General features: G+C 35.5%; 96 protein-coding genes and 2 tRNA genes (1 of these 98 only partly in view). 42 read left to right on the forward strand and 56 right to left on the reverse strand.

The genetic code is table 11. From position 1 onward, the window contains the following. The first annotated feature begins 248 nt into the window (after window positions 1-248). The 3 genes from WBG07_RS09405 to WBG07_RS09415 all read left to right on the forward strand — a co-directional run bounded on the left by WBG07_RS09405 (window position 249) and on the right by WBG07_RS09415 (window position 4328). Window positions 249-875, forward strand: coding sequence for a hypothetical protein (locus WBG07_RS09405; RefSeq protein WP_340200658.1), 627 nt, complete (start codon window positions 249-251; stop codon window positions 873-875). A 406-nt stretch (window positions 876-1281) separates the two neighbouring features. After that, the gene (locus WBG07_RS09410) at window positions 1282-1878 is read left to right on the forward strand and encodes a gamma-glutamylcyclotransferase family protein (RefSeq protein WP_340200660.1); all 597 of its coding nucleotides are present in this window, start codon (window positions 1282-1284) and stop codon (window positions 1876-1878) included. 68 nt (window positions 1879-1946) lie between these two features. After that, window positions 1947-4328 (forward strand): hypothetical protein, encoded by a 2382-nt coding sequence (locus WBG07_RS09415; protein ID WP_340200662.1) that lies wholly within the window; start codon window positions 1947-1949, stop codon window positions 4326-4328. A 120-nt stretch (window positions 4329-4448) separates the two neighbouring features. On the opposite strand, the gene WBG07_RS09420 is transcribed toward WBG07_RS09415, so the two are convergent. From WBG07_RS09420 to WBG07_RS09445, 6 genes are all read right to left on the reverse strand, one after another. Further along, window positions 4449-4601 (reverse strand): hypothetical protein, encoded by a 153-nt coding sequence (locus WBG07_RS09420; protein ID WP_340200663.1) that lies wholly within the window; start codon window positions 4599-4601, stop codon window positions 4449-4451. 654 nt (window positions 4602-5255) lie between these two features. Then, a complete protein-coding gene (locus WBG07_RS09425) occupies window positions 5256-5948 on the reverse strand; it encodes a hypothetical protein (RefSeq protein WP_340200664.1) in 693 nt (230 codons plus the stop codon). 188 nt (window positions 5949-6136) lie between these two features. Beyond that, window positions 6137-9331, reverse strand: a complete 3195-nt coding sequence (locus WBG07_RS09430; protein ID WP_340200666.1) for an AsmA-like C-terminal region-containing protein — start codon at window positions 9329-9331, stop codon at window positions 6137-6139. A gap of 215 nt (window positions 9332-9546) precedes the next feature. Further along, on the reverse strand, window positions 9547-9876 hold the full coding sequence (locus tag WBG07_RS09435; protein WP_340200667.1) for an HNH endonuclease: 330 nt from the start codon (window positions 9874-9876) through the stop codon (window positions 9547-9549). Window positions 9877-10089: 213 nt separating this feature from the next. Then, window positions 10090-10347 carry a hypothetical protein gene (locus WBG07_RS09440; RefSeq protein WP_340200669.1) on the reverse strand — a complete coding sequence of 86 codons (258 nt, stop codon included), beginning with the start codon at window positions 10345-10347 and terminating at the stop codon, window positions 10090-10092. Between the two features lie 180 nt (window positions 10348-10527). Beyond that, window positions 10528-10980, reverse strand: coding sequence for a nuclear transport factor 2 family protein (locus tag WBG07_RS09445; protein WP_340200671.1), 453 nt, complete (start codon window positions 10978-10980; stop codon window positions 10528-10530). 272 nt (window positions 10981-11252) lie between these two features. On the opposite strand from WBG07_RS09445, the gene WBG07_RS09450 reads away from it, so the two are divergent. The 12 genes from WBG07_RS09450 (at window position 11253) to WBG07_RS09505 (ending at window position 22505) form a co-directional block, all read left to right on the forward strand. Then, the gene (locus tag WBG07_RS09450) at window positions 11253-13571 is read left to right on the forward strand and encodes a TonB-dependent receptor (RefSeq protein WP_340200673.1); all 2319 of its coding nucleotides are present in this window, start codon (window positions 11253-11255) and stop codon (window positions 13569-13571) included. Between the two features lie 24 nt (window positions 13572-13595). After that, window positions 13596-14276 (forward strand): family 16 glycoside hydrolase, encoded by a 681-nt coding sequence (locus WBG07_RS09455; protein ID WP_340200674.1) that lies wholly within the window; start codon window positions 13596-13598, stop codon window positions 14274-14276. 116 nt (window positions 14277-14392) lie between these two features. Beyond that, window positions 14393-15313, forward strand: a complete 921-nt coding sequence (locus WBG07_RS09460) for a sensor histidine kinase (protein ID WP_340200675.1) — start codon at window positions 14393-14395, stop codon at window positions 15311-15313. Then, window positions 15310-15999, forward strand: coding sequence for a LytR/AlgR family response regulator transcription factor (locus WBG07_RS09465; protein WP_340200677.1), 690 nt, complete (start codon window positions 15310-15312; stop codon window positions 15997-15999). Before WBG07_RS09460 ends, WBG07_RS09465 begins: the two co-directional genes overlap by 4 nt. A gap of 117 nt (window positions 16000-16116) precedes the next feature. After that, the gene (locus WBG07_RS09470) at window positions 16117-16980 is read left to right on the forward strand and encodes a TraB/GumN family protein (RefSeq protein ID WP_340200679.1); all 864 of its coding nucleotides are present in this window, start codon (window positions 16117-16119) and stop codon (window positions 16978-16980) included. A gap of 78 nt (window positions 16981-17058) precedes the next feature. Then, window positions 17059-17490, forward strand: coding sequence for an RNA polymerase sigma factor (locus tag WBG07_RS09475; protein ID WP_413788822.1), 432 nt, complete (start codon window positions 17059-17061; stop codon window positions 17488-17490). After that, window positions 17480-18106 (forward strand): hypothetical protein, encoded by a 627-nt coding sequence (locus tag WBG07_RS09480; RefSeq protein WP_340200683.1) that lies wholly within the window; start codon window positions 17480-17482, stop codon window positions 18104-18106. Before WBG07_RS09475 ends, WBG07_RS09480 begins: the two co-directional genes overlap by 11 nt. A gap of 219 nt (window positions 18107-18325) precedes the next feature. Continuing rightward, entirely contained in the window at window positions 18326-19171 is an 846-nt protein-coding gene (locus WBG07_RS09485; RefSeq protein WP_340200685.1) for a DUF6503 family protein, read from the forward strand. Window positions 19172-19240: 69 nt separating this feature from the next. Beyond that, complete coding sequence (locus WBG07_RS09490) at window positions 19241-19999, forward strand: S1 family peptidase (RefSeq protein ID WP_340200688.1); 759 nt, start codon at window positions 19241-19243, stop codon at window positions 19997-19999. Between the two features lie 157 nt (window positions 20000-20156). Continuing rightward, entirely contained in the window at window positions 20157-21026 is an 870-nt protein-coding gene (locus WBG07_RS09495; RefSeq protein ID WP_340200690.1) for a DUF2911 domain-containing protein, read from the forward strand. A 10-nt stretch (window positions 21027-21036) separates the two neighbouring features. Continuing rightward, window positions 21037-21903 carry a tetratricopeptide repeat protein gene (locus WBG07_RS09500; protein WP_340200692.1) on the forward strand — a complete coding sequence of 289 codons (867 nt, stop codon included), beginning with the start codon at window positions 21037-21039 and terminating at the stop codon, window positions 21901-21903. Window positions 21904-22094: 191 nt separating this feature from the next. After that, a complete protein-coding gene (locus tag WBG07_RS09505; protein WP_340200694.1) occupies window positions 22095-22505 on the forward strand; it encodes a hypothetical protein in 411 nt (136 codons plus the stop codon). A gap of 114 nt (window positions 22506-22619) precedes the next feature. Here WBG07_RS09505 and WBG07_RS09510 read toward each other — a convergent pair whose 3' ends face one another. Further along, a complete protein-coding gene (locus WBG07_RS09510) occupies window positions 22620-25022 on the reverse strand; it encodes a TonB-dependent receptor (RefSeq protein ID WP_340200696.1) in 2403 nt (800 codons plus the stop codon). Window positions 25023-25238: 216 nt separating this feature from the next. On the opposite strand from WBG07_RS09510, the gene WBG07_RS09515 reads away from it, so the two are divergent. The 6 genes from WBG07_RS09515 to WBG07_RS09540 all read left to right on the forward strand — a co-directional run bounded on the left by WBG07_RS09515 (window position 25239) and on the right by WBG07_RS09540 (window position 32539). Continuing rightward, window positions 25239-26300: a sensor histidine kinase gene (locus WBG07_RS09515; protein WP_340200698.1), complete on the forward strand. Its 1062-nt coding sequence runs from the start codon at window positions 25239-25241 to the stop codon at window positions 26298-26300. Continuing rightward, window positions 26297-27007, forward strand: coding sequence for a LytR/AlgR family response regulator transcription factor (locus WBG07_RS09520; protein ID WP_340200701.1), 711 nt, complete (start codon window positions 26297-26299; stop codon window positions 27005-27007). The genes WBG07_RS09515 and WBG07_RS09520 overlap by 4 nt, the downstream gene beginning before the upstream one ends. Window positions 27008-27230: 223 nt before the next feature. Then, complete coding sequence (locus WBG07_RS09525; RefSeq protein WP_340200703.1) at window positions 27231-27923, forward strand: hypothetical protein; 693 nt, start codon at window positions 27231-27233, stop codon at window positions 27921-27923. A 581-nt stretch (window positions 27924-28504) separates the two neighbouring features. Continuing rightward, on the forward strand, window positions 28505-29083 hold the full coding sequence (locus WBG07_RS09530; RefSeq protein ID WP_340200706.1) for an AraC family transcriptional regulator: 579 nt from the start codon (window positions 28505-28507) through the stop codon (window positions 29081-29083). A 558-nt stretch (window positions 29084-29641) separates the two neighbouring features. Further along, complete coding sequence (locus tag WBG07_RS09535) at window positions 29642-31438, forward strand: ParB/RepB/Spo0J family partition protein (protein WP_340200709.1); 1797 nt, start codon at window positions 29642-29644, stop codon at window positions 31436-31438. A 264-nt stretch (window positions 31439-31702) separates the two neighbouring features. Then, window positions 31703-32539 (forward strand): DUF932 domain-containing protein, encoded by an 837-nt coding sequence (locus WBG07_RS09540; RefSeq protein ID WP_340200711.1) that lies wholly within the window; start codon window positions 31703-31705, stop codon window positions 32537-32539. Between the two features lie 184 nt (window positions 32540-32723). Here WBG07_RS09540 and WBG07_RS09545 read toward each other — a convergent pair. Next, window positions 32724-32808 (reverse strand) — tRNA-Phe (locus WBG07_RS09545). Window positions 32809-32823: 15 nt separating this feature from the next. Then, window positions 32824-35343, reverse strand: a complete 2520-nt coding sequence (locus WBG07_RS09550; protein WP_340200713.1) for a DEAD/DEAH box helicase — start codon at window positions 35341-35343, stop codon at window positions 32824-32826. A gap of 796 nt (window positions 35344-36139) precedes the next feature. Between WBG07_RS09550 and WBG07_RS09555 the strand changes: the two genes are divergently transcribed. From WBG07_RS09555 to WBG07_RS09600, 10 genes are all read left to right on the forward strand, one after another. Next, entirely contained in the window at window positions 36140-36484 is a 345-nt protein-coding gene (locus WBG07_RS09555) for a single-stranded DNA-binding protein (RefSeq protein ID WP_246906069.1), read from the forward strand. A 77-nt stretch (window positions 36485-36561) separates the two neighbouring features. Further along, window positions 36562-37011, forward strand: coding sequence for a JAB domain-containing protein (locus WBG07_RS09560; protein WP_303507660.1), 450 nt, complete (start codon window positions 36562-36564; stop codon window positions 37009-37011). Between the two features lie 11 nt (window positions 37012-37022). Beyond that, on the forward strand, window positions 37023-37220 hold the full coding sequence (locus WBG07_RS09565; RefSeq protein WP_246906063.1) for a hypothetical protein: 198 nt from the start codon (window positions 37023-37025) through the stop codon (window positions 37218-37220). Between the two features lie 433 nt (window positions 37221-37653). Next, window positions 37654-38034, forward strand: a complete 381-nt coding sequence (locus WBG07_RS09570) for a BfmA/BtgA family mobilization protein (RefSeq protein WP_062054296.1) — start codon at window positions 37654-37656, stop codon at window positions 38032-38034. Window positions 38035-38045: 11 nt separating this feature from the next. Beyond that, complete coding sequence (mobB, locus tag WBG07_RS09575) at window positions 38046-39077, forward strand: MobB family relaxase (RefSeq protein ID WP_340200720.1); 1032 nt, start codon at window positions 38046-38048, stop codon at window positions 39075-39077. Window positions 39078-39082: 5 nt separating this feature from the next. Then, the gene (locus tag WBG07_RS09580; protein ID WP_340200721.1) at window positions 39083-40666 is read left to right on the forward strand and encodes a type IV secretory system conjugative DNA transfer family protein; all 1584 of its coding nucleotides are present in this window, start codon (window positions 39083-39085) and stop codon (window positions 40664-40666) included. A 119-nt stretch (window positions 40667-40785) separates the two neighbouring features. Further along, complete coding sequence (locus tag WBG07_RS09585; RefSeq protein ID WP_340200722.1) at window positions 40786-42837, forward strand: site-specific DNA-methyltransferase; 2052 nt, start codon at window positions 40786-40788, stop codon at window positions 42835-42837. Then, a complete protein-coding gene (locus WBG07_RS09590) occupies window positions 42834-45413 on the forward strand; it encodes a DEAD/DEAH box helicase (RefSeq protein ID WP_340200723.1) in 2580 nt (859 codons plus the stop codon). The genes WBG07_RS09585 and WBG07_RS09590 overlap by 4 nt, the downstream gene beginning before the upstream one ends. Before the next feature lie 6 nt (window positions 45414-45419). Then, the gene (locus WBG07_RS09595; protein ID WP_340200725.1) at window positions 45420-46265 is read left to right on the forward strand and encodes an RES domain-containing protein; all 846 of its coding nucleotides are present in this window, start codon (window positions 45420-45422) and stop codon (window positions 46263-46265) included. A 60-nt stretch (window positions 46266-46325) separates the two neighbouring features. After that, complete coding sequence (locus WBG07_RS09600) at window positions 46326-48080, forward strand: DUF262 domain-containing protein (RefSeq protein ID WP_340200727.1); 1755 nt, start codon at window positions 46326-46328, stop codon at window positions 48078-48080. 19 nt (window positions 48081-48099) lie between these two features. Here WBG07_RS09600 and WBG07_RS09605 read toward each other — a convergent pair whose 3' ends face one another. From WBG07_RS09605 to WBG07_RS09645, 9 genes are all read right to left on the reverse strand, one after another. Continuing rightward, window positions 48100-48399: a hypothetical protein gene (locus WBG07_RS09605; protein WP_340200729.1), complete on the reverse strand. Its 300-nt coding sequence runs from the start codon at window positions 48397-48399 to the stop codon at window positions 48100-48102. Between the two features lie 70 nt (window positions 48400-48469). Next, window positions 48470-49300 carry a DUF4138 domain-containing protein gene (locus tag WBG07_RS09610; protein WP_340200731.1) on the reverse strand — a complete coding sequence of 277 codons (831 nt, stop codon included), beginning with the start codon at window positions 49298-49300 and terminating at the stop codon, window positions 48470-48472. Further along, window positions 49297-50226 carry a conjugative transposon protein TraM gene (gene traM / locus WBG07_RS09615; protein ID WP_340200733.1) on the reverse strand — a complete coding sequence of 310 codons (930 nt, stop codon included), beginning with the start codon at window positions 50224-50226 and terminating at the stop codon, window positions 49297-49299. Before traM ends, WBG07_RS09610 begins: the two co-directional genes overlap by 4 nt. Window positions 50227-50256: 30 nt before the next feature. Then, entirely contained in the window at window positions 50257-50871 is a 615-nt protein-coding gene (locus WBG07_RS09620; RefSeq protein WP_340200735.1) for a conjugal transfer protein TraK, read from the reverse strand. An 11-nt stretch (window positions 50872-50882) separates the two neighbouring features. Next, on the reverse strand, window positions 50883-51725 hold the full coding sequence (locus WBG07_RS09625) for a hypothetical protein (protein ID WP_340200736.1): 843 nt from the start codon (window positions 51723-51725) through the stop codon (window positions 50883-50885). 2 nt (window positions 51726-51727) lie between these two features. Then, window positions 51728-52297, reverse strand: a complete 570-nt coding sequence (locus WBG07_RS09630; protein WP_340200738.1) for a TrbJ/VirB5 family protein — start codon at window positions 52295-52297, stop codon at window positions 51728-51730. Window positions 52298-52301: 4 nt separating this feature from the next. Then, window positions 52302-54704, reverse strand: a complete 2403-nt coding sequence (locus WBG07_RS09635) for a TraG family conjugative transposon ATPase (protein WP_340200740.1) — start codon at window positions 54702-54704, stop codon at window positions 52302-52304. Next, window positions 54691-54975, reverse strand: coding sequence for a hypothetical protein (locus WBG07_RS09640; RefSeq protein WP_340200742.1), 285 nt, complete (start codon window positions 54973-54975; stop codon window positions 54691-54693). Before WBG07_RS09640 ends, WBG07_RS09635 begins: the two co-directional genes overlap by 14 nt. 1 nt (window position 54976) lies before the next feature. Continuing rightward, a complete protein-coding gene (locus WBG07_RS09645) occupies window positions 54977-55264 on the reverse strand; it encodes a hypothetical protein (protein WP_073243663.1) in 288 nt (95 codons plus the stop codon). A gap of 189 nt (window positions 55265-55453) precedes the next feature. Between WBG07_RS09645 and WBG07_RS09650 the strand changes: the two genes are divergently transcribed. The 4 genes from WBG07_RS09650 (at window position 55454) to WBG07_RS09665 (ending at window position 57472) form a co-directional block, all read left to right on the forward strand. Then, the gene (locus WBG07_RS09650) at window positions 55454-56083 is read left to right on the forward strand and encodes an N-acetylmuramoyl-L-alanine amidase family protein (RefSeq protein ID WP_340200744.1); all 630 of its coding nucleotides are present in this window, start codon (window positions 55454-55456) and stop codon (window positions 56081-56083) included. A gap of 212 nt (window positions 56084-56295) precedes the next feature. After that, on the forward strand, window positions 56296-56670 hold the full coding sequence (locus tag WBG07_RS09655; RefSeq protein WP_340200746.1) for an ArsR/SmtB family transcription factor: 375 nt from the start codon (window positions 56296-56298) through the stop codon (window positions 56668-56670). Continuing rightward, a complete protein-coding gene (gene merTP / locus WBG07_RS09660; RefSeq protein WP_340200747.1) occupies window positions 56667-57260 on the forward strand; it encodes a mercuric transport protein MerTP in 594 nt (197 codons plus the stop codon). The genes WBG07_RS09655 and merTP overlap by 4 nt, the downstream gene beginning before the upstream one ends. A gap of 5 nt (window positions 57261-57265) precedes the next feature. Beyond that, complete coding sequence (locus WBG07_RS09665) at window positions 57266-57472, forward strand: GDCCVxC domain-containing (seleno)protein (RefSeq protein WP_340200749.1); 207 nt, start codon at window positions 57266-57268, stop codon at window positions 57470-57472. Between the two features lie 16 nt (window positions 57473-57488). Here the strand turns inward: WBG07_RS09665 and WBG07_RS09670 are convergent, their stop codons facing one another. From WBG07_RS09670 to WBG07_RS09810, 29 genes are all read right to left on the reverse strand, one after another. Next, the gene (locus WBG07_RS09670; protein ID WP_340200751.1) at window positions 57489-58151 is read right to left on the reverse strand and encodes a P-loop NTPase family protein; all 663 of its coding nucleotides are present in this window, start codon (window positions 58149-58151) and stop codon (window positions 57489-57491) included. Next, a complete protein-coding gene (locus WBG07_RS09675) occupies window positions 58135-58854 on the reverse strand; it encodes a hypothetical protein (RefSeq protein WP_340200966.1) in 720 nt (239 codons plus the stop codon). The genes WBG07_RS09670 and WBG07_RS09675 overlap by 17 nt, the downstream gene beginning before the upstream one ends. Window positions 58855-58857: 3 nt before the next feature. Beyond that, on the reverse strand, window positions 58858-59142 hold the full coding sequence (locus WBG07_RS09680) for a helix-turn-helix domain-containing protein (RefSeq protein ID WP_340200753.1): 285 nt from the start codon (window positions 59140-59142) through the stop codon (window positions 58858-58860). A 322-nt stretch (window positions 59143-59464) separates the two neighbouring features. Beyond that, on the reverse strand, window positions 59465-60301 hold the full coding sequence (locus tag WBG07_RS09685) for an RteC domain-containing protein (RefSeq protein WP_340200755.1): 837 nt from the start codon (window positions 60299-60301) through the stop codon (window positions 59465-59467). Between the two features lie 257 nt (window positions 60302-60558). After that, window positions 60559-61476 (reverse strand): LuxR C-terminal-related transcriptional regulator, encoded by a 918-nt coding sequence (locus WBG07_RS09690; protein ID WP_340200757.1) that lies wholly within the window; start codon window positions 61474-61476, stop codon window positions 60559-60561. Window positions 61477-61485: 9 nt separating this feature from the next. After that, window positions 61486-61971, reverse strand: coding sequence for an asparaginase domain-containing protein (locus WBG07_RS09695; protein ID WP_340200759.1), 486 nt, complete (start codon window positions 61969-61971; stop codon window positions 61486-61488). Window positions 61972-62056: 85 nt separating this feature from the next. After that, on the reverse strand, window positions 62057-64003 hold the full coding sequence (locus WBG07_RS09700; protein ID WP_340200761.1) for a heavy metal translocating P-type ATPase: 1947 nt from the start codon (window positions 64001-64003) through the stop codon (window positions 62057-62059). 35 nt (window positions 64004-64038) lie between these two features. After that, window positions 64039-64830 carry a cation transporter gene (locus WBG07_RS09705; protein WP_340200763.1) on the reverse strand — a complete coding sequence of 264 codons (792 nt, stop codon included), beginning with the start codon at window positions 64828-64830 and terminating at the stop codon, window positions 64039-64041. Between the two features lie 23 nt (window positions 64831-64853). Beyond that, the gene (locus WBG07_RS09710) at window positions 64854-65276 is read right to left on the reverse strand and encodes a Fur family transcriptional regulator (RefSeq protein ID WP_340200764.1); all 423 of its coding nucleotides are present in this window, start codon (window positions 65274-65276) and stop codon (window positions 64854-64856) included. A 21-nt stretch (window positions 65277-65297) separates the two neighbouring features. Continuing rightward, the gene (locus WBG07_RS09715; protein ID WP_340200967.1) at window positions 65298-66497 is read right to left on the reverse strand and encodes an efflux RND transporter periplasmic adaptor subunit; all 1200 of its coding nucleotides are present in this window, start codon (window positions 66495-66497) and stop codon (window positions 65298-65300) included. Window position 66498: 1 nt separating this feature from the next. Continuing rightward, complete coding sequence (locus WBG07_RS09720) at window positions 66499-70842, reverse strand: CusA/CzcA family heavy metal efflux RND transporter (protein ID WP_340200766.1); 4344 nt, start codon at window positions 70840-70842, stop codon at window positions 66499-66501. Between the two features lie 127 nt (window positions 70843-70969). Continuing rightward, entirely contained in the window at window positions 70970-71227 is a 258-nt protein-coding gene (locus WBG07_RS09725; RefSeq protein WP_340200969.1) for a DUF6660 family protein, read from the reverse strand. A 103-nt stretch (window positions 71228-71330) separates the two neighbouring features. Further along, complete coding sequence (locus WBG07_RS09730; protein WP_340200768.1) at window positions 71331-73103, reverse strand: efflux RND transporter periplasmic adaptor subunit; 1773 nt, start codon at window positions 73101-73103, stop codon at window positions 71331-71333. Window positions 73104-73128: 25 nt separating this feature from the next. Next, complete coding sequence (locus WBG07_RS09735; RefSeq protein WP_340200771.1) at window positions 73129-75630, reverse strand: heavy metal translocating P-type ATPase; 2502 nt, start codon at window positions 75628-75630, stop codon at window positions 73129-73131. A 78-nt stretch (window positions 75631-75708) separates the two neighbouring features. Further along, entirely contained in the window at window positions 75709-76164 is a 456-nt protein-coding gene (locus WBG07_RS09740; protein ID WP_340200773.1) for a heme-binding domain-containing protein, read from the reverse strand. Then, window positions 76165-76725: a DUF3347 domain-containing protein gene (locus WBG07_RS09745; protein ID WP_340200774.1), complete on the reverse strand. Its 561-nt coding sequence runs from the start codon at window positions 76723-76725 to the stop codon at window positions 76165-76167. It lies immediately after the preceding gene. Between the two features lie 18 nt (window positions 76726-76743). Continuing rightward, entirely contained in the window at window positions 76744-77964 is a 1221-nt protein-coding gene (locus tag WBG07_RS09750; protein WP_340200775.1) for a TolC family protein, read from the reverse strand. Beyond that, a complete protein-coding gene (locus tag WBG07_RS09755; protein ID WP_340200776.1) occupies window positions 77961-81707 on the reverse strand; it encodes an efflux RND transporter permease subunit in 3747 nt (1248 codons plus the stop codon). The genes WBG07_RS09750 and WBG07_RS09755 overlap by 4 nt, the downstream gene beginning before the upstream one ends. 118 nt (window positions 81708-81825) lie before the next feature. Continuing rightward, entirely contained in the window at window positions 81826-82245 is a 420-nt protein-coding gene (locus WBG07_RS09760; protein ID WP_413788819.1) for an HYC_CC_PP family protein, read from the reverse strand. Between the two features lie 119 nt (window positions 82246-82364). Continuing rightward, complete coding sequence (locus tag WBG07_RS09765; protein WP_340200779.1) at window positions 82365-83609, reverse strand: SEC-C metal-binding domain-containing protein; 1245 nt, start codon at window positions 83607-83609, stop codon at window positions 82365-82367. A 152-nt stretch (window positions 83610-83761) separates the two neighbouring features. Next, window positions 83762-85006 carry a site-specific integrase gene (locus WBG07_RS09770; RefSeq protein WP_340200781.1) on the reverse strand — a complete coding sequence of 415 codons (1245 nt, stop codon included), beginning with the start codon at window positions 85004-85006 and terminating at the stop codon, window positions 83762-83764. 230 nt (window positions 85007-85236) lie between these two features. Beyond that, window positions 85237-85310: transfer RNA gene (locus WBG07_RS09775), tRNA-Asp, on the reverse strand. Between the two features lie 108 nt (window positions 85311-85418). Next, entirely contained in the window at window positions 85419-86348 is a 930-nt protein-coding gene (locus WBG07_RS09780; RefSeq protein ID WP_340200783.1) for a DUF58 domain-containing protein, read from the reverse strand. An 81-nt stretch (window positions 86349-86429) separates the two neighbouring features. Beyond that, window positions 86430-86747, reverse strand: coding sequence for a thioredoxin (gene trxA, locus WBG07_RS09785; protein ID WP_340200785.1), 318 nt, complete (start codon window positions 86745-86747; stop codon window positions 86430-86432). A 160-nt stretch (window positions 86748-86907) separates the two neighbouring features. Continuing rightward, window positions 86908-87459, reverse strand: a complete 552-nt coding sequence (locus WBG07_RS09790) for a GNAT family N-acetyltransferase (protein ID WP_340200786.1) — start codon at window positions 87457-87459, stop codon at window positions 86908-86910. Next, window positions 87459-88031, reverse strand: a complete 573-nt coding sequence (locus WBG07_RS09795) for a pentapeptide repeat-containing protein (RefSeq protein ID WP_340200787.1) — start codon at window positions 88029-88031, stop codon at window positions 87459-87461. Before WBG07_RS09795 ends, WBG07_RS09790 begins: the two co-directional genes overlap by 1 nt. 50 nt (window positions 88032-88081) lie before the next feature. Beyond that, window positions 88082-89251 (reverse strand): aminotransferase class V-fold PLP-dependent enzyme, encoded by a 1170-nt coding sequence (locus WBG07_RS09800; protein WP_340200788.1) that lies wholly within the window; start codon window positions 89249-89251, stop codon window positions 88082-88084. A 103-nt stretch (window positions 89252-89354) separates the two neighbouring features. Further along, window positions 89355-93737, reverse strand: a complete 4383-nt coding sequence (gene dnaE / locus WBG07_RS09805) for a DNA polymerase III subunit alpha (protein WP_340200790.1) — start codon at window positions 93735-93737, stop codon at window positions 89355-89357. A 189-nt stretch (window positions 93738-93926) separates the two neighbouring features. After that, window positions 93927-94376, reverse strand: a complete 450-nt coding sequence (locus WBG07_RS09810; protein ID WP_340200791.1) for a ferritin-like domain-containing protein — start codon at window positions 94374-94376, stop codon at window positions 93927-93929. Window positions 94377-94659: 283 nt separating this feature from the next. Between WBG07_RS09810 and WBG07_RS09815 the strand changes: the two genes are divergently transcribed. Genes WBG07_RS09815 through WBG07_RS09835 form a run of 5 tightly spaced genes read left to right on the forward strand, consistent with a single transcriptional unit; the run spans window position 94660 to window position 98455 of the window. Further along, window positions 94660-95223, forward strand: a complete 564-nt coding sequence (locus tag WBG07_RS09815) for a 30S ribosomal protein S16 (RefSeq protein ID WP_340200792.1) — start codon at window positions 94660-94662, stop codon at window positions 95221-95223. Between the two features lie 8 nt (window positions 95224-95231). Then, the gene (rimM, locus tag WBG07_RS09820; protein ID WP_340200793.1) at window positions 95232-95756 is read left to right on the forward strand and encodes a ribosome maturation factor RimM; all 525 of its coding nucleotides are present in this window, start codon (window positions 95232-95234) and stop codon (window positions 95754-95756) included. A gap of 48 nt (window positions 95757-95804) precedes the next feature. Next, on the forward strand, window positions 95805-96518 hold the full coding sequence (locus WBG07_RS09825) for a tRNA1(Val) (adenine(37)-N6)-methyltransferase (protein ID WP_340200795.1): 714 nt from the start codon (window positions 95805-95807) through the stop codon (window positions 96516-96518). Between the two features lie 60 nt (window positions 96519-96578). Then, window positions 96579-97757: an acyl-CoA dehydrogenase family protein gene (locus tag WBG07_RS09830; RefSeq protein WP_340200797.1), complete on the forward strand. Its 1179-nt coding sequence runs from the start codon at window positions 96579-96581 to the stop codon at window positions 97755-97757. A gap of 5 nt (window positions 97758-97762) precedes the next feature. Continuing rightward, a complete protein-coding gene (locus WBG07_RS09835) occupies window positions 97763-98455 on the forward strand; it encodes a hypothetical protein (RefSeq protein WP_340200799.1) in 693 nt (230 codons plus the stop codon). A 9-nt stretch (window positions 98456-98464) separates the two neighbouring features. Here the strand turns inward: WBG07_RS09835 and WBG07_RS09840 are convergent, their stop codons facing one another. The 8 genes from WBG07_RS09840 to WBG07_RS09875 all read right to left on the reverse strand — a co-directional run bounded on the left by WBG07_RS09840 (window position 98465) and on the right by WBG07_RS09875 (window position 111324). Next, on the reverse strand, window positions 98465-101470 hold the full coding sequence (locus WBG07_RS09840; RefSeq protein WP_340200801.1) for a DNA polymerase III subunit alpha: 3006 nt from the start codon (window positions 101468-101470) through the stop codon (window positions 98465-98467). Between the two features lie 378 nt (window positions 101471-101848). After that, on the reverse strand, window positions 101849-103063 hold the full coding sequence (gene dinB, locus WBG07_RS09845) for a DNA polymerase IV (RefSeq protein WP_340200803.1): 1215 nt from the start codon (window positions 103061-103063) through the stop codon (window positions 101849-101851). A gap of 503 nt (window positions 103064-103566) precedes the next feature. Beyond that, window positions 103567-106281, reverse strand: coding sequence for a hypothetical protein (locus WBG07_RS09850; RefSeq protein WP_340200805.1), 2715 nt, complete (start codon window positions 106279-106281; stop codon window positions 103567-103569). A gap of 618 nt (window positions 106282-106899) precedes the next feature. Then, a complete protein-coding gene (locus WBG07_RS09855) occupies window positions 106900-107274 on the reverse strand; it encodes a DUF6508 domain-containing protein (RefSeq protein WP_340200807.1) in 375 nt (124 codons plus the stop codon). A gap of 19 nt (window positions 107275-107293) precedes the next feature. Beyond that, entirely contained in the window at window positions 107294-108529 is a 1236-nt protein-coding gene (locus tag WBG07_RS09860; protein ID WP_340200808.1) for a hypothetical protein, read from the reverse strand. Window positions 108530-108746: 217 nt separating this feature from the next. Beyond that, window positions 108747-109100 carry a hypothetical protein gene (locus WBG07_RS09865; protein WP_340200810.1) on the reverse strand — a complete coding sequence of 118 codons (354 nt, stop codon included), beginning with the start codon at window positions 109098-109100 and terminating at the stop codon, window positions 108747-108749. A gap of 321 nt (window positions 109101-109421) precedes the next feature. Then, the gene (locus WBG07_RS09870) at window positions 109422-109793 is read right to left on the reverse strand and encodes a VOC family protein (RefSeq protein WP_340200812.1); all 372 of its coding nucleotides are present in this window, start codon (window positions 109791-109793) and stop codon (window positions 109422-109424) included. Window positions 109794-109848: 55 nt separating this feature from the next. After that, on the reverse strand, window positions 109849-111324 hold the full coding sequence (locus WBG07_RS09875) for a hypothetical protein (RefSeq protein ID WP_340200814.1): 1476 nt from the start codon (window positions 111322-111324) through the stop codon (window positions 109849-109851). 569 nt (window positions 111325-111893) lie between these two features. On the opposite strand from WBG07_RS09875, the gene WBG07_RS09880 reads away from it, so the two are divergent. Together WBG07_RS09880 and WBG07_RS09885 are read left to right on the forward strand one after the other, a co-directional pair. Beyond that, window positions 111894-113057 (forward strand): N(5)-(carboxyethyl)ornithine synthase, encoded by a 1164-nt coding sequence (locus WBG07_RS09880; RefSeq protein ID WP_340200816.1) that lies wholly within the window; start codon window positions 111894-111896, stop codon window positions 113055-113057. Between the two features lie 83 nt (window positions 113058-113140). Continuing rightward, window positions 113141-114208, forward strand: coding sequence for a methyltransferase (locus tag WBG07_RS09885; RefSeq protein WP_340200818.1), 1068 nt, complete (start codon window positions 113141-113143; stop codon window positions 114206-114208). A gap of 357 nt (window positions 114209-114565) precedes the next feature. On the opposite strand, the gene WBG07_RS09890 is transcribed toward WBG07_RS09885, so the two are convergent. Further along, window positions 114566-115343, reverse strand: the 3' portion of a protein-coding gene (locus tag WBG07_RS09890; protein ID WP_340200819.1) for a hypothetical protein. It continues 20 nt past the right edge of the window; 778 of the gene's 798 nt are visible here — the last part of the coding sequence; the start codon falls outside the window, past its right edge; its stop codon occupies window positions 114566-114568.

Consider the following 115343-nt stretch of genomic DNA (forward strand, 5'->3'; position numbering starts at 1 on the left):
ATGAAAATAATAATCTAAAAATAAGATTGTTAGATTAAAATGGTTTAAAAATTTTGAAACTATATTTTATGGAGGTTATATCGAACTCACCTTAATAAGGATTATTAAAAATAAATGCATTACAATTTCTTTAAAGACTTGTGCTAAACCAAAAATGTATTAACTTTAAAGCTGTTAAATTCCAGACACAAAACCTTAGGGATAAGTAAATTGTTGAAAATATCAAATAAATTTAAAAAGACAGTACAATGATTAGAATTGAACCTTATAAAAATATGAACGCAGCCATTCAAGCTCTTGACAACGGAGGTAGGTTTTATAAAATACAAACTAAGGCAAATGATGGAATAATAGATGAATCTGAATTGGAAAACGTTGGAGGCACTTTTAAAGACAAACAGGAAATGATACTCTTCCTCCAAATGTCACTTATGAAGTTGGAAGAATCAGATAAAACAGCAATTTTATCAAAGTTTGATAATGAATTAAAAAGTACTTACGAAAACCATAAACCGAGAGAATTAAAACCTCATCAAGTTAGTTTAAGAGGAAAATTATCATCTAATGCAATAATAAAAGGGTTTCCTAAGTTGATAGATCCTAAATCTGATTTTGAAGGGTCTATTATGTTTCCCGTAAGTGGTGGAAACACAACTACACTGGTGATGATTCCATTGACCGAAGAATATGACGTTTACGAAGTAAAAGATGAGCAATCATTAAAACCTTTTCTAGTGGCTCATCTAAAAAATATTGAAAAGCTTCCAAACAAAAGAATGATTATAGGAGGAATTATAAAAGAAATGAAAATAACTGATGATGAAGATGAAGGAGAAAAAAGATTTTTGGAAGCAGTCTATTATTTTGAAGATTAATTAGAAAACTTAATACAAGTACTCATTGCGCTGACGCTTGGTTTCAAAAAACATTGATCCCATAACCGCTTTTTAAGCGGTTTTTTTTGATTAGAATTGGAATATGATTTTTCACAATATCCCATAATCAATATTCCAAGTGCCGTACCCTTTTATCAAAAACAACAAGTAAGGAGATTCATCCCTTTTCTAGCGAATTTAGTTTGAATTTTAACGACTTCATTGAGTATAGGCGATTGAAGAAAGATGCATCCACTTATGAATATAAAACCATGTAATGAGGCTAAAAAGCATTCATTTCTTACTTTATACCAATATAAGCTATTTGATATTTTCTACCTTTATGCATTAGTCTTTTATAAATACATCACACACTATTATTCTGACTATAGAAATAACCATTTGAATGAATCATAAAAAAGTCGTCTTAGCTGGTTTTGGCACCTTACTCCTTCAAGAATCTCTTGGAGATACGGTTGGGAAAAATGAGAAGAAAAAATTCACTCCTATTATTATTAAAAATTATAGAAGACTTTTTAATCTCCTTCCAGATCATTATGAAGCAGATAATGTTTTGAGAACCAACGGAACCGAAAAAGGGGCTGCTAATATTGAACCCGCAGAGGGATTTAGTTTTAATGGATTAAGCTTTGAAGCAGATGCTAGCGATTTAGCGAGTTTAGATAAACGAGAACGCTATTACAAACGCTCCATTGTTCCTTATTATGATTTTGAAACAGATGAGGATCTTGGTATGTGTCATGTGTACGAATCTCCGCTAAATGCTCGTTGGTTAGTTAGAAATAATACCGATTTATTGCCTTTGTGGAGAGATATTGTCTATGCCAGAGTAGGCGCCTATAGAATAAGTGAGGCTTTTGGTAAAATGTACGATGCTACTACCTATATGGCAGACGGCATAACATTAATGATAGATTACTATAAAGATCATATGCAAGAATTAGAAGATCTTGAATCTGTTCGAATCAAATATCAAAAATAAATAGGCTATTTTATTTAAATTGTAATCCATTACGATTTAGAAATTGTTCAAAAAAGTATTTTCTAAAAATGAGAGAAAAGGATTTTTCTATATACAATTCCAAATTCAAAACCAAGGTAGATGGCGGACATCTTTGGAAAGCTGCCTCTAGAAAAGAGTCAGGAGGAGTGATCACCCTTCATAAAGAAGAGAAAAGGTTACGAATCTATCTTCGCCCAGAAGATACCTTTATGAGTGTTCAAGATGCGCTGTTTGATTTGGTAAAGACCAGAAGTATTTTCCATTATTTTATGTTCCAAATCAAAAAAAGGCTCCCTTCTTTACTGTTGTTAATCCCTATTGCGTTAACCGTAATTTTTATAGGATTTATTACTGTTTGGGGAGATTTGGTGGTGAATTGGTTTTTTTTAGGTAAAAATTCAAATACAATTTTTGGTGTTCCCATGAATCAATCTGCCATCATTTACGCAGTTTTAGCCATCGGAATAATTTACTTTTTCCCTGCTCTATTTACCGGAGAGAAAGAAGGTTTTATTGAAGCTTTGAACGAACGTTTTGGCAATAGAGAAGAATTGCGAAAACGATTTGGATTATTAATGAAGTTTTTAAAAACACAAGGACATGTTGATACCGTTGAACTATGGAATCCAGATCTGTCTAATGAATTACATGATTGGGTAGGAAAGAGTTTAATTCCTTCATTTTTAGATCATGGAATAGACCTTAATCTACAAATTAGAATAGATGAACGAAGATTGGTTGAAAACTATTTTCAAAAAAGAGAAAGTGAAGATCTTGAATGGGAGGAGAGAGATATTGAGCAAGATGAGAATTTTGAAGAGCCCATCGCTTATGAATATTTAGAATCTTGGGAAAAAACCTTGCTGGCAGTCTATGTTTTTGCTTCTACAGCCAGTTTAACGCCCCGCTGGCATCAATTGCAAGGAAATGAAGCTTCGGGCGTATTGAATAACGCCGTTTCATTGCGTTTGGTAAAGGTGTTAATGGACCGATTTGCAGAACGATTATTTTCAGCAGAGGACTTGGCAAAACTGATTTCCTTAGATTTATTTACCAGTAGATGTATTAATGATTATGGCATATTAAAACATGCTTTGAGATATACAAATGATGTTTTGGCCATAAGCGAAGAAGTGGTGGCCTTTGAAAGAGAAGAGGTAGAAGAACAAATGCAATTTATGATTTCTTACCTTCAAACAGATGTGGTTGAAGTGATCCATCTTTTAGACGATCCGGCAGCGGCTATTAAACTGAATTGTATTCTGGAAAATGAAAGTATTTACAAAGAAAATAGATTAGCAGCCATTCGCTTTTTTGTAGATTCAGTTAGTAGTTCTGAGCAATATAAAATTCTAAAAAAATATTGGTATCTCGTTATTGAAAATCTTTCTGAAAAGAAGGATATGAATAATGATGTCTATCGCATTATAGGGGTAGATTCTTTATTAAAGCTAGCCACTATTTTTGAACGCGCAGCTATGTATGAGCACGCGCATGATGCCTTGGCATATATAGAACAAATCTATCCGTTTAGAGGTCAGATAGGCAAGGCCAGAATAAAAGAACGTCAAGGAAATTTTGAACATTCTGTGCAAACCATGTTGAAAATTAGAGAAGATTGGAAACAAGAAAAAATCAGTTTGGAAAGAAGCTCTGTAGTCGACTTAAATTTAGATATTTCCTGGGCTATTGTAAGCGGCCGTTTGGCAAATTATCAATCTGTAGGTAGAGAAGCCATTGCAGATGCCGCAGCGCTGTTGCATAGTAATTTTGACACCATAAGAAATAGTGATCAAACCATTCGTGTCTACAATATTTTAGCCAATTATGAAGAATGGGAAGGAAGACCCGAAGGAGCCATTGCAAATTATAACAAAGCATTGCAAATACCCGGCGTTCATCAATCTGGATTAAGCAACTTATTAGTAAATAAAGGGATTGCCTTAAGACAGATAAAAGAATTAAAAGAAGGCGTCTTTTATGGTGAGCAAGGGGTGGAAATTAAAACCGCTATTGGTGATGCAGATCAATTGCCTATTGCCTTGCATAATTTAGCACAAACATATCTGGAGCTAGCTTTTTCTACTCAAGAGAAAGAAGTTAAAATTCAATACCTAACAAAAGCTTGGCAACATGCCCAAAAAGGACTTGATATTCTTGTGCAAACAGGTTCTATAAAAAAGCAGGGACAATTGCTGGCAGAAAAATTTATTAGCGAATATCTGCTTTCCTTAACTCAGCAAGTCAAAAGGCAAAAAGAGCTTTCTACGAGCCTAAAAATGCTGCAAGATTGGCTTAAGAATGAACTGCAAGCAGGAAGAGCTCATACCTATGACTGTAAGGTAGTATTAACAGAGTTGCTAGGGCTTATTGAAAATACCGAGTTTAAAAGTTTAGAAGAGGTGATCCATTGGTCTTTGCCCTCCTAAAAAAGAAAAGTCCTTAAATTTCTTGGGCTTGTTATTGCGGTAGTATCTATTTTTATGGTATCACCTTACAATTAAATTAAAAAACGAGTAAAACTAAATTTACTTGTCTTAATTAATTTATTACCAACTGCAACGGTTATTGACACAACTGGGAGGCGCATATTGAAGTTGATCAAAGGGTGCTTCTCCACATTCTTCTGCAGAGATGCAAAATTTTCCTCCATAAATTGATTTCTGTTCTCTTTTACTTAAGACTTTTCCTAAAATTTTCATTTTCCTAAAATTTTAAAATAAAACTAAACCGTGAACTATTTAAGGACACTCTCGGCTTGTGTCCATTCCTCCATAGCAAAATATTTTAATTACAATAAATAACTTGCTTTACCTACAAAATGTATTTTCACCATGCTATTAAAGGATACTTTGTCTATTGATTAAATATCAAAAAAGTATATTCTTACTAAATATACAAGTATTTTCTTATTTTAATATAAAAAATTGTCAAAATGAATAAAATCAATCATTTTGCTTTCAGAAGCGAGATTATCAAGAGATTCGCAAATATTAGTTATCAATCTAAAATGATTAATGCTTTTTAAAAGCCCGTACAGTGGAGATTTTAACACTTTTCAGGTTCTGTATAGTGGTAGCCGAAAGATCTAATACTATTGTAATTTATTTTCGTGATATCTAATTTATCTTATGTAATTACAAATAAAGCAAAACAACTTCCTCCCAAAAGGTGAATACCCATCTAAAAGATTTCAGATTTATTTTTTTCTATTAATGATAACGTCTGCATAATGCAGTTTATGAAATATTTACATTAAAAATACATATTTCTTGTAATGGTCCTAAAGAGTAGTTTTAAGATTCTTTATGCGTATAAGATTAAATATATTGAGTGAACTTCATACTCCTTCAAAGCTATTCTTTTAGTTCTTTTTCAATTTCGTTTATTAGTATTCCAACTTTTTCATAAACTTCCTGATACGTTTTCAATACAAATTTTCTGTTTACCTGAATACTCCATAAATAACTCAACACAATTTTTCTATCCGATTCTATCAACGTTAATGGTAATTCAATTTCGCTAATATTACCTTTTAAATCATATTCAAAATGTGGTGCAATTATACTGTTAATTTTGCTGAAATAGTTACTGTGAAATTGCATTTCATTATATTCTTCCTCCAATTTTTCTATTGTCTGATAATCAAACTCGTATAATGAAATTATGTGTTCTCTCAAAGAGTCATTCTTTATCAGTTCAAACCCTCTTGATTTTAAAGCTTCATAACCCGAGGTATTTTGAATTGAAATGAAGTCCCTTGTCAACATAAAATAATGTTGTTGCAGGGTATCCAAATTGGGCTTTTGATTACTAAAAATTTCTCGCCAAAAAATACACGATTTAATTCCCTGTTCGTGCCCAATAATATTTAAACTTATATCTTCTCTGTCCTTTTCAAGTCCGTTCAAAATTTCCGTAAGAATTTTAGATTCTGCTCTACTATCTCTGCGATTATCATTCCAATTGTTCAATGCAAATGCAGAAATCACTGCAATAAAAATTGACAGGAATTCAAAGGCATATTTTTTCCAATTCTTTTTCTTCAATTTTTTTGGTTTTATACCTTAACTGATAAATGCCAAGGGGTTAATGATGCTATTAAGTTATAGTAATTAGTAGCTGCAAAGTTAAATTAGTTCTTTTCGTTACCTATTTCAGATTTGAAAAGTATGGGTTATGCCCCGTATTATTTGGAGTTCATTCTCCTCTAAAATTATCAAAATTAGAACTGGTATTACTTCTCTTTTTTCTTACCCAACGAAACCTTATAGTCATCTACACTCCCTTTGATCTTTAGATTGAGATACTTTATTTTTTTGTTAGCATCTACTTCTACAATCTCCTCTTCTTGCTCTTCATTAATGGTAGGATCTTCCTTCTTTCCAAATAATTTTTGCCAAGCCGCTTTTCTTACCGTTTTCCAAGGTATGCGTAAATAATAATCAATATTTTGATTATTATCATGTGTACCAGACAATTCTATATGGCCCAAAGTAGATTCTATCTTCATAGAGGGAATGGTAATCTTCCCTTGCTTTATATCTAAGCTATTTTGTAACGTATCAAATCGAATGTTTTGCAGGTTTTTATCTCCCATATAATCTGAAAGCGCCAACATTGGATCGTAATTTTTCAACCTTCCATTCAATACTTTTACATCCATTTCTATGGTAGATTGGTCCAGATCGGGAACTAGATCTGGGTATACTCTAATCTTACCTTTAATTCTAGAAGTGAGTTTTCCTTGTAAATTTTCTGAAACAAGATGGTCTTGGCCAAAATTTTCAAATTTGAACAGCAATTTATCCAAATCAACATTATTCATTTCCAAATCTGGCTGCATATAGATATGTTTTGGATCACTCCCATTAAAATATCCACTTAATCTAATATTTCCTCCTGCAGCATCCATATGTAAAGTATCTACATAAATATAATGGTTAGGTGTTGTTCTTAAATCTGCCTTGATATTTTGAAGATCTATTCTATGATACATAAAGTGCGCAATATCAACCTTAAATTGCATATCTGTAAATGGCAACTCATATAAATTAAAGGCATCTGCGTGTTCTTTTACATCTGCTGTTTTTGAAGTAACCACTTCTGTTGGCTTTGGCGGACTTAAATTGAAATTGAAAAGTGCATCAAAGTCAATATAATTTGCCTTTAATCCGAGATAATTATCTCTTTTCTTTATTTGAGGATCTTTACCCAGATAATAGTTTACATCTAAATTAAAATTGGTGGTTCCTATTTCCCCATGAAAATCTTTTATCACTAAGTGTTCCTCTCCGTAATGTATATTTCCTCTAAAATTGTTAAAGCGAAGTGGATGCAATTTCATTTTTGTGTCTAACTTGTCTAAAGCCAAATCTATGGATTGCAAAGCAGAATCTTTATAATGCATACTAGAAGTAAAATGCAATGCCAAATTATCAAAAGTTTCGTGTCTGTATTCTTTTGGAACATAATTTTCTCCCTGATACGAAAAGACATCTTCCAGTCTTAATTTATTAGAAATAAGATTGATATCTAAATATACATCTCCGTTAAGTTCGGGTTGCATCCAAAAAGCATACTCATATATTAGCCCGTCAAAATGAAAATCACTATCATCTATGTATCCCGTAAAATCTATTATTTCTAAGTTTTTGTCACCTATAAACACATCGGCATGAAAATCATGCAATCTATGCGGATAATGCTTCAGGTCTGCATATAAACTATCAATAAAAAATTCACCTTTCGGTAAATACTCAGATTCTGTAAAATCTTTTGCAGAAGCCTTAAAAGAAAGCCCCAACCTCAGCTCTTTTATTTGTTCATCAAAACCTTTTTGAATAGTGTCTTGTTTTGAAAAACTGGTTAATTCAGCAATATCCAGGTATTTGGAGGTAATATCCAAATGAGCATCTACTGGGATGTTAGTATGATGCACAATTGCAGGTAGGTCTGAAAGAAAACCACTTGCCGATAGATCTGAATTTCCAATCATTAGTTCAAACTGGTTCAGGGTCGCTTCCTTGCCATTCATTACTAAATTTACATTCAAATCGTGCAAGGGAGCGGGAAATTCTTTGGCAACTAAGCTCAAGTCTTTTACAATCAATTCTGCAAAGTACGCCTGATTGAATTTTTGTAATGCCTTTTCGGGCATGTCAATATCAATAATATCGTGAAAATTCATTTTTAGCGAAACCTCTCCGGAAGCATCTTGTACTTGCTCTAGTTCCAGAAAGTCTACAATAAAATCAAGATTGAAATTTGAGTTGAGTTGCATCTCTACTTCTGGAGATTCAAAATTCTTTACAAAAATAGCCCCTTCAAATTCTCCCTTTTCCAAAGAGGCGGTCATATTGGTTAGCGAAAATTCCATGGTACTTGCGCTTCTATTTTTTCCATTTGTAAAATGACCATTGAAGCCCATATTATCTATCTTTTTGCCTCTTTCAGTATTCTCTAAAAAGGCTTTTCCAGCCCCAAAATTGACATCGATAAAAGGTGTGTTTCCTTTGTTAGCAGGTCCTTGAATACTCGCATTAAAATAAATTTCACCAGAATTTTTGTATTTATCTAAAACGGGGATTATATCTGCCGGAGCAAAAGCAATAAGCATATCAAAATTGGGCTTTGTTCCTTTTACAGAAAGGTCAAGATTTACATCATTTTTTGTGTCTATAGAGCCTTCTAACTCAAAATCCCCATTTTCCATTATAATCCCTGAAGGTTGTATCTCAAGAATGCCCGTGGACTCATTAAATACCAGTTCTGTATGCACTTCAAAATGTTTTTTACGGATGAAGGTTGTATCCCCGTCTTTTATCACATTTAATTCAAACTCTGTATCTATTTGTCCAGCGGTAATACTATCTTTTCGGCTAAAACTACCTGTACCTGTGTATATAAATTTTTGGACCTCTGTATTCGTAGCTTCATCTAAGGTGTGGATATCCAGATTTTTGAATTTAATTTTTTTTAGATGAAGATTGGTAGCGGGTGTTTCTGTTTCAGCAGTGCTTGCCAAGGAGTTTTGAATATTGGTAGTATTATTTTCATGAATAACCATATTAAAGACGCCTTCTTTAACTAATACGGATTGAATAGCATAGTTTTTATTAACCATATCCCATAGGTTAAAGCCTATGTATAGGTCTTTTACATCCATTATAATGGGTGCATTGTCTTCTTTTGTTTCAAAAATTTGCACATCTTCCACTTTTACAGAGATGTATGGAAAGTTTCCGAAAAGTGATAATTTACTTTCGCCAACACTCACGAGGCCTTTGTGTTCTTGGTTTAGTTTTGCGATCTCCCCCTTGATAATTTCAGATTGGTTGCTCTGAATATATAGTATGAGGCCTCCAACTAATAAAATAGGAACTACGATAAGTGCCCATAAAATTCGTTTCCAGCGTTTTTTAATCTTCAAAGTAATGGTCTTTAGGATTAGAAAAGGTGTTTGACCTTAAAAGTAAAGAATTCGTGTGAAAAAACTTGTTTTAGTATCTGATTTAGTTTTTGGGTTCACCGCATTTATTTATTAACTGTTTTACAGTTTTTAAATTTTTACCCCCCTAAACGCTGTGGTGTTAGCCTTGTTGGTTTTATTTATTCTAAAGGCTTGTGCGGTACTTACCATTGGACTTAATTATTTTTTATTTCAGGTGGATTCGCTAAAGCTTGTTTAACAACAGTTGCAACTGTGTCTATTGTAATTTTGTTTCTTTTACAATATTCACTTTGTAACCAATCTTCAATAAGTTTTGCTCCTTTACTTGCATTACAAGAAATACAACATAGCGCAATATTGTCCTTTCCATTTATTCTTATATCATTGACAATATGTTCCCATGAAGGTTTTGATTTTCTCAAATCATTGCTCTCTGAAAATTCTACTCTACAATAAACACAACTTTTATCTCGCCGTTTTACAAAGATTTCTACATCACTTGAAATTCCCCATTTATTCGCCATAAATCAATTATTCTCCTTCAAAGAAATTGTTATCAATTTCTTTAACTTCATAGGTTGTTTTTACTTGAACACCAACATTGTATTGATGCATCAAGTCCACTAGCTTCGAACCGTCAATTAAGATAATTGAATGATGAGCCTCTCTCGCTTTTTTAATTGCTTAATCATCAAAAGTAGATGTTGTTATGAAACCTCCTTTTGAAGTGTCTCCACTCATTCAGGAGTTAATTCGTTCAGAAGTTCCTCTTTAGAAGTTATACTTGGTATGTTAATAATCAAGTTTGTATGTTCTCTTTCATAATTTACAAAAGCATAGCATAAAAGTAAAATAGCTTTATACCGTTTTTCTTTCAATTCTTGTTTTGAGTCCGATTTCTTTTTTCTAGAAGCAATAACATAAGAAACGATTGCTGGTATGACACTTCCAATCCCTATTAATCCGAGTGCCGCTAAAATTTGTTCAATCGTCATATTTTAATTTCTTAGTTATAGTTAAAGACTGAACTAAGCGTATTGTTCAATTTTAGTTTTTCTTATCCAAAGCTAAATCCATAAGATTTAGCAACTTTATAAATATACACAGACCTTTCGATTTAGCCCTAAAGTCCCAATTACGTAGCTGCCTTTTTTAGCATTGCATTAATCGGCCAACTAATGTTCAATTTCATGGGTGTCCCTAACCTTGCTAAATGTCAAGTCTAATAATTTCCAACCAGTTTCTCCCTTTTTATAGATTTCGGTTACTGTAAATTCATTGGATACGTCGTTCCCTCTTACATGTGCCACTAAGGTTATTCGATTCCATAGTACCGCAGTATTATCAAAAATTTCTACTGCAACATCATGAACATCGGCTTGCTTATACCAAATACTGCCAGTTTTAATGATTTCGAGTTCTCTGTCTTTGTTCCAAGTCCCGCTCATATGAACGAACTTAGACCTGTCATCAAAAAGTATGGCTAGTTCATCTACATTTTTGTCCGACATCCATGTCCATTTATTATTTGAAAGAGTTTTAATCTCATCTTTAGCGGTAGAATCCTGTGAGAAGGATAGGTTCGAGTAAGCGATAACTAAAATTAATATGATAACTGATTTTTTCATTTCTGTATTTTTTAGGTTGCAGACAACTACTTAATAAATCCACTTTATGGTGTTTATTTCTCTTTCAAAGATACATTTTTCGCAAGTAAGCTAAAAGAGTGGATGGTAGTAGAAAGTAACCAATTTTAATGGAAAGTAATAAAGATATTGAATAAAGAATGATTCGCTAAACCATATGCCTTTGAAGCGTTAACAGAAGAATATCCTACACTAACAGAATAAAATTTTCTTTAACCAAACATTCTATCACATTTGCTTAAAATTAAGGGTAAATGCGGATATTAATTCTATTGCTGTTTTTTGGATTGACTAGTTGTTTTATAAATGCACAAAATGAAACTTACCAAGGCATCGTTGTAGATAATATTTCTAAAGAAGCTGTGCCTTTTGTTACAGTGGCTATCTACAACAAAGATATACTGGTGAATGGCACTACGACAGACGAAAACGGACAATTCAAACTAAAAGTAGCAGAAGTCTTCAGTCATTTCGATATAAGTTTTATAGGCTACGAAAATGAAATAGTTAAATTTTCAGAAATACAAAACCCCAAGAATATTAGGTTTATTCTTAAACCATCCATTACAGCTCTGGACGAAGTAGTTGTGCGAGGAGAACAAACTACGTCTAAACTAAAAATTGACCGAAAAATCATCAATCTAGGAGCAGACCTACAACAGGCTGGTGCAACTACTCTAGACGCATTTGACCAAATCACAGAAATACAAACCGATTTGGGCACTGGAAGTTTATCCCTTAGAGGAAGTGGTAATGTTCGTCTTCTTATCAATGGGAAACCATCCAGTATGAACCCTACGGAACTATTGGAACAATTACCAGCAGCATCTGTGCAACAAGTAGAAATCATTACTTCACCTTCGGCCAAAAATCAGGCAGACGGGCTTTCGGGCATCATCAATGTGGTGCTTAAAAAGAATGGCGCAAAGGGTTTAAATACCAACTTGAATGTAGGAGCTGGCACTATGCGTTATAGTTACGGTGTTGACGGCAACTACAATTTTTCTTGGATAAATTTTAGATGGAACCTTTCACAAACCGGCAGAGGTATGAATAGTAAACAATCTATCTCTCAATTATATGAAAATGGGAATACAAGAGATTTTTTTGCACCTCACAATTTTTATGGTCTGTCAAGAAGATTGGATACCGGATTGGATTTTTTCATCAACGAGAAACACGAACTCTCCTTAGGGTTAGATTATACCAAAGACTTTCATGGGTTTTTTAATGACACCTTCTATAGTAATGTAACAGGTAGGGATGACTTTAAATATACCCGTAATTCTTCGCACAACCACGAAACCACCAATGTTAACGTCAATTACAGGACTAAGTTTACTAAAGAGAATCACTTTTTAGAGTTTGATTATCAGTTTTCCAAAAATGACAACTTTTTACCCGCTATTGATTTTGAGGAAGCCGTTTTTCTCTTCAACGAAGAGCGCAGGAACGATAACATTCTTAATGCAATTGCTCTAGACTACTCTTTACCAATAACAGAAAAAATTTTAATAGAAGCCGGAGGGTCTTGGAACGGTAGAAAATTGACCAGTTCCCTGTTTTTGAATCCAGCTCAAGAGCCAGAAAGCTTTGATGTTTTTACTTATGATGAATCCTTATTTGGGTTGTATGGATTAACGAATATAACTTCAGGAAAATTAACCTGGCAATTGGGACTCCGATATGAAAACTTAAGATCCAATTCTATTAACCGTACTACTAATGAAACTACAGATTTAAAGTTTTCGAACTTGTTCCCCTCCCTTCATATATCCTACACCATTAATGAAGCAAATACATTAAATATAGGATATAGCCGAAGAGTATCTCGCCCAAGTTTCAGGAATATTAACCCTTTTCAAGCTAGGAATCAATATTTTGAATGGGTGGCCAACCCTGGTCTTCGGCCAGAATTCAGTAACAACATAGAAACCAATTACCAGTACAATGGAAACAAGTTAACTGCCTCTGCTGCTTTCTTTTATAGATACAGAACTAACGTCATAGAGCGTTTACAGAATATTGATGAAGAAGGAGTACTGCGAAATATTTTTGATAATATAGGTGAAAAACATTCTTATGGGGTAGAGGCAAGCATGAGTTATAAACTTATAGATTTCTGGAACAGCCAACTCTCTGCCAACTATTATCACACCTCAGTAGACCAAGATATTTTTCTAAGTTGGGATGAGTTATATTCATCTAACCTGATTTTTAAAAACACCTTTAAGATAAGCAAGGTCTTGAGCGCTGATATTAGTTTTAGACAGAACTTTAAAACGCAGAATACATTTGATTTTATAGACCCTAGAAATCGTATAGATTTGGCGGTTAGGCTAAAGCTTTTGGAAAACAGGCTGGCCATGAATTTACGTGTCGTAGATCTATTGGATAATAATCTAATGTACCGTACCGCAGTTACTCAAAACGTAACACAGAATGAAGTATGGCGTTTTCAATCACAAACCTTTGGTTTTCTATTAAGTGCAAGTTACAAGCTATTCCAAAATAAAGGAAAAATAAGAAATAGGAAAAACAGAAACTACCAATATGGGGGTACAACGGACTAATTTTTTAAATTACTACTTATGAAAATGAGATTACAAAAAGTGTTTGTTTTAATATTAAGTGCTATGGTTTTTAGCTGCGATAAAAACAACAAAGAAGAAATAACGCCTGAAGAACTGGCTACATGGCAGACCTTTGATAAGGGAAAAAGTACTGTGGAAGATGATATGCTAATTATTGAGGAAATAGAAGGTTCAGACGGTTATTTTTTAATCAGTCCAAAACAATTTGAAACGGACTTTACCCTTACCTACAAGGTGAAGGCATTATCAGAATCAACAGTATTAATTACGTTGTTTTCAGTCCTACAAGAAGGCGATAATAGTAATTTTTCTGTTCCGGCGGTTTCGGCTACTCCACAAGAAGTATGGGATTGGCGTAGTGGAATGAAACATTATAACGTAACCATTAATAACCGCTCTCACGGTATTACACCTTTCTTTTTTAAGAACGTGCCCCCCCGTTCCAGAGGTTTTAATGAAAGACTTCAACAGAATATTATGGAAATTGGTCAATGGTACGATGTCGAAATTGGAAAAAAAGAAAATCGGTTGTGGTTTAAGTTAGATGGGAAGCTATTTTTTGATGTTGAAGATTCTGACCCATATAAAAAAGGGCGACTTATTTTTAGAATTAGTGGTACTACAGGAGAAAAAGTGATTTTTGCCAAAGCAGCTTTTAAAAATATTGTGATTTCATACAAATAGATTGTACTTTGTAGCCAGTGGAAAACCAGAATACCTATCAGAAATTTTTAACCGTTGAACCCTTTTTTCACGGGCTGCTTTGGTGTATGGTACTTTTTTATCCGTATGTAAAATATATGAGCAAAGAAGGTGGCTATCCTATGTCTTTTCTGCATGAAATGAATTCGTTATTCTTTAAAATGACGATTTCTTATTTTTTATATCTGTGGTATTTTCCAAAGGAAAAGAAAATTCAGTACCTACCAATAGTTCTTCTTGCTTTTGTTTTTAATATAGTGGGATATGGATATGTTGACAATCTTTTTCACCCCCATACGCAAAGTTTTTGGTTAGAGTTTGTGTCCCATTCGTTGACCTATTTTGGTTTTGGAATTGTTTTTTTTACCATTTTCGCTATTAAAAAAGGATATAAAAGACAGCTTGAGATAAATCAGCTTACCCTAGAAAAGCAGCAAGCAGAAATAAGAGCTTTAAAGGCTCAGGTAAATCCACATTTTTTGTTCAATACGCTAAACACTATTTATGCCAATGCTCTAAAAAAGGATGATAAAACACCTGAATTAATTTTAAAACTTTCAGATGGATTTAGATATATGCTTCACGAAGGCCAAAAAGAATTTGTAACTATTGAACAGGAAATACAACACTTAAAAGATTATGTGCATTTACAAGAAGAACGATTGGCAAAAAAAGTGATCGTCAATTTTACAACTAGCATAGATAATGAAACGCAGCTAATTGCACCTTTGTTATATATTGGTTTTGTTGAAAATGCCTTTAAATATACGAGTATTTTAAAAGGAGAACAGCACGCGATTGATATTGTTATAAAGCTAGCAAACAAGAAGCTAAGTTTTTTTTGCAGCAACCCATTTAATGATACAGCAGTTGAAGGAATTGATGTGGATTGGAAGGAAAGTGGTGTTGGGATAAAAAATACCAAAGAAAGATTAGCCCTCTTATATCCTGAGAAACATACGCTACTTATTAGTGAGGAAGATGCTCTTTTTAAGCTAAAATTTGAAATACAGTTATGATACAATGCCTGATTTTAGAGGATGAACCGTCTGCTGTGGAAATTTTGGAAACTTATATCAAAAAGACACCCTTTTTACATTGTTTAGGTGTTTATGAAAGCGGATTGGATGTTCCTACACAACAATTGCAAGAAGCAAACATATTGTTTTTGGACATACAGTTACCAGAGTTAAACGGACTATCCTTTTTAAAAACCTTACAGAACCCTCCCATGGTTATCGTTACAACGGCCTATCCAAATTACGCTATTGAAGCTTTTGAAGAAGCGGTAACAGATTATCTGGTAAAACCTTTTTCTTATGAACGCTTTTATAAGTCGCTTTCTAGAGTGCGTTCGCTCTTAAGAGTGCAACAAAAAGATACCAAAAATAAAATCTTTCTGTATGCTGATAAGACTATCTATAAAACTTATATAGAAGACATTCTTTTTTTAAAGGCGGAGGTAGACTATGTAAATGTGGTATCCGCAGAAAGGGAAGTGCTAGTGTTAGATAGTTTACATAATTGGTCTGAAAAGCTAAGTCAATTTAACTTTAGAAGAGCACATCGTTCCTATATCATTAATCTGAATCAGATAGAAAAAATTTCTGGAAATCAAGTTTTCGTAAAAGGTAATACCCTTCCAATTGGCAGAACCTACAAACAAGATTTTTTAGAGGCTTTACAAAAAATAGGGCTTTTTTAAAAATTTAATTACTTGATTTAAAATACTTTAAACCTATCTTTTAGAAAATTCAATTTTGTTATTGTAACAAATTCCAATAAGCCATACTTACCCTGTGAATTTAAAAATATAAGAAAAATGAATTATTTGAAATCAATTTTAACCTTAGTATTTATAATCTCCTTCAGCACTATTAATGCACAAAAGAATGAACCCTTAGAAAATTCAGTTTTATGGAAAATTGAACATACAGATTTGGAAAAAACCTCATACCTATTAGGAACATTACACCTAATGTGTAGTGAAGATTTTAAGTTGGCAGATAAAATAGTAAACACTTTAAAAAATGCAGATGTACTTGTATCCGAGATTAATATGTCCAACCCAGAAGAGATAAAGGCGATGCAAGATTATATGGCGAACCCTAAGAAAGTTTCGGAGGAGCTTACAGAAGAACAATTTAACAAGCTAGACGCATTAACACAAAATGTCATAAACATGCCCTTATCAAATTTAGACAACTATGGCCTAAGCGGCTTATATTCAATAATGTTTAGTAAAATGCTTCCTTGTTCAGATTTAAAATTCATGGATGTAGAACTTCAGAAATTAGCCATAGAAAATGGATTGAGTATTTCTGCCTTTGAAAAGGCGACAGAACAATTGGATTACCTAAAAAAAGGATTTTCTGTAGATTTTACTTTTAACCAATTAATGCTTTTTGAATCTTATAAGACAGACTTTAATAAAGCTATTAAATTGTACCTAGAGGAAGACATTGAGACTGCTGTGGGTTTAATAACTAAAGAGCAGTATATGGATGAAAATGCTAAAAAGTATATCCAGATTATTAGAAATAAAAACTGGGTAAAAAAGATACCCCAAATGATGGCAGAAAGCAGCAACGTTTTTGCAGTTGGAGCAGCGCATTTAACAGGTGAAGAAGGAATTATAAACTTATTGAGAAACAAGGGTTATACCATTACCGCAGTTCTTAAATAATTCTTAGAAAGATTGAAAGAGGAAGTGTTTTTAAATAAGGTAAACCGCCATAAAGGTATTTTGTACAAAGTGTCTCGTATGTATTTTGACAATCTTAATGACCAGCAAGATTTGTTTCAAGAAATTATGTTACAATTATGGAAATCTATACCTTCTTTTAAAGGTGATAGTGAGTTTTCTACCTGGATGTATAGAGTGGCTCTAAATACAGCACTAGCATTCTTCAAGAAAGAGAAAAGAAAGCCAGACTCTTACAAAAGCATCGATTACGAGCCTATTGCACCAGAAAATGATATGGATGAAAAAGAGCAACAGTTAGTGCATTTTTACAAAGCAACTAAAGAGCTAAATAAAATTGAGAAAGCGTTGATACTTCTTTTTATAGAGGGGTATTCTGGTAAGGAAATCGCAAAGAACTTAGGTATTACAGAAGCTAATGTTCGCGTAAAAACAAATAGAACTAAAAAGAAATTACAAGACATTATAAAAAAACAAGGATATGAATTTTGATAAAATTAAAGACCAAATGAACGCGGAGGGCGAAAGTAAGAACGACATAACACAGAATGCCAAAAGCTCAAGAGCTTCTAAAATGCCTTTAGAAAAGGTAAGACGTTCTATGAAGTCAGAAATAATTACCCAATTGCTATTCATCGTAATATTTCTAGGCTTACCTAGTGTTTTACCCATGGAAACAGTTCCTAAAGGGGCTTATTACATTGTAATGTTTATAACCTGTTTAATAACATTGGGGTACCTATTAAAAATGGGTTGGTTTTTAAAAAGGAGTTCGGACATAAGTCTACAATCTAAATATGCGCTTTTAAGTATCGTACACGATTTAAAACTAACCCTAGAAGTTTATAAAACAGCAATTATAGCGGGTAGTTTGCTATTGCCTTTGGCTATGGTAGCACTTAGTCATGCTACGGTAAGTAAAAATCAGGAGCAATTTATAAAATTAATCTCTCTAGATATTGAACCTAGTTCATTAGCTATTTACATTGTGATTTACTTAGCCATTGCAGTATTCATCTATTTCATAACAGTAAAGTGGGCCGACAAGTTATATGGTGGTCATGTTAAGGAATTGGAAGCTGTTGTTAATGAGTTTGATGTGGATTAACCAGTATTTTTCAATAAAGTTTCAAACTACTGAAAACTGGGAATCACGGATGATTTTTAATCTGTCAAAACCAAATCTTTTTAAAGTATGCTTTCATAAAATGTTACAGGCTATGTCTACGGTAAATAACTGTTTATCTTCAAGAATCCTGTAAGTGTCTACAAAAGGATAATAGCGTATGTTAATGAGTTACCTTTCATGATCATTAAAACAGTTTTCATGATTTTAAAAAGACCTTTCCTGATGGTGGTACTTACTTTGATAAATCTAACAGCTTGCAAAGAAAAAATTAGACAAGGAAAAGAAGGAAAAGTTGTAGCACGAGAAATTAACTCTACAAATTCAAAGGAAATCCTTGCCGCTACTGAGAAAGCCCATGGTGGATGGAATCATCTGCGTAGTAAAAATGATGTGGAATACCATTATGAATATACTGTTCCGGAAGGTAAAGCGGATATCTCTACAGAACGCTACATATTTGACTCAGAAATCTCATTTGGTCACTACACAAGGCATGAAATAAATACCATGCCAACTGAAAACGGTATTGTAACACATTTTTTTGACGGAGAAAAGGTTACTATTACATTAAATGAGGATGTAGTAGAGAATGAAAGAACCATCGCCACAGCAGAATTTGTAAGACGTGCCAATTATTTTTGGTTTGTTATGCCTTATAAATTGAATGACCCTGGGACCATAGCAAAATATTTAGGCAAAGAAATTTATAATGGTATTGACTACGCAAAACTAGAAATTACCTATGATGCAAAAGTAACTGGAAAAGAAAAGAATGATATTTATATCCTTTACGTAAATCAGGAAACGCAGCTAATAGACCGGTTTTATTTTTCACTCCCTTTTCTGGGGATTTCTTCTCCGGTAATTCTTGCCGAATATACTTATAAAGAAATAGAGGGTCAAAAAATAGCTACAAATCGAAACTACTTTTTGCCTGATGCAAAAGGCGCATATAGGGAATCACCGAGTATAACACAAATACTGTCCCAGATTAAATTTAATAATGGGTTTACCAAGGAAAATATTCTTTCAGGCATCAAATAGAAGTCAATTCTTAGAATTGTTGAATATTCGTCCAATTCATTTTAATTACAAACCCAATAAATAAAATTGATGTTTCCAGAGTTCTTAAAATTTAAAAATACGATAGTAGTAACAGTTATCATGTTGGTAATTATAAGTTGTTCATCAACAAAAAAACTGAAGAATACTCCTATTGGCCTAATAAATAATGTTTCTTATCAGGATTCGTCTTTTGACAATTCAAATGCATCAAACGGGTTTTTAGTAGCGCATAACGGTAATATCTATGCTATAACAGCAAAACATGTTTTAATGACAGCTAAAACCGATGCTATGAAGTTTATTGACTTTGAAGGAGGTTTGAAGGAGTGGAAAATGCAACCGAAGAATGATAGCACAAAATATATTATTGTAGACAAGCTATTGAATACAAATAATAAAGACTCCCTTACTTGGAGCTATATGAACACTCACTGGGATACTTATGAAGATTGGTTGGTTTTCTCGGTGAAAGAAAACAAAACAAACCATACGCCATTATCCTTCAGGAAGAAACCACTAAAGAAAGGAGAACTGTTATACGCAGTTGGGTGGACTTATAAAGATACAGTCGGTTCACAAAGCGCTTATGAATACAAATTCGATGCTACTGAAGGAAATTTTCATAACCTAATACAAATAAGTGGCCCCAAAAGCTTAGGAGGCTTAAGCGGAGCGCCCATAGTGGATAATCAAGGAAAAATTGTTGGTTTGGTCTCCTCTGGTGGAGAAGATGAAAACACAAAAGAGGTGTTGCTTCAAGCTACCGATATAAAACACGCTTTTGAATTTATTTCCAACATGAAATAGTAGCAATTCTAAAATATCGTAGGGTATCTGATAGGTCGAAACGGTTTCAAAAGACTAAAGCAAAATGAAGTTCAATTATAAGGGCTCTTTAGCGTCTGTACCTTCTAGTTAGCATCATTAATAACGCAATATTTTAACAATCAATAAATTGAGAATTATGAAGGTTTATCTTTTACTATTACTAACACTATCTACTGTCGGGTTGGCAGCCCAAACAGAATTCCCATCACTCAGTCCAAAGGGACGTATTGAACAAAAAGTTGGAGTCACGACAATTTCAATAGTATACGAACGCCCAATAGCCAGGGGTCGTGCCATTTTTGGTGAACTCGTACCCTTAGGAAAACTATGGCGAACAGGTGCAGGTAATGGCACAAAAATCAAATTTGATGATGCCGTGGTACTAGACGATATAGTAATACCAGCGGGACAATATTCATTGTTCACCATTCCAGACAAACAAGAATGGATGATAATTCTAAATAGCGATTCAACTATTTATGGATTGGAAGGTTATGACAAAACCAAAGATGTAATTCGTTTTAAAACGAAAGTAAAAATGACCGATAGCTATTACGAATCATTTACCGTTGATATTGATTTAATAGAGGCAAATGCAAAATTGAATATTTCTTGGGAAAATACCCGTGTGAGTTTCAAAATCAGGACACAAACCGATAAGCGTCTGGTGAAAATGGTCAAAGAAGAATATTTGTCAGGTAAAGTTAAGGATCCAGATTTGCTTGCTATGGGCGCCGACTATTACTACTTCCTAAATACAGAATTGGAAACTGCGTTAAAGCTTATTAATAGAGCCATAGATTTAAGAAAAGAATCGTGGTATTATGACCTCAAAATCAATTTATTAACAAAGAGAAAACAGTTTAAAGAAGCTCTTGAAACACTTAAAACAGCAATGGATTATTTAAAAACTAATCCTGAAAATTGGACTGATGAACGGCTACTAAGAGTCTCAGAGGTACATGAAATAAAAATGAAGGACTTATTGAGTAAAATTAAAAACTAAAATGTTAGCTATGAGAAGTAAAAAGTACATGGTTGCGCTGTTAACCGCAGTCAATTTATTGGGTTGTCAAACCCAGAAAACAGAACGTGAAATAGAAGACGAGTTTGTTGAAAAATACGCTCCAAAAGATTTAAATACATATGGATTTACCCTTCCTGTAGATTCCAAAGTTCCCGAAGTGCATCAACTGTTTAACGATTTAGAAAAAAACTTCTATTTCTATGGCGATAAGCAAGAATTTGAAGAGAAAGCAGCTAAAATTATGAAGTTAGACCCCTCCTATCCAAGTGGTTTTTTAATGGCAGGTTTTTACGAGCAAGATCCTGAAAAATATAAAGAAAAAGTAACCCAAGCTTATGAGCTATCCAAAAAATCAAATCTGAAATCTGAACGAGATATTATGCAGGCAGAATACCTGCTTTTGGTTGAAGAAGACTACTCCAAAGCTCAAGAGTACTTTCAAAAAGTAGTAGATATGTATCCAGACAGTGCTGCCGCCATCTGGTCTTTAGGTATGGCATATTATTACAATAGTGAATTTGACAAGGCCTTAGAATGCTTTAAAAAGAGTACAGAACTAATCCCTAATTTGCCTAAGGGATATGAATTTATGTCTGTTATGTATTACTCAAAGAAAGAGTATAAAAAAGCATTAGAGTATCTTGAAAAAGCAATAGATCATGGTGCTAATCCAAAAAACGACTTTTATTATGCAGAATATGTAGCAATGGTTTACAACAGAAACGATATGTCCCAAAAAACCTTAGATTATATTGATACTGTGCGTACTTATGGTGAATTATACAAGAATAGTGAAATGTTAGAAGCAGTATACAAAGTAGCTACAAGAAAACTAGATTCTATTCAAGCAATGTAGCGCTTAACAGTTAACACCAAAAAAGGCCATTTAAAGTATTTAGGTGGTCTTTGTATTTAATTTTATAATGAAAAGCCATGAATTTTAAACTGAAAATAGGTGTAATTCTGATACTGACATTGCTAACCGCCAGTTGTGTCTCGTATCGAAACAGCTCGGGAAAAAAGCGATTCAGTTGCTGTAAGTTCACAATGAAACGAAATACCAACAATGAGGTCTATAAGATTATTGACACAACTAAGATATACAAACTGGCTTCTGTTTTAAATATTGAGGGCAAGGACAGTACTTATTTGAAAGAAATTAATACCTACTTTTTAAAATTCTATGCTGATGGCAAAGTAGGTGAGTTTTTTTATTACGATGATATTAATCTAAATTCTTTAAATCCTAAAAGAGCTACTATGGGTGTTTATAGGTATTCCAAAGGAGAGCTAATCATACAAACCTATTTTCGCAGTCCTCAAGGTAGTGGATTCATAAAAGAAAGACTAAAGAAACATACTGCCGATTTTCTGGAATTTGGAAGTGAAAATTATACCTGCAGGTATAGGAAAGTTGATTTGCCAAAAGAATTTTTAATTTATACACCAGATTGGTAGCGCCTCTAAGCCACCATAGCCAAAAAATCTAACTATAAAAACTCCCTACCTATGACATATTGCCATAGATAAAGAGAACTTAAAAACACCAATCCTAATTTTTAAAGAGAAATACTATAAAATCTTATCTGCTTTTTCATTTTTATCTCTCTTTTTCCTTTTCACGCTTTTATTCTTTCCGCTTCCAAAGCGGTATGCCAAACCTAAGTACACAGAACGGGAATCTGTTTTAAACTGCCCCTCCTGAATGATGGTTCTAAAGGTTTCAAATGCGAAGCGCTGTGTTCTAAATATATCATTGAAGTTTAGGCTTAGCGTTCCCTTACCTTTGGTAAAATTGTAGCGTGCACCGGCATTCATAAAGAAGTTGTCTTTTAAGTCATATTGTAATACACTTTGCCTACCACTATAAAAAGTAAATAATTGAAAGGTCAGGTTCTTTGTGGCTTTAAAGCTGTTGTTAAGTTTGGCGTTCATTAACGTATTGTTCACTTCTACAGGTTCACCCTCAATAAAACCTTTTTGGGTTCTTGAGTACACATCAAAACTTCCGTTGAGGCTCCACCAATGGGTAGGCCGATAACTTGCAGATAACTCCAAGCCATAGGCATTATTGCTATCAAAGTTATCGTAATCAACGATTAAGACCGTAGGATTGTCTTCATCAAAAAACCCTCTTCTATTGATTTCGTCATTGATTCTTCTATAAAAACCGCCAAAAGTAAAATTACCTTTATCAAGTCTTCTGCTATAATTAAGTTCTACCGAATTGGTGAATTGAGGTACCAAACTTGGATTTCCCGTAAGGATCAACTGTGGTGTACTTAACTGCCTGATAGGATTAATCTGATTTAAGGAAGGGCGATCAATTCTTCGGCTAAAACTCAACTGATACGAGTTTTTACTCTGCTCGCTTGGAATATATTTTAAAAAACCGGAAGGATAGATGTTAAAAAGTTTATCGGCAAAATTAAATGGTGCTTCTGAGGTTTCGTTGAATTGTGTATCCACATTATAATCTTCTAAGCGTATTCCGAGATTATATTGCCACTTACCTAAACTTTGGCTGAAGGTGGTATAAAAGGAATGTATATCACGATCATACCTAAAATCTGAATTACTGAAATCCGAACGATCAGTGATATAAGTGTTTTCTGTGCGCCGTAAACGAGTTTCCAAACCAATTTCTAAAGTTGCATTTTCGGAGAGCGGATTCACATAATCTAAGTTTATGGTGGTGTTGGTTCGGGTATCATCAATAAATTCATCGTAGTTTGCTTGAGGCGTATTTCCAGTAAAATCAAAATCGTTATTGGTATCGCTTTTTAAGGTGTTGTAATCAACTTCCAGTTCAATGAACTGCCCTTCTTTTGAAAAATCGTGCTTAAAATCTATATTGTAAGATGCATTGGTATTATCGCGATTGGTAAGGTCAAACTGATTAAAATCTGCATCAGGATTATCCAAAAACGTTATGTTTCGCTCTGCATCCAAGGCCGCATCAAAAAAATTCTGATTTGTGTAAACAGATAATGTGTTTTTGTCATTGATATAGTAGTCCACCCCAAATTTGAACAAATGCGAAGTGCGATCTGCAATACTTAAAATATCCTGCCCCGTGCGTTCCACCGTTCTATTGATGAATCCGTTGGTAACTCCCTCTCCCAATCTGTTGCCATAGCTGCCGTAGAAATTGGCTTTTCCATTTCTATAATTTAAGCTCAGGGAATTATTATAGCGTGCACGTACCCCATAGGTAAAACCGGTATTTAAAGAACCGTTGAACCCTAGATTGGTATTCTTTTTCAGAGTAATATTAATAATACCGCTCATCCCTTCAGGATTGTATTTTGCAGATGGGTTTGTAATCAATTCAATGGTTTTAATAGATGTGGAGGGTATCTGTTGCAAAAGCTCTCGAGAACTAATATTAGTGGGCTTGCCGTCAACCAGCACTCGGACATTTTCATTACCACGTAAAGACAAATCCCCATCTTGGGTAATACTCACCGATGGTATATTCCCCATGATATCACTTGCGGAAGCACCGGCCGTGGTAAGGTCTTTCCCTACATTGATTACCTTTCTATCTATTTTTTGTTCAATAGTAGAACGTTCTGCAGATACTTCAACTGCTTCTAAAGCCAAGGCATCTTCCACTATGTAAACAATTCCTAGATTTACTTTTCTGCTGTCTTTTTTTAGTACAACTGATTTTACTTCGGTCTTATAACCAATAAATTGAACCTCAAAATTGTAGTTCCCAAATAAAATATTATCTAGATCAAAACTACCGTTCTCACCTGTAATACCCCCTGTAACAATAGAATCGCCCGATTTCAAAATTACATTGGCGTATGGGATAGGTTCTTGCGTACTATTATCAAACACCGATCCTGAAATAACTCCTTTTTGACCAAAACTAAAAAAGGAAAACAAAATAAAAATCCATAAAAAATGGGATTTCAAATTCTTTGTGAGCGCTAATACCAAATAAGTGTCTAAAAATTGTTTCATTATTAAAAGTTGAATTTTAAACGAATCTAGAAGTAGTAGTTGAATCTTTTTAATTGTGAGGACGCAGAGCCGGCTAAGGGTGTTAAAGGGCCTGCAAATAGAGCTGAATATTTTTGTCTGCTAAAAGACGGTTTTTAGCATCACTTATGGGTTATTGGTAGGTTATTCAAAAAGCTCCTACTTAGATTTGTATCTTTATATTTAGAAGTAACACCTATGTGGCAAAGAATACAGCATTTTTTAGAAATTTCAAAGTATAAATACGTAGCATTTGGGCTTTTCATTTTTGCGCTCTCTGCATCAACTTCAAGTTGGTATTATACGAGTACTTATGAATTAGGCGTAACGTTTGGCATAAGAGTGACACTTCAAATTACGATGGCTTTCATTATCGTAGAGTTTTTAATTCCAAAACTTTTGAACAGAAGAAAAACGGTAGCATTTACAACTGCTATAACATTAGTGTTATTTTCATTCTACGCTATTTGCACCCTCATTTTCATTCACTTTTTTGAACCATCTTTTCCGGCAACTTATGTAAATTATGTCAAGCGTTTTGATGATCCTTCATTTTTTGGTCGTTTTTTGAATTTTGGTGAGTTTGTGTCTAAGTCACTTTATTTGCTCTATCCAACCTTTTTGATTCTGCTAGTAAAGTTATACACAGAAAAACAGCAATTACTAAAATTGAACGAACAGAAGAAAACCGCGGAACTTGCAGCATTAAAAAATCAACTAAATCCGCACTTTTTGTTCAATACATTGAATAATCTATATGCGTTGGCATTGAAGAAATCTAATGATACACCTAAGGTGATTCAGAAACTATCGGAAATTTTGGATTATATTTTATATCGCTGTAATGAATCCTATGTTAGTATAGAAAAGGAGATAGAGCTGATTGAAAACTACCTATCCTTAGAAAAAATACGCTATGCAGATAGAGTGAAAATTGAATTTAGTAAAAATGTAACAGGTCAAGAAAGAATAGCTCCTTTACTCTTACTCACCTTTGTAGAAAATGCTTTTAAACACGGTGTAGCTAATGAAATAAATCAGGCTCATATAAATATAACCATTTCTAAAGAGGGAGAAGAACTTCTTTTTAAAGTTGAAAATAGTAAACCCGTTGTAATTGAGAAATTAGAAAATAAAGAATCCATTGGGCTTCAAAATATAAAAAAGCAATTAGAACTTTTATACCCTAAGGCTTATGACCTAATTATAGAAAATGGGAAAAGTACGTTTTCTGCCAATCTTAAATTAGCAATAGCATGAGTTACCAATGTGTAATTATAGATGATGAACCATTGGCAAGGGAATTACTTGAGGGTTATTTAGAAAAAATCCCTGATTTTGAGCTAATCGCTTCCTGCCCGAGTGCTATCAATGCAAGTACCATTTTAAGCAAAAATAAAGTTGATCTGATATTTTTAGATATTGAAATGCCTGTCTTAAAGGGGACCGATTTCTTTAAAAATCTAGCGCATAAACCAGAAGTAATTTTCACTACCGCTTATCGAGACTATGCAGTAGACGGTTTTGAACTTAATGCGCTGGATTATCTTCTAAAACCTATTTTCTTTGAACGCTTTTTTCAGGCCATACAGAAGTTTTTAAAACAAGTAAATAAAACAGAAATAAATAATTCTGGCGAAGCAATTACTAATAAAAGCGAATACATTTTTGTGAATAAGTCTAAAAAGCAAATAAAAGTTGTTTACGATACTATATTATATGTGGAAAGCCTTAAAGATTATATTAAAATTCATCGAAAGAATAAAGATCCTTTAATGATTAAAGAAAGTATTTCTGCCTTTGAACAGCGACTAGATAATCGGTTTATTCGTCTGCATCGGTCTTATATTGTAAATAGCGAAAAAATTACCGCCTACACCAAAAATGATGTTGAAATTGGGAAAATGGAAATTCCAATTGGAAATAACTATAAGGATAATCTACTTCCTTTTTTAAAATCGATTTAGAGATTGTTTTAAAGTCTTCTAGTCTAGCATTCGCACTACCTTTTTTTAAGTTCACAGGAAAGTATATAAAGTTAGCTATGCCAATATTACTTTGAAAATCGCTGAAACATCAATAAAAAAGGAACGTATACGGTATGCGTACGCATCTAAAAGTGTTTTCTTTTGTGAGTTGTCTAGCTCATTTTACATTAGCGGTATGAATTTAAAACTTAAAATTTTTAGTATGAAACAAACAACATTAGTTCTAGTATTTACCGCTATTTTTCTTGGCGGATTATTGGTAAGTGCACAATCAAAAACGGTAACCTTCAAAAAAGGAGAAGTCTTAGATATTCTTCTGTTTACAGGTAAGCCAGATTTTTCTAAATTATTCCCCAGATATAAAGAAACAGCATTTACATTCGCCCTTAAAACAGGATACCAACCGCAGCCTATCCTTTCCATTGCAGAAACTACCCAAGGGGGCATACAACCAGGTTCCTTCGTTTTTGGTAAGTGGACCAATTTGGCAAGCAGAAAAAAGTTCTTAAATGAAATAACTACTGTAGTACCAGATTTTCACGAACAAAGAAGAGCTATGTGGTCATCGTTTCACCTTGCTTTTTATGAGATGAAGGAAGATACTTCTTTTGATTTGAACCCAGAAAAAGTGCTTGTAGCAACTGCTTACTGGAAAGATGATAGTAGCACTTTTATGAACTTCAAAAAAGAATGGCTTAAAAAAGCTAAAAAAAATGGGGCAAAAGTACTGCTAGAATTAAATGATGCAATGTCCTCTGTGGGTTACATGTATAAACCAGATTATTTGGTATTGATAGAGTGGAATGATAGGGCCTCTTTTAATGCCTTCGCCAAAGAAAATATAAAAATGAGCGAAAAAGGAATCCAGAATGTGAACCAATTTATAATTAAATAATTAATAACGCTGGCAAGCAATTGTTGTTTGTCAGCTCATTCTAAGGTATGCAAACATTCATAAATCAGTTAGTGTATTTTGGCTTTTTTCAAAGCCTTTTCTTGATATGTGTTTATTTGTTTTCGATAAAGAATAGAAAAAACATAAATGGCTATATAGCTTTATTAATTTTTGTTTTATTTCTCGGGTTAAGTGGTCGTGTCCTATATCTATCAAAAATCTTTGGAGATAATTTTAGATTAATTACAATTTCAGAATTTGCCATCCTACTTTTTGGAGCAACAATATTTCTTTTTACCAAATCATCCCTTACCAATAAGGGCTTTTCCATAAAGGATTTAGTCCATTATATTCCAGGAATTGCATACATAATATTTGTGGTTTTTTACTTTATGATTCCCTCGGATGAAGTCATCGTTGCTCGAATAAAAAGTGGAGAATTATACACTGTGGTCCATATTTTAGTTGGCATAGGGCTAACATTTAACTGTACTTATTGGTTCTTAAGTCTAAAACAATTTCTACGATTTAAAAAGAAACTCAAAAACGAGTTAAGTTACACACTGAAAACACAATTTTTCTTGAATTTTTTAATTGCCATAGGAGCGTGTCTTTTAGTTTGGATTGGCATGTATCTCATTAGTCTTTTTGGACTAAAGACCATAGAGCGAGAAGCACGCCAATTCATTTGGTTGGGAATTGCTTTTATAATTCTTTTTATTGCATACTACGGAATGTTAGCGCCAGATTTATTTCGAGTACCCTCTTTAAATCTTTCTCAAAAATATAGTCAGTCTAAATTGAGCCATAAAGATTTAGATAGGTTAAAAACGCAGCTAGAGGAAATGATGAAAGACAAAAAGCCCTATTTAAACAACAAATTAATGAAGGCGGAATTGGCAACAATGTTAGGTATTAGTAACCCTGAATTAGCAAGACTCTTGAATGAGCGTATTGGCATGAACTTTTTTGACTTTGTTAATTACTATCGAATTAATGAGTTTATAGAATTAGCTAAGACTAACAAAACCCAAGAATTCACTTTTTTCGGGTTGGCACAAAATGCAGGTTTTAATTCAAAAACCACCTTTAATAAATCATTTAAAAGTCTAATTGGAATATCTCCTTCAGAGTATTTTCTAAAAACCATAAAAAAATAAATACAAGAGTATAAGAAATAAAATACAATTGTTGTACCTGTAAAAAAAAAGCCTTTCAATTTCTTGAAAGGCTTCTGTATCTAGAGCGGTCTGGACGGGACTCGAACCTTGCTTTGCCAGCCCTGTCGCTGTGGCACTTCTGCCAAATATCTTTTTTATTGTTGACGATTTGTGACCTAATTCCCGTGGGTTATAGTTCATTTTGATTCGTCCGATGCAAAAATAGTAATTCTTTTCAATTAATAACATTTAAAATGAATAAAATTTAAAAGTTTTAGGTCATAAAAAGTGGTAATTCATTTGAAATTTTAACTGCCCGTTAGTAGTGAAATATTCTATTGATTTACAATAACTTTCGTGGTATCAAAATCTAGTAAGGAGAGTTTATTATCATACAATATTACCGCAATTTAAACTCGTAAAATACATCCATCAAAAGACTACGGCATAAATCCAACGCTCTTTCCTTTGCTTATTTATTCCGTTTCCTTTTGAGCCAAGATTTTATCTTCCGTTTGGTTCCTGCTTAAATATTGTTTAATCTAAAATTTAAGTATTATGACAACAAAAGCAAGTATCACAAGTAGAAACGGTAAATCAAGTACAGCCGTTAAAAAGGAAGTCAAAGAAAAATTGACACAAAGAGCAATTGGACTTCAAATTCAAAACCTGAGTATTGATAAGGTCATTCCAGACCCAATGCAACCAAGAAAGACATTCAACGAAGCATTATTACAACAGCTTTCCGAGAGTATCAAAAAGCACGGTGTACTTCAACCTATTACTGTACGTAAATCTGGAAAAGAGTATGTCATTGTAATGGGCGAACGCAGGTTTCGCGCTAGTAAATTGGCCAGTAAGAAAACGATACCCTGTATCGTGAGAATGTATAAGAATAATGATGTTTTGGAAGTTCAAATCATCGAAAATCTACAAAGACAAGATGTCGAACCTACCGAAGAAGCAGAAGCAATTGCCTTTCTGAGTGAGAAATATGCACCTTCTGAAATAGCAAAACGATTGGGACGAAGTGATAATTTTATAAGACAGCGTTTGAAATTAGCTGGACTTATAGAAGGGTTTAAGCATTTTGTTCGCAAAGGGGATATGACCATTTCATTAGGGATTGGCGTTGCACTATTTGGACCAGAAGAACAGCAAATGATGCTTGAAACTATGGGCGAAGATTTCAATGCCCATCAAGTTAACAGAATGATTAAAGACCAGACCTTTGATTTAGAAAAAGCATCTTTTGATGTCGCTGACAAGAAATTGATTGCAAAAGCTGGAGCTTGTATCGAGTGTCCGTTCAATGCGGCAAATCAGGGTAATTTGTTCGGGGATGGTAAAATGGTATGTACTAAATCAGCTTGTTATGAATCGAAGAAAAGCAAGTCGTTCTTGAACCTGATTGATAAATCGAAGAAAGAAAAAATCATTCTTATTCCGGAGATACAGAAGTACTGGGCAGACGAAGAACGAAATCAGCATATTATCGCGCAACTAGAAAATAGCGGATTGAAAGTCTATCTTCTTGATGATGTGGAAATAATTGAATGTCCAATTGAACCAACCAAAGAGGCAATCAAAAAAGAGTACCAGCATTACGATTACTCTGAAGCAGAACTAAAGGAGGAATATGACAATGTCTTTGAAAACTACACAGAGGAATTGGTAACGTACAATTCTGCAAAAGAAAATGGATTTGCAAATGGTATCGTTTTCCATCCTGAAACATACAGACACAAAGAAGTCTTTGTAAAGATTATTGAGAAATCTCAAAATGAATCGACAATGCATTCAGCACCATTGGCTATCAGAAAAATGGCAGATTGCTCGCCAGAAGAACAAATCATTAAAATCAACGAACGGGAAGTCCGAAAAAAGCAGATTGAGAACAACAAACAGTTTGAAGAAGTTGTACAGATGATTAGAGAGACCAAATACATTGATACGAAGAAGACACTTTCGACAGATGAAATGGTCGCCTTTTCAATATCACTTTTTGAAAATAATGTGGACTATATGAGCCAACAAAAGTACTTCTCAAAGTTTTTGGGAACTACTTCCAAAATGACTAAGGTTGAAATGGTTCAGCACTTTAAGAAGAATTTCAAAAAGGAAATTTTCCACAAGCTAATACGGTATATACTTACCAAGCAAGTCCATTTTGGAGACAGCAATCACGTCAATAACCTAACGAACATTTCATTCTATGCTGCAATGCAAGGGTATTACAAATCTAAGATTGCCGGCATAGAAAAAGAATATGCCGAGAAGCGAAACAAGCGTGAAGAACGTTTGAAAGAGCGTATCACAGTTCTTGAAAAGCAAATTCAGGAACTTAAAGATTAGCTTTTGTTGTTTGAAGAAGGGTTGGCATTCGTGCTGGCTCTTCTTCTTTTTTTTGATAATACTTTAATAAAAATGGTTATGAAGTAGAATAATAATCAATCAATAGTAGCGCAAAGGTAAACTCGTAAAATACACCCATCAAAAGACTACGGCATAAAGCCAACGCACCATCCTTTACTTATTTATTCCGTTTCCTTTTGAGCTGAGATTTTAGCTTCCGTTAGGGTTACCGCCCAAATATTGTTTAATCTAAATTCAAAAGCTATGTATTTACAAAATTTACAGCAGGATGAAATCTTTGTTCCATCAGAAATGAAATCCTTAAAAACACTTACGCAGATGGAATCTCGACGTGGGCTTGAAAACGTCATTATTTCCAATGGAAAAATTGTCAATGTAGTATCAAACAGCTACGGACACATTCCAAATCAATTGTTCTTCAAGAAAGCTGAAGAAATGCTATCCGATGCACAACTGAACTATCACAAACGTACCATCAATAAAAATGATAGGTCTTTCATTACAGACTTCATTATTGACGATAAAAGTCAATTCTCTGTGAAAAATAAAGAGGATTTGATACTGCCGATGCTTCGGTTTAAAAACTCTTATGATGGTAGCGAAAAGACCTCTGGCCACTTTGGTTTTTACAGAAAAGTATGTTCCAATGGTTTGCACGTTTCTCAGGCAGAAATCGAGTTTTCAATTAAGCACAGTAAGAATAATACACACCTTATTATGCCAAGGTTGAACAACTTATTTGACAAGTTTTTGAATAATGAGTTCTATACCATTACCAAGAAATTTGATAAGATGAAAGAATTTAAAATCATCGATACACAAGAGTTCGTAAAGGCCATTCTTGACAAAACTAAACTGTTTAGATACGAGTGTAGTGATAAGAATAGTGACCCTTCAAAAAAGTCTCGTGAGGTCATTGAGATTTTGAATTACGAAGTCTTGTTACTTAATGAAGAACCGAATCTATGGTTAGGCTACAATGCTTTTAACTCGGTACTGCATAATACATTGAAGAAAAGTTTTGGCCAACAAGAACGATGGGATAAGAAATTATTCGATGAAGTCTATGAAATGGCTTAGAGATATTTAAAGGTTTATCCAGTACCTATCTAAACTGGATTTTTTCTTACATCTACATCTACATTCAATATTCGATTTAAGAAATAGTTCCTAACAAAAAATTGAGAACATTTAGTTCATTAGCGGTGCTTCTAGAACCAACAAGCCCGCAAATAAATTGCGGGCTAAAATACCTTCGTATCTGCGGATAGAGAGAGATTCGAACTCTCGGTACAGTTTCCCGTACGCCTGAGCTTCAATCAGGAGCCTTAGACCACTCAGCCATCTATATTTTGACCCGTAATTTATCCTTTCTTTGAATAAACTGGCTTGAGATAACTAGTTCTAAAGCCATTGGGCGTTAAGTTATGTATTCCTAATAAATCTGCAATTTCCTTAGTTGTAGCCGCCGTAAATCCTGAATTATTGATTCCATCAACAAATCTTCTTAAATTATCCTTCAATAAATTTAAAGATTCTTCATCAATGACACGGGTGTTTTCGCTGGTATTTACATTCCAACCTTTAATGTTCGGCGGTTGTAATGTAACCAAATTATGATTAGCTGCTGGTCCATATAAATTCTTAAACCATTCACCAGAGCCTAAAAGTTGATTGATATTGTCCCTTGTTATAACATCGTGGATGGCTCTCGATTTTGCTTCGAGCACTAAGTAATGCTGGTCGGTCATCACCCATAGAACATCTGGTCCATTTCCAAATTCAGCTTCTGGTTCTTGTGTATAAAAACCAATTAAACTTCCAATTTCTGCCAATGCATTTTCAAACTTTGTATGCGGTATGTCTTGACTAAAACTAAGATTTTCAAAGAGACTTTCAATATACATTTTAAAGTCTTGGGATGTTTCAAAGCGCTTAACAAAAGTAAGTGCCTGAATCGCTTGTTCTTCATTAGCAGTAATCTTAGTATAACTGTGCCCATTTTTAGACTGAAGCATATGAGAAGTCGTTTGGGCAGCTTTTAATTGTAAATCATTCGATTTCGGAGCATTATCAAGGAATAAATAATTTGCAGACTTTTCAAAGTACCATCCGCGCTGCTTGGAAGTTAAATCAACAGAGTCAACAATATCCTTTAAAATAAGGTTACTCGCACCTTCATAATCCCTTCTTCTGAATTGGTCTATAGCTTTCGACTCTACGTCTGCAATTTCCAAATTTTTCAAAATACGGTCATCTGTTTTATCGACTTCGATTTTTGATAAAATATCTGAGTGGTATTCTCGCCAACTCATATCTTGTACTAAGCATAGGCTTGCTGTTTCTTTAATTGTTTCTAGAGCATTGTCTTTCGATTCTTCATCTAATAGGGAAAGCCCCAATTTAAGTTGTTCCCTAGTAACAGGCGTGAAGTATTGAAGATTAGATTTGTTACCTACAAATTGTAGTAGGTCTTTACCCATTAGAAATACCGTACAGTAATCACTTCCAGACCGTACAGCTCTACCTAATCCTTGCTCTATTATCTGTGCTTTGAGGGAGGCTTTGACAGATTCTAAACGGAGTTCTGCATATAGCTGTTCGTAAGAGCTAAAAGATGGGTAACCGTCAAGAATGAGTACTCTACACATATCCCCATTTAAGTCAACCCCATCATATCTGTTGACTAACACATAAAACAACCCTTTTTTTTCTTTTAATTTCCCAATGTCTGTATTAATACTATCATTTTTTAAAATTTCAGCCCCAATATCTTCCCACTTAGCAGCTCTTTCTGAGGAAGGTGTCAATACCATTACATTAATTCCAGATTTAGAATAATCTCTTGCTAAGGTCATTATCTGCTCATCGACTATTCTGGAATCAAAACGTTGTGGAGCAAGTATTAACCGCTGACCAACATCTTTACGGTCTTTTGGTATCAAAGCATTTTTGATGCTGTTTTTGTCAATTCCCAAGTCTTTAATCAAATCTATTTGGTCTTCAAATGTGGCAGATAAAATATATCTATGTTTGGCCTCATTGAAGGCTCTTACATTATGGAATGGAACATAAGCTGGTGCTATTTCAATCCCTCTGGGACCGACATAACAATCATATGATTTAAGGTCGTCGGCAATTAATCCCCATTTGAAAAATAACTCGTCGTCATCACTAAACTCACCTATGAGTTCTATTAATTCATCATTACGTGAAAGCCAAGACCAATAAGGTACTTTCAATATTTTAGCATACGGGTCGCCCTGTATCAATCTGTGATAAGTACCTGGTGCTTGATATTTCAAATCGCCTTTGAATAATTTCAATAATCTCTTTGCTAAATCGTGACCAAATGGAATTAGTAATGTAGTTGCATCTCTAGCTATATCCAAACAGACGTGTGCATCATCGAGAACAATAGAACCAACATCAATATTGTCCCTCTCAAAAATTGAACGGGAATTGAATAATTTTTGGAATGTACATAGAAGTATTGCTTTTGAGTTTAGAAAGTCATCAGGAAATACACTTCTTTGTCCTGCGTATTCTACTTCACAAACAGGTATTCCATATAAATTTGCTTGAATCTTTGCTTGTTCTAATAGTTGCTTATCAGGGCATAAATATAAACTAGGTCCAACACCTTCAACCATTTTCGAATACAACATTAAAAGGCTAACCAAAGTTTTTCCAGAACCCGTATTCATTTTGCAAAGTACATCACGTTGTTCACGTATTTTATGCCAAGAGTTTAATACCTCTTCCTGTATTCCACGTAAATAAGCGTATCCTTCCTTATGGAACAAAGTTTGGAAAAGTTCAATTGGTTCAAAGTTGAGTTCCTTTGGGGTAGTATCTTCTAGTTTTTTCTTAAAAATATTCATTAATAATCAGATTCTATTAGCTTGATAATGTAATAAAATTTAACATATAACTATAAGGAATATTTATTTTGTTTTGAGAAAATTTTATCTAAACTGAACTGACCAATAAATAGATTCAGAAATTTCATAATCCACTCAGCACATTCCCCTTCATTTCGCGAAAAGCTACATTTCGGAAAAAGAGCTTCGGTACATAAGTCTTGGACACAATCCCCAATTTCAGCTTTCCATTCCGTTAACCCTTCCCGATGCTCTGGGAAGGAACACTACATTCCATAGCCAAAATTGTGAATTAAGTCCGCTTGCCAAAGCGGAAAGCCATCACTTCGGTTTTCTTAACAGAATTTGCGGTAAGCCCTTCTTGAGTGCTTCCTAGAAAATTCTTAAAAACCGAACCGCTGTCTTACACATTTTAAGGGGTTTATAATGGATAAAGCCTTTATTGTTTTTCGGGTCGTCGAAAAACAGGCACGACATAACCAATTCTAATTTAACCACAGCTACTTATTTCGCTTAACTGTCGGTACGCTCAAACGCAACTGCGTTTAAAAGAATTGCTAATGCCCTTATGGAACTTGTCAAGACTATACAGAGTTTTAGTGAAAAATAAGGTTTCTACTTCCTTGAAAATCCAAGGATTTTACTACGTCGCAAACACACCTGATTTTACCTTAAAAGTCTTGACAAAACCCACTCTATCCATTGTGCGGTGCACGAAAGAAAAGAACAAACACCCCTTAAAATTTAATCTGTTTTAAATCAATAGGGGAAATATGAATCACTTAAATATTTTATTATGAGTACTATTAAAAATCACGTACAGTTAATTGGAAACGTTGGACAAGAACCAACAATTACGAACCTTGAAAGCGGAAAGAAAGTAGCCCGTTTTTCATTAGCCACAAATGAGTATTACAAAGACAGCAAAGGCGAAAAACAAACAGATACAAATTGGCATACAATTGTAGCCTGGGGCAAGACTGCTGAAATAGTAGAAAAGTATGTTCAAAAAGGCAAAGAAGTTGGAATATCGGGAAAACTAAAAACTCGAAGCTATACAACTGATGATAACGAACAACGCTATGTAACGGAAGTGGTAGCTGATGAAATCCTTTTACTTGGAAGTAAAGGCGATAAGTAAACCTAAAATGAAAGAGGGCGTAACAGTCGAAAGATGCGCCCTCTTTTTCATTATTCACATTTTAAATACTATAAACAATGAAAGCACAAGTTAACGAAATAAAAATAAGCTACAAAGGTGGACTGAAATCTTCAATGTGGCAGAAAATTAGCAGTTCACAAGATGCAGCTGAACTACTTTATGAAGATTGGGATAAAGATACCATAGGCATACAAGAAACCTTTAAAGTTGTATTGTTGAACAACAGCAATAAGGTAAAAGGGGTTTATCAACTTTCACAAGGTGGAATTACAAGTACGCTAATAGACCTTCGGATATTGTTTGCGGTTATTTTAAAATCTCTATCAGTAGCTATAATTTTAACGCACAATCACCCAAGTGGAAAATTACAACCTAGTGATGCAGATAAGAATTTAACGAACAAGATTAAAAAGGCTTCCAAACTATTCGACATTACCATTCTTGACCATTTGATATTTGCGCCTAATGGCGATTACTATAGTTTTTCTGATAACGGAATTTTGTAAAATAAACAGCTATGGTATATCTCAATTTTACAGACTTGAGCGAAGAGGCTCAAAACCGACTTTTAGAAAATTCTAAAAAAGATGTGGAACGAAAATTTGGGGATGCTATCCGTAAATACGTAAAGGAAAATTATATCTGTTTTGAAACGGTAATTGAGGAAGAAGCACTTCGGAATTTGTATTCTTACACATACGTATTCAATGTATAATTTTGTCAATTTTTAAATCCGACACCTCTCAATTTATTGGAGGTGTTTTTGTATGCAATTCATATCCAATTCAAGAAAAAAAATGTATCTTTACATTGCTGAAATTCAGCGCACAAATTAAAGTAAGGTTATCCAATTTTTGACTTTCGCCGATACGCTTACACATCGAAATTAAACATACTGGAAAATCATTTTCCTTGAAAATGGCAATCGGCTTTTTAGCCGGATTGTATGGATTTTTGTCCCGCGAGCGGGACGAAAAGGAATAGCAAGAGGGTAACACGCTGCGCGATGTTTCGGATTCCTTTTCGTTTTTAATTACCTGAAAATCAGTTAATTAAATTTATTATAATTTCTTAACAATCAATGATTTGCGACAAACGGGCTGGGAACGCCCATTTTTAGGGAAGATTTTGCGACAAATCGGCGAAATATGGACTCATTTACTGGAATTAGATTTAAAAAGGAAACCGCAAAACGTTTCCAAACTTTCTCACGCACTTACTTCAAATCGCACACCGAAGCAATGTCCACAATGCTGGATTTTTTCTTCTACAATGAAATTTCGCCAAAGGAAAAATTAGGACCGACTGGACGTACAATTGAAGCTAAATTACTCAAAAGAATAAATGCGGTCATTGCCATAATGCGGGATGTCGAAAAGACCCAAACCAAACCTACAGTGGCTATGATTCAATCTCTTTTTGAAACAGAAGAACCAACCAAAAAACCGCTGATTGTAGAAAAGAAATATGCCGAAGAAAAGAAGGAAGTCCGTTTTCGAGAAAAGCAAAACACAAGTAATCAACTCTAATTTTTTGAGCTATGTATATCACAATCACACCGCAAAAATTAGGCAACAATTATTCACAAAGTTCGGCTGATTTTGTAGGCTATTTAGAGAAAGAAAATCAAGGCTTGGAACAACACGATATGGAACACTTTTTCAATCAATATGGCGATGAGATTTCCACTGAAGAAGTAGTCAGAGAAATTGATGGAAACACCGCAAAATTAAAAAAGAAAGAACCCAAGTTTTATTCGATTACGGTTAGTCCTTCAAAATATGAATTACGAAAACTTCAGAACAACAGCCAAGATTTAAAAACCTACACTCGTGAATTGATGAAGGATTATGTGGCTTCATTCAATAGGGAAATTAATGGGCGACCCATAACCATCGATAACATAAAATACTATGCTAAAATAGAACACCAACGCACATTTAAAGGAACGGATAAGAAGATAAAAGAAAATCAACCTTTTGCTACAAAAATACTTCAGCTCAAAACGGATGTTCGAAATATTCAAGAAGGACGAGCTGAAGGAAATATTAAAACGATGAAAAAGGAAATTGCTAGACTGGAACGGCAAGCCCCACATCAACAAAATGGAAAACGGATTGTCCAGGGAATGAGAAAGGATGGAAACCAAAGCCATATCCATATCATCGTGAGCAGGAAGGATGCTTCTAATTCGGTCAGTCTTTCCCCAGGAAGTAAGCACAAAGCTTCTGAGGTTGAAATGCACGGCAAAAACGTAAAGCGAGGGTTTGATAGAAACAAATTTTTTGAGAAAGCAGAAAAGACATTTGACAAGACTTTTGGCTATAAACGAAACTTTGCCGAGACCTATAAGGCACGAAAGGATTTTGTAAAAAACCCTAAGCTATATTTTGCTGCTTTGATGAAATTACCATCTAACGAAAGAGCATTGGCTTTCAAAATGATGACGAAAACGGGATTGCCAATCGTTCCTAGTATTCCCGTTAGTCAAGCGCAAATTGCATTGCGGGTTTTCAAACGTTTAAGACGTGGCGCTGAAGTGGCCATCAAATCTAGTTCCATCGGAATCTAATTGGTATGGAGATAGATAATGTCATAACAATACTTTCAATTATTGGTTTGACCAGTACTGTTTTCTATGCGATGTTTCGAGTAAGCAAGTATGCGTTTCTTTTGAATATCGCAATGCTTTCATTTCTCATATTCTCTATTTCTGAAGGGAATGAATTAGTATTGATACTTCTTTATTTGGCGTGTCCTCTAATGCTAATCAATACAGGATTGTATGTTTTTCTGCATAAAACTGAGAACTCTCAAAATAGTAATACTAAATACCAAGTAAATTTTGGTACGAAGAAAGGAAACTTCAAATTAGATAATATTAAACGTGGCGCATCCGTCATCGGATCCGCCGGAAGCGGAAAAACCGAAAGTGTCGTTTATGGATTTCTAAGACATTTTCGGAAAGAGAGTTTTTGCGGAATTATTCACGACTATAAAGATTTTGAGCTGACCGAAATGGCTTATCCACTATTCAAGGATAGTGATATACCGTTTAAGGTCATTTCCTTCGATAAAATCATCCATAGGGTAAATCCTATTGCACCACGTTATTTAGAGAACGAGGAAAGCGTAAACGAGGTGTCGAGGGTGTTGATTGAAAACCTTTTGGAGCAAAGGGAACCAGGAACGACTGGTACAACAAAATTCTTTAACGATGCCGCTGAAGGTTTAATTGGTGGTTTGATTTGGAAACTGAAAATCGATTATCCCAAATATTGTACGCTTCCACATTTAATAGCCATTTATCAGATGCTCGATACCGATAGCCTAATTCAATTTTTGGAAACCAACACGACATCCAGAGCAATGGCAGATGCTTTTATTAGTGGAAAAGATTCGGAGAGACAAACCGCTGGTGTGAAAAGCACCTTGGCCAATGCGTTGAAACGAATTAGTACACAACGTATTTTTATGGCACTATCCGCAGATGAAGTGCCATTGAACATCAATAGCGAAGAAAATCCTGCTGTAATTTCCGTAGTCAATAACCCAAAATATGAAACGTCTTATTCGCCTGTAATTGCAACCATAATTCACACCATTACCAAACAAATGAGCGTTCGGAATTCCAAACCTTCATTTTTGTTGATGGAAGAAGCACCAACAATCCGATTATTAAATATGCACCGAATCCCTGCAACTTTGCGTAGTTATGATATTGCTACCATTTATGTAATGCAGGACAAAATTCAGAATGATATGATGTATGGGGATAAGGCAAGCAAGGCGATTTTGAGTAATTTGTCCTACCAGTTTTTTGGAAAGGTCAATGACCCCGATACCGCCAAATATTATGAACGCTTTTTTGAAATCATCAAAGACCCTACAAAAAGTATAAGCCGTGGACACAATCTCGATTTTGATACAAGGATTACGACTGGCGAAAAGGAAATTCCCAAAATTAGAGCAGATGTTTTTTTTAGATTAAAACAAGGCGAGTTTATTACCTATGCTGACGGAAAGGATAGGAAGGTGCAGTTTAAATTGGCTAATATTCAACGAGAATTACCGAAAGAATCAAAACAGTTTTCTCAGGCTGATTTAAAGGCTAATTTTGAGAAAGTTTATGAGGAAGCGAAGTCAATATTTATAAGGTAGTTGAGGGTTTTGGCACTCTTTTAATCGGGCATAAACGCAATTCTTAAAATTATCTTAATTCATCTTTTGAATCGTGAAATTATACTAATATCTTTAGCATCTATATTTTTTACCAGCCAATGACAGAATTAAGCCAAAGAGAAAAAGACTTTTTAATAGAAAAACTACAAAAGGGCGAGCAATTGCCCAATGACTTCAAGTATAAATTATTTCCCACTACCCAAAAAGAATATGAGCTTGTTTATGCTGGCAAAATGCGTAAAGAAGACATTCTTGCAGATGAAGACGGCGTAACTGCCGCACCTTTACAAATTGAAAGAACATACAATGGCGACCGTGAATCTTATCCTGACGGTTGGAAAAATATGATTGTCTTTGGCGACAACCTTCAATTTCTCAAAACGATTTATAAAAACGAAGACCCTCTTATAAAAGATAAGGTAAAGGGAAAGGTCAAATTAATCTATATAGACCCGCCGTTTGCTACTGAATCCGATTTTAATGCTAAACAAGGACAAAAAGCATATACTGATAAAACGAAGGATTCAGCATTTATAGAATTTATTAGACGCCGTTTAATATTAGCAAAAGAAATTCTTGCTAAGGATGGTGTTATATTTGTTCATCTTGATTACAAAAAAGCTCATTATCTGAAGATTGTACTTGATGAAGTCTTCGGAGAAAATAATTTTATTAATGAAATTATATGGAAAAGAAAAGGTGGAAGTGCTAATCCTAGTAATAAGTTAGGAGTTGTTAATGATAGCATCTTTTTTTATTCCAATTCTAATAATTTAGAGCTTAAACAACTATTTACTAAAGATACACCTGAGGCACAAAAATATATTGAAGAAAGATTTAATAATATTGACGAAAATGGCCGAAATTATTTAAAGTCACCTATAGTTAGTCCAAATTATCGAGAAAATCTTTGTTATGATTATAAAGGCTATAAACACCCACCAAATGGATGGTCTATTTCGGAAGAAATAATGGTTCAATGGGATAATGAAGGAAAATTATATTTTCCTGAAAAGGGGAAGCGTATCTATAGAAAAATATATTTGGATGAATATCCTGGACAGCCTATACAAAATCTTTGGACAGATATTTTTGTGATAAATCCAATGGCAACAGAACGAGTTGATTACCCTACCCAAAAGCCTGAATCGCTTTTGCTCAGGATATTAGAATTAGTGACTAATGAAGGCGATTTGGTTATAGATTTCTTTGGAGGTAGTGGTACCACGGCTTCTGTTTGTGAAAAAACAAATAGAAAATGGGTTGTTTGCGACATTGGTAAACTTGCATTTTATACTACTCAAAAACGACTTTTAACTATTCAGGAATCGAAAAGTCTATTAGGCTCAGATGAAAAGTATAAACTTTTTTCGAAGAGTTTTGCCACGGTCAACACGGGTTTTTATGATATTGAAAAGCTATTTACTCTCAAGCACCAAGAATATCAGAACTTTGTTCTCAATCTTTTTGAAGTAAGCCCTAAATCAAAAAAGATAGCCGGTATTGAATTTCAAGGCGAGCGTAAGGATGGCTATGATGTAATGATTTGGAAGTATTGGGAGCATAAGGATGCAGCTGTCGACGAAGATTACTTGGAAATTCTTCATAAAAATATAGGCAAAAAAGTAGGCGACCGTATTTACATTATCGCACCCGCTAACTCTGTCCAGTTCATTGATGATTATTATGAAATCGGTAATGTGCGCTATTATTTCTTGAAAGTACCCTACCAAATTATTCAAGAGCTGCACAAAGAGAAATTCAAAAAATTCAGACAACCTACCAGTTCAAGTAACGTAAATTCACTTGAAAATGCAGTTGGCTTTCATTTCATCCGGCAACCCGAAGTCAAATCATCGTTTGATAAAGGAACAATTACCATAGAAGCTTTCAAAGCCTACTATCCTGATGAAGACACCTTGGAAGATATTCCTGGTCTTGAAGCTTTAGCTATGGTTGTTGTGGACAAAGATTATAATGGTAAGGAGTTTTTGATGTCCGATGTGTTTTTTGCAGCTGATATTATTGACGAAAATGGTCAAGCTCAGGTTGCAATAGAAGATTGTGGCTCTAAAGTGAGTGCAGTTTATATCGATATTTATGGCAATGAATTCCGTGAAGTATTTACCAATAAAAATACGAAGGGATGATTCAGGAAAAAAAACGATACGACACGAAGGACTTAATTCTAAAAGTAAATCAGTTTTATAACCAAAGTGAATTACCGCTTCCATATTGGGACAGGTTTTTGGATGCACTTTGTGGAACAAGAGAATATCAAAAGGAGGCCATTAAAAGCTCAATTATTTATTTAGCGTCTAAAGAATATGCTAATATTCAAGAGTTAGTTTCCAAAAATCATTATCAGAATCCTCAGCTACGCGAAAGATATCCTGAACTTGAAGATTACCACCGTAAAATTCAACTACCGTCTAAACTATCTGCAACGATAGACCTAGCCACAGGCACGGGTAAGAGTTATGTAATGTACGGTATAGCACAAATTTTATTAGGCTTAGGTCTGATAAAGCGAGTTCTTTTATTGTGTCCATCTACTACAATAGAAAAAGAATTGCATAAAAAGTTTTTGGCTTTAGTTTCTGACCCTGTTTTAAAAGATACTATCCCAGACTCTGCAATAATTAAAAACCCAAGTATTGTTGATGGAAGTGTAACCGTGGACGAAGGTGCCATTTGTATTGAAAATGTCCACGCTGTTTATGAAAGAACGGGTTCATCAATTGAGGATAGTTTTGGTTTTAAACGAGGGTTTGATACTCTGGTGCTAAACGATGAAACCCATCATATTTATAATAAGATTTCTGGAAATACAACTGAAGCAAGAGGGCTTAAAGTTTGGAAGAAATTTTTATTGGACGACGGCTATAATTTTAAATATATGCTTGGTTTTACTGGTACAGCCTATATAGGCAATGATTACTTCAATGATGTTATCTACAGATATTCTTTACGAGAAGCAGTTGATGAAAAGTTTGTAAAGAAAATTAATTACGTCTCAGAAGATGATAGTATAAACGAAGACCAAAGATTTCAAAAAATATATCAGAACCATAGGAACAATAAGGTTACTTATAAAGATGTAAAACCATTAACAATTTTGGTAACCAACAATATAACCAATGCCAAAAGACTTGAAACGCGACTAGTTGAGTTTTTAATGTTGGAGGAAGGTTTGGAAGAACAGGAAATTCGGGATAAGCTGGTAATGACAGTAACCTCGGATAAAGTGCACAAGCACAATGTAGTTCGCCTTGAAGAAGTGGACGAGCAGGACTCAACAGTAGAGTGGATTGTTTCTGTTTCAATGCTTACAGAGGGTTGGGATGTGAAAAATGTGTTTCAAATAGTTCCTATGGAAGAAAGGGCTTTCAATTCTAAATTGTTGATTTCTCAGGTGTTGGGTAGAGGACTAAGAGTACCGCCCGAATATATAGGCAATGCAGAGGTAACGATATTCAATCATTCCTCTTGGGGTTCAAAAATCAAAGGACTCGTAGATGAAGTACTGGAGTTAGAAATGCGATTGGAAAGTTCTAACATAACTGATGGGGATAGGAGTAAATTTCATTTTGACCTCTACAATATAGATTACAACAAGATTGAAAAAGCCGTTGAAAACAATAAAAAAGAAAAGGAATTCAACTATAAAGACTACATAAATTTAGAGTCTTCGGTTGACCAAGTGAGCCAAGAGACTACTTATACAAATCTTGCCAATGAGTATAAAGGTGTAGAGTACAAGATTAAAAACCGAATGACGCCTATTAAGGAAATCGTTGATAAAATCTATCACGAGTTCCAAACTAGGGAATGGGAAGGCGTAACACTGAACCTGCAAGAAGGACAATATACCAAAAACAATCTTCCACCTAAAGAAGAGATTACAAAGCTGATACGTCGCTCAATGGACAAGGTTGGACTTGAAGGGGATGAATTGAACGAAAAGAACAAGAGAAATATTTTCTCATCTTTCAACACGCTTTTGAGACGGAAGAACAAGTCACTTGAATTAGTAAGGAAAGCCCAAAAACCTTATATCATCTCAACTAAAGAAAGAATTAAAGAAACGTTATCGGTTGGTAATTTGCGACATAATTCCACAGTGATGTACTCAAATAATTACAATGAAGAAGTAAAGGATACAGATGTTCTCAGTTTTTTACAGGACGTTATTGATGACCAAGACATACGCCAAGGTGCACATCGTCAGGCAAATAGTTACGATTTTAAAACACCTGTTGATATAGTATTTCTCAACGCAGCACCAGAAAGAAAATTTGCTGAAAAGCTGGTTAGAAACGAAAATGCCAGTGTTTTGGACGCTTGGCTAAAATCAACCAATCAAAGTTTTTATACTATTGAGTATTCATTATCAAGCAAATCAGGTAACCACACAAAACAAGGCAAGTTTAATCCGGACTTTTTTGTCAAAACCTCTGATGCGGAAATGGAATACATTACTGTTGTAGAAATTAAAGATGACCAAGACTATTCAGACTTAAATAGAGCGAAGTTTAAATGGGCAACTATTCATTTTCAAGAATTGAATAAACAACTTGAAGAAAATAATGTGAATCAACGATATAATTTTCATTTCCTAAGTCCTGAAAATTATGATGATTTCTTTGAATATTTAAGAAACGGCAAGTTAGTTCAAGGGTTATTTACAAGTAATTTAGACAAAGAATTAAGTATGTCGAGCTAAAATAATATGACTGTTGAAAAAGTAGAAAAAGCTATTGCCCTGTTGGAGGCAATTAATCCCGAAAATGAATACGCTTATGAAAAAGCGGTTTTAGCTTATTTGACAATTGGAAGGCTTCCGGTATTACAATATGATATTCCTGCTCAATCAGTTTTTTTTAGAACACGCACCCACGAAAACAATGATTTATTCCCATTATTATCTGATATTTCAATAACACCTAATCAATTTGTCAAGGACTTTGCAAGATGTAATCGACCCTTTCAATCCAAATTCTATTGTTCAGAGAATAGACCTACTTCATTTGCTGAGTTGGTTGAGTATTGGTCAGATACGAAAGATTTTGGAGACAAGCTGTATGTCACTATTGGGCGATGGAAACTGAAAAAACCTCTAACGGGTATTATAGTAACAACACCTGACATAGAGCATAGGGTTTCAGAATTTGATAAAGAACACGGAGCTGTAATGGAAACTTTTATTGAACAAACTGACCCGGAAATAAGAGGAGCCACAGTATTGTTTTACAGGTTTCTGTTTGAAAAATTTAGAAAATCAGCAAAAAATGACCGAAAGACATATATCATAACAACAGCCTATTGCAATGTGGCTCTTGCGCATTCCGAAGGCAAAGTTGATGGCATATATTATCCGAGTGTCCCATTTGGTGGACAAGGAATCAATTTTGCTATTAATTCCGATTATGTTTCAGGAAATAATCTTGAACTCACTCATATCTTAAGAAATGAATTGACCGTTTCTAAAAATGAAAATGGGAAACACGGATTTACAGAAACAAGAAAGGTTGAAGCATCTGGATTTGATATTAAAAGTAATTCAATAAGCTGGTAAGGATTTGTAGAAAACCAATCATCATCTAAATATTATGAACTAAAACCAACCAAATATTTTATGTCGTTTCAAACCCCAATTACAATTTCTGATGCTATTGAGAAAATAGACTCAAATCAATTTTTACTTCCAGCTATTCAAAGAGAATTTATATGGAATCACTCAAAGATAGAATGGCTATTCGACTCAATAATGAGAAATTATCCAATAAGCTCTTTTCTCTTTTGGAAAGTTGAGGAAGATACCTCAAAGGGCTATCGATTCTATAAGTTCATCAATGAATATCGCGAACGATATAAAACCCACAATGAAGAAATTTCGACAAACGGCATAAATTCATTTAATGCTGTTTTGGACGGACAGCAAAGATTGACATCGTTGTACTTGGGCTTAAAAGGTAGTTTTGGTTATAAAGAGTATCGGAGAAAGTGGGAAGACACAGAATGGAGTATTCCAACACGCCATCTGTACTTAAATATTACAAATGAGCTTAAAGACGAGGAGGATGGAAGGATTTATGAGTTCAGTTTTCTTGAAAAATCTGAAACAGAAGAATCAGAGATTTACGAGGCAAACGAACAGAAGTGGTTCAAGGTTGGTTCGATATTAAATTACATCGAAGATGAGAGCTTTGATGATTTTGTAGAAGAGTTTGACAGTAGTTTTTCGAGAAAGGCCATCCGGCAGTTGAGGCGAACAATTTTGGAAAAGCCAATCATTAATTACTTTCTTGAAAAAGACCAAAGTTTAGATAAAGCCTTAAATATTTTCATTAGAATAAATAGCGGCGGCGAGCCTTTGAATTTTTCAGATTTATTGATGTCGATTGCAGTTGCAAACTGGACAAAAAAAGACGCGCGTAAAGAAATTCATAAGCTTGTAGATAGTATAAGAGACAAAGGCTTTTCAATTTCCAAAGACCTAATATTGAAATCTTTTCTTTACTTATATAGCCGAGATATTAAATTTAGAGTTACAAATTTTTCTAAGGACAATGCGAAGGATTTTGAGACAGAATGGGAAAAAATTAGAGATTCAATTTTGTCAACATTTGATTTGATTAAGACATTTGGATTTACAGATTACACTTTGACTTCCAAGAATTCTGTAATTCCAATCATTTATTATCTGTACCATAAGGACATTTATAGAGATTATTCAACAAAAATCGAATTTAAAGAGGATAGAGGAGCTATAAAAAAATGGCTTCATGTAGTGTTGATTAAAAGGATTTTCGGTGGTACATCAGATTCTGTGTTATCTCAAATTAGAAGGACTTTTACAGACAATGTAGTTGAAACGAAAATTAAGCCCGAAATCGCTTCTTTTCCAGTAAATTCCATTTTTAATCACATCAGAAAAGATACGAGCGTTGGCGATGAATTTATTGAAGAAGTCTTATTTACACAAAAGGACAATCAGTACGCTTTTTCTATTCTTTCTCTATTATATCCAGATTTAGATTATAGAAATAATAATTTTCATAAAGACCATATTCATTCAGTATTTGAATTTGACAATCTTGAGGATTTCGACAAAGAAAACTATGGTTGGCACACATACAATTCTATCTATAATCTTCAAATGTTGGATGCAAACGAGAATATGTCCAAGAGTAATATGAATCTATTGGATTGGGTTGAGAAAGAAACCAATGAAAATAACAGAACCCAATTTTTGAATGCTCATTTAATTCCAGATGTGGACTTGAATTTGAATAATTATGGAAATTTCCACGAAAAAAGAAAAGAATTACTGTTAGATAGAATGAAATTTCTATTAAACGAAAAAAATAATGTTTCCAAGATGGTATAATAATTAAATGCAATCTCACTCAAAAAGGCCCTTTTTCCCTAGGACCTTTATTAGTTACTTTCCATTGGTCATTTTCTTTGACGAGCTTAAAGATGCCAGGCTTATTATCATAATTAGAACTGTATTTGACCCACGCGATATCAGTCTCGATAACTTCATCTGATATTGTAACACTTGCATCATTATCTGCATCTGGCACTAAACCCTGAATCATTATTAAACTATCATAGCCATCGGAGGTTGTATGTTTTTTTAAAGTGTTATTATCTTTAGCATAAAAACTTTCTACCACAATTTTCGCGGTTTCTGATGGCGACATATTCTTGGTTTCAGAACAAGAAATGAATAAAAGTACGAGTGAGCAAATGACTAAATTTTTCATAATATTATTAATTTGGGTTATTGATATATCTATGCGATATATTCAGTTTTATATTGCGTTCGCCATCATTCTCATTCAATTCCAAAATTGCCCTACGGTCATTCGATAACGAAAATTTAGGCATTACATAAATAAACCGTACTATTTTACCTTCTGCAATTTTTGAAGGCAGAAAATGCTTGTAAATAGGTTCTTGATACAAACTCTGCAAAGATTTCTTTTTCCCTTTTTGTCGAGTTTCGATTGAGAGGTTCAAGAAATTCAAATCGTAATCCATCGTAGAATTATTCTCAATCTGGACAACGAAGTAGAGTTCTTCTTTATCAAAAACAACATTTTCAACATTCAAGACAATGCCCTGTGTTCGCTTCTTAATCCGACCAATACGTTGGTTTCTGTTAAGAAGATAGGAGCAGAATTTTTGATAATAGTAGGTTCTGTTATCTATATTTTTTTCAGAAGTTACAACCTGAATCGAATCGGTTACAATTGGTTTTTCATTTCCAATGCTATTTGATAATGGAATGAAATAATTGAGCTTTGATAGCTGCTTTTTATATCTTACAATATACGAAAAAATTGCACCATTTCTATTGACTACCAGTAGATTACTTTCTTTCCCAGGCTTCGCCTGAAGTAATCCGAAATACTGTTCTTTTTCACGATTGTAGGTAAAGACAAAATTATCTGAACCGGTTATGCCCTGTCTTATGGGTTCTGGGAAAAATAGCGCAACATTTTTAGTGTCGTTCGCATAAATTGTGTCTAGTACTGTGTCTGTTTGTGCTTTTGTAAAAGCAGAAATCAATGCTATCAATATTAAAAATAGGGTTCTCATAATTTTGGTTTTAGTATTAGTCTATAATTGTTCAATACGGTCACTTTAACTTTCCTGTTAGTACGTCGAAATACTTGGGTAAGTCCACCCACTTGTGGAACAGTTGGAATGTTGATATCTCCTATAACATCATCCAGTACTTCCGTAGTAGCTTCTGCCCTGAAATTGTTCTGTACATAGATGCCTTCGCTACCATCCAATAAATCGAAAGCTTTAAGTTTGGTGGGATGATGTTGTATGTTTTCAATCTCGATTAAAGCACGATTGGGCTGAAAACTGATAAACCCAAAAACAGGTGTGTTCTTTGGCATCAGCTTACCGTTGATAGTTGCTGATTTAGTAAGGCGCATTCGTAATCGGGTATTTGCTTTGACAACCTGGTCGCCATCTACAACTACATAAATAGTTGCATCTGTATTGCCTATAATCGAAACTTCATTGGGTTTAGGGGAAGCGGCAAAGAACAGTTGGTGTTCCAGCCCCAATTCTTTAGCCTCAATTTTTTGTTCTCGCCTTATTTCGGCAGAATCTGTTTGCTGGACATTGTTTTTAGCAACTTTCTTTTGCCCAAGGTTTTGATACTTCTTTTCAGAGTATTGAATTTTACCAGCATCATAAATACTGTCTACAATGCGTTCTTTTTCCCGTTCTGGAAGGTCTGGGTCATAAAAGCCCAAGGAATCAATGAGTTTTTCGTCATAGATGCTCGGCGCATTATTTTCGCGCACTTCCTTTAAATCGTTTATGGCATCCAGTTTTGAATCATACTCTTTTTGGTTTTCGTCCAAATCGGGTACTAAGGTCTGTTCAAGGTTTTCATTATCACTTTCATCCTCACCCATTATCAAAACGGAATAGGAAATCAGGAATATGAAAATCACAGCCAATACAGCTGCAAAAACAATTTTATTTTTTTCTACTTTCATAATCGTGGTTTTTAAATGCCGATTATCGGCTCAATTTTCATCGTTTATTTTTTTTAAAGTGTTCTCGAAATAGTTTGTAATCAACAATCCGTGGGGATTGTTTGGAAAGTTTCGGTCTACAGGAATTAAGTTTCCACTAGAAACAAGTTCGTAGGTATCGATTATTGAACCTCTATTGATTTCAAAAATGGTAACGGTTCTAAAGACATATGTTCCGTTTTGTTCTTCGATTTGTGAATCAATACTTAATACTTTTTGAACTAGCGAATATTGCAGCAAACGGTTATAGACACCATCCGCTTTTTTCTGTCGATATAGATTATCCACGGAACTATTGCCCAACCAAAGTGCCTTTTCCAGATTACGCTCGTAATTACTGGCATCGATATTATAGAAGTAGTTGTGGAACAAGTCTAAATGAGCTAATGCTTCTACCTTGAAATTTTCTTTTTGGGTTACGAGTTTTAGGGGAATAATACTGCCATCAGTATTAATAGCAAAAGCACTATTAAGAGCTTCTTTATTCGTCTTAAATGCCATCCATAGTGAAAAGGTGCTCGATAGCATTGCTAAAATGACAACTGTCAACACGATAAATCTGTTCAACTTTAAGACTGCATAGATGTTTTTGTAAGGTGTTTTCATTTTCATTGGAATTAACTGGTAAACAATCTGAGGGTAAACGATGTGGCTCGTTTGTATAATTTGAATTTTAGAAAAACAATGAAACCAACTGACCCAAGTTGAACCACAGGTGCAAAAAAGCCCTGGCCAACATCTGTCCCAAAAAGGTTTGTCCAGAAGTTCGTATTGATTTCAGTATAGAGGGCATTTACAAATACATTGACCAAAAAGAAGGCAGGCACTAACATATAAACAGCAGCGTACAATTTGAAAAATGTATAAGCAAGAGAACGGAATTTTTCAAAAACTGCCAGACTAATAACCAGCGGAAAAAAAGCTTGCATTATACCCAATAAAAAATAACGTTCTGCAAGGAATAGCGGGTAGATGAACAAATCCAAAATCCAGAGGATAAGGCTGATGATAAATGCAAATATTTTGAATCCGAAAAGTGGTGTAACTAGAGCCTCATATAATAAGGCCATTGCCGCTTGAGCGGCCTCTAAAAAATTTATTTCTTCTTCTATGGGGATATCCTGCATTTGTAATGGCAATAAAGCCGGTGCTGTACCACGATATTGTCCTTCTATGGATACCAAGATGCTATCAAAGAAACCGAGTACCTGTGTCGAGAATATGACCAGAATAACAATCGCAAAATTCTTCATAAGTTCCCCTGGGCTTAATCCCCAAGTGTAACCATCTTTATCCGCAATACCTTCGTTGTATTTTTTAAGAATATTGACCAGAAAGAACAATACAGCAAGCGTTTTCATTCCGGCAATAGTGTATTGCGAAAAACTGCTGTTCTGTATTGTTTGAAATACCGCATCGACGTATTCCAGTCCAATCCCTAAAAATATGGTTGCGGTCATTATTAGTATTCTGTTTCTCTATTATTTACTTTATCCTGCATTTTTCTAAAGGAAATGATATCACGATAGCGCTTAGTTTTTGTCTGGATGTTAGAAACCATTTCTTTAGATTCCTTTTCTTTTTGTTTTAACACTTCAGCACGTTCGGCGTCGGACATTTTTAGATTATCGCTAGATAATATCTCGCCCATAAAATCAACCGTGTCCAGAGAGTTTTGGACAATGGCATCAAATGATTCCGCAACCCTTGTAACTTCCTCTGGTTTGATGTAAGGCGAGTTTAAGATATCCTGTAAATCGTTTTGCATTACATTGATAAGGCGTTGGTTGTTCTGTGCAATTTCCTGAACCGCTCTGAGTTGCTGCACTACACTTGATACTTTCTCGATGCTTTCCTTAGCATCTTTTAAAAACTGTACAGATTTAATAAGTTGACTCGTCTGCTTTGCAGATTCTACGAGAGATTTTACCAAACTTACAAAGTTGGTATTGTCATAAACAGGCATTCCTTGAGCTTTAATGTTTAAGCTGAACAATAATGCCATTGAGAGTATTAAAATTTTTGTCTTCATAATATTATGTTTTAGATGTGAATTCTTTAATTGCCAATTCCATATCATTGGTCTTTTCATAAATGGCCATTATGACCTCGTTTTCTTGTCCATCGGTTAAGTAAGCTGCATACACTTCTTTAGGAACGTCAAGCCTGAAAATGTTGCTTTCCTTTCCTATTTTGATGAACATTTCGGTGTACTTCCGTGGTCCGGAAAGATTGTTTTTGATGGACTTTAATTGGTTCAAGTCGTGGCTCGAAAGATTGAGTCTTTTTACCAATTCGTCATAGCCTTTTTCGTTATTCAGGCTATAAATGACCTGTGTGTTTTCTAGTATGCTTGCTGATGTTGAATTGTTGGGAAGCTGATTTATGGACTGAAGAATAATGCCTATCGCACCATTCTGTTTACGAATGGCTTGATAGTAGAATTCAACACTTTCCAATACGTTATCAAACTTTAGTTGCTTTGCAAACTCATCGAAGAGAATAATGCCTTTTTCAGCTCTGTTTTTCCATATCGTTCTTTGGATGGCTGACTTAATCAACTTCAACATAACGGAAAGGATTTCCTTATTATCCTTTACTTCATCTAGCTCAAATACAATCAATCGTTTATCCTCGATTTTATAGGTCTGGTCTTCACTTACTTCAAAAAGGAAGCTATATAGACCATCGCCGACATATTCGGACATTACGTGCAAGAAGCTTGTAATATTGAAGTAGTCGGGATGGATTTTCAAGGTATTCAAGAGGTCTTTCTGATTCCTTTCTATAAAGTTGTAGAAACCATCCAGCGAATGATTTTCGGAAGTGTTGTTGTAATAATGGCGCAATATCTTTTTGACCGAAACCGATTGTGCCTTGGTCACTTTTAAATCTGAGGCGAACAGTTCAAATAGGAAAACAGACAAGTCTTCCAAACGTTCAGGTGTTAGGTCATTTGTATCACTTATATAAAAAGGATTGATACCCAAGTTTTTGCCACTTTCATAACGAAGCACAGTATATTTTTCGGGATAGAGTTTGGCAAATTTGGTGTAGGATCCACCGAGGTCAATTATGACCAGGCGGACACCACTTTCAAAATACTGGCGCAGAATGTTATTTGCCAAAAAGGACTTACCTTCACCAGTAGGTGCAAAAATGGCAAAGTTTCTTGCCTTAATGCGCTTCTTGCGCTCATCCCAAACATCTTTTAAAACAGGAACATTGTGTTCCCTATCATTAAAGATGATTCCAGTAGCATCAGAATTGTAGTTTGTGTTGTTTATAAACAGGCATAGAGCGTGCTTTAAATCGGTAACATATAAATCGTTATTTGAAAAATTGGAAGAAAAACAACAGTAACTATTGAGTATATAATTCTTCCGTTCCTCACCTCTAGGATAGTATGGAATGATGTCCAGTTCCTTAAATTCAGTTTTGATTTTAGAACCGATTCGACTTAAATTTTCTGGATTCTTATCCCAATAAATTATATTCAAATGACCACGAATAATGCGAGCATTATCATCCGCATTTATTTGGTCAAGGATATGCTGAATTTTACCGAGGACTACTTTATTCTGAGAACCGAAGTTGGAACTTTTGTTGAGTTCCTCAACTTTCTTATCAAGTAACTTGCGCCACTTCTGTTTGTCATCCAAATAAAGGATTTGGTTGACGATATGATTTTCGTTAAGCGTAAGCCCTAAGCCATCAATAAACCCTTGATGAAACACAAAATCGTCAGAAGTGAATTTCTCATTGGTCTTGCTACTCTGTACACTTTCGCCAAAGCACAGTTCGCTATTGATAGCCAGGGCATCAAAATGGTTTTCGCCAATATTGACGCTTTTTTTATCTAATATGATATCGGTGTCAAACCCATCATTAAAGCCATTGAAATATCCGTTGGTTAACTGCTGTATTTCTTTCGCTTTAAGCGAAATAAAACTCATTTTTCTGCTATTGTTTATAAAGGAAACAGAGTCACTAACAGCCCCAATAAAGCTCTTAATGTTGTCATCTAATCGTTGGACAATTCCATTGGAAACTTTGCGGAAAGGGTTGACGTATTTTGAGTTATTCAGAGCTTTGTTCTTAGTTAGCGTAAAGAACAAAAAGCAACGATGTTCCATATAGTCGCGCCCTTTGAAGTGGTCGTGCGTTGCCTTTTCTAAAAACGTTGTATCGGGAAGTGCTTCTGAAGTATAGGTCTTTTTTAGGTAGATGTCCTGTTTTTGGACTACTGTACCAATAGGCAATGATTTCAGGGCCTGAAACCAAGCCCCGTGAATGTCTTCAAAGTCTTTTTCGGATAGTGAATAAATTTCTGGCAACGTACCTTCATAGCACAGAACAACATTGCCATTATTGGCAAATATGATATTGTCTTGAATATCTACAATAGGTTGATATGCTGAAAGATTAATCTTGTTCATAGTCGAAGCCTGAGTTTTTTTTATTACTTATTATTCTCGGAAAAGCCTTAGCCATTTGAAAAATTTGTGGGTTATGTGTTATTCTTGTTAGGGCAACATATAAGGCGGCATTAAAAACAAGTACACCAATTATTATCCCGAAGCTGAAAGAGAAGATGATGACGAGCAGCGAAGCCAAAATAGAAACCATCATCAGGGCAAACAGGGAAATAGGCAGCCCAAAAATGACTGCCCTTTTCCTAATGTTTTTATAGACCTCGAAGCGTTTCATCTTAAACAACAATACCTATTAAGTATGTGAAGATGCCGACAACTGCGCCAGCAATCAAAACAAACACAAGCACTCTAGTAATTCCTTTTTTAAGGTCTGCGTTTTCCCCAAAGAAATGTCCTGCATTAAACAAGAAACCAACAAGAAAAATGACACCAAGTAAAATTGGAAATATGGTACGTATGGTATCGCCCACATCGTTAACGGAATCTTCAATTCCCCCAATTTGAGCAAAAAGTGATGTTGAGAGCAACGATAAAAAAGTTGCTAAGTAGATTGATTTTTTCATAATAAAACTGTTTAGATTTTTTATTCATTTTCTCTTTCTGAAATTTACATATATTTGTACATAAATAACTGAAAATCAAATATTTGTGAATAAAATATTATTTGAAATCAATTGAATTTAATTGCTGCTATTTGGCATCAAATTTTATGAGTTTTTGAAGGAAAAATGTTGATAACCTGAAAATTGAAAATGAAAAAAGTGCTCAAAAACGTCAGTTTTGTGATTTTGGTTCTAAAAATGTGTATCGTTTTAGGACAAGAAAAGAGTACTCAAAAACGAATTATAATTGATGTTGGACACGGTGGAAAAGATACTGGTGCAATAGGCATAAATAAAATCCAAGAAAAGGACGTTGTATTGGATATTGCGAATGCCATTTTGAAGCTAAATGATGAATTAGATAAGCCTCTGGACATTTATTTAACCAGGTATACTGATACACTCATTTCGCTATCGGATAGAACGAAGCTGGCCAAAGCTCTAAAAGCTGATTTGTTTTTCTCTCTACATTGTAATCATTCAGATAATCCGGATGCAAGAGGGATAGAAGTTTATGTTTCACAAAAGCAAGCAAATAATTCTAAAGAATCTATTTATATAGGTTATCAATTTGAAAAAGCACTTTGCAAAGCTATAGGATATGAAAGTAGAGGTGTGAAGTTCGCAAATTTTCAGGTACTACGTGAAACTATTGACTATTGCCCCTCGGTTCTTTTGGAACTGAGTTTTTTGAGTAATGGGGATGAAAGCAGTTATATTTCTGCTTCTAAGAATATCAAATTAATTGCCTTCGCCATTTTATTATCTATTAAAAACTAATACTATTATGAAAGATATATTTTTAGAGTTGACAAAAAGTTTAAAAGCTATTGTGATACAATTCATTGCAGAAGTAGTTTTACTATATAAATCTTTTAGAAGTTAGACTACTTCCATTTATTTCTAGCAGTTCTATTAATCAAATTGTTGCTATTTTAAATATTACGTATTTAAGTATTTGCTTAAATAAGAAAATAATGTAACTTTGCTTTATGGAAAATAATTCTTGTATAAGACAACAAGCTGATTTAGAACAAATCAATCGTTGCAAAGAGACAGTTTCAGAACTAAGTGAATCTTTTGATTATTTAGCGAATGGACTTTCATTAGTTGGGAATAGCGTAAGACTTAAAATACTTTACGTACTCTTTGAAGAAGATAGGCTTTGCGTTTGTGATTTAAGTGATATTCTTGGAATGAATATTTCGGCCATTTCCCAGCATTTGAGAAAAATGAAAGACCGAAATCTATTAGAAACCGATAGAGAAGCCCAAACGATTTATTACTCATTGACCGCTGAATATGAAAAACTACTCAATCCGTTTTTCGCAATACTTGATAAAAACAAAGTTTTAGAAGCGATATGAAAAGTGAAAACAAATTAATTGGAGCAGGCTTGCTAACTGCAATTACAGCTTCCTTATGCTGTATTACGCCTGTTTTGGCTCTCATCGCAGGAACAAGTGGAATTGCTTCAACATTCTCTTGGATAGAACCTTTTAGACCGTACTTAATCGGACTCACAATTTTCGTTCTTTGTTTTGCCTGGTACCAGATGCTAAAGCCTAAAAAGGAAATCGACTGTGAATGTGAGACAGGCGAAAAACCAAAATTCACACAGTCTAAAACTTTTTTAGGAATTGTAACTGTATTTGCAATCGTAATGTTAGCATTTCCATACTATTCAGGAATTTTTTACCCAGACACGGCAAAACAAATTATCGTTGTAGATAAATCGGATATTAAAACAACTGAATTTAAAATTAGCGGAATGACCTGCGCGGGTTGTGAAGAACACGTAAACCACGAAGTAAATAAACTCAGCGGAATCGTGAGCTCAAAAACATCATATGAAAGTGGAAATGCAATCATTGAATTTGATAAAACCAAGACCAATGAAGCGGAAATTGAGAAAGCAATTAATTCTACTGGTTATAAAGTGACCGACAAAAAATAAAAATAATGGAAACTATATTGACATCTGAAATCACTTGTCCAAACTGCGGATATAAAAAAGTAGAAGAAATGCCAACAGAATCCTGTCAATTCTTTTATGAGTGTGAGAGTTGCAAAACGGTTCTGAAACCAAATGAAGGAGATTGCTGTGTATATTGTTCTTATGGGACTGTGCCCTGTCCACCGATTCAAGAGAACAAAAGTTGTTGTTGAAAAATCATATTTAAGTTCACTTCCTCTTATCCCCAGCCTCTTTATCAAAAGCAATCAAATTAAACAATTCTCGCATCCGGCTACGAACACGGTTGCCGTAGCGTTCTTCCAATTCCTCGGCATTGAGATTGGTGGTTGCGTGGGTTTTGATTTTATGCTTGGTCTCAAGGTATAGTTCATATCTGGATAATAGCACTTCGCCCATTACGTTCAGGTCTTTACCATAAAACCGTCCAGCAGGTTCGATACCTAAATCATCAAAGCAGAAAAATTTTGTGTTACCATATTCCTCAATGGTCTTAAAACCAAGATGGTTGAAACTAAAGGTTACGTTCCTGCAAGGAATCATTTCATAAGGTCTTTGCATCGGAACAATATATCTCAGCAATTTCATTAAGCTGGTTTTCCCGCAACCAACTGGTCCGGAAAGTAAGATACCCTTATCGATGTCAATTCCATAGGTTGTGCAATTGGATTTATCTTTAATGAAGTAGGAACAAAGCTTTAGCAGTATATCTCTATCTTCATCATAAATTCTGAACTTTTCGCCGAAAAGCTGTTTCCCTTTAGCGTTCAGGTAAATTAAGATTTTTGGGAAATCATACAGTACACTTTTGCCGTCAAATTTTCCTAGCGAATATTCCACGCCACCTTCAGTAATTTTAGAGGGGTTGTCCATAATCTTTGTTTTTAGTGGTTCGCAAGTTGTCCTTGATTTGGGACGCTTGTTTTTTGTTTGATTCATTTTTTTCGTCAAATAATTCCGTTCTGTCCATCCAATTTGTGGCTACAGCTCGCCAATCACGAATTGCTTGCCCATCACTTGTTTGCCAGTTTCGGGTTTCATAGTGCTCAAAGAACTTTTTCCCCTCATCTGCATCAAAACCATTTTCTTCAAAAAAATCAATAACCACCTGCCTGCCTTTTGGCTGTTTTATATAGTTTTCTTGTTTGGTATTGTTTGTATTAGATACCAGTACTTGTCCATTTATGGGATGGTGCTGTCCCACAACTGGTTCACGTATGGGATAGTACTGTTCCGCAAGCTGTTCTAATGTGGGATTGTACCGTCCCATATCTGGTTCACTACTTGTCCCGATAATAGACATCTTGATTTTACTTCCTTTGTATGGATTGTTAGATGGAAAATAGCATAGGTAAAGCCACGAGTCCAAATCCGTAACGCAGCGGTGGTATGTGGATTTTGAGCCTATTTTAGCAGCACGCATTAAGTCTCTTCGGTTAACGTAAAATTCATCCGCAAATCGGCTACTGTTCCATTCTTGGAACAGCGCCATATACAGACTGATATGGGTAGGATTTAGGCGGTCATCAAAATAGAACTTTTCAAAAGCCGCGTTAAGTAGCTTTATATAGTTCATCATTTAAGAATTTGAACCTTGCTGAACACGGTTGGAAGTCATTATGTTTTGTATTTCCTCAGCATCGTAGTAAATAATACCACCAACTTTGGTGTAAGGTAAAGTGCCATTGATGCGAAGGTTTTGTAATGTACCTGGACTTACCTGAAGCAAATCCATAACCTCAGATGATTTAAGGTATCTTTTGAGTTTTCCAGTGGCTTGTTTGGATAATAATTTTTTAATGTCATCGAGCAATTCCATTTTGAATTCCCGAAGGTCGTCTGTTGTAATAATACTTGTAGGCATAATAGAACGGTTTTTAAAGTAAGAGACTATCGCATCGTTGTCAATTAATTTGATAGCCTCTGACCTGATTTGACTTTCGTTCTACAAATTTGGATAGCTTTAATGGATTTTATTCCCCAGTACAACCGTACTACGGTCAAAATTTAACATTTTGAAATTTCAATTGTTTTAACAGTGTTTAAAGGTGCTTCCGTAACTAACAGACCTTGAAATTGTATCAAAATTTATGAAAAACAACTACGGAATACAATTACCGTAGGTCAACCGTAGTACGGTCTTTTTTTAACATATAAAAAAAGGAACGAATGATAGCAACTAGCGACTATTCCTCGCTTTTGTCCATTTCCGAAAGAAGGGAAGCTGTCAACTGGTCGAGGAATAATGTTCGGCTATTTTTGCGATTTTTAATGTCCTGAAATGTTTTGTAGATTTCCTTTGGAGTAAAGTCGAATACTTCTTGCAAAATTTTAGATAATTTAATAATACTTAGACCCTTTTGTTTTGTCATTCCAGCAGCACTTAGCGAATATAGAAGTTCAACCCAATCTGTATTTGTGAATGGCCAAGGAATTTTTTCCGTAGGTTTTATATTCACACTATTTCCATTTACTCTATTTTTAATAGAATTTTTCTTTTGGTCCATATAGTTGATTAAAGATATATAAGCCTTGAACTTTCCTAAAAGCATATCTCTCGGTGTACAAAAATCAGGGTCTTGAAAATAGAATTTGGAAGTAGTAATATGATAAATATCAAAATGCTCTCTGGTGTAATAAGCTTTGTCAAAATGGGTTGCACCAGATTTAACGTATTGCCCGAAATCAAGATTATAAAGAAAAAAGCGATTTAATTTATTGATTTTCTTTTTTACAAATTTTAATTGTGCAGCTCTGTCTGCTTTTGGGAATTGAATTTCAAAAGAATGAATTTCTGAGAAGTATATAAGCTTAACCAATGGCACTTGTTTTATTTTTTTGAAGAAGATTATTTCTTTCTCAACACTTTCAAAATCATTGGTCAGAATGTTTCTTTTGAAAGTACTAAGCAAGTTTCTGCTTAACTGAATAGAACGATAGGATTGTTCCAAAATCGGTAGATTTTCGAGCCTTATCTCGTCTAATGCTACGAGAAGATTTTTGCCTAACGTTTCTAAATCCATTTGCAGCCATAAATACAGTTAAGCCCAACAATATTGCGGGCAGTCTTAGTTTGGGTGGATTAGTTGTTGTTAGAGTTCTTTAGTTTGCGAATGCGCAGGACAGGTACTTTGTTAGCAGAACTTTTTACGACATGGGACATCTAAAGAACTATTGAAATGTAATAACATAATTTTGAAAGAAGCAAATTTTATTCCGTAGATATCTACGGAATAAACCGTATTTTCCTACGGTAATCGCTCTAGTATTAGGAACAACGCTACTTCGACTTTTTTCGGTATCGATTAATGAATTGTCTTCTATTTTTTACACCTGTTTTTTTATAGATGTTTGAAGCGTGTTTGGAGACGGTACTTTCAGCAATGAATAAATCCTTGGCTATTTGCTTATAACTAAGATTGCTCAGAATGGACAAGGTAATTTCTATTTCCCTTCTTGTCAAGTTTTCGTAAATAATTTTCGTATCTGCTGAGTGAATTGCTTGTTCTTTGCTCATAGCAAATACTTCGTACATTTTGGTCTTGTTTTCTAAAAAATATAAATGTCTATCTATTTCTATAATGGATATGGCGTAAAAAGCTGTGTTCATAACTGTAAAAGTCAACCATTGAAAATCCCCGATTAAGGTCAATATAGGTAACAATGCAATACTTGTCACACTAATCATCGATAATCTGTTACGACGTAGGATATATTCATTTGGATTGTTTGGATGTGAAATTCTTTCATAAAACATTCCTAAGAACACAAAGGCAAGAATTGAAATAGGTATGGTAAAAAGTAACCTTGAAGAGTCCAAGGAATAAGTAAAGAAGTATGGGATTAAAAATAGTATAATAAAACTTCCAGAAGACAAAATCGCCAAATTTCTAATGGAAGAATTGTACTTTAATACTATGATATCATATTCTTTATAGAGGTAGTAAACTATATAAACACATAAAGCTATGGCAACACCATAGGTTATGATATACTGAAGAATAAGAGGGCCAGGAAAATTCTTGATTGGCAAAAAACCACCGGTTAGATTATAAGTAATGAATAGTATACCCAAAGATAAAAATCGTTTATAACCACTTGAATCTTTTCTAGTTGAATAGTAGAGTGTAAACAATACAATGACTGTATCTAATAAAAGATAGAAAAAAGTAGTCCAATGTATTGATGTTCCAAACATTTATCTTTTTCATCGCTGCTCAAATTTGTTGGTTTCTAAATTTTTTTTCACATTTCCCCAATGAAATATAGTACCGTTCATTGCTACATATACATCTGGTTTTAGAAATTGAACTGAGCATAAGGCGTAACCTAAATTAAAAGGGGCATCTGTACCATTGGATGTGCCTAGAACAAATGAGCCAACCAAGACTATCGTTTTCTTTAGGTTAAGTTTTCCGATATATTTTGCGGTATCTTCCATAGTGAAAGTACCGTGGGTTAATATTATTTTTCTCGCGCTCGTAGCTTTGATTTTATCAACCAAAAGCCGGCGGTCATCATCTGTAATAAAGCGACTATCTTTATTGAGGACATTTTCTATCGAATAGGAAAATGAAACATTTGCCGACTTAAAAAATTCCTCAATTGAGATTTTATTTTCTTGGGTCTGCTTATTTTCTGTATCATAGTCCAGCCCCTCAATTGTACCGCCTGTTGTGATTATATGTATCATAAAATAGGACTTGTTGTGACCTATAAATATAATGGTTATTATTTGTAATTAATTTTCATTCAGTCAATTGTGGCGGTCAGGAATTCTAAGATTCCTTCCATTTCATTCTCTGCAATCGTACCGCATTTAAAATGGCCAACAAAGCGACACCCACATCCGCAAAGACTGCTTCCCACATTGTAGCTAATCCACCTGCACCTAAAATCAGAACTATTGCTTTCACACCAAATGCCAAACCAATGTTCTGCCATACAATTCTTCTGGTAGAACGACCAATTTTAATTGCTCGTGCAATCTTGCTCGGTTGGTCGGTTTGGATGATGACATCCGCCGTTTCAATAGCAACATCACTACCTAAACCGCCCATTGCAATACCTACATCGCTTGCCGCAAGCACAGGTGCATCATTAATACCGTCGCCTACAAAGGCTACCTTTGTATTTGGTTGCTTTTTTAGTTCTTCTACTTCGTTCAGCTTATCTTCTGGTAGCAAGCCGCCCTTTGCCCAATCAATATTGAGTTCATTGGAAACCTGTTGTGTAATGGAATCTTTATCGCCCGAAAGCATTATGATTTTTGATATACCTGCTTCCCTTATTTGCTTGATAGCTTGATGGGCATCTTCTTTAAATTTGTCAGCAATCGTTACATAGCCTACAAATTTTCCGTTTATGGCAACCATCACAATGGATTCAACAACATTATCCGTTTCAGAAGGAACCTCTATGTTGTTTGAGGCCATCAAAGCTTTATTACCGACCAACACCGTTTTTCCATTGACCGTTCCTTTTAGTCCCTTTCCGGCAACCTCTGAAACATCGGTCGCCTTATAATCCAAACCATCCGCTTTATATTCCAGTATCGCTTTGGCAATGGGATGGGTGGATTGTTCTTCAACCGCCATCAGGTATTTCATAAACTCAGCTTCGTCAAATGTGATGGACTTGATTTCCTTGATTTTAAAAACCCCTTTGGTAACGGTTCCGGTCTTGTCCATTACCACCGTATTTACCTTGGTCATTGCATCCAGAAAGGACGCGCCCTTGAATAGAATACCGTTGCGCGATGCTGCGCCTAATCCACCAAAATAGCCTAAAGGGATAGAAATAACCAATGCACAGGGGCAGGAAATCACTAGGAATATCAGGGCACGGTAGAGCCAATCCCTAAACACATAGTCGTCCACAAAAAAGTAAGGCAGGAAGGTCAGGCCAATGGCGAGGTACACAACGATTGGTGTATATATCCTTGCGAACTTCCGTATAAATAATTCTGTCTTTGATTTTCTTGCAGTCGCATTCTGTACCATATCCAAAATTCGGGCAATGGAACTGTCCTTAAATTCTTTATTGGTTTCCACTTGAATGACACCATTGAGGTTGATGCTTCCTGCAAAAACTTTTTCGCCTTTTGCAATGGTGTCGGGTTTGCTTTCACCAGTTATTGCAGCCGTATTCAACGATGCTTTTTCGGATAACAAAATGCCGTCCAAGGGAATTTTTTCGCCCACGCGTATCTGTATCTTTTCGCCAATCTCGACTGTTTCGGGGTTGACTACAACAAAATTCCTATCACGATAAACCACCGCTTCATCAGGTCGTGCGTCCAACAAAGCCTTAATGTTTCCTTTCGCACGATTAACCGCTGCACTTTGGAACAGTTCACCCACGGCATAAAATAGCATTACTGCCACACCTTCGGGGTATTCGCCTATGGCAAATGCACCCAAAGTGGCAATAGACATCAGAAAAAATTCAGTAAAAAAATCGTCATTCTTAATACTGTTCCATCCTTCCTTGATAACGGGAAACCCAACTGGAATGTAAGCCACCAAGTACCAAACGATTCTGACCCACCCCTTGAAAAATGGAAAGGCATCAAAATAATCAATGGCAATACCAACTATCAGCATCACAAAACTGAAAATTGCAGGTAGATAGGTTCTGAAACTAGATACTTGTTCAGGATTGCTGTGGTTATCCAGATGTTCCTTAGGGTTCAAATCGCGTAAGTTTACTTTTTTCTTTTTCATTTATTTTTTAATCACATTTGATGTCATTTCAAAAACTACTTTGATAATTTGAGTATTCTCAGAGCGCCGCGCATTACAAATGCAAATACAATTCCGCCTATTGCCAAATCAGGCCATTTACTATCCAAAAAATAGACAAGTGCACCCGCAAGTATTACCCCGCCGTTGACTATGATGTCGTTGGAAGTAAAAATGGCGCTTGCCTGCATATGAGCCTCTTTGCTATTGGTCTTGTTGATGAGCCAAAGCGATATCAAATTACCCGCTAATGCGAAAATTGAAACGATAATCATCCATTGAAACAGGGGTGTTTCGGTATTGCTAAAAAACCTTCTTAAGACCTCGGCAAACCCAAGCGTCGCCAACCCCATCTGAAAGTATCCGCTTAATTTTGCCACTTTCTTTTTTCTGGAAATGGCACCACCTACTGCAAAAAGGCTTAATGCATAAACGATGGAATCTGCCAGCATATCCAATGAATCTGCCACAAGACCCATTGAGTCTGATATCCAACCAGTAGTCATTTCTACTAAAAAAAAACCGAAATTAATACCCAAGACCCACCAAAGAATTCTTTTTTGTTTGGATTGGTCTTCCACTACTGGTGGTTCGGCCTCTGTAGTTCCCTCAAAGGAATCCCCAAGTTTTAAACTGGCTACAGATATTTGAATTTCTTCGATTCCATCCAGATGATATACTTCCAACTTTCTGTTGGGTATATCAAAGTCAAGATACTTGACTTGCTCAAAACCATCCAACTTCATCCGAATCATCTGCTCTTCCGATGGACAATCCATCTGACTTATTTTAAAAGTGCTTTTTTTCAAAATCAATCTAATTTGTTTGTATATTAAAGTAAATTACTACTGCATTTTTCACATATTCCTGTAACCACGAGATTAACATCTTCTGCCAAATATCCATCCGGTAAATTAATTTGCGGAATTCTATGTTCGGTCAAACAAATAGTTTCATTACAATTGGAACAATGAAAATGTAAATGCAAATCTTGTTCTATTTCACAATTACAGCCTTCTTCACAAAGGGCGTATTTAGAGATTCCAGTTCCGTCATCTATTTGATGCACCACGTTTTTTTCCTCGAATGTTTTTAAGGAACGGTACAATGTGGTTCTATCCGCTTTTTCAAAAGCAGATTCAATATCTTTCAAAGCAACCGCACTATTCTTTTGTGCCATAAACTTGTAGATAAGGATGCGCATCGCTGTCGGGCGTACCTTTTTTTCATTCAATAATTTTTCAATTTCACTCATATGTTCGTTCTAATCTGTATGTTAGTCATCATCACCAAGTTCGCCTTTTTTCATTTCTGCGATTAAATAGTAGGCATTATTATATGCGTATTTTGTGTTCGCTTCTTGTTCGGTCAGAAAATCGATGGAAACCCACTCACCATCTTGAGTGCTCTTTGTTACTTCATAGGGCATAAAAGCCCAATTATCACCTTCTTTTTTAGCTGAAAACACAAAGAACCTATCACCGTTAGTAACTATGGCACTTTCGGGGAGTGCCATAGCTTTGGAACCATCTATTTGAATGCGCCCTCGAATGTACATTCCTGGTATGAGGTTGCCTTCCTTGTTCTCGATTTCAGCGTGTACGTGTATTGCCTTGGGGTTTTGCTCAAAAGTCTTTCCTACGGAATATATTTCCGCAGTAAGTTCTTTACCCGGTATGGATTGGACGTTGAACCGAACTTTCTGTCCTACTTTGACTTTGTAAACATCCTTTTCAAAAACCATCAAATCCGCGTGTACGTGATGGGTGTCCACGATTTCCATTAAATCGGTCTGTGGTTCTACATATTGCCCTGTTTTGATTTCTACTTTTTGAACAAATCCTTCAATGGGACTTCGTAATGCCACACGCTGGTAAATTGTGCCGTTTCTTAGCCCAGAAGCACTAATACTCAATTGCTTTAGTTGGGCTTCCAATCCGTTTACCATACTACGCGAGGCCTGATATTCCGCTTCGGCCTTTTGAAAATTGGCACCGCTTCCCACTCCTGCATCGTACAGCGTTTTTTGTCGCTCATATTCTTTTTTGAGAAATTCTCTATTGCTGTATGCATTGAGGTAATCCGTCTGTTTTTGTATGATGTTGGGGTGTGAGAGATAGGCGACTGTTTGCCCTTTGTTGACCTTATCGCCCTCGATAACCTCTATGGAAACCACATTGGCACCTACAACCGTTGTTATGGTGGCCTCGTTTTGTGGTGGCACTTCGAGTTGTCCGTTGGCTTCCACATAACCACTCATATTGCGCATATGCAAAGTATCCACTTTCATTTGCAGGGCGTTAAACTGCTTTTCCGTCAATAATACTTCTTCGACTTCGCCTTCGGAATGCCCTTCTTCCATTTCGGAATTTATTTCTGTGTTCTCTTTAGTTTCGCTTTTTGAATCGCCACAAGCGGTCAACCCTAAAAGTATTGCCAGTAGCCCGATAATTGTGTATTTGGATATATTTTTCATTTTATTGCTTGAAATATTGTAGTTCAAAAACTGATTTTAAATAATTGTCGAGAGTGTTCAGTGCGTCCATTTCGGTCTGTATGGCATCCCGTATAATTTGCGTGAACGCGGCGTAGTCCACCGCACCTTCTTTGTATGCCAGCAATGCACCTTTGCGCTGTTCCTCGGCGAGTGGCAAGGCTTTGCCCCTATAAAATTGCCAAGATGCCTTCCATTTCTGATAGGACTGTACGGCTTGCTGATATTCGGATTGCATTCGGCGTTGGGTAAAATCCGCATTCGCCTTTGCAATTTCGCTGTCAATTTTAGCGGCTTTGGCCTGACTACGCTGTGTGCCTGAAAATAATGGGACGGAAATGCCTGCTTGATAGGTGTAAAATCCGCTATTGCCATCGACCTGTTGAAGTCCACCTTGTAGGTTCAACTTCGGTAGCAAATCGGTACGGGCTTCATTATAGTTCGCTTCGGCTTCGTCGATGCGCCTTTGCGAAAGTTTCAATTCTGGATGATTTTCTATACTTGTAGGTATTTCCAAAACGGATATTTCACTTTCGTTCAGTATGTCGGGAACCGTGTAATACGTTTCTGAGACCAACCAAAGATTGAGCTTTTGCAGGGCTATGAAATAATCACTTTCTGCCTGTTGCAATTTATTGTTGATTTGCAAGGCTTGATTTGTGGCCGAAGAATATTCCAATCTTGAAATGGCTTCTACCTCAAAGTTGAGTTCGATGGCCTTTTCAAACTGTAAATAAATGGAATCCAGTTCACGGTACAGTTCATATTTCTGTCGCTGTTGGTATGCCAGCGACCACGCCTTTTTTACTTCCTGTTCCACTTGCAGTTCGGAAAGGTCAAGAGCAGTTTCGGCCAATGTGATACGATGTTTTTGTAAACGCTTCTTTGCACCGATTCCGAACAGATTGATGTTCTGCTGCCCTACACCAACCAATGTATAGACACCCTGACCCACTCTTACTTCCTCACCGCCCGTGAAAACTTGGGTCTTGCCAAGGTCATAAGCCGTGCCTTTAAGGGCGTTCTGTTTTTGGATTTCCAACTGTTTTGTTTTCAAAAGCGGATAGTTTTTCTTCGAGATTTCCACTGCCTGTTCCAATGAGATAACCGGTAGTGAGTCTTTCGGTCGGACTTGTTGGGCTTTCACCAAATTGGACGTAAACAATAGACAGACTACTGCCGTAGCGGTAACGAATTTTGGATTGGGTTTTTTCTTCCGTTCTGAACGTTTCTCTACCCATTGATAAAAAATGGGAAGGATAAAGAGCGTCAAGAGCGTGGAAGTAATCAATCCACCGATTACCACGGTTGCCAAGGGTCGTTGCACTTCTGCCCCTGCAGAAGCTGAAATCGCCATAGGAAGAAATCCTAAAATATCGGTAAATGCCGTCAACATAATGGGGCGCACTCTGCGTTTTGTTCCCTCAACAATGCGGTCTTTCAAGTTGGTTACACCTTCTTCCTTTAGTTCGTTCAGACCGCTAATCATTACCAGTCCGTTCAATACTGCGACCCCAAAGAGCACGATAAAGCCGACCCCTGCGGAAATACTAAAGGGCATATCCCTGAGCCATAGGGCAAAAATACCGCCTATGGTCGCCATAGGGATAGCCACGTAAATCATTAAGGTCTGCGGAAAGGATTTTAATGCAAAATAAATCAAAATGAAAATCAACAATAAAGCAATCGGGACGACGACCTGTAATCGCTCACTTGCCCTTTCGAGATTTTCAAATGCACCGCCATACCGAATAAAATAGCCGGGTGGTAAATCAAGATTTGCATCCAGTTTGTCCTTAATCTCTTTAACCAAGGATTCCACATCACGTCCACGTACATTTACACCTACATAGGTTCTGCGGTTGGTATTGTCGCGACTTATCTGCATCGGTCCTGGTGTGTACTCGATATTTGCCAATTCTTGAAGTGGAATTTGGGAACCGTTCGGTAAATCGATAAACAGATTCCTTATATCGTTGATGTCGGTTCGGTTTTGCTCGTTGAGCCTAACGACCAAATCGAAACGCTTTTCGCCTTCAAAGATGACACCTGCATATCCGCCTGCAAAGGCGGATTGCACCATCATATTCAGTTGGTCAATACTGACCCCGTATTGTGCCAGTTTATTGCGATTGTACTTTATCGTCATCTGGGGCAGTCCCGAAGTTGCTTCCGCCCTCATATCACCTATGCCTTCGGTCCCCGCAATGATTTTAGTAATCTCGTTAGCTTTTGCAGCAAGAACATCGATATCCTCACCATAAATTTTAATAGCAACATCTTCACGGATGCCTTCCAAAAGTTCATTGAACCTCATTTCGATGGGTTGGGTAAACTCAAAATTAACGCCCGGGATAATGCTTACCGCTTCCTTCATCTTGTCGATAAGCTCATCCTTAGATTCAGCGGACACCCAATCGTCCTTTGGGTTCAGTATGACAAACACATCGGCAAAGTCCATTGGCATTGGGTCCGTGGGTACTTCGGCCACCCCGATACGGCTTACTATTTTATCCACTTCGGGAAATTCCGCCTTTATAATACGCTCGACTTTGGTAGTGGTCTCTATGGTTTCGCTGAGCGAACTTCCAGGCTTAAGTATGGCGTGAAATGCAATATCACCTTCATCTAGTTGAGGAATGAATTCGCCACCCATTTTGGAAAATACAAATACAGCTATTGCGAATGTTGCAACTGCAATACCCACGACCCACTTTCCTTTTTTTAAAGCTCGTAATAAAAGAGGTTTATACTTTCTTTGCACCCAAAATACAAAACGGTCGCCCCACGATTTCTTTTCTGTCTTGGGTGGTTTTAAAAATATTGCGGACATCATTGGTACATAGGTTAGGCAAAGAAACATAGCACCTATCATAGCAAATATGAATGTAAGCGCCATTGGTTGAAACATTTTGCCCTCAATACCTTCCAACGCCAGTATGGGCAAGAACACAATTAGAATTATCAATTGCCCAAAGAAGGCAGCGTTCATCATCTTTTTTGATGCATTTGCGGCTATATCATCACGTTTTTCCTTGTTTAAAGACTTCTTTTTTAAGATGTAGCTTCCCATTAAGAATACGCTGGCTTCCACGATTATTACCGCCCCATCTACGATAATGCCAAAATCGATAGCACCTAAGCTCATCAGGTTCGCCCATACGTCAAAAACGTTCATAAGAATAAATGCGAACAATAGGGACAGCGGAATAGTGGAAGCTACAATCAACCCACCACGCCAGTTACCCAAGAGGAAGACCAAGACGAAAATTACGATGAGTGCGCCTTCCAAGAGATTGTTTCGTACCGTTCCCGTGGTTTCGCTTATTAACTTGCTTCTATCCAATAAAGGCTGTATGACAACCCCTTCCGGTAGGGACTTCTGTATTTCGGCCATTCGCTCTTTTACACGGACAATGACATCGTTTGAATTTGCCCCTTTGAGCATCATAACCAACCCACCAACGACCTCGCCTTCGCCATCCTGTGTCAAAGCCCCATATCGAACAGCTGAACCATACCGTACATCGGCAACATCGCTTACGGTAATGGGCAAACCATTTTCATTTTTAATGACTATTTTTTTAATATCATCAAGGCTTCGCACTAAACCTTCGCCACGGATGAAGTTGGCTTGATGGTTTTTCTCAATGTACGCACCACCCGTATTTTTGTTATTTGTTTCCAATGCCTTAAAAACATCCGTAATCGTTAGTCCGATTGCCCTTAATTCGTTAGGGTCAACGGCGACCTCATATTGCTTTATTTTTCCGCCGATGGCATTAATTTCCACAACGCCAGGTACCATTGCCATTTGCCGTTGCACAATCCAATCTTGCATTGTACGCAAATCGGATAAGGAATATTTATCTTGAAAATTAGGTTCGACTTTTAGGGTGTATTGATAGACTTCGCCTAAGCCTGTGGTAATTGGACCGATAGAAGGTTGACCAAACCCTTCAGGAATCTGTTCACGTACTTCGGTCAGTTTTTCGGAAACAAGCTGACGGGGTAAGTAAGTTCCCATATCGTCATCGAAAACGATGGTAACCACGGAAAGTCCAAAACGCGAAACCGAGCGAATTTCCTTTACATTGGGCAAATTACTCATCGCAACTTCTACTGGATAGGTTACGAATTGCTCGATATCCTCTGTGCCCAGATTGGGCGATTGTGTGATGACTTGTACCTGATTATTGGTAACATCCGGCACAGCATCAATGGGAACTTGGGTCATACTATAAATACCGGCACCAATTAGAGCCAATGTAAGCAGACCGATAATGAATTTGTTATTGATTGAAAACTCAATGATTCTGTTAATCATAGATAAAGAGGGTATTAATTCAGTTTATATTTGCATTGAACACATTGAATACAATACAACGCGCAGTATTGATATATCCAAATTTGGATATATCAAAACAGGATATAGCTATCCCATCAAAACTGAATTATGCCCGAGGGGGCTGAAAAAGGGAAAGGGGTATGTCTTTGCCCAAGCTATCAAAGTGGGCAAAGTTATCTTGTGGAATTACTGGCTGTAGTGGCTCAAAAGGCACAATACCAAAGTCTATACTGTGACAGTGGCAACATTGACACTCACAGAAAGGCGAGCACAATTCGCAGCCTTGGTCGTGTTCGCCATCAAAATCAACTACAAACACTACTTGGGAATCATCTTTTGTTTCCGCAGTATCGCTACAAGGCACTAAGTTTAGTGCCAGAAAGTAAATTGATAGTATGAATGCAAAATATTTCAAGTTACAAAGATAAAAATATTTTCGTGCAACTGTGTTGCAAAGATGAGTTACACTATTGAATCGAATCAATTACACTTCCACAAGTTAACATCTGTTCCCCATAATATGGGTTGTTAATCTCTTTATCCTTACTTATCCAGAATGCCCCTCTGTTATTATTTGCCATTGGACATTTTTGAATATATACCTTCGGGTTTAAGCCTTGTATAGTCTTTACAATCGGTACGAAATTTTGGTTCAATACAACAAAATGACTACGCTGATTTTCAATGTCAACACTTTCAGCAATTGACAACAACATCTTTTTGATTTTGGAAATATGAGCTTGTTCCATTTTACCCAAACCTGAATCAGAAAGAGACTTTAATTCTTCCAAGGTGTTTTTTGAGAAAGTTGAAACCTTTTGAGAATCACTAGCTACAAAGGCGTCTTTCATTTTAAGATATGGTTTCAAAACAGATTGAAACGCAATTTGGAATGTCTTTGGTAATTTCATTTGCATTGTTGAACTACCATTGGTTTCATTACCTGTATTCTGCGTTCCTAAATGCCCTTCGTGACCCGTCATAGTTTTGCCGCCTGATTTGTTCATCATTGACTTCTTACCTTGCAACTGCGCTGCTGCATCTACCGTGAATGTTCCATTGGTTACTATCTCATCACCCTCTTGTAATCCAGAAGCAACCATAAATATGTCGCCAACTCTATTGCCGAGTGTTACTTCCTGCATTTCAAAAACTGGTTCATTGGGATTGGTCTTTATATAAACCAATGAGCGTTCACCTGTCCACAACACAGCACTCGCTGGAATGCGAAGTTGAGCCTCTGAACCATTTGATTTGCTTTTGATTTTACCTGTGACAAACATTCCTGGCTTAAAAAGTCCTTTGTTATTTTTCAAATTAGCACGCACTACTACTGTCCTAGTCTGGGTATTCAAAACAGGGTCTATAAAGGAAACCGTAGCATCAAATACTTCATTTTGATAGGCGTTGGTAGTAACCTTGATTTTTTGTCCTTTTTTAAATTCAGAAATCTGATTTTCATAGGCATCAAATTCCGCCCAGACGGAATTTAAATTGCTAACTTTTACAATCGGTTGCCCTTGTTTTACATAGTCGCCTTCAGAAGCCATTTTTTCAGATACTGTGCCGCTAACGGTAGCGTATATAGGAAAGTTTTCTCTAACTTTTCCAGATTCCTCTATACTATTGATTTGGCTTTCTGAAAGCTTCCAAAGTTTAAGCTTGTTGCGTACCGCTTTGTATAATTCTGGTTGAGATGCTTTAAGCGAAGCTGCGGTAATCAATTCTTGTTGAGCCGCTACCAAATTTGGTGCATAAATAGTGGCAAGCAATTGTCCTTTTCTTACTTCCTGACCTTCAAAGTTGACATTGAGACGTTCAATCCTGCCGTCAAAATAACTAGCTTGAATCGCGTTTTCTTCCTCATTCATTTTAATTTTTCCTGAAAGGGAAATCATATTCTCGTTGTCCGCAGATGTATTGCCTACAATAGTGGTTTGAATGTTTGCCAAAGCCATTGCATTTTTCGTCATCTTTATTTCGTTCATCGCAAGACCATCAGCACTAGATTCAGCTGGAATTAAATCCATACCACAAATGGGGCAATCCCCAGGTTCTGGTTGCATAATTTGTGGATGCATAGAACACGTCCACATCTGTTCAGCATTTTCGCCTGAATGGTCGTGCGTTTCGGTCATATCCGTCTCATCTTTTTCGATAGAACCACCACTAAAAATGAGCCACCCACCGAGCAGTCCTAAAAGAGCTGCGATACTGATGTATAAAATGTTTTTATTCATAACTTTTCAATTTTAATTAACTTTTCTAATCAATTTTCTTGGAACGTAACCTCAAAGCATTTACTATTACAGATACGGAACTAAAACTCATTGCCAAAGCTGCAATCATCGGCGACAGCAGAATTCCAAAAAATGGGTAGAGCAAGCCAGCTGCTATCGGTATGCCCAGTGTATTATAAATGAGTGCAAAAAACAGATTTTGTTTTATGTTCTTCATAACAACATCGCTTAGATTGCGAGCTTTTACAATTCCGTGTAAGTCGCCTTTTACTAATGTGAGAGCAGCACTTTCAATGGCTACGTCTGTTCCTGTTCCCATTGCTATGCCCACATCACTTTTTGCTAATGCAGGAGCATCATTGATACCATCACCAGCCATTGCCACTACCTTTCCATTTTTCTGAAGTTTTTCAACTTCTTGTAATTTATTTTCTGGTAGCATTCCTGCTTTAAAATCTGCAAGGTTCAGTTCCTTTGCCACCGCTTGGGCGGTATCGTGATTATCGCCAGTAAGCATTATGACATCAATGTTTTTGTCCTGTAGTGCTTTGATAGCTTTCGCGCTTGTTTTCTTGATTTTATCGCCTATAACAACATATCCAGCTACTTTTCCATCAATAGCCATATAGGAGACCGTTTTGCCCTGCTCTTGAAAGGTTTTTGCTTCACTTTCCATAGCATCTGAAAGTTTCGCATTTGCGACTTCCATCATTTTGGCATTGCCCAGAGACACTTCTTTTCCATTAACGTTTCCTTCAACACCTTTACCAGTAACGGCATTGAAACCGTTAGCTTTTAGAAATTCCATTTGCTGTTCTTTCCCATACTTAATAGTTGCTTCCGCAAGGGGGTGTTCACTTTGGCTGTTTAATGACACTATGTATTGTAGTACTTCGTTTTCGGTAAAGCCATTATCAAAAGACCCAACTTTTTCGACCGTAGGTTTTCCCTCTGTGATTGTTCCAGTCTTGTCAACAATGAGCGTATCTACCTTATCCATTTTTTCGAGAGCTTCCGCATTTTTGATAAGCACACCATTCTGCGCACCTTTCCCAACGCCTACCATAACAGACATTGGTGTGGCTAATCCCAAAGCACAAGGGCAAGCGATTATTAATACGGCAATGGCATTGACCAAAGCATAGACATAGGCTGGTTCTGGTCCCCAAATCGCCCAGACTGCAAATGTTATCAAGGCAATTATTACCACAACTGGCACGAAATATCCCGAAACCTTATCAGCCAAATTCTGGATTGGTGCGCGGCTACGACTAGCATCATTCACCATATGGATAATTTGGGATAATAGCGTGTCCGAACCAACCTTTTCAGCTTTCATTAAAAAGGACTGATTACCATTGATTGTTCCACTACTGACTTTATCTTCTACAGTTTTATTTACGGGAAGAGGTTCGCCTGTAATCATCGATTCATCAATAGAAGTTTCCCCTTCGGTTACAACACCGTCAACAGGAATCTTATCGCCTGGTTTTACTCTTAGAATGTCACCCAACTCAATCTCGTCGATACTAACTTCTTTTTCTTCACCATCCACTATTTTAATAGCTTTATTAGGTGCTAACTTCAATAGTTCTTTTACAGCAGAATTGGTCTTACTATGAGCACGAGCTTCGAGCAGTTGACCCAATAGGACTAAAGTGAGAATTACCGTAGCAGCTTCAAAATAGACGTGAACAGTACCTGCTTCGGTCTTAAATTGGTCTGGGAAAAAATCAGGCACGAGCATTCCGAATACACTGAATAACCAAGCAACACCAGCACCGATACCAATGAGGGTAAACATATTGAGGTTCCACGTTTTTATACTGCGATACGCACGCTCAAAGAACATCCAAGTGGCGTAAAACACCACAGGTATGGAAAGCACAAACTGAATCCAGTTCCAATACTTCATTTCCAATATATCATATAATGGATTGTTGGTCAGCATTTCGGACATTGCAATTATGAAAATGGGTAATGTAAATGCGACCGCTATCCAGAATTTTTTGAGCAGTTTTATATAGGTCTTTTCCTCTGCGGACAGGTCGGGTTCCATAGGTACTAAATCCATCCCACAAATTGGACAGCTTCCCGGTTCGCCCTTGACGATTTCGGGATGCATCGGGCAAGTGTATTGCGTATTAGAAGCAGTCGATAGATTCATTTCTTCAACCAAATCCATTCCGCAGACTGGACAATCACCTGATTTGTCATAAGTTTTATCCCCCTCGCAATGCATAGGGCAATAGAACGTTCCCGTTCCTTTACCTTTAGGCTTTTCTTTCTCTTTAGCTGACGAGTGATGATGTTCGCCCAGTTTATGAATACTGTATGTATCACCATCGAATTTTAAGGCTTCCTGAAATTTCTCGATGGGAATATGTGATTCCATCTCAATGGTAGCTTCCCCTTTTTCAAGATTGACAACTACCTTAATTACCCCTTCTATATTAGAAAGTGTATTTTCCACGTGGGTTCTGCAACCATTGCAGGTCATTCCGTGTATGTGATAGGTGTGTTTCATTTAAATTCATATTTGTGCCTGACAAGGGAAGGGGATGCTATTAACCATCAACCAAAATTCCCTTCCCACATCAGGACTTTATTCTAATTCATCCTTCAAAAGATTCATATAATCGATTAACTCTGTTTTATTATCGTTTGAAAGAATTGCGTCTTTATGTACTAAGGTGTACGAACCCAAGGGCATTTCATTTTCCTCAATCTGACTTATGATTGACCTTAGCTTACTTTTCTTTCGTCTGTTAGAATAGTTGCCCCATTCATTAAAATTGAATTCATCTTTACCTTCGTTTATATGATATTGTAAATACCAAGCTATTGGTTGTACTTTATTATACCACGGATAACTTGTATTGTTGCTATGACAATCATAACAGGAAGTGCTGACCGTTTTCATTACCGATTCAGGTACTTTGTTTGCAATCATAAAATCGGTTTCAGGAACAGTATCACTCTGATTGCGTTCGGTAGGGATGAATTGAATACCCACCAATACAATCCCTAGAATCCACGCTATGATTTTAACTACTTTCAATTAGTTTATTTCTCGTTGTACTTTACCACATTTCAACATTTTGCTACCGTAATACGGATTACGTATTTCTTCTTTTGTACTTAACCAAGCTGTGCCGCCATCATACATAGGGCAGAATTGCTCGTATAGCTTTGTATTTGTTCCTGTAATTGTAACCAAATCTGTAACATCTTTACTTAGAGTCTTAAAATGTTCTCTTTGGTGTTTGATGTCGCTTTCACTAATATGTTCAGCGTGTTCGGTGGCATCTTCTATAATGTCCTTCAATTCCATTTTTTCACTATCTGAATAATTCGATTCATCAAAAGACTTAAGGGATTGTGCCAACGTATTCCCAAGTGTTTTAGCTTTAGAATTATCATCATTTACCAACGCATCCTTTAAATTGAAATAGTCATTAAGGACTGCGAGGGCTTTTGCATCTTGTTTACCTTGCTTAACTTGTATTTCACTTTGTGTTGAATTTGTAACTTTTTCTTTGTTGCCATCTTTACAAGACGTTGAGGCAAAGGCTGTAAGTACTAATGCGCTTGCCATTAATGTTGCTTTAAGTGTTTTCATTGTTATCGTTTTTTATGTTTATTGATTTATTAAATAATTGATTATCGCAGATTGTACATAATACATTTGCACTGATGCGATTTGATTAATTTGAAACTTCAGTTGTAATTCTTGAATGTCTAACACATCGTTAAAATCGATAGTTCCCGTTTCATAATTCTTAATTAGAATCTCTTCGGCATCATTAGCTTGCTTAAGATTTTTTTCCTGAGTATTGAATTTTATCCGTGCTTGATTGCGTTGTGATTTTGCTTTTGCAAAAGCAGTTTCTAAAGTATTTAACCGCTCGTTTTTTTGCGATGTAATTTCCTGTTGTCGCAACTTGTTCTGTTTGGAAACAGAACTGTACTTATTATTGAAAATGGGAATGGAAAGTGTAACCATTGGCATCACTATATCCTTTCCGTTATCACTAAAGTTCATCGCTGGTCGCTCTGCAACAGGAACATAGTCTAGCCCAAATCCTAGATTTGGCCCACTTTCTTTTTGGTTCAAAAGTTCGGATTGTTCTACGGATTCATAGAGCTTATCATATTTGATTAGTTCAGGATTGAGCGTCAACCCTTCATTGCTAAAAACAAGGTCTTCAACGGGAATTTTCATTTCTGGAACAACTTCCACGGCAATACTTTCCTTCCGATTCAACAGGTTATTGAACACCGTTTGTTCGGCTAAGTATTCTTCCTCTAAAACTTCTTTCTGTTGTTGCAGTTCGTTTTGACGGATTTGCAAACGCAATACATCCACAGCTGAGGCTTTTCCAACTTCAACTGATGTTAATGCCAACCGCTCGTAGGTTTGCAATAATTGAATATTATCTTCTAGTACTTTTTGATTCGCCTTGTTAGCATATAACCTGTAATAGGATTGGGCAACCGAAAGTGCCAGTTTGCGTTTAGCAATGGCGATTTCTACAAATTCCTTTTCTGCCATTGAACTAGCATAATTTTCCCTTGCTGTAATTGTTCCAAACCAAGGCAACATCTGAGATATTGAAAAACGCGCACGTTGCGCACCTGTTCTGGTTTCAGGTTCGCTCACAAAATAGCCTGCACTTATTTTGGTATTGGGCAATGTATTGACCTCACTTACCTTTTCACGGGCAATGTTATATCGCAATTCATACGCTTGAATATCTGGATTGTTCGCCTCTGCTTCTTGAATGTAGGATTGCAACTCTTGCGCTTTCGCGAAAGTGGAAACAAGCAAAAGACATACTATAATTATTATATTTTTCATTTGCTCGATTGTTTTAATTGGAATTCTTTTTTCATACTGAATAGCACAGGAACAACAAACAGCGTAATCAATGCTATTAGCATCCCGCCAAAACTTGGTATAGCCATCGGTATCATTATATCGCTTCCTCGACCCGTCGATGTCAAAATCGGCAATAGGGCGAGTATCGTTGTTGCGGTTGTCATCAAACAGGGTCGAATTCGCTTTTCGCCAGCTTCCACTATCGAATCACGAATTTCATTTTTGTTTTCAGGGGTATTGCGGTCAAATGTTTGTGTGAGGTACGTAGCCATCACAACGCCATCATCAGTAGCAATACCGAACAGCGCAATGAACCCGACCCAAACCGCTACGCTTAGATTTATAGTGTGCATCTGAAACAAATCCCGTAGGTTCTCGCCAAAGAAATTGAAGTTTAAGAACCAGTCTTGACCATAGAACCATATCATTAGGAAACCACCCGCAAAAGCAACGGCAATTCCAGTAAATACCATTAGCGAAGTAGCTACGGAACGGAACTGGAAATAAAGAATCAAAAAGATAATTATTAGTGCCAATGGAACAACGACGGACAAAGTTTTCTCTGCACGTAATTGGTTCTCATACGTTCCCGTAAACTGATAGTTAATACCTTTTGGGACGGTTAATTCGCCACTATCGATTTTCTCTTTAATCAACGCTTGGGCATTTTCTACCACGTCCACTTCTGCAAAACCGTCCAGTTTATCAAAGAGAACATAACCCACTAAAAAGGTGTCCTCACTTTTTATGACCTGTGGGCCTTGTTCGTAACGAATATTCACCAAATCACCTAGAGGAACAGGATTTCCTTTTTCTACGGGTACATAAATATTCTTTAAGTCCGTAGGGTTTTCTCTTAGTTCACGAGGATAGCGTACACGTACTGCGTAGCGTTCGCGACCTTCAACAGTTTGAGTAAGGGGCATTCCACCGACGGCAACTTGCAAGATTTCCTGAACCTTCATTATTGAAATGCCATACCGTGCAAGTTGTTCTCTATCAATATCAATAAGTAAATAGGGTTTTCCGACAATACGGTCGGCAAAAACAGCTTGCTCTTTAACACCTTCAGCCTGTTTAAGAATGGCTTCGAGTTGCAATCCGAAATCTTCGATTTCACTTAAATTTTGACCTTTAACTTTGATACCCATTGGCGCACGCATTCCTGTCTGTAACATTACCAACCGCGTTTCAATCGGCTGCAATTTTGGTGCTGAAGTAATGCCAGGTAGTTTCGTAACTCGTACAATTTCATTCCAAATATCATCCGGACTTTCAATTTCAGGACGCCAATTTCGATAGTACTCGCCATCATCGTCAATAATCAATTCATTCCTTATAACCGTAGTTTGTAGTTGTGATGCTTCATAATTTGCATCACCTTCAACTTCATTGTTAGGGTTGATGACCAGCTTGTCATTTTTTAAAACAAAAAGACCATCATCATTGACTTTGTATCGTTCTCGTTTTCCTTCCGGACCCATCATATATTCAGACTTATACTGAATAAGGTTTTCGTACATCGAAAGTGGTGCAGGGTCAAGTGCAGATTCGGTTCGTCCAGATTTACCGACCACCGTTTTTATTTCGGGGATAGTGGCAACGGCCATATCCAATTGTTGTAAAATTCTTTTGTTTTCTTCGACCCCAGCGTGTGGTAAAGATGTTGGCATCAATAGGAATGAACCCTCGTTTAGTGAGGGCATAAATTCCTTACCCGTATTCTGCATTATCAGTACACCGAATATGATTATAGTTGTTGGTACGGAAAGGAATAGAAGTTTATTCCGTAAAGCCCACCTTAAAATTCTTGTATAGTATTTGCGGAACACCCAAAATGTGCCTAGTAATCCAAAGCAAACGACACTTACAAAAATGAGGTTCATCGCAATGCTTCGGTCAAAACCTAAAGGTCGCCAGTATTCAGCCAATAGGAAAACAATGGCTAAAGATGAAATGATGATGTTCACCAGATTTGCTTTTTTTTGGGTCAGCTTTTCTTGTAATCCAGCAATTCCGGAAGCGCCAAAGGCAATCAATATAAGACCGAGCCAGAACCCGTACACCATTGCGATTATTCCAGCGATTATCAAAGAAATATTTAGGATGTATTTGAATGGGTTTTTAAGGCTTTTCTTTCGGAATAAAAAAGCTGCAAATGGTGGTATTAAAAATAGTGCAACTATAATAGATGCTGTGAGTGCCATTGTTTTTGTAAAGGCTAATGGACGGAACAGTTTCCCTTCAGCACCTACCATTGTAAAGACAGGAATGAAACTAATAATGGTTGTTAGTACAGCTGTAAGGATTGCACCAGACACCTCTGCGGTAGCATTGTAAACAACAGTATTTATTGGTAGTTTATTTCCTTCAGCATCTGTGTTTTCCATATCCAAATGCCTTATAATATTCTCGGAAAGGATTACACCCACATCGACCATAGTACCTATGGCAATGGCAATTCCAGAAAGTGCTACGATGTTTGCATCTACATTGAAAAGTTTCATCGTTATAAAAACCATCAACACCGCAACAGGTAACAACCCAGAAATTAAAACAGAAGCTCTGAGATTAAAGACCATTATGATGATGACAAGAATGGTAATTAAAATTTCCAGCGTTAACGCTTCGTTTAGCGTGCCTAAAGTTTCTTGAATAAGTTCTGTACGGTCGTAAAACGGAACTATGGTAACTTGTGAAGTGCGACCATCAGCCAATTCTTTAGACGGTAGTCCAGCACTTAAACCATTGATTTGGTCTTTTACATTGTTAATGACTTCCATAGGGTTTGCGCCATATCTAGCCACGACCACACCGCCGACAACTTCCGCACCCTCTTTGTCAAGTATGCCACGTCTAGTAGCAGGTCCTAAATGAACTTTGCCAACATCTTTTATCCTGATAGAAGTAAATTCTTTAGAGGTAACAACGGCATTTTCTATATCTGTAATAGACTTTATATAGCCCAATCCACGGACAAGATATTCGGCTTGGTTCATTTCCAAAGTCTGAGCGCCTATGTCTTGATTACTATGTTTAACAGCTTTTACAATATCAGCCAAACTAATACTGTACTGGCGCATCAATTCAGGATTTACATCCACTTGATATTCTTGAACGTAACCACCAATAGAAGCAACTTCTGAAACACCGCTTGCCGATGACAGTGCATATTTCACGTAATAATCTTGAATGCTACGAAGTTCCTGTAAGTCCCATCCGCCTATAACATTACCATCCTTATCACGCCCTTCTAGAGTGTACCAGAAAATCTGACCCAATCCTGTGGCATCAGGGCCTAAAGCGGGATTTACGCCATTGGGCAATAGACCACTTGGTAATGAGTTGAGCTTTTCAAGAATTCTACTTCGCGACCAATAAAATTCTATATCCTCTTCAAAAATGATATAGATGCTCGAAAATCCAAACATCGAGGAACTTCTTATAGTTTTTACCCCTGGTATTCCTAACAACGAAGTAGTAAGCGGATAGGTAATTTGGTCTTCAATATCTTGTGGCGAACGCCCTTGCCATTTGGTAAAGACGATTTGCTGATTTTCGCCAATATCGGGTATGGCATCAACGGCCACGGGGTTACTTGGCAGAATACCCGTTTCCCAACCAAAAGGTGCATTAACAATACCCCAACCCACAAATAGAGCGAGCATAAGTACTGCAACGAGTTTGTTTTCGATTAAAAATTTTATGCTTTTATTGAGCATACATAATGATAATTAGACAGTTATACAAAAGTTGGGTTTGATGTTATTCTGAAAAAAGAACACAACAAAACGAGCCCAAAACGGAATACCGCAGGGCAAATAGTTTACTGTCTAAAAATCAAATTAAGTACGTCTCGTAAAGAATCTGTACGTCCCGTTCAATAAATGGGGGCGAGTAATCTTTGAAAGGAATGATGTTCTCATCAAGTCCTTCAAAAAGATTTATATAACTATAGAAGAATGAAACAACAAACGTTTGTTGTTCAAAAGTAAGTTTGTCAAATGATGTTTGTAGTTCGTCATTGCCTTCTTTTACAATCTGTTGGTCGGTACAACAATCATTTTCGGTCATAACAGGATTTTCACAACTTTTAGCAGGTTGTGCTTTTTCCATACCACAACTTTCCGCTTTGGTAAATACCGAAAAGTCAACTAAAGAATCCCCACAATAATGCATATCAACAGTGAATGACATTGTAGTAAACAAGACTACAAAAGCCATCAAAACGGATGATATTTTATGAAAAATCTGCTTCATCTAGAATGCAAAGCTACAAAAATTTAACAGTTTTTATTAGGATTAACAGAACTTTAATTTTGTAAGCGACGACTTTTTCCAACTTTATATCTAAATAATTCTATCAATATTATTCGTAATTAGCAAGTCTTGTTTTGGGCTTTAGCTAAATGACAATCTTTGAAAGCTTTACCACTTTTGCAAGGACAAGGGTCATCTGGAGATATAAAAGTTTCTTTTGTAACAAAATCTGGTTCGCCGTCAAATTTACCTTCTTTTCCAGTTTCGGCAATATTGAAAATTTCTTTTAACTCAGCCTCTTTTCTTTTTATTTCCGCTGCGGATGGTTTAAGTCTTCGGGTAAGTTCCATATCAAAAACACTATCCCATATTCGATACGTTTCTGAATCTTTATTAGGTGGTTCACTAAATACTTCCCCTTCCTTATTTAAGGTTTTGAATTTTTTAAAATCTTCTTTTAATTCTGGTAATGTAATAAAGAATTTATCATTGGGTTCTACTGCAAAAAACAGATTTCTTAAAAATTTGTCATTGGTACTAAATACTCTTGCAAACGGGGCATAAAACAAGTATTCTAAATCCAAAAGATTTGTTAATCGCTCACCGCACAAAGAATTATTGATTCCGATATAGTATAGACAGACGACTTCATAACAATACATAGCGTAACCTGCCATATTCTGTAAATTTGGATGTGATTCATTTTTCCATCTGGATTCAATAGTATTTTGTAAATCAGGATTTATTTCAAAATAATCCATCACTAGATTTAAAGTGTCAACTGGTTCAATTTCTATGTAAAGTCGTTCTTTCAACCTTTCCTTCAGGCTTAAAAACTTTTCTTGATTTGAAGGTTTATGGTCTCTTATTTTGATGTCTTTAAGATGGTTAAATTTTGTTTTGAATGATTTAACTACACCTTCATCCTTGGATTCCGTTCGCCATACATCGGCTATAATTTCATCCATTGTGTCAAACTCACCTCTTTTCCATCGCTTTATAGATAGCTCTTCTTCAGTTTCAACAAAAGTCATCCCTTTTTTGGTAGGTGTTTTTATAGATTTTTGAGCACTTAAAAACGGTCTATTATCAGCTGTCGTAAATTCGCCTGTTAAAGACTTTTCAACCAAGATTTTATAATCCATATTTACATATGCATTATAGGGAAACATTTTCTTCGCTAAGTCAGTAACTTGTTCTTTAGGTGGTTTTCTGCCTTCTTTTTCCTCTTTCGCAAGGTCACCCAAAATCTCTGAAACCAACAAGGGCGTAACGTTCACGATATAATATTTATGCAGTTCAACTATATCCTCATAATTGAAGCCTTGAAATGTTGATTTATCCAGTACTACAGGTATTGACATAATTCTTATTTTAATCTCATTATTCCACGTAATCTAACCTTGTTCAAAATAGTTAAAATTAAAGACATAGGTCTAGGGTAAACGTTTTGGGTTTTAAGAAAAGTTTTTTTTTAATTCAATTAGTTTTATTTACCCCTAAATCATTAAATTTCTCAAACAGCTCTTTCCATTTCTCTCTGACCAATTTTATCCCTTAGAAGAGCCATATCATCACTAACTTTTTTCTCAACTACTCTTGCATAAATTTGAGTTGTAGATAGTTTGGTATGACCTAGTAATTTTGAAACCGTTTCAATAGGAACACCGTTGCTCAAAGTAACGGTAGTTGCAAATGTATGCCTAGCCATATGAAAGGTAAGATTCTTCTTGATACCGCACAGGTCAGCTATTTCCTTTAAATAACTATTCAGTTTTTGGTTAGAGAGCTTTGGAAGAAGATTCGTGCTACTTTGGGTTCTAATGTGGTCCTTATACTTATCAACTAAAGATTGTGCTTGAAACAATAACGGAATTTTGAATGGTGTACCCGTTTTAACCCTATCGGCCATTATCCAAGGCTTTCCGTCTATTCCAATTACAATATTATTGCTAGTCAACTCAATAATATCACTATATGAGATACCGGTATAACAACTAAAAACAAATAAATCTTTAACAACTACCAGACGCTCAATCGAAGAGTTCAAGTCCTCGATACTCTGTAACTCTTCACTTGTCAGAAACTCACGTTCTTTCTTTTCATTCTTCATTTTAAAATTGACAAAAGGGTCTCTGTCTAACCATTCCATCCGGTAGGCTAGAGTTACCATTCTACGAAGACGTTTTATATGCTTCATAGCAGTATTGTTACCAATTTTACTTTGTCCTGCTTTGGGAACATAAGAGCGAAGAAAATCCTCAAAGCCTATGACAAAACCGTAATCGAGTTCAGAAAGAAAAATATCAGTTTCCTCATACTCTTTTAAAATATACTCTAGCATATATCTTTGGCTAGTTTTATATTGACCCATTGTATTTTTATGCAGTTTGTGCTGCATTTTTTCATTATAATAATCAATAAGATTTTGAAAAGAAAAGCGCTTTTTGTCCTCACCTAAAAATCTGGCTTTGACCATTTGGGAAGTAAATAGCTTTTCTTCCTTTTTGAAGTCCTCGTATATTCGATAAATCTTTGATTGTACCTCGTTCAAATAAAGATTGAGAATACGTGAATCTTTATCTGTTCCATTGGCTCTTTGGGTTTTTTCATCCCAAGTAGAAACATCTATCTTCTTTTTGAGGCTAATGTTCACACGCTTACCATTCTTGGTAAGTCGAACGTAGATATTTGCTTTGTTGTTTATGGCACGTTTACCGTATACCCAAAACAGTACTGAAAATGTTGATGAAGTTCGCATAGTTGTCGTCTTTTAATGGTTAAACATCGCTGGACGAAAGTCAAATCAACTATCTTAATTATGAGTAAGTTACGTTATTCTGTCAACATATTTATGATAAAAAAGATATGTTGACGATTTGTGACCTTTTAGATGCAAATGATATCAAATTAAATGATTGCTCTAAAAAAATAAAACCTTGCAAATCATAGGATTTGCAAGGTTTTGTGGGATTTTGTTTTCCCTTTAAGCGGTCTGGACGGGACTCGAACCCGCGACCCCCTGCGTGACAGGCAGGTATTCTAACCAACTGAACTACCAGACCTCTGCGTGATAGCGGATGCAAATATACACTGCATTTTGTTTAAACCAAATAAAAAGTGAAATTTTTTAAGCTATCACCTATAACTATCTGATAACTAAACAAACCTACTTAACTAAACTTGCGGCGCTCTACCAAATAGGTCACTAAAACCTTATTAAAGTCTGCTTCAATATCTGCCTCCACATATTTAATTCCGTATTGGGCACAGCGCAGTTTAAGATGATTAAAGAATTCCCCTACCGCCTGCTCATAGCCTTCTTTCACGGTATCTGCATACAAATCTATATGCTCACCGGTCTCCACATCTACAAAACGTTTAGGAGCATTGTCAAAATTAAAATTAAACTCCTTTTTCTTATCCATTACATGAAATAATATAACCTCGTGTTTGTTGTATTTTAAATGCCGTAAGGCTTCAAAAAGTGTATCTTCTTCTGTTTCTGTTTGAAACATATCTGTAAACAAAAATATTAAACTTCTTCTATGAATTTTCTCTGCAATTTGATGTAAATACGTATATGTCTTTGTCTGCTTGTCTTTATTTTTTTGGATCACTATATTCTCCAAAGTACTCGTTAACATTCTAAAATGACGTTCACTCCCTTTTTCTGGGGCATAAAAATCATAGGCATCAGAATAGACACTTAAACCTACCGCATCCCGTTGTCGCTTGAATAAATTCATTAATGCAGCAGCGGCTAATACCGAAAATCCTATTTTATTGAGGTTTCCCATTTTTTGACTAGCTACCGCGGGAAAATGCATAGAAGAAGAATTATCAACAATTAAATGACACCTCAGATTGGTTTCTTCTTGATATTTCTTAGTGTATAACCTATCTGTTTTAGCAAAAAGCCTCCAATCTACATGCCGGGTACTTTCCCCGGGATTGTAAATTTTATGTTCTGCAAACTCTGAGGAAAAACCATGAAACGGACTTTTATGAATTCCGCTTATAAATCCTTCTACCACCTGTGCAGCTAGCAATTCTAAATTTTTAAACAGATGTACTTCAGAAAGCTGTTCTTGTAAATTCATGGAATTTGGATATTCTTTAAAAATAGAAAAGGTCTGGCGTTTCGCCAAACCTTTAACTATTATTCTTAACGTTTATCTCAACTATAACAAAGCATCTAACGCTTCTGTATAGGTAGTTTTAGGTGCTACCCCTACTTGTCTTCCAACAATCTCTCCGTTTTTAAAAACTAAGACTGTAGGTATGTTTCGTACTCCAAACTTAGCTGCGAATTCTTGATTGGCATCTACATCTACTTTGCCAACTACTGCTTTGCCGTCATACTCTCCGCTAATCTCATCTATGATAGGACCTACCATTCTACAGGGTCCGCACCATGCAGCCCAAAAATCTACCATCACAGGTTTTTCGCTTTTTAAAACTACATCCTCAAACGTAGCATCTGTTATTTCTAATGCCATATATTTACTTTTTAATTCAATTCTTATTTATATTACAAATTTAGTCAAATATTTTTCTAAACCTTACAGCGCACATATTGGTTTTGTTTATAGGTAAATCAACTATAATGATACGCTAGATTTCCTTTTGATATCTTACGATGAGAAAAAACATATCAATTCAAACCATTCGCTCTAAATATTGTGCTTTCTTTAATACCCATAACTTGACTGGCTGTATATAATTTATATTACCCGGCTTTGTAATATGCTCTTTAAGATAGGTGAAACCCATACTCTTAAGTAAGTTGTTAGGCGCATGATTCAATGCAAAAGGCTCGCAAAACAGTTCTTCTAATTTAAGATTTTCAAAAAAATAAGGCAAAGATTGTTTTACCAATGCAGTTCCCATTCCTCTTTTCCGGCTCTTAGATTCCCAAAGATGTAAATGCATATACGCCTTTCTTTCAAACACTATTTGATTCACGTTGCAATGACCAATTGCCTCCCCTTTAAACATCCAAATAAGTGCATACGCTTGTTTTTTCTGGTAAGGATATTGAATTTGAGTTTTCAACATTTTGCAAAAATCTTTATATGCTGGAAGCAAGTTTTTATCGGCACCCATAGATTTTAGGTGTTCATGGGAAGATTCGTACCAATAATTTGCTAATAAATCAATATCTGAAATTTCCATCTCCCTCACGGCAATGAATTTACTTGCATCTTTCATTATTCAATAGTAAGTTGATACCTTTCTAACAAACCCGAAAGGTTGTTTTTTGAAAATCTGGTTCCCTTTAAATTGTTTTTTTCAGGATCCATGGAGAAATTAAAGGCAGTTCTAAAATCTGCTTTCTGAAGGTTTGTGGACTCAAAAACCGCTTCATTTAAATTGCAATTGCTAAAAGACGCTTTATTTAAAATTGCAGCTGTAAAATCTGCTTTTTCTAAATTGCAATTGACAAAAGAGGTTCCCTTTATTTTTAATAGATAAAAAGATGCATATTGAAGCAAACAATCCTTAAAGCTAAAAGCTAGTAGAAACGGATCACAAAGATCAAAACGCAATCCCATGAGTTTACAATTCTCAAATAAAACTGTTTTCAACCCGGTATCTTTAAGATTTGCTTCACTAAAATCACATTCATTAAACACACAGTCCATAAAAGTAATCTTCTTAAGATCTACCCCTGAAAAATTACAATTGGAAAAATTACAGTTTTCATAATCCGTTGCTTTGAGTGGGGTCTCCAAAAAATGAACCCCTTCAAAATTTTGATCTTCTATAAATGGTAGTTCCATAAATTTTCAACTTTGTAATTACACCCTATCTCTGTAATTTATTGAGAACATTAAGCCTCCAGTATGTTAGCCACGCTTTCCAACTCCTCATCTGTATTAAAATAGTGAGGAGATAAACGAATTACCCAATCAACTTTTGTTTTGATAAGTTGTTCCGCTGCATAATTTGTGCGACTTACGGTATAATCTACTTTGTTAGCGTCTAATAAGCTTGTGATTTGGTCAAGCAAAAATCCTTCTTTATAAAAAGTCAGTATATTAGATAAATTGTATCCCACATCTAATACATGAAGATCTTTAATAGCATTTAGCTTCTCTCTAAATGGTTTCATTAATTTTTGATTGTACTCAAAAACGTTCGCTATCCCTAATTGATTGAGATATTTGATAGCTTCTGCAAGCCCTACTAAAGACATATATGAATATTCCCATGTCTCAAATCTCATAGCTGTTTTTTTAGGGATATATTTAGAAGAATCTTGAAGATCTGCCCCTCTGGTATCAATAAAAAGAGGCTCTAAGCCTTCTGCTAGCACCTTGTCTGAAACATACAAAAAACCAGTACCTCTTGGTCCTCTTAAAAATTTTCTTCCGGTAACACTTAAAAAATCACATTTAACCTTAGTGACATCTACTTCTAATTGTCCAACAGACTGGCATGCATCAAGTACATACCAAATATCCAGCTTGCTACAAATCTCACCTACTTCCTCTGCAGGTTGAATTAAACCCGAATTGGTGGGAATATGATTAAGTGCTATTAGCTTAGGATGGTACTTAATGGCTAATTCTTCCAAATGATTCAAGTCTAAAAGACCCATAGCTGAGTTTCGGACTTTTAATAGCTGCACCCCCATTCTTTTCTGCAAGGAAAGAAAAGCAATTTCATTAGAGCTATAATCATCGTGAGTTGTCAAGATATAATCTCCATTTTTAAAAGGAATAGAAGACAGTGCCCTAGAAAATGAATCGGTGGCATTGTATGTAAATGCAATATTGGTTGGCTTGCAATGAATCAATTTTGCTACTTCATCATAAAATCCAGCAATTTGTGCCTCATTTTGTGAAGCCATGGTATAACCTCCCAACATTTCTTCTTCTGAAAGGTATTCTTTCATTTTTTGAACCACCCTGCTTGGCATTAGAGAAGCTCCCGCACTATTTAAAAAAATACGATTTTCACATCCCCGTGTATCTTGTCTGATTACTTCTAAGTCCATTCAGTTGTATTTTGAAGCCTAAAATTAACTATTTAAATTTCAGTAAGGGAATCATTCATTTTGATGGGTTACCTTACCATACCGTAACACTTGAAATAGAAAACTAGTTTAACTTATAATACACTTCCTGTTTTTCCAGTTCAAATAAAAGCTCATTTGAGATTTGTACTTTTTGCTTCCTGCTTGGCATGGTAAGTTTAATGGCGTTTTCACTTTCGTAGACTACAAAATTCAACGTATGGTCTCCTTTATGCGATTGCAACAAGGATTTTAGCTGCATTATATGTTCTTCTTCCAGCAGGTTCACATCTAATTGAATGGTTAGTTTACGTGCATAAGCACCCATAATATCCTGAAGCATTTGCACCTGATTAAACTGAATTCTGGGATCTCCTTTTTTACCGGTATCTCGGTTGGTCCAGCCTTCTTTGATAAAAGCTTTTATGTAGGCAAAACTATTAGGCAATAAAAAATGACGGTACTTAAGGTATTCTTCTCCAAAAATTCTAAACTCATAAGAATCTGTATAATCCTCTATCGTAAATAATCCCCAGCCCTTTCCATTTTTTGAAACTCTATGCTGCACATCAGTAATTACTCCGGCAAAAGAGAGTTCATGATTCACAAATTTTTCCATATTATGAAAAACAGAAACACTCCCATTACAGAAATATTTAATTTCAATTTTGAAATCATCTAAAGGATGTCCTGAGATATAAATCCCTACCACTTCTTTTTCGCGACGTAATTTTTCCATAGTGCCCCAATCTTCGCAAGGTGGCACCACAGGTTCTGGAATTTGCACTTCGCTTGATTCGCCAAACAAACTCACCTGAGCGGAGTTTTCGTTTTCCTGAAATTTAGATGCATAGCGGATGGCTTTTTCAAGAAAGGTAACACCATCCCCATCATCATGAAAGTACTGTGCGCGATGTGTATTTTTGAAAGAATCAAAACCCCCAGCCAATGCTAAATTTTCAAATGCCTTTTTGTTAGCGGCACGGAGGTCTAATCTCTTGGCAAGATCAAATACCGATTTGTAAGGTCCATCTTTACGGTTTTCTACGATAGTATCTACGGCTCCGCGTCCTACTCCTTTTACAGCTCCCATTCCAAAACGAATAGCGCCTTCATCATTTACCGCAAACTTGTAAAAAGACTCATTTACATCTGGGCCTAATACTTCTAGACCAGAACGTTTACATTCTTCTAAGAAGAAAGAAACCTGCTTAATATCGTTCATGTTATTTGAAAGTACTGCTGCCATATATTCTGCCGGATAATTAGCTTTTAAATAGGCGGTTTGATAACCTATCCAAGCATAACAAGTAGAATGCGACTTATTAAACGCATAAGATGCAAATGCTTCCCAGTCTTTCCATATTTTCTCTAACTTTTCTTTGTCATGCCCATTTTCTGAACCTCTTTCAAGAAAGGTTGGCTTCATTTTATCAAGTACTGCACGCTGTTTTTTACCCATAGCCTTACGGAGTACATCCGCCTCACCCTTTGAGAAACCAGCTAATTTTTGAGACAATAACATCACCTGCTCTTGATACACCGTGATTCCATAGGTTTCTTTTAAATATTCTTCCATAGCAGGAAGATCATAAGTGATTTCTTCTTCTCCATGTTTTCTGCGAATAAAACTTGGAATGTACTCTAGCGGTCCTGGACGATACAAGGCATTCATGGCAATTAAATCTGCAAATACCGTTGGTTTTAGCTCTTTCATATACTTTTGCATCCCTGCAGATTCGTATTGAAAAATACCTACCGTTTCCCCACGCTGAAATAACTCATATGTTTTTACATCGTCAAGCGGAAATTCATCTGGATTAAGATCTAGACCATGTCTGTATTTAATAATTTTTACTGTATCCTTTATTAGAGTAAGTGTCTTTAAACCTAAAAAATCCATCTTAAGCAATCCGGCATTTTCTACAACTGAGTTGTCAAATTGCGTCACATAGAGATCTGAATCTTTTGCGGTAGCTACAGGAACAAAATTGGTAATATCATCTGGAGTTATAATAACACCACATGCGTGTATTCCTGTATTTCTTACAGAACCTTCTAATATTCTTGCCTGATTAATTGTTTGTGCTTCTAAATCTGAGCCTTCCGCCAGATTCTTCAATTCGTTAACCTTAAGTAATTCATCGGCCCGAAGACTTGATTTGAGTTTACTATCATCCTGATTAAAGATTTTGGCCAACTTCATGTTTGGAATGAGCTTTGCAATTCTGTCTGCATCTCCTAATGGTAAGTCTAACACTCTTGCCGTATCTCTTATAGAAGATTTAGCCGCCATAGTACCATAGGTAATAATTTGTGCTACCTGATTGGCACCGTATTTATCAATCACATAATCCATTACCTTACTTCTTCCTTCATCATCAAAATCAATATCAATATCTGGCATGCTTACTCTATCTGGATTTAAAAACCGCTCAAAAAGTAAATCGTATGCAATTGGGTCTAAATTGGTGATTCCTAGACAATATGCTACCGCAGATCCTGCAGCAGAACCTCTACCCGGCCCTACTGACACCCCCATTTCTCTTGCCGCCGCAATAAAATCTTGTACTATTAAAAAATACCCCGGATATCCAGTGCGCTCAATAACCTCAAGCTCAAAATCAAGACGTTCTTTGATTTCATCGGTGATTTCTTTGTATCTTTTTTCAGCTCCTTGATACGTAAGATGTTTAAGATAGGAGTTCTCTCCTCTTTTCCCGCCATCTGCGGTATCTTCTACCTCTTGAAATTCTTCTGGAATATCAAATTTGGGAAGCAATACATCTCTCGCCAGTTCGTAAGGCTCTATTTTATTTATAACTTCCTTAATATTACTGATAGCTTCAGGCAGATCCTTAAAGAGCTCTTTCATTTGATCTTGACTCTTAAAATAGTACTCTTGGTTTGGCAATCCATACCTGTAGCCCCGTCCTCTACCAATAGGAGTTGCTTGTTTCTCACCGTCTTTTACACATAACAAAATATCATGCGCATTTGCGTTTTCTTGATCTATATAATAGGTGTTGTTAGTAGCAATTAGTTTAACTTCATGTTGTTTTGCAAAGCGAACCAACACTTCATTTACTCGCTGTTCCTCTTCTTGGTCATGGCGCATTAATTCTATATACAAATCATCACCAAACTCTTCCTTCCACCACAATAATGCTTCCTCAGCTTGGTTTTCTCCAATATTAAGCACTTTAGAAGGCACCTCTCCATAAAGACTTCCGGTGAGTACAATAAGATCTTCCTTATATTTTTTTATTACCTCCCGATCAATTCTTGGCACATAATAAAACCCATCTGTATAGGCAATGGAAGACATCTTTGCCAAATTATGATATCCTCGCTTATTCTTTGCCAGAAAGACTACCATATAGCCATTATCCTTACGGGATTTATCGGTGTGATTTTCACAAACAAAAAATTCGCATCCTACAACCGGAATTATAGGTTTTATGTTGGGTTCTTTACCTTCTTCAATTAAAGCTTCATTTTTGGACTTAACAGATTTGTTATAATTCCCAACCTCTCTTACAAAAAGAAAAGCGCCCATCATATTGGCAGTATCGGTAAGGGCAACCGCAGGCATTTTATTCTTGGCAGTTGCATTTACTAAATCAGGAATCGAGGAAGTGGACTGCAGAACAGAAAACTGGGTATGATTGTGAAGATGTGCGAATTCTACCTCTGCAAGTTCTTCTATATTCTGTTGAATTTCTTCCTTTGAAATTTCTTCTGCCGGCTCCTTTTTTTGAAGTGACTTTCTTATCTTTTCTGAAGCCGCCTTTAGATTGATGTGTTTTAATCCTATAAGTTGAATAGGCTCAGGATTCACCTCATCAAATCTGGAAAAATAATCTGAGGTTTCCTCTAATTGCTCAATGGTAAAAATACGTTTACGTATAAGCTCCAGAAAACAACGCGTAGTAGCTTCCACATCTGCCGTTGCATTATGAGCTTCTCCAAAAGCAGTTCCAAATAAATGTTGATGGAGTTCTGTTAGGGTTGGAAGTTTGAATTTACCGCCTCTCCCACCAGGGATTTTACAGAGCTCGGCAGTGGTCTCAGTACAAGTATCTAGTGACGGTAGCTTTTCAACCATAGGCGTCATTCCCATACGGTGGTATTCCGCTCCCATAATATTGATGTCAAAACCAACATTCTGTCCTACTACAAATTTTGTACGCGATAATACGCTATTGAATTTCTCCAATACTTGTAGCAAAGGAATTCCCTTAGCGGCTGCCAACTCTGTAGAAATACCATGTATTTTCTCTGCATCAAAAGGAATATTAAACCCTTCAGGCTTAATGAGGTAATCTTCTTGTTCTAACAAGTTTCCCATTTCATCATGCAACTGCCAAGCAATCTGAATAGCTCTTGGCCAATTGTCTGTATCTGATGTGGGTGCGTTCCACCTTTTTGGAAGTCCCGTAGTTTCAGTATCAAAAATTAAATACATTTATTTCCTTGATATTTAGTTGATTGCAAAGAGAACTCGCTTCGCTAATTATGAATGTTTGCTGAAAGTTAAAAATAAAGATTATTTGAGTTTAAATCTGGTTCATTTATCAAGAGTTATTAACTATCAGGCATAAAAAAAGTCAGGCAAAACCTGACTTTTTTAATTAGGACGACTCACGCCCTAACCTTATGACATTACCGTTTCAAATGTTTTAACTCTATTTAAGGATGCGGTAATTAAATTTTTCTGTGCAAATAAAATTGCTTCCGTAGAGGCTGGCAAATTATTCTCACTCAGTATTTCATTATATTTATCAATACTGACCTGTTCTCCCCTTGCTACTTCTTCTAAAATAGCTTCTTCATTGTTAGAAGAAATGGCGGTTTTAAGGTTCATCCATTCTCTATGTACAGCTCCTTTCACACTTCCGCCCTTCTCAGGTTCTTGGCCATAGGCTTGTATCTCATTTTTGAGCTGGTGGCCAAAATTATATCTTTGTTTTACTCTATCATCAAAAAACTGCTTTAATTCGGGATTGTTAGTATTGTCACTTGCAAACTTATATCCTTTTTCTGCATCATACGTTTTTTCTAATAATTCATTTAATTTGTTTGAAATTTTTTCTGTGTACTTCATTGTATCTTTTATCATTTTTGTCATTCAATGTTATTGACTTTCAATAACTTATTACACTATTTAATATACATAAAATGGATAGAGTTCCAAATTTCTTGAAGGTTTTGTCTTATTCTTAACACCAATTGTTAAGACTTGTTAAAGCATTTATGGTATTTTACACCATTTATACTCGTTTTTAAGCTTTTGAGAATAAAATAGTCTTATATTTGCACCCTCAATTACCAAAGCGGTAATGAGTTTAATTAATAACAGGGGTCGTGAACTCCACTAATTAATTTTTATGCCAGTTAGAATTAGATTACAAAGACACGGTAGAAAAGGAAAACCTTTTTATTGGATCGTAGCAGCGGATGCCCGCTCAAAAAGAGATGGTAAGTTTCTTAAGAAATTAGGAACTTATGATCCAAATCACAACCCAGCACAAATTACTTTAGACGTAGATGGTTCTGTTGAATGGTTGCAGAATGGTGCACAACCTTCTGAAACTGCAAGACGAATTCTCTCTTATAAAGGAGTAATGCTTAAGCACCATCTTCTAGGAGGTGTTGCAAAAGGTGCTTTGACTCAAGAACAAGCTGAAGAAAAGTTTGCAGCTTGGGTTAACGAAAAAGAAGGTAAAGTTGAAGCTAAGAAAGACGACTTAACGAAAGCTAAGGAAGCGGCAAGAGCTAAACAACTAGAAGCTGAAAAAGCAGTTAGTGATGCTCGTAAGGCATCTACAGAAGAGGTTGTAGAAGAGCCAACAGATGAGGCTACTTTAGAAGCAGCTACCGAAGAAACTGCTGAAGCTCCTGCAACTGAAACTCCAGAAGCAGCTGCTGAAGACAAAGAAGCTGAAGCTTAATTGTTAGTATGAGAAAAGAAGATTGCTTCTATCTCGGTAAAATAGTTAAAAAATTCAGTTTTAAGGGTGAGGTGATGGCGAAGCTTGATACCGATGAACCCGAACAATACGAAAATTTGGAATCAGTATTCATCGCTTTGGGCGATAATCTGGTTCCATTTTTAATTAAAGCATCTTCACTTCAAAAATCTAAATTACTCCGTCTAAGACTAGAAGATGTAAATACGGAAGAAGATGCAAATGCGCTTCTAAAAAAAGATTTGTACTTACCCTTACATCTTTTGCCAAAACTCAGTGGAAATAAATTCTATTACCACGAGGTAATAGGGTTTACTATTGAAGATGAAAACTACGGTGTTTTTGGCATTATAAAAAGTATCAATGACTCAACAGCCCAAGCGCTATTTGAAGTTAAAAAAGATGACAAAGAAATTCTAATTCCTATGAATGATGAATTTATCGTTAAGATTGATCGAGAAAATAAAAAGGTGATCGTTAACACCCCAGAAGGTTTAATTGATCTTTACCTTTAAAAAAATAATACGACAAGCGCTTCCTCTCATTAAAACTAGACATCATACATGTCCAATCCCTTTCAATTTAAACAGTTTACAGTTGCACAAGACAGATGTGCCATGAAAGTGGGCACAGACGGGGTTCTTCTAGGTGCCTGGACACCTATTCATCACTCCCCTAACTCAATTCTGGATATTGGAGCGGGAACAGGTCTCATCTCTTTGATGTTAGCGCAACGTTCATCTGCAGAACTTATAGACGGTGTTGAAATACACCCAGAAGCTTATGAGCAATGTGTTGAAAATTTTGAAGCCTCACCTTGGAATGACCGACTTTTCTGTTACCATGCATCTTTACAAGAGTTTGTTGAAGAAATAGAAGATGCTTATGATTTAATTGTGTCCAATCCGCCTTTTTATTCTGAAAATTACGCATCGGGTAATACCGCAAGAGATTTGGCAAGACAAAATCAATCTTTACCCCTGGAAACATTATTAGAAGCCGTTGCATCTTTATTATCAAAAGAAGGTGTATTTTCTATTATTATTCCTTTTAAAGAAGAAAATCGCATTTTAATGCTTGCACAAGAAAAACACTTATTCCCTTTTAAAATAACCCGCGTAAAAGGCACTATAAATTCAGAAATTAAGAGAAGTCTGATCGCTTTCTCTTTTCAATCGCATACCCTTGCTAAAAGAGAATTAATTTTAGAAACTTCTCGGCATCAATACACGACGGAATATATAACACTAACAAAAGACTTTTATTTAAAAATGTAACTTTAGTGTTTTGTTTTGTTATATTTCATTAAGTACCTTTACATCAAAATAATGTTGTAAATGAGACCTGATTTATTTGAAGCCCCTGATTATTATCTGCTTGACGATATTTTTACAGAAGAACATAAGCTTGTAAGAGATGCTGCCCGCCAATGGGTTAAGCGAGAAGTTTCACCCATTATAGAAGACTATGCACAGCGTGCAGAATTCCCTAAACAAATTATTAAAGGACTTGCTGAAATTGGAGCATTTGGACCTTATATTCCTGAAGAATATGGAGGTGCAGGACTAGATCAAATAAGCTACGGTCTTATTATGCAGGAAATTGAACGTGGAGATAGTGGCGTTCGTTCTACTGCTTCTGTACAATCCTCTTTGGTGATGTATCCTATTTGGAAATATGGTACCGAAGAGCAACGAAAAAAATACCTTTCTAAGCTTGCATCTGGTGAGTTAATGGGATGCTTTGGCCTTACAGAACCAGATCACGGTTCTAACCCTAGTGGAATGACTACCAATTTTAAAGATAAGGGAGACCACTATCTGTTAAACGGTGCTAAACTATGGATCTCTAATGCACCCTTTGCAGATATTGCAGTGGTATGGGCTAAAAATGAAGAAGGAAGAATTTACGGACTTATTGTAGAACGAGGCATGGAAGGTTTCTCTACTCCAGAAACTCATAACAAATGGTCTTTAAGAGCATCTGCTACTGGTGAACTTATTTTTGATAATGTAAAAATTCCTAAAGAAAATCTTATTCCAGGAAAAAGCGGACTCGGTGCGCCACTTAGTTGTTTGGATTCTGCCCGTTTTGGGATTGCTTGGGGTGCTATTGGTGCTGCTATGGATTGCTATGATACTGCTTTACGTTATGCAAAAGAGCGTATTCAATTTGACAAGCCAATAGCTGCTACTCAGTTACAACAGAAGAAACTTGCAGAGATGCTTACGGAAATTACTAAAGCACAATTATTGGCATGGAGACTAGGAGTGCTGCGTGAAGAAGGACGTGCCACAACTGCTCAAATTTCAATGGCAAAAAGAAATAATGTGGAGATGGCCATCAATATTGCTAGAGAAGCTAGACAAGTACTAGGTGGTATGGGAATTACGGGTGAATATAGCATTATGAGGCACATGATGAATCTGGAATCTGTGATCACCTACGAAGGTACACATGATATTCACTTACTAATTACCGGACATGATATTACCGGACAACAAGCTTTCAAATAATAGCTATGCTCAAAAAAATTCTTTTGTGTTCCTTTGCTTTCATTGCAATTACAATACAAGCGCAAACGCTTACAAAACGTAATCCAGATGCAAAACTAGCTGATCTTATTGATGAAACCCAGAGTGAAGCAAATGAAGGAGACGCCATTGGTATTGTTTGGTGGATCCCTACAGAATTTTGGGAATTATCATTTAGAGATGACTCATCTATGAGTGATAGTGAAGCACAAGCTATGATTGATATTATTAAAGAATATACACTTGTAGCGGTTGTTAAAGGTAAATTGGGGGTTTTTGGTGGGGTTACTTATGAATCTCAACAGGCTTTGGAAAATGATATTTTTATTACCTCTATAGATGGAGATATCAGAAAACCATTAAAAGAAAGTCAGGTGTCGCCAGATCTCACAAATTTGCTGAGTATGCTAAAGCCTGTTTTTTCCAATATGATGGGAAATTTTGGTGAGAACTTTCACTTTTTTGTGTTTGACTCTAAAAATTCTAGTAATAAGTATATGTTTCATCCTTTAAGTGAAGATGATTTTACAATCAACTTGGGTAAAGAAGATGTCTTTACCTATGATTTACCTTTGAGTTCTTTAATCATGCCAAAGATATGCCTTGAAGACAATAAACAACTTAATGGGAAATGGAATTATTGCCCCATTCATGGGACAACTCTTAAGGAGCAGAATTAATACATTGCCTTATTTATAAGAAGATTTCAATACATTTTTCATTTTAGAAATACGACCATCTGAATATCTGGGATCTTGTATATACGCTTCTTTGCGCATTTTAAGAACTTCTATACTCAAAAAGCCAAACTCTTCTACCACTTTACCATAAAAACGATAGATTCCCTTGCCTCGGAAAAAATACTTCTGAGCTACCGGAGGAAACAAAACAGTATCAAAAACAATTCCGTATTGATCTACTAAAGTTGCAAAGTGCATTCGTTTACCTGTATGAGTGGTTGTATTTTTTACGGTAATTAGATATCCGTAAATATCAATGTAACGATTGAGATACTTCTCAAAATCTTTAGTTCCAACCCTACTTTTAGGAGCTTCTTCCAACAATTCAAAAGGACTGCATAACGGGAAGCCTAGCAGTTCAATTTCATCAAATGCTCCTTCAAGTTGCGTTGTTTTTAACCTTGGTATTTTAAAATTTCGTTGAGGAGGATTAAAAAGCCTTGGATACTGTTCTTTTCTATTTTGCAAAGCTAATTTAGAATATGCCTGCCATAATAATTCATATTTACCTACACCTGTAAAACGAAAAGCATCTATACGTATCAAAATACTTATTTGCTCTGTAGAAATTAATATACGCTCTATAAAATCTTCCAGACCTTTATAAACACCTTTTTCTATACGATTTTTTAAAATCCGTTCAATTACTCGTTCCTCTAATTCCTTCAAATATCCAAAACCCAAATAGATTACCGATCCTTTTATAGTGTTTGCACTCTTACTATTATTAATACAGGGCTGTTCTATGGTTGCTCCAAGCATTCGTGCTTCATGAATATAAAACTCTGGACTATAAAATCCACCACCATTATTTAATACTGATACCATATATTCCAAAGGGAAATAGGCCTTCAAAAACAGTGTTTGATAACTTTCAACTGCATAGGAAGCTGAATGTCCTTTGGCAAAGGCATATCCGGCAAAACTCGCAACCTGATGCCAAATCTCATCAATAAGTTCTTCTGAATATCCCTTTTCTATGCAATTAGTCTTAAATTTTTCCTTTACTTTTTGAAATTCTTCACGAGACCTAAATTTGCCACTCATCCCCCTTCGCAAAACATCGGCTTCACCAAGAGTTAAACCAGCAAAGTAATGCGCTACTTTAATCACATCTTCCTGATAGACCATGACTCCATATGTTTCGGGCATGATCTCTAACATCACCGGATGTGCCTTCTCTATCCTGCTATGATCTCTGTGCCGCAAAATATATTCCCGCATCATTCCACTTTTGGCAACACCAGGTCTAATAATTGAACTTGCAGCTACCAGTGCCAAATAATTATCAACTTCCAACTTTTTAAGAAGCATGCGCATTGCTGGTGATTCTACATAAAAACAGCCCATGCATTGAGCTGTTTTTATAATTGTATTGATAATAGGATCTTTCTTAAATTTCTGAATATCATGAATATCATAAACTTGAGCATCTGGGCAATTTTCTGCAATAATCTCCATAGCATCCTTTATTTTGGCTAGGCCTCTTTGCCCAAGTATATCAAACTTATACAAGCCTATATCTTCAGCAATTACCATATCAAATTGGGTGGTAGCAAAACCTTTTGGGGGAAGATTTGTTGCAGAAAAATAATGCAATGGTTTTTCACTTATTAAAATACCCCCGGCATGAATACTTATATAATTAGGAAAGCCTTCTATAAGTTTTCCATACTTGATCACCAGAGCTGCAACTTCATCTAAATTGGAAATACTTCTATTTCCTGAAGCTAATAAATCAATTTCTTCTTTGGGAAGACCAAATACTTTTCCCAATTCACGTACTACTCCCCGATATTGAAACGTAACATACGTACCTAACAAAGCTACATGTTTAAAACGCTCAAAAATATAGCGCGTAATATCTTGCCTGTCTCTCCATGAAAAATCAATATCAAAATCTGGTGGATTTGCCCGGTAAAGGTTAATGAATCTTTCAAAATACAAATCCAATTCAATAGGATCTACATCTGTAATGCGAAGCAAATAGGCTACTATACTGTTGGCGCCACTCCCCCTGCCAACATAAAAATATCCTTGCTGTCTTGCATAAGAAATAATATCCCAATTAATTAAAAAATAGGATACAAAATCCATAGTTTTAATGAGTTCAAGTTCTTTCTCAAGGCGGTCAGTAATTGCTTTTCCTCCTTTGGGATATCTGTATGGCAAACCTTCGCAACATAATTTATCAAGTAATAAAATATCCTCTTCTTTGCTTCCGGTATAGCTTTGCAAATTCTGCGGTTTTCGTGCTACCGAAAAATCAAATTCAATAGTGCAAGAATTCATCAATTTTTGAGTATTCTCAAGAATAAAGCTATATTCAGAGAAGGCTTGTGCCAAATTTACTATAGGAAACATCACGTCTTCGGGAGAAGCTTGCTCACTTTCTGGTAATTTACTGAGTAATGTGTTAGTGTCAATAGCTCTTAGCAAACGATGCGCATTGAAATCTCTTTTATTCCGAAAAGTGACAGGTTGTAGCACCACCAGTTTGTCTTTCATTTTGGCATATAAAGAGAATGGAAGCCTCCTAAGAGCCGCTACGGAAATACCGACATACTCATTAGGTTTAAAATTCTCTAATTCATGAAGCTGGGCTTTTTCAAAAGGATAAATAACATAAGCATTTTCAAACTCAGGAGCATGAATTGAAAAAGGAGATTCTGTATGCAGATGGGAAGATAAAAAATCGTTGAGTTCCTTATATCCTTCATTATTTTTTGCAATCCCTACGTAACATGCATCTGCTCCATTTCTAAAATCTATTCCTAAAATAGGTTTAACTCCGTAATCTTTAGCTTTACGCACAAAATTCAAGCAGGCAGATGTATTATTAATATCCGTAAGTGCCAGTTGTGTTATATGGTATTCTTTAGCAAGGTCTAGCAACGCTATTTCAGAGAAAGTGCCATAACGCATGCTATAATAGGTATGGCAATTGAGATACATATATGGTTTTTGGTATTAATTTTTAATTTGCTACTTATTTAAATCCAAGCTATCATTCACTCCTTAGATTTATTTAAGTAATATGGTTACAGACGGGTATCCGATAGCACTCTGGTTGACATTCCTGAGTCGTTAAAATCAGTATCTATTCATTTCTGCCTTCTGAACATATACTTCTTTTATACCGGATACCACTACTGTTCCCTGACTAACTAACTCTATCTTTATATTTTTATATTGTATTCATACTCTTCTTAGCACCTAACAATTTGGGTATTTTGTTATTGAAAATTTTAATAGATTATATGTACTTTCATTCCTAAAATGCTTACTCGTATTCTATATTTATTATTGAGAATTCTTTAGTTATCAAAATAATTATTGTTTTCTATGTGCTAGTACTACTGGAGGTTGCCCATTAAAAGGGTTTTGCATACGCCCTATAGTGGCTGCTTCCATACCAGATGCCCTTATTATACTTCTTTCTCCATACCTGTTTCTAATACGATCTAATGCGTAGTATAAATTCAACGTTTCTTCTGTATCTTCAAAAAGATTAATCTGATAATTCCCTCCTACTAGGTGACTGAACTTGATTCCGATCAATCGTACCAACAGCCGTTGATTGTATAGGGAATTAAATAACTCTATAATTTTAGGTATCAATACATGATCTGCACTGGTATAAGGAATCTTAAGTTGTTTGCTATACGTATTAAAATCAGAATACCTAATCTTTACCGCTACACATGCGGTAAGCTTATTGCCTCTTCGCAGTTGATACGCCAAATTCTCAGTCATTGCCAGCAAAATCCCCTTTAGTTTTACTACATCTGTAGTATCTTTAGTAAAGGTTCGCTCAGTAGAAATTGATTTTCTTTCATGAAAAGGGATTATTGGTGTATTATCAATTCCATTGGCTCGCTCCCAGATGGTGAGTCCGTTAACTCCTAATACATTATGCATCATCTCCGGAGGCATTTCTTGAATAGTCTTTATCTGGCGTAAACCGAGATTTCTTAAAATCTGATATGTTTTATTCCCAACCATTGGGATTTTATTGATAGATAAAGGTGCTAAAAATGGCTTTTCATAGCCACAATCAATTTTTAACTTATTATTAGGCTTGGCTTCATTAGTAGCTACTTTTGATACTACTTTATTCACTGAAAGACCACAAGAAATTGGCAGTCCTGTTTCCTTTATAATAGTACTACGCAATTCTGAAGCATATTGGTAACAACCAAAAAAACGGTCCATACCTGTGAGGTCTGCGTAAAACTCGTCTACACTAGACTTTTCAAATAGAGGCACCTTCTCTTTTATAATTTCGGTTACCTCATCTGAATACTTGCTATATGTACCTGCATTTCCTTTAATGACCACAGCTTCTGGGCATAGTTCTCTTGCCATTTTCATGGGCATTCCCGAGTGCACTCCAAAACTGCGAGTTTCATAACTACAAGCCGCTACTACACCTCTCCTACTGGTACCCCCTACTAATAAAGGGCGACTTTTAAGACGACTATCTATGAGCCGTTCCACCGATACATAAAATGTATCTAAATCCAGATGTAATACTGTTTTATTCATTTATCTCTTGGAATTGATACAAAATTATGGAATATTTCCAATATAATGGATTTTTTCCATATTATTTTTCGTTAAAATTACTAGATACTGGTTTATTATTATACAACCGCTAAATATACAATTGGTTCTAATTCTTAGAATTAAAGAAATATCTTCTTTAGTCACCACTGTCACAAATTATAAGATCTCCTAACATTGAACAGAGCTTCATCGAATTGCAGAAAACTTACAAAATAGAAGATCCAATGACATATGTGTTTTTGAAAAAAAATAAAGCCCATATAGATAAAAAAATCATGCTCAAAGTGAGAACAAAATTTGAAAATACCGCAAAAGTGATGGAAAAAATAGAGGCTCCTTTATTATTAATTAAAAATTGGAAATTTTTAAAAAGTTATTTTTGATAGTTAAGCTTTTCAAAGAAGAAAGGCTTAAAAAAAATGAAAAGCGGCTATCTATCAAATAACCGCTTTTAATTTTCCTTAATACTTACTCTTATTTAATTAAAATGATTGTGAACGTTTTCTTCCGGGAGCGGCTTTTTTTGCTGAACCGCGTCTTTGAAATATACTTCGTTTCTTTTCTGTCTTTTTAGTTTCGGAAGTATTTATACCTGAAGCATTTGAAAGGTCTTGTTCTCTACCCAAATTTAAATCTTGTGTTTGAGACTGTGTTTGTGCCTTCCCATTCTCTATACTATGCTTGAACTTATCTGCTTCCTTCTGTCTTACATCTTGTGCGTTTTTTTTAGAAGTACGTGCCCTTGCAGACAATCTATGCCATCTTGATAAGTGTACCGCATTCGCAGACCTCTGATACAATAAAGAAGCTGTAAGGGTTGCTGCAAAACCTACAAACACAGCTGCACCTAGAATTGGAAAAGCAATGGAGACCGCTGTTCCTGTGACTGCTAATGCAATACCTACTCCTGTAGCAACCACGCCATATGCAAAACTCAGTGGTTGCGGTTTTATTAAGTTTATGCCTCGTTCATTTTTAACATTTGTTCTATTTGCATGTATAAAAGAACTTAACCTTAAGGTTTCTGCATCATTATTATGTTCTATTATATTTTTATCTGATTCAATGGTTTTATATGCTGTAAAAACATCTTCTGCTGCCTTTTCATATACTTCTTGCTTGTTTAAACTTTTATCTTTTGAATAATGGAGTAGTAAATCGTTAAACATTCCTTTATAGGTGAGCATTTTTTCTTGCTCCTCCTGGTTGATATCATTGGCGGTATCAAACATGGTCGCATTTACTGCAAAACGAGCTCCTTGTGCGGTTGCAATAATTCGTCCTACAACCCCCCATGGCAATGCTTCACCAACCGCAACCGCACCTTTTCCGTTGATACCAGACTGTGCCTTCGTGATGGTACTGGCATATAACTTTGGACTCAGGTTATTTGGATATAAACTATTAGACAAAAACATATCTTTTAAATACGATACATCTTCTTCCTTCAAACCATGATCTTTTCCTTTTTCTTCAAAAAAGGTATTTAATGTAGGGTTTACAGTATGCCCTCCTTCACTCAAAATTTCATTAGGCCCTTTTGCAGAGGTAAGTCTTTCTAAGGCATCTTCTCCTGTGAGAGAGGCGGTCCAATATTCAGAAACGTTCTCACCCTCAAGAAAGTCTTCTGCTCTAACAGCCAAGTATTGATCTGCTCCTGATTTTTTCGTTAAAACTGGTAATTCATTCGCCAGCCCCTCATCTTTTCCATACAAAAGAATTTCGTCAATCTTGGTGCTAAATGTGGTGTCAAGCCCTCTCTGCATATTTTCAAAAGAAATATCTTTTGTATCTACAAAGGCATGTGGTCCCATAAGCGTTTTCACACTGGCATGCGCCATTGCATCGGTAATATTTGGCTCATTACCCAACTCAAGTGCTTCTCTTAGTTTGGCTTCATAGCCTATAGATCCTTCTGGATCTAACGTAGTAATTCTAGCTTCCCATTGTCTTATTAATTCTCCTTTAAGTACTTCTTGTTTGGCTTCATCTAGGCCTGCAATAACAATACGTTCTAAAGGGCTTGCTTCTAATACAGCTTTAGCAATTTTATCAATATTATTATCTGCTTCTATAATTACCAATCTTGCTCTAATAGAATCAGAATCTACCCATCCTTTAGGGTTGTTAGCATATGCGTCTATTAAAGATTGCCCACTAAAATTAGAATACTGTTGTAATACTCTGCTAAAAAATTCTTTTAATTGATTCTGATAAATAAGGTCTGGAATCTCTAACTCTATATTAAATGCTCTTGCCCCATGAATATCTTCATGAACTAATGCGTTAATAATTTCTTCTCGTTCTATATATCTACGTAATTCTGAATTTACAAAATCTGGCTTTCCTGGGTTTTGTCTTTCTAAAACTGCTCTTGCAATATCTCTATCTTCTTTAATACCAAACAAATGTTTAATTCTACCAGACCAACTAGTAGGTATCTCTTCTTCTACGGCTGTTGTAGAGGTCTCTGAGTTTACGGATTGATCTTCTCCTATTTCTTCTAGCTCGGGTAAATCTTCCGTTTGTCCTGGCAAGTCTGGAAAACCAAGAGAAGCTTCTTCTTCTTTTTCATCTTCTCTTCCTGGGCCTCTAATTACTGTAAACTCTTTTAAATCCAGTGCATCAGAAACTTCGACTCCAGCTACTTCTATTTGATCATCATGTTCCTGATCCCAAGGTTTAACTTTATCTACAGCTTGTAAAACATTTACTATTTTTTCCTCAAGACGAATTAATGCAGCTAATTTATTTAACAAATGAGGATTCACATCACGTAAATCGGCTGGATTTTGTAATCTTTTAAGCATGTCTCTCTCTTCTGAAGATATTGCCAAACTAATACCAAACTGTTCGCCATACTCTGCCAATTCATAGTTATTCTCTACAATTTTTTGGATATTTTTAAGTGTATTTTTATTTAGTTTAGAACTTTCAACTTGTTCTGGATTATCAATTGTTATATTAGGTGATAAGATGGCTGCAAAAGCTTTTGTCTTTTTATCCGGAGAAATAGGAGTTCCTGGTTCGCCAAGAAGTTTTGCTATTAGGTTTATCTTATACTCTGGTGCGTCCTTTAAGTTTTTAATATTGGAAAAGAGTAGCATCCGTTCTCGTTCTTTCAAAGTAGGGGTTCCCTTTATCTTAAAAACATCTAATGCACGTTTGATTACTTTATTTTTTTCTTCAACTCTCATATCTATTTATATTTAAAATCAAATTAGTATTCTATTCGATGAATTTTTAACATCGTGTTACTAATTAAGTGCTTCCTAAATATGTTTACCCCTAAGGGAAGAATACCCGTCACGACTGGGTTTGGAGATTAAAACAACACTTTGTAATCCTTTCATATCATTAAACTGATATAGGCGCGAAGTAGTCACCTACATACATAGCGACTTAATCTGAAGTATCTTCTAGGAAAACAGCGTTAAAATAATTTTAAATAACATTAACTATTTGAAAAACAAATAGTTAATGTTATTTAATTTTGCCTTAAGCTTTGTTAAATTGAAATTTTAACATTTTTTTTCTAAAAAAATCAAAAAAATTAGGAATTAAAATGCTCAATTTTAAAGTATGAATTTTTTAGAAGTTAAATGGGTATGTAAAGCCTTTTATTTAGGTAAGTATTATAATTCTTTATAATCTTAAATAACGATATTAATCTTATTTAAAAGCTTACTAAGATAAAACGTTAAATCTTATTATTTCTTATAGAATCCTTCAAAAATTAAATGCAAAAAATGTCTTTATTTATACTATCAATGAGAAAAATAAATGGCAAGAACAATTAATTTAAGATGATCTAATTATTTATAGTTTTGAAAAGTCTCAAGTCTCTGGAAAAATTTATTCATATAATTTGAAGTAAATAATTTTTGAATATGCCCAGCATAAAATCTTTCCATACGCAAATGTGCAGACATTAATTTTCGTAAGGTTTCTAGATTTGCTTTTTCCAAATAATCAGTACTATTTAAGTTGTCTACCCCTATAGATTCAATCCAAGTACCCCAGTCAAATACTTCTGTGAAACCAGAGTGTTCCAACATTCCTAAGAATGGATGTAAGTCTGGATGCGGGCTGGGGTATTCTTCCGGCTCACGTCCTGCCTTTGCTTCTTCTGAGAGTTCATTATATGAATTAATTACTTGTGTTATAGTTTGAGAATTTATTTCTTTCATGATATAATTGTTAATTCAATTATTTACAATAATGATGATCAATTTCATTCACACCAATTTGAGATGGCATACTTACTGGTAATGCGCTATTTACTTTCTCTTGCGTACCATAATCATAAGTATGTTCTTTTTCTGGAGGATTTTTTGAATAGTAATGAATATCCCTTGAGTTAACAGATATGCTGGTAATGATTACATCATGGGCTTTAGTTACCGGTGTTATGGGCGATGAGCTACTCATATAAGATAAAATCCGTAAAGTGCTACCCATCTTAAAGGGGTTCCATAAAGGTCTATTAATTCCTCTGTATGTATTTCCACTAAATGGAGGAAGGTTTAAAAGTCCTGCACTTGTTACAGCTAGTAAAGGTTGTAGTTGTTTAAAATATGGGTTATTTACATCTGTATAGCCTATACCACCTGGTGATGGTAGTTTTTTATCTATTTTTCTCAAATTATCATTCATTGCATGAAAATAACTGGTAGTATACATGTGGATTCCAAATACTTGTGCATCCGACATTTTATTTGGCCAACCACTACCTTTGTTAATGGAAATCCAAGTATTTGTATTATCGGCATAATAACTATAAGGCGCTCCGTAACTATTGGGCATTACTGGGTATGCCGTGTTATTTAATAAATTCAAATAATTACTTTTCATTTCTGCAAACTCTTTAGCCAAGGTTGCATTATTTGAATGAATTACTATTCTAACCGTATGAAGTCGAAAATCTGCTTTACCTCCCCATTTACAGGCCGAGTGAAAAAGCATTCGCAATATTGTAGATGGATTTGCTTGTCCGGCTCCGGTTAAGGTACCACAACTTACTAATGGCAAGGTAACAGAAGTAGCAGCACCTTTTTGAAAACAGTCTAAAGCTCTAAAAATAAAATCACACTGATATGGTGCTGCCTGTGCAGTTGTCATTCCTGAGATTTCAGGTTGAAAAAAAAGGATTCGTTTATAAGCTATTCCTGGAATACTAGAGATACTTTTGGAAATTGAAATAGGCATTGACGGCGTATAATCTTTATCTATACCTAAGGATCCAATATGTAAACCTCTTGCCTGTAAAGCACCCCCCACCGAATTGGCACAAAAAGTTGTGCTCTTTGGCAAGAGAGACACCGCTAAAAAATCTGTTGAATTAGTAGCTGTGATATTAGAAACATCTCCCCACCACAGTTCCAAATTTCTCAAACTTCCATCTGGATTGTCAATTAATAAACTATCAATTTTGGTAATACTCATAACGATCTAAGCAATTAGATTAATTTTCTATTCTTAAAATTCACCATACAACTCCTAAATTTCAGGAAACGATTACTCCTATAGTTTATAGGCTAAACAGTGGTATTTAAATTTACCTAAAAAAATGTTTTAATCCTTAAAAATCAGAAAATTACCGTATTAATACGTAGGAAAAAAGGCTAGATTTAATGAATTCTTACAACTAAAAGAAGAAATATTAGTTTTCACTGGTATAGTACAGCCTGTACGTCTGGGTATATCCAAATTCAATGGTATGCGTTGATTGAAACGGATCAACCTTCACTTGTCTATCACCGTACATAAATGCTTCATTAATCATTAGATCATCTGTACGGATTTTGAAATAACCGTCTCGTTGAAACTTCCATTTTTCAATAAAGTAGTGAAAGTTTTTATCAGATCCCTCATAAAAATATCCTTTAAACGCAGGAAATGAATGCACTATAAATGGATTTCTTTGTGATGTTTCTTTTATCAATCTGTACTCCGGCTCTTCAGAACTACAAGAAAACACACTGAATATAAAGAGTATTGCTATTATTTTTCTCATTTAGGATATTACTTAACTTCTATATAAATTTATAGGTTATACCCTTTATCATGAAACTTAAAGTAATATGTGGTACTTAAAGACGATATTAATTTTAAGATTCTACTTGTAAAGTGTTATCACTTTTTGAGTAAAAATATGAAGTATCTGGTTTGAAACGAAATGATTTGAAGAATACGCAAATAAATTTAATAAAACACTAAGATTTACTTGGTCTTTTAGGATGTATAAATACTTTCCTAAAAACTCGGTTTGTCAAAAAAGATTTTTTATCTAAATATTCTTAATAGAGCAAATCAAGTATCAAAATTACTTACTGAGCTATACATGTTGATCAATAAGAATAGTATTGCCGTCTGGATCTACCACCATAAAACCACCAGGACCTTTGCTGCCATCTGCTAATTCATTATCCAGCTTTACTCCTTTTGCTAACAATTGCTTTTGTATTTCTCTTATATCATCAAAAGTATCTAACTCTTTAGCATTTGAATCCCATCCTGGATTGAACGTTAAAATATTATTTTTAAACATTCCTTCAAATAGTCCTATTAAGGAATCTTCATTTTTCATGATTAAATACTTGCGTTCTATATCTCCTGCAAAAACCTCAAAACCAAGATTTTCATAAAACTCTTTAGAAGCATTTATATTTTTAACACTAAGACTAATGGAGAAAGCACCTAATTTCATTTTTGATTGTTATTTGTTTGACAACTTGTTTTTTATATCTTCAAATGTATTAATTTTAAAGATCACCAATCTGTTTTTGAATTTCTTGATAAAATTTATTATAATCAGCATAGTAAATAGCATTTGGCACACCAATTTTAATTAAACCAGCTAAATGCGCATCGCCTACTTTTACCAACCCTGGCATTGCTAAGGTAGCTATTTGCTTTTTCATATAGACCTCCCTTAAAGGGTTAACTACGTCAAGAGAAGTCTGCATATCTTTTCCTCTAAGACCATCTCCTTGGTTTTTTACATGCGTATCTATTTTTGCAGATTCTGTATTTACATCTGGTTGGGTATCCTCTCCTTTTACCGATTCTTTTAAAATAATAGAAATCATAGGAATTATTCCCTTAATCATTTTTCTTATCTCTGTAAGCTGCTTACTTGTAATGTTATCAGGATTCAACGTACCTCCTACCAGGTTTTCCAAAGTTAAAGTCGCTGCTTTATCATTGGCAGTTTGCAGTTGGTTAAAGATATTTCCATAGTACTTTTCAATATTTCTTTTGTAAGGAGTCCAAATATGATAAAATTTTTCATCTTCTTTTGCTCTAAGAAATGCTCCTACGCCCACATTGGTATATGCCCTTACTGCATTCAATAGGTCTTGGGCTCTGCTTTTTATATATCGTGTAGAATTGTCTGATTTTTCGTGCTGTTGAGAATTTACAATTACGAGATACGCTACCAATCTGGCATAAGCAGCTGTATGAAAGTTTTCTAAAGGCAACATTGCCGAACCCTGAGAATTCATATTAACATCTAGCGTATTTTGTGCCGTTACAGGTTTTGGCGGGGCAGGAAGATTCAAGTCGGTTTCATGAATCATATATTGACCTTCTCCCATATGTGAAACCCCTGGCCATGCAGCAACTATCTCATTAAACTTACTATCTGTATGTTTTTCACCAATAACATGTTTGGCAGGTGTTAAAACATCTACTTTTTCATTATTAGCCAATTTTGCTAAATCAGGTATTGATTTTAGCTCAAAAACCCCCGCATTTCCCAATACTCCGGCAAGTGATTCTTTATTGACTACTTCCTCAGGAAGTTCTGCTCCATCTGTATAGGTTGCTCCATTAACAATTTTAATTTTACGTTGTAAGGGTTGTTTATCTGTTGCTGTATTAAGAGGAGAAGAAGTTAATTCACTGCTTTTTGATTGAATTAAGGTGGCTGCTTTTGCTCCCATAACATCTGCTTCTTTCTCCAAAGTAGGTTTATCATTGACATGCACCTTAGCTTTCATTTGGCTAGTGAGTGCTTGTTGTTGGAAAAGACGGCCGTTAGCCGTTTCCTGTATACTTTTTAATTGATTCGTTTGCATACTTTTATCAGCTAACTCTTGAAGTTTTCTTTGAGTAACTGCATGTACCCCATGATCTTGAAATTGAAATGAAGGCTGATCTGCAGAGAATTTATGTTTAGGAAAGACATTAGAAGTTAATTGGTCTTTGTTTTCTTGTGATTTATTGGCATGCATATTTGCTATTTTGATTTCCGTGCTTTTTCCATCTAAAAAGTTATTTATTCCTATTATTCCTACAATTTAACTAAAATTGATGGTTTTTGAATAAAATCAAACTAAATAAACGAAGCTCGATGTGACAAAATCTATTGTTTAAACAGATGTTTTAAACCTAGAAAATAAATTATAAACTTATCTGTTAAATAAGATTCATTAATTTTTTCGTAAGAAATGCATAGAGTACACTCAAAATTTAGTCAAAAGTAACTCGTAGACACTCTCTTTTCTATTTTGATAAGAAATTATGGTTTTCACACTTTACATCCTACAAAAAAGGGGCCATCTGGATTGCTTATGTATTATTCTTAATAATGGATTTTAAAAAAGTATCTTTGTAGTAGTATTATTTATCCCTTCGCATACCTTTAGCGAATTGCTGAGGCTTTCCTTTCTAAGCCCTTTTTTTGATTGATAAAACTCTAGTGGCCAACTTAATGCCTGATTGCTAGTAAGTATCTATTAACGATTTAATCTTGCGTTTTGCTAACGTCATTACTCCGCAACTCGTTTCAATTCAAAATAATATGAATCTTTTACAAATGGGGGTTATTGGAACTTCAAAAAAAGAAGATGAAAGGCGCGTGCCTATTCATCCAGCACATTTAAAAAGACTTCCAGAGCCTATTCGCAGACAACTTATTTTTGAGAAAGGCTATGGAGCACCTTTTAACATCAAAGATGAAGAAATAAGTGCTTTAACCGGAGGTATGGCTTCACGAAGTGAGATCTTATCTAACATTGGCTCCGTAATTATTGCCAAGCCTGTTCTGTCAGATTTAGAAGCGCTAAAAGAGGGCGGCATTATTTGGGGCTATCCACATTGTGCTCAACAAATGGAAATTACACAAACAGCGATCAATAAAAGGTTAACTTTAATTGCTTTTGAAGACATGTATGTCTGGCATCCTAACGGACAAATGGGAAGACATACCTTCTATAAGAATAATGAAATGGCAGGATATAGCGCAGTTATACACGCACTTCAATTAAAGGGAATAGATGGACATTATGGAAACCAACGAAAGGTAATTATTTTTAGTTTTGGCGCTGTAAGCAGAGGTGCTATTTATGCCTTAAAAGCGCATGGTTTTAGAGACATCACCATTTGTATTCAAAGACCAGATCACGAGGTAAGGGAAGAAGTTTTAAATGTACACTATGTACGGGTAAGAAAAGGAAATGAGAATGAACCTAGATTGATTGTTGTTGAACATGATGGTTCAGAACGCCCATTATTAGATTTAATAAATGAATCTGAAATCATTATTAATGGAACATATCAAGATACAAATGACCCAATTGATTATGTAAAAGAAGATGAAAAATCTATGCTTAAACCGGGTAGTTTAATTGTAGATGTAAGTTGTGATGAAGGCATGGGATTTTATTTTGCCAAACCTACTACTTTTAAAAATCCGATACTAGAAATAGATCACATTGATTATTATGCGGTAGATCATACGCCAAGTTATTTTTGGGAAAGTGCTTCCAGATCTATTTCTGCCGCATTACTAGTATATGTGCCCTCTGTAATAGCAGGTCGTGAAAGTTGGAATAAGAATAAGACTATTAAAAATGCTATAAATATAAATAGAGGTGTCATTGTAAAAGACCATATTCTTAAATTCCAGCATCGCAATGCAGCCTATCCACATGCCATAAAAGAGTTAGTCACCCAAAAAGGTTGATTTTATGGCATTTTTATGAACTAGCAAGCTATAAGAATTAGTAGGCTAGATTCTTTCTCTTTATGTGAAAACAAAACTAATAGATGACTACAGATATTGTTATAAACAAACCAGTACCTTTTGTGTCTGGAAAACCCTTAGAATTATTTGATCGTTCCACAGATGTTACCTTTGCCATTAAACTATTGGAAGCGGGTAAGCCTATATTAATAACGGCATTTTATAGTAATGGGTTGTTACTTCTTAAGGAATTAAAGAAACACTTAAAAAGAAAGATGTCCAACCAATCTTTTCAGGAGCAAAGAGCGTATCGGTCTGCATATCATAAACTCTCAAACCTTATTCTATTAGAAATTGTGGCACATGAATTAAACGTGAAAAAAGCACCTACTATTGGTTGGTTCAAGAAGCTTTATCCAGAAACCAACAATTTCCTATTATCTTTCCCTCAAGTTCAAGGGCTCAATAGTGCTTGGCAGTGGTATCAAAATGGGATTTCCATTCCTGTATTGCGAAATAAAATACATCCCTATTATGGTACTTATTTCCCTACACGGTATGATCATTTAAAACTTTTTGACAATTGGTTAAAACGTTATGAAGGTCCAAAAAAAACGGCTATAGATGTGGGGTGCGGGAGTGGCATACTTTCTTTTCAAATGATAAAGTATGGTTTTCAAAAGGTTTTTGGCACAGACACAAATCCTAATGCAATTGTTGGACTTACAGAGTTTATGGCAGACACCAAGTTGTCTAGAAAAATAGAAGTGGATTTAGGGGCTCTCTTTGGTAAGTGGGACAAGCAAACCGAATTGATTGTTTTTAATCCGCCTTGGCTCCCTGACGTGCAAGATCTGGATGGTAACGATAAAGCTATTTATTATCCTAAAAATCTATTTCCTGATTTTTTTATTGCTGCAAAAAAAAGGCTCTTAACAGACGGAAAGCTCGTGATTTTATTCTCAAATTTAGCTCAAATTACTCAGTTGACAAAAGACCATCCTATAGAGAAAGAGCTAGCCACGGGCGAGCGATTTCAATTAGAAAAGTGTATAAAAAAAACTGTTAAAGCTGCTTCCGAAAAAACAAAGAGAGATCAACATTGGCGCTCTTCAGAAGAAGTTGAGCTTTGGGTGCTTACTCATAAGTAAGTTATTAATGCGGGGGTAGGTTTTAAGTTCTGTTTCAGAAAGTTTATGAAGACAACAGAGTCGACACCTAAATAACGTGAGTTTGATATAACCTCCATAAAATATAATCTCAAAAATTTTACACTATTTTGATCTAACAATCTTATTTTTAGATTATTACTTTCATTTTGTTTGATCGCACAGGGGCGAACGCAAAGAAAACAGCTAGTAGCTGTTTTTAGTGAAGCAGCCGGGCGGCGTGGGGAAAAGAAAAAAATCCATAGAAAAAGTAGTTCTTTTTACATCGAACTCAGGTTAAATACTTCCGAGTACATCTTTTGAGAATGTTACGGAAATTGGTATTGGACTAAGGGAATACTAGTCCTTATAGGTTATTATTTTTATTTCTGGGTACGGTCCTCCAAATCCCTCATTGGGTTCTGTTATTTTAAATACACGCCCTTGCTCATCATATTCCAGAATACTAGGACACTTAAAACAAATTGGGTCTATACCTCCATTAGCAAATCTTGTACTAGTTGAAATAACGTTATTCTCGCTTAGCTCAGCACCTATTTTTAAAGATATAGGAAAACTTACTTTGTAATTTATAGAATTATCATACTTATAAGTATGTTCTGAATAGAAAGCTCCATTTAAATGATATTCCATCTTTTTTATATTATTATTCTCCCAGTAATAAAGAAATTCCTCTTCTTCATTAGATGGGCGTTCATCTTGCGGAATTAACGCAAGGTATTCATCTGAATAAAACTGTTTTATACCTGAAATTTTTCCGTCACTATAATACTGATATTTCTTTGTTGATATTAATAGCCTTTCAGGATTATTATAATTTATAAAATATTGGATGTTTTGAATTTGTCCTAAGGAATTGTAGCTAATGTAGTTGCTACCATATCTTCCCAACCTTTTATTGGAATATTCTAATATATGTATACCATAATGTGGTCTGCCCTGAAAGTTTTCAATAATCTGAAGTATGCCTTCTTCATTGTAATAAAAACTCTCATGAACCGTATCTCTTGGGGAAATATGTACAATATTCTTGAGTTTAGGAAGGTTTGTACTAAGGCTGGTTGTATTGTCATCTTTTGAACATCCAAAAAAGAAAAAAAGAATTAGGATAAATGAG

It is taken from the genome of Ascidiimonas meishanensis (assembly GCF_037782385.1).
GTDB classification, from domain to species: domain Bacteria; phylum Bacteroidota; class Bacteroidia; order Flavobacteriales; family Flavobacteriaceae; genus Ascidiimonas; species Ascidiimonas meishanensis.

Excerpts from the sequence above, each read along its gene's own strand:
- WBG07_RS09405 (WP_340200658.1), top strand. The coding sequence starts at position 249 with ATGATTAGAATTGAACCTTATAAAAATATGAACGCAGCCATTCAAGCT.
- WBG07_RS09410 (WP_340200660.1), top strand. The coding sequence starts at position 1,282 with ATGAATCATAAAAAAGTCGTCTTAGCTGGTTTTGGCACCTTACTCCTT.
- WBG07_RS09415 (WP_340200662.1), top strand. The coding sequence starts at position 1,947 with ATGAGAGAAAAGGATTTTTCTATATACAATTCCAAATTCAAAACCAAG.
- WBG07_RS09420 (WP_340200663.1), bottom strand. The coding sequence starts at position 4,601 with ATGAAAATTTTAGGAAAAGTCTTAAGTAAAAGAGAACAGAAATCAATT.
- WBG07_RS09435 (WP_340200667.1), bottom strand. The coding sequence starts at position 9,876 with ATGGCGAATAAATGGGGAATTTCAAGTGATGTAGAAATCTTTGTAAAA.
- WBG07_RS09440 (WP_340200669.1), bottom strand. The coding sequence starts at position 10,347 with ATGACGATTGAACAAATTTTAGCGGCACTCGGATTAATAGGGATTGGA.
- WBG07_RS09445 (WP_340200671.1), bottom strand. The coding sequence starts at position 10,980 with ATGAAAAAATCAGTTATCATATTAATTTTAGTTATCGCTTACTCGAAC.
- WBG07_RS09450 (WP_340200673.1), top strand. The coding sequence starts at position 11,253 with ATGCGGATATTAATTCTATTGCTGTTTTTTGGATTGACTAGTTGTTTT.
- WBG07_RS09455 (WP_340200674.1), top strand. The coding sequence starts at position 13,596 with ATGAGATTACAAAAAGTGTTTGTTTTAATATTAAGTGCTATGGTTTTT.
- WBG07_RS09460 (WP_340200675.1), top strand. The coding sequence starts at position 14,393 with ATGAGCAAAGAAGGTGGCTATCCTATGTCTTTTCTGCATGAAATGAAT.
- WBG07_RS09465 (WP_340200677.1), top strand. The coding sequence starts at position 15,310 with ATGATACAATGCCTGATTTTAGAGGATGAACCGTCTGCTGTGGAAATT.
- WBG07_RS09470 (WP_340200679.1), top strand. The coding sequence starts at position 16,117 with ATGAATTATTTGAAATCAATTTTAACCTTAGTATTTATAATCTCCTTC.
- WBG07_RS09475 (WP_413788822.1), top strand. The coding sequence starts at position 17,059 with ATGTATTTTGACAATCTTAATGACCAGCAAGATTTGTTTCAAGAAATT.
- WBG07_RS09480 (WP_340200683.1), top strand. The coding sequence starts at position 17,480 with ATGAATTTTGATAAAATTAAAGACCAAATGAACGCGGAGGGCGAAAGT.
- WBG07_RS09485 (WP_340200685.1), top strand. The coding sequence starts at position 18,326 with ATGATTTTAAAAAGACCTTTCCTGATGGTGGTACTTACTTTGATAAAT.
- WBG07_RS09490 (WP_340200688.1), top strand. The coding sequence starts at position 19,241 with ATGTTTCCAGAGTTCTTAAAATTTAAAAATACGATAGTAGTAACAGTT.
- WBG07_RS09495 (WP_340200690.1), top strand. The coding sequence starts at position 20,157 with ATGAAGGTTTATCTTTTACTATTACTAACACTATCTACTGTCGGGTTG.
- WBG07_RS09500 (WP_340200692.1), top strand. The coding sequence starts at position 21,037 with ATGAGAAGTAAAAAGTACATGGTTGCGCTGTTAACCGCAGTCAATTTA.
- WBG07_RS09505 (WP_340200694.1), top strand. The coding sequence starts at position 22,095 with ATGAAACGAAATACCAACAATGAGGTCTATAAGATTATTGACACAACT.
- WBG07_RS09510 (WP_340200696.1), bottom strand. The coding sequence starts at position 25,022 with ATGAAACAATTTTTAGACACTTATTTGGTATTAGCGCTCACAAAGAAT.
- WBG07_RS09515 (WP_340200698.1), top strand. The coding sequence starts at position 25,239 with ATGTGGCAAAGAATACAGCATTTTTTAGAAATTTCAAAGTATAAATAC.
- WBG07_RS09520 (WP_340200701.1), top strand. The coding sequence starts at position 26,297 with ATGAGTTACCAATGTGTAATTATAGATGATGAACCATTGGCAAGGGAA.
- WBG07_RS09525 (WP_340200703.1), top strand. The coding sequence starts at position 27,231 with ATGAAACAAACAACATTAGTTCTAGTATTTACCGCTATTTTTCTTGGC.
- WBG07_RS09535 (WP_340200709.1), top strand. The coding sequence starts at position 29,642 with ATGACAACAAAAGCAAGTATCACAAGTAGAAACGGTAAATCAAGTACA.
- WBG07_RS09540 (WP_340200711.1), top strand. The coding sequence starts at position 31,703 with ATGTATTTACAAAATTTACAGCAGGATGAAATCTTTGTTCCATCAGAA.
- WBG07_RS09550 (WP_340200713.1), bottom strand. The coding sequence starts at position 35,343 with ATGAATATTTTTAAGAAAAAACTAGAAGATACTACCCCAAAGGAACTC.
- WBG07_RS09555 (WP_246906069.1), top strand. The coding sequence starts at position 36,140 with ATGAGTACTATTAAAAATCACGTACAGTTAATTGGAAACGTTGGACAA.
- WBG07_RS09560 (WP_303507660.1), top strand. The coding sequence starts at position 36,562 with ATGAAAGCACAAGTTAACGAAATAAAAATAAGCTACAAAGGTGGACTG.
- WBG07_RS09565 (WP_246906063.1), top strand. The coding sequence starts at position 37,023 with ATGGTATATCTCAATTTTACAGACTTGAGCGAAGAGGCTCAAAACCGA.
- WBG07_RS09570 (WP_062054296.1), top strand. The coding sequence starts at position 37,654 with ATGGACTCATTTACTGGAATTAGATTTAAAAAGGAAACCGCAAAACGT.
- mobB (WP_340200720.1), top strand. The coding sequence starts at position 38,046 with ATGTATATCACAATCACACCGCAAAAATTAGGCAACAATTATTCACAA.
- WBG07_RS09580 (WP_340200721.1), top strand. The coding sequence starts at position 39,083 with ATGGAGATAGATAATGTCATAACAATACTTTCAATTATTGGTTTGACC.
- WBG07_RS09585 (WP_340200722.1), top strand. The coding sequence starts at position 40,786 with ATGACAGAATTAAGCCAAAGAGAAAAAGACTTTTTAATAGAAAAACTA.
- WBG07_RS09590 (WP_340200723.1), top strand. The coding sequence starts at position 42,834 with ATGATTCAGGAAAAAAAACGATACGACACGAAGGACTTAATTCTAAAA.
- WBG07_RS09595 (WP_340200725.1), top strand. The coding sequence starts at position 45,420 with ATGACTGTTGAAAAAGTAGAAAAAGCTATTGCCCTGTTGGAGGCAATT.
- WBG07_RS09600 (WP_340200727.1), top strand. The coding sequence starts at position 46,326 with ATGTCGTTTCAAACCCCAATTACAATTTCTGATGCTATTGAGAAAATA.
- WBG07_RS09605 (WP_340200729.1), bottom strand. The coding sequence starts at position 48,399 with ATGTCGCCATCAGAAACCGCGAAAATTGTGGTAGAAAGTTTTTATGCT.
- WBG07_RS09610 (WP_340200731.1), bottom strand. The coding sequence starts at position 49,300 with ATGAGAACCCTATTTTTAATATTGATAGCATTGATTTCTGCTTTTACA.
- traM (WP_340200733.1), bottom strand. The coding sequence starts at position 50,226 with ATGAAAGTAGAAAAAAATAAAATTGTTTTTGCAGCTGTATTGGCTGTG.
- WBG07_RS09620 (WP_340200735.1), bottom strand. The coding sequence starts at position 50,871 with ATGAAAACACCTTACAAAAACATCTATGCAGTCTTAAAGTTGAACAGA.
- WBG07_RS09625 (WP_340200736.1), bottom strand. The coding sequence starts at position 51,725 with ATGACCGCAACCATATTTTTAGGGATTGGACTGGAATACGTCGATGCG.
- WBG07_RS09630 (WP_340200738.1), bottom strand. The coding sequence starts at position 52,297 with ATGAAGACAAAAATTTTAATACTCTCAATGGCATTATTGTTCAGCTTA.
- WBG07_RS09635 (WP_340200740.1), bottom strand. The coding sequence starts at position 54,704 with ATGAACAAGATTAATCTTTCAGCATATCAACCTATTGTAGATATTCAA.
- WBG07_RS09640 (WP_340200742.1), bottom strand. The coding sequence starts at position 54,975 with ATGAAACGCTTCGAGGTCTATAAAAACATTAGGAAAAGGGCAGTCATT.
- WBG07_RS09645 (WP_073243663.1), bottom strand. The coding sequence starts at position 55,264 with ATGAAAAAATCAATCTACTTAGCAACTTTTTTATCGTTGCTCTCAACA.
- WBG07_RS09650 (WP_340200744.1), top strand. The coding sequence starts at position 55,454 with ATGAAAAAAGTGCTCAAAAACGTCAGTTTTGTGATTTTGGTTCTAAAA.
- WBG07_RS09655 (WP_340200746.1), top strand. The coding sequence starts at position 56,296 with ATGGAAAATAATTCTTGTATAAGACAACAAGCTGATTTAGAACAAATC.
- merTP (WP_340200747.1), top strand. The coding sequence starts at position 56,667 with ATGAAAAGTGAAAACAAATTAATTGGAGCAGGCTTGCTAACTGCAATT.
- WBG07_RS09665 (WP_340200749.1), top strand. The coding sequence starts at position 57,266 with ATGGAAACTATATTGACATCTGAAATCACTTGTCCAAACTGCGGATAT.
- WBG07_RS09670 (WP_340200751.1), bottom strand. The coding sequence starts at position 58,151 with ATGGACAACCCCTCTAAAATTACTGAAGGTGGCGTGGAATATTCGCTA.
- WBG07_RS09675 (WP_340200966.1), bottom strand. The coding sequence starts at position 58,854 with ATGAACTATATAAAGCTACTTAACGCGGCTTTTGAAAAGTTCTATTTT.
- WBG07_RS09680 (WP_340200753.1), bottom strand. The coding sequence starts at position 59,142 with ATGCCTACAAGTATTATTACAACAGACGACCTTCGGGAATTCAAAATG.
- WBG07_RS09685 (WP_340200755.1), bottom strand. The coding sequence starts at position 60,301 with ATGGATTTAGAAACGTTAGGCAAAAATCTTCTCGTAGCATTAGACGAG.
- WBG07_RS09690 (WP_340200757.1), bottom strand. The coding sequence starts at position 61,476 with ATGTTTGGAACATCAATACATTGGACTACTTTTTTCTATCTTTTATTA.
- WBG07_RS09695 (WP_340200759.1), bottom strand. The coding sequence starts at position 61,971 with ATGATACATATAATCACAACAGGCGGTACAATTGAGGGGCTGGACTAT.
- WBG07_RS09700 (WP_340200761.1), bottom strand. The coding sequence starts at position 64,003 with ATGAAAAAGAAAAAAGTAAACTTACGCGATTTGAACCCTAAGGAACAT.
- WBG07_RS09710 (WP_340200764.1), bottom strand. The coding sequence starts at position 65,276 with ATGAGTGAAATTGAAAAATTATTGAATGAAAAAAAGGTACGCCCGACA.
- WBG07_RS09715 (WP_340200967.1), bottom strand. The coding sequence starts at position 66,497 with ATGAAAAATATATCCAAATACACAATTATCGGGCTACTGGCAATACTT.
- WBG07_RS09720 (WP_340200766.1), bottom strand. The coding sequence starts at position 70,842 with ATGATTAACAGAATCATTGAGTTTTCAATCAATAACAAATTCATTATC.
- WBG07_RS09730 (WP_340200768.1), bottom strand. The coding sequence starts at position 73,103 with ATGAATAAAAACATTTTATACATCAGTATCGCAGCTCTTTTAGGACTG.
- WBG07_RS09735 (WP_340200771.1), bottom strand. The coding sequence starts at position 75,630 with ATGAAACACACCTATCACATACACGGAATGACCTGCAATGGTTGCAGA.
- WBG07_RS09745 (WP_340200774.1), bottom strand. The coding sequence starts at position 76,725 with ATGAAAACACTTAAAGCAACATTAATGGCAAGCGCATTAGTACTTACA.
- WBG07_RS09750 (WP_340200775.1), bottom strand. The coding sequence starts at position 77,964 with ATGAAAAATATAATAATTATAGTATGTCTTTTGCTTGTTTCCACTTTC.
- WBG07_RS09755 (WP_340200776.1), bottom strand. The coding sequence starts at position 81,707 with ATGCTCAATAAAAGCATAAAATTTTTAATCGAAAACAAACTCGTTGCA.
- WBG07_RS09760 (WP_413788819.1), bottom strand. The coding sequence starts at position 82,245 with ATGAAGCAGATTTTTCATAAAATATCATCCGTTTTGATGGCTTTTGTA.
- WBG07_RS09765 (WP_340200779.1), bottom strand. The coding sequence starts at position 83,609 with ATGTCAATACCTGTAGTACTGGATAAATCAACATTTCAAGGCTTCAAT.
- WBG07_RS09770 (WP_340200781.1), bottom strand. The coding sequence starts at position 85,006 with ATGCGAACTTCATCAACATTTTCAGTACTGTTTTGGGTATACGGTAAA.
- WBG07_RS09780 (WP_340200783.1), bottom strand. The coding sequence starts at position 86,348 with ATGAATTTACAAGAACAGCTTTCTGAAGTACATCTGTTTAAAAATTTA.
- trxA (WP_340200785.1), bottom strand. The coding sequence starts at position 86,747 with ATGGCATTAGAAATAACAGATGCTACGTTTGAGGATGTAGTTTTAAAA.
- WBG07_RS09790 (WP_340200786.1), bottom strand. The coding sequence starts at position 87,459 with ATGAAAGATGCAAGTAAATTCATTGCCGTGAGGGAGATGGAAATTTCA.
- WBG07_RS09795 (WP_340200787.1), bottom strand. The coding sequence starts at position 88,031 with ATGGAACTACCATTTATAGAAGATCAAAATTTTGAAGGGGTTCATTTT.
- WBG07_RS09800 (WP_340200788.1), bottom strand. The coding sequence starts at position 89,251 with ATGGACTTAGAAGTAATCAGACAAGATACACGGGGATGTGAAAATCGT.
- dnaE (WP_340200790.1), bottom strand. The coding sequence starts at position 93,737 with ATGTATTTAATTTTTGATACTGAAACTACGGGACTTCCAAAAAGGTGG.
- WBG07_RS09810 (WP_340200791.1), bottom strand. The coding sequence starts at position 94,376 with ATGAAGTACACAGAAAAAATTTCAAACAAATTAAATGAATTATTAGAA.
- WBG07_RS09815 (WP_340200792.1), top strand. The coding sequence starts at position 94,660 with ATGCCAGTTAGAATTAGATTACAAAGACACGGTAGAAAAGGAAAACCT.
- rimM (WP_340200793.1), top strand. The coding sequence starts at position 95,232 with ATGAGAAAAGAAGATTGCTTCTATCTCGGTAAAATAGTTAAAAAATTC.
- WBG07_RS09825 (WP_340200795.1), top strand. The coding sequence starts at position 95,805 with ATGTCCAATCCCTTTCAATTTAAACAGTTTACAGTTGCACAAGACAGA.
- WBG07_RS09830 (WP_340200797.1), top strand. The coding sequence starts at position 96,579 with ATGAGACCTGATTTATTTGAAGCCCCTGATTATTATCTGCTTGACGAT.
- WBG07_RS09835 (WP_340200799.1), top strand. The coding sequence starts at position 97,763 with ATGCTCAAAAAAATTCTTTTGTGTTCCTTTGCTTTCATTGCAATTACA.
- WBG07_RS09840 (WP_340200801.1), bottom strand. The coding sequence starts at position 101,470 with ATGTATCTCAATTGCCATACCTATTATAGCATGCGTTATGGCACTTTC.
- dinB (WP_340200803.1), bottom strand. The coding sequence starts at position 103,063 with ATGAATAAAACAGTATTACATCTGGATTTAGATACATTTTATGTATCG.
- WBG07_RS09850 (WP_340200805.1), bottom strand. The coding sequence starts at position 106,281 with ATGAGAGTTGAAGAAAAAAATAAAGTAATCAAACGTGCATTAGATGTT.
- WBG07_RS09855 (WP_340200807.1), bottom strand. The coding sequence starts at position 107,274 with ATGAAAGAAATAAATTCTCAAACTATAACACAAGTAATTAATTCATAT.
- WBG07_RS09860 (WP_340200808.1), bottom strand. The coding sequence starts at position 108,529 with ATGAGTATTACCAAAATTGATAGTTTATTAATTGACAATCCAGATGGA.
- WBG07_RS09865 (WP_340200810.1), bottom strand. The coding sequence starts at position 109,100 with ATGAGAAAAATAATAGCAATACTCTTTATATTCAGTGTGTTTTCTTGT.
- WBG07_RS09870 (WP_340200812.1), bottom strand. The coding sequence starts at position 109,793 with ATGAAATTAGGTGCTTTCTCCATTAGTCTTAGTGTTAAAAATATAAAT.
- WBG07_RS09875 (WP_340200814.1), bottom strand. The coding sequence starts at position 111,324 with ATGCATGCCAATAAATCACAAGAAAACAAAGACCAATTAACTTCTAAT.
- WBG07_RS09880 (WP_340200816.1), top strand. The coding sequence starts at position 111,894 with ATGAATCTTTTACAAATGGGGGTTATTGGAACTTCAAAAAAAGAAGAT.
- WBG07_RS09885 (WP_340200818.1), top strand. The coding sequence starts at position 113,141 with ATGACTACAGATATTGTTATAAACAAACCAGTACCTTTTGTGTCTGGA.